Consider the following 115,343-nt stretch of genomic DNA (forward strand, 5'->3'; position numbering starts at 1 on the left):
TCGTAGCTGATGTTGAAGTACTGCTTGATGGCGTTGCTGACTGCGTCCAGACGTCCGTTTCCGGAGGCGGTCACCACCTGCTCGTCATTGCCGTGGTGGATGGTGGCGTCGGCGATGATGCCGTCCGCCTGGCGGAAATGGCACTCGTCAATGGAGAACACTGTCTTCGCATTCACGTAGTTGTCCGTAAAGATCTGGTATACCCACTCCGGTGTCAGCTCCTTGTGCGCCTTGTCGGAGACATCCTTCACAAGGTATCCCACTTCCTCACGCATCTTCTCCGGAAGGTTGATGCCGTGGCTCTGCTTCAGGATATAGTTCACGCCGCCCTTTCCGGACTGGCTGTTGATGCGGATAACGTCTGAGTCGTAGCGTCTTCCCACATCCTGGGGATCGATGGGCAGATAGGGAACAGTCCACTTGTCGCACTTCTTCTCCTCTCTCCAGGCCATGCCCTTGGCGATGGCATCCTGGTGGGAGCCGGAGAAGGCGGTGAAGACCAGCTCGCCCGCATAGGGCTGGCGCACATCCACAGTCATCCTTGTGAGCCGCTCGTAGGTCTCCTTGATCTCCTCCATGTTGGAGAAGTCCAGCTTCGGGTCCACACCGTGGGAGAACATGTTCATGCCCAGGGTGATGATATCCACGTTTCCTGTCCGCTCACCGTTTCCGAACAGGGTTCCCTCGATCCTGTCAGCGCCGGCCAGTATTCCAAGCTCCGCTGTGGCCACGCCGCAGCCCCTGTCGTTGTGGGGATGGAGGGAGAGAACCACATTGTCTCTGTAGGCCAGATGCTTGTGCACATACTCAAGCTGGGATGCAAAGACGTGGGGCATGGCGTTCTCCACAGTCGTGGGAATGTTGATGATGGCCTTGTTGTCCGCCTGGGGCTTCCACACGTCCAGGACTGCGTTGCACACCTCCACGGCATAGTCTACCTCTGTCCCTGAGAAGCTCTCCGGGCTGTACTCAAAGGTGAAGTTTCCCTCTGTCTCGTCCGCCAGCTTCTTCAGCAGCTTTGCACCGTCCACAGCAATTTTCTTAATCTGCTCTTTATCCTTTTTGAACACCTGCTCTCTCTGAGCCACAGAAGTGGAATTGTACAGGTGGATGACAGCGTGGGGCGCACCCTTCACAGCCTCAAAGGTCCTCTTGATGATATGCTCTCTGGCCTGGGTCAGCACCTGGACTGTCACGTCGTCTGGGATCATGTTCTTCTCGATCAGGGCTCGCATAAAGTTGTACTCTGTCTCAGAGGCAGCCGGGAAGCCCACCTCGATCTCCTTGAAGCCCACCTTTACGAGCAGCTCAAAGAACTCCAGCTTCTCCTCCAGACTCATAGGCTCGATCAGGGCCTGGTTGCCGTCCCGCAAGTCCACACTGCACCAGATGGGAGGCTGGTCTATGTATTCTTTCTTCACCCAGTCGTAGGTGACTTCCGGCGGCATGAAATACTGCCGCTCATACTTCTCAAAATTCTTCATGTCTCATCTCTTCCTTTCAGCAATACAAAAAGCAGAATATTTATCAACTTTATTGTTCTTTTTTAATACCCGTCTATCCTATCATACATATGCCCAAAAGAAAAGTGGTAAATTTAATCATTTTTATTGATTTATTTTATTCTTCCCCGCAAAATAGCGGGCGCAGACCTGGCTGAAACACCAGAGGGCGCTTCGCTCCGGCACCTTTGCAGCCACCGTTACCTTCTGCTCTGCCACCGGAAAATCCCCGACGCAGTAGCGGATACTCCCCACCTCCTGCCCCTCTGTCACCGGGGCAGTCAGCTTCTCCGGCAGGTCGATGCTGGCAGTCACCGTCTCGTTTTCCGCCAGAAGGAATTCCTTTTGGATGGGCTCTGACGCAAGGAGAGCCAGAGCCTCCCCCTCCAGAGTGCCGGAGGGCGGCGCGCCGCCGGAAACAGGAAGGGCTGGCAGGGGCCGGTCCAGAGTGACCGTCTCATATTGGTAGTGGTCAATCCCGTACTGCATCAGTTTCTTTGTGTCCTCCCACTTGTACCCCTTGTTGCCCGGCCACCCGCAGGCCAGCAGGGCTACGATAAAGGTGCGTCCCCTGTTTTCCAGAGCTCCCACATAGCAGTATCCGGCGTCCGCTGTAAATCCGGTCTTTCCCGTGAGAGCCCCCTCCATCATGGTGAGAAAGGCGTTGTGGTTTTGCAGGGAGAAGCTCCTCTGACCGGACAGGTCTGTGAAGGTGTAGCTGTCCTTCCCCGTGATGTCGAGAAAGGCCGTCCTCTTTGGGGACTGGGTGATACAGTACTTAAGGATCCGGGCCAGGTCGGCCGCTGTGGTGGAGTGGATCCCGGTCCCATCGGAGGCGTCCAGGCCGTTGGGAGTGATGAAATAGGTGTCCCGGCAGCCGATCTCCTCCGCCTTCCGGTTCATCATCCCGGCAAATTTCTCCACACTCCCGGCTGTGTTCTCCGCGATCACTACAGCGCTGTCATTGTGGGACTCCAGCATCAGGGAGCAGAGAAGATCCTCCAGGCGGTAGGTCTCCCCCTCCCGGACGCCCAGCCGGACCTCCGGCTGGGAGGCAGCCTCCTCCGACACAGAGCACTCCATCTCCAGGTCCGCCGTCTCCAGCGCCAGGATGCACGTCATAATCTTGGTAGTGCTGGCCATGGGACGGGCTGTGTCCGCGTCTTTTCCAAATAAAACACGCCCGCTGTCAGCGTCCATCAGGACCGCTGACCGGGCGTAGAGCTGGGCCAGCTCCTCCGGCGTCTCCCCCTCCCCGGCACCGGCAGCCATCCCCCGCATGGAAGGACAGAACGCCAGCCAGATAAAGAGGAGGACAGGCGCCAGGAGAATACCGGCCCTCTTTATCCTTCTCATTCCATACCATTTTCTATATAACCGACCTTTTTCCGGTCTTCTCATACACATCACGACCCGAAGCATCCGCGCAGTTAACTTATATGTATGCCCCGTGACCGAAAAATATGTCTTGCGCCCGAACAGGCTATACGTCCAGCTTCAGCTGGGCCTCCTCCTCGGCCTCGTGTTTGAAATTCTCGATCTGCTCCGGGTTGATCCCCGGCAGCTCGTCCAGGGAGTGGATGCTGAAGCGCCGCAGGAACTCCTCCGTTGTCCCGAACAGGATGGGCTTTCCAGGCGCGTCCAGCCGTCCCACCTCGCACACGAGATCATACTCCACCAGTTTGTTCACCGCGTGGTCTGACTTGACTCCCCGGATCTTTTCGATCTCCAGCTTTGTGACAGGCTGGCGATAGGCGATGATGGAGAGCGTCTCCAGCTGCACGTCCGTGAGCACGTACCTGCGGGGCTGCTTTGCCACCTTGATGAGATACTCGTACATCTGGGGCTTTGTGCACATCTGGAAGGAGTCCTCCAGCTCAATGATGTGGATTCCCCTGTCGTCCGTCTCGTATTTATCCATCATGTTGTGGATCACCTTGCGGGTCGTCTCCTCGTCATGGCCGATGGCCGCCGCGATCTTGGAGAGCTCCACGGAGTCCCCCATAGTAAAAAGAATGGCTTCTATGATACCCTCTAGTCTGCTTATCTCCACTTTATACTTCCCCTTCTTCTCTTTGCTCTTCTTGCGCTGTCCGCTCCCCGCCGCATATCATGGAGGTGATAAGGATATCGTCAAAGGGCTGCTCCTGCAGAACCCTGATCTTGCCTGTCTTCATCAGCTCCAGCACGGCCAGGAAGGTGACTACAAGCTGTACCCTGGATCCCTGCCTTGACAGGAGCTGCCGGAAGCTGAAGGCGGGGTGGGTTCCGGCGTACTCCTCCACATAGTCCAGCTTCTCCGGCAGGGAGACCTCCTCCTTCTCGATCTTTCCAAAGCGGCTGCGGATGGGATCGATCTTCTCCGTCTGCCTGCGCATCATCTCCCGGAAAATGCTGTTCAGCCTGGACAGGGTCAGCCCGTCCAGCAGTTTGTCCAGATCCACAGGCTCCACGTAGTCCTGCACCTCCTCCGGTATGTCCGGCTCCCGGTACAGGGATCTTTCGCCCTCCACCTGCCGGTCCCGGAGCTCGTAGGACATGTACTTGTACATCTTGTACTGGAGAAGCTGCTCCACCAGCTCCTGCCGGGGGTCTTCCTCCTCCCCCTCCTCGTTCACTTCCTTGGGAAGCAGCATCCGGCACTTGATGTCCAGCAGTGTGGCCGCCATGAGGAGGAACTCGCTCATCACGTTCAGGTCCTCCCTCTCCATGGCGTGGATATATTCCATGTACTGATTTGTGATCTCCACGATAGGAATGTCGTAGATATCTATTTTATTTTTGTCGATGAGGTGCAGAAGAAGGTCCAGAGGGCCTTCAAACACCTGCAGCTTTACCTCTAATCCCACAGACATCCTCCGCTCTTTCCTGACTTAACCATACTATTATATCTGACCTTTGCTCTTTTCTCAACAGTTTTTCTAAAGCTGTATGAGCACTCGGGACCGTAGAATGCCCATGAGAAGCTCCTTGGCCTCTTTTTGCTGCCTTTCCACCGGAATGCGCTCTGCGTGTCCCTCGTTGATGAAGCCGATGATCCCGTAGCAGAGAAAACCGGCGATCCTCTTCGGCGAGTACTTAAGCCGGCTTTGCCTCTCCATCCTCTTGGTGTGCTTCTCCACCGTCTCCAGGACGATGCTGTAGAAGGCGAACGCAAGGTAGGGATTTTTGTCCGGCGCCGTGTAATGGAAAAAGTCAAAATGGCTGTAGTACAGCTCCATAATGGCATCCAGGATGTTGCAGTAGCTGAGCACCTCGTCCCTTCCCGGATTGTTCTTTCGCTGTTTCCTCTCATAGTCCTCCGTGCCCAGGACCACCATATCCTGAAAGATCTCGTCCACCAGGGCGTACTTGTCGCTGTAGTGAGAGTAGAAGGTGATCCTGCTGATCTGCGCCCTGGCACACAGCTCCGTGATGGAGATCTGCTCAAAGGGCTGCTCCGGAAGCATGGAGATGAGGGTGCTCTTCAGATTTCTCTTTGTCTTCGTAATGCGTCTGTCTTCCATTACATTTCCCCCGATCTGTATAAATAACTGACAAAAACGGATGGTCTGTCATTGAGTTTTATTTTTTGTTCTGCTATAATATTTTAACATCTGTTAAAATATCGGTCAATGTGTAAGATATTTTGAGTTTTTAAGTCATATCATGGAACTGTAAAGGAGAATACTATGTCAGACATTGCTATTATGACGGACAGCAACTGCGGGATCATGCCGGGGTGCGAGCCTTATTCCGACATCCATATCATTCCCATGCCTGTCCTGATCGATGGTGAGACCTTTTACGAGGGGAAGAGCATCACTGCCGACGCGTTCTACCGGAAGCTGGCCTCTGACGCCGCTGTCAGCACATCCCTCCCCTCCCCCGGAGATGTGATGGACATGTGGGCCTCCCTCCTGCGGGATTACCGGGAGGTCGTGTATATCCCCATGTCCAGCGGACTTTCCACCTCCTGCGCCAGCGCTCTGGCTCTGGCCTCTGAGGGTGACTTTGAGGGCCGCGTCCATGTGGTGGACAACCACCGGATCTCTGTCACCCAAACCCAGTCCGTGCTGGACGCCTACTTCCTCGCCAGGGAGGGAAGGACGGGACGACAGATCAAGGAGCAGCTTGAAAGCGAGGCGCTGGATGCCAGCATCTACATTGCGGTGGACACCCTGAAATACCTGAAAAAAGGAGGGCGCATCACTCCAGCCGCCGCCGCGGTGGGCACGGTGCTGAACCTGAAGCCTGTCCTCACCATCCAGGGGGACAAGCTGGATGCCTTCGCCAAGGTCCGGGGCATGAAGGCCGCCTTCCGGACTATGTGCAAGGCGGTAAGAAAGGATATAGACATGCGCTTCTCCCATCTGAGGGACGAGGGCGTCCTGAAGCTTGGCATGGCCGAGACGGACATGGACGAAGAAGAGTTTCTCTCCTGGAAGGAAAAGTATCAGGAATGTTTTCCGGATATGGAGATCGTCCACTATCCTCTCACCATGAGCATCGGCTGCCACACCGGGGCGGGGGCTCTTGGAGTGGGCGTCTTCCGGGTGCACCGGCCTTAGGCCTATTTACCTGTAAAGGAAAGGCTGACGAGCTCAGCCATATTGTAGAGACGGACATTGACTGTGTGGGTTCCCAGCCCCCGGCTGACCACACAGCTTCGCCCGTCTCTTCTTTTGTACATATCTCCTGAATATCTGGGGAAAAGCTGCATCTGAGGCGTGATGACTCCCCCCGCAAGGGGCAGCCGGACGACGCCTCCGTGGAGATGCCCGGACAGGACAAGATCCGCCCCCCAGTCCCAGTAGGCGTCCATGCAGGCCGGGTTGTGAGCCAGGAGGATGTGGTACTCCTCTCCCTCCGGCTCCCCGATCCTCCTTTTTATCTCCTCTGTCTGCAGCTTTTCCCTCCCGAAATGACTGTAGCAGGAAAGGGGGATCTCCAGGCCTGTCAGCGCAGCCTGGAAGCTCCCCTTCTGAAACAGACAGGTCTCGTTTTCCAGCAGGTGTACGCCTGCCCCCATCAGGGCGTCCCGGTATCTCTCATACCGGTCTTGGTACTGTCTTCTGTTCTCCTTCATCTTCTGCTCATGGTTTCCGTTGGCGGCATAGACGGGGGCCACAGCCGCAAGCCTCCTCATGAGAGCGGCTGCCGTCCTGTCAGTCTCCGGCTGTGTCCGGGTCAGCATGTCGCCGCCCACCAGGATACAGTCCGGCTCCTCCCTCTCGACCTGCTCCAGGAGCCTGCGGTTCTCCCTTCCGTACTCCTTTCCGTGAAGATCTGAGAGAAAGACCATCCGGATCTTGCTCCCTCTCTCCATTCCCGGTATCTCTTCCCTGTAGCGTCTCACCCGGAAGGTGGACAATTCCCTTGCCATCTCCCCGGCGCACACCAGGGCAGACGCGCCAAGCAGCGCAAGCGGCTTCTTCCACATTTCGCGTTCCTCCCTTATCTGTCTGCCGCCTTCTGGGCAGTTCTGGTAATGATTATATAATCTGTTTCCCTGTTTTGCAACTTTCTTTCGCGTCTTCTCTTCCAGTTAATGCCTGCTTTCCGGCTAGGCCGGGAAGAACAGCTCCAGGGTCTGCTCCAGGGAGCTCTGGTAGGTGGCCTTCGGGACATCCTCCACCGCCACAATGTCCGCCCTGCCAATCTCGGCGCCGTCCAGTGTGTAGACCACGCTTCCCGCCTTATCCCCCGCTTTGACAGGGGCTGTCAGCTTCTCCTGGGGCTGATACTCCCGCTCAATGGCTGTCAGGTCCGCCCCTTCCGTGTCCACATACTGGAAAGGCTCCTTCTGGCTGACAGCCGCCAGTCTCTTCTGGCCTCCCTGGACCCTCACAGGCTCCAGGCTCTGGATGCCCTCATCCACATATTTGACACACTTTCCAAAGCCATAGTCCAGAAGAGTCACCGCGTCCCTGAACCGGTCTTTTGAGGTCTCCGCCCCCATGACCACCGCGATCATCTCCATCTGGTTCTTTTCGGCCGTGGCGGACACGCAGAAGCCGGCGTCGTCTGTGGAACCGGTCTTCAGGCCTGTGGCGTAGGCGTACTGGCGGATCAGCTTGTTTGTGTTGGCCAGGGTGAAAGTGCTGCTCCCCTTTGCCGTGGTGTGGGTAATGTCCTCCATCCAGATGCCGGCGTAATCCCGGATCTGGGGATATATAAGGATCAGCTCCCTGGACATGGTCCCTATGTCCCTGGCGGTAGTCAAATGCCCCTCCGCATCCAGGCCGTTACAGTTGACAAAGCTGGTGTTCTCCATGCCAAGTCCGGCAGCCCTCTCGTTCATGTGCTTCACAAACTCCTCCTCGCTCCCCCAGATATGCTCTGCCATGGCTACACATGCGTCGTTTGCGCTTGCTACGGCGATACACTTGATCAGGGTGTCCGCCGTCTGCACCTCCCCCGGCTCCAGGAAGACCTGAGAGCCTCCCATGGAGGCGGCATACTCGGACACGGTCACCTGGTCTTCCAGGGCAATCTTCCCTTCCGCCAGAGCGTCAAAGATGAGAAGCAGGGTCATGATCTTCGTCACGCTGGCAGGGGGCCGCCTCTCATCCGCGTTTTTCTCGTAGACGGACTTTCCTGTGGACGCCTCCATCAGAAAAGCAGAGGGTGAACCCACCTGGGGACCTGCCCCCGCTTCCTCCTGCCCGCTTTCCTCCTGCCCAGTCTCTTCCTGGCCGGCCTGGGGCGCCGCTCTGAGCAGGGCCGGCTGCAGGAGCAGCGCCCCGCACAGGAGGGCCGTCAAAAATCGTTTCATATGCCCATCTCTCCTTGCATACATCGTCTGTTACTAATATATTTTGCTCTTTTTGCACTTATTCTTTTTTTCTCCGCCCGCGGGCCGCCAGGACGGGCCGGATAGTTGTCAAGCCTGCTCCCCTGTGTTAAAATGAGTGTTCCGGAATTCGTCTCCCCCGGGAGAGGCTCCGGCTGACTTTTTAGAAAAAATATAGTAAGAAAAGGGGTATCTCATGAATAAAAAAGAAGTTCTGGAAATCCGAAAGCAGTTCTCTTTGCAGAACTGCGCCATCACCCGCATCTGCGGCTGCTATGTGGACGGAGACAAGGAAAAGAAACTGGAATTCAAGGAGGCCTTCCTCTCTCTCCCCGAGGAGGAGGAATACAAGTATTTTGATCTGTTCAAGCGGACTCTGTCCGGCACTGTCGGGAAAAACCTCCTCAATATGAGCTTTCCTCTGGAGGAGGAGCAAAAGGGCGGAGCCCAGGAGTTCCTGATGCAGCTCAAGGACAGCAGGCTCACAGACGACATGCTGGTGTCCGAGTTTTACGATAAGGTGATCGAGAACTATGACTTTGGGGAGCACTATCTCATTCTCCTCATCCACGCCGCCTACGACGTGCCCGGCAAGGCCTCCGACGGGATGGAGATGTACGACGCCTCCGATACAGTCTACGACTACATACTGTGCAGCATCTGTCCTGTGTCCCTCTCCAAGGCGGGCCTTTGCTACAACGCGGAGCACAACAGCATCGAGGACAGGATCCGGGACTGGATCGTAAATGATCCGGTAAACGGTTTTCTCTTCCCCGCCTTCAACGACCGGGCCAGCGACGTCCACGGCCTGCTCTATTACTCCAAGAAGCCCGAGGAGCTGCAGGAGGTCTTCCTCACCCAGGTTCTGGGCTGCAGCCAGGTCTTGAGCGCCGGCACCCAGAAGGAGTCCTTCCAGGCCATGATCGCGGACACCCTGGGCGAGGACTGTGCCTACAGTGTGATCCGCAATATTCACGAGAACCTGAACACCCTGATCGAGGAGAACAAGGAGGAGCCGGAGCCCCTGGAGCTTGGCAAGCCGGAGGTCAGACGTCTCTTCTCCCTGAGCGGGGTGCCGGAGGAGAACCTGGAGAACTTTGACCGGGAGTTCGATGAAACTGTGGGCGCAAAGGCCTCCCTTCTGGCCTCCAACATTGCCAGCACAAAGAAATTCAACATCAAGACTCCGGACATTGTGATCAACGTCAATCCGGACCGGACAGACCTGGTGGACGTACGGATCGTGGACGGGCGGAAATGCCTTGTGATCCCTGTGGATGACCAGGTGGAGGTCAACGGCATTGAAGTCCGAATGGATCCGGAGACAGGGGTTTCGGAGCCGTCCGTATAGGACGGCCCCTCCGTCTGCAAAGTCACAGACTCTACAGCTCCACGATCCTGGGTCTGTGGTGGGTGTAGGGCAGGAACTTTTTCAGAAGATCCTGGGTCTTAAATTTCAGATGGGTGGTGTTGATGCCTGTGTTGCAGACAAACCACTCCGCCTGGGCCACCTCCTTGTCGATGATGAGCTGCACGTAGTCGTCCTCATCGTTCAGAAGCCCCACAACGCTGGCAGAGCCAGGTGTACAGCCGATGTGCTTCACCATCAACTCCGGCGGCGCAAAGGACATGTGGGACACGCCCAGCTTTTTGCTGAAGGAGGCGGTGTCAAAGGGCTTGTCGTCGGGCATGAGAAGCAGGAAGAAGGAGGTCTTCTTCTGGTTGCAGAGAAAGACATCCTTTCTCACAGGCGCCTGCAGCACCTCGCCGATCTCGGCGCACTCCTCCATGGACGCGGCCGGGTCGTTGTCCACCCTCTCGTAGGGGATCCCCAGCTTTTTGAAGACCCTGTACACCTCCTGCTCAAGCGGGACTCTCTTCTCCACATCGTCCGGAGGGGTGTTTGTGATTTCGCTGATATACATAGGTTTTCCTCCATTTCATTTTGTCTTACAGGAGCTATTATAGTGCACCGGCCCCCTCTTTCGCAAGACGCACAGATGGCTTTTTGGCGGGCCGGCTGTGAAAACCATCAAAAAATATGATTGAAAGGTTGTGATCTGTCATGAAATATATACTTGCCTCCGCTTCCCCCAGAAGGAGGGAGCTTCTCTCCCAGGCAGGATTTTCCTTTGAGGTGTGTCCCTCTGACGCGGAAGAAAAGAGCGGCGGCTCCTCCCCCGCCGAGATCGTGGAGGATCTGGCGGCTCTGAAGGCCAGGGATATCTTCGAAAAATGCCAGGCTTCCCAGACAGAGGACTTTACCGTCATCGGAGCGGACACTGTCGTCGCCTACAACGGCGAGATCCTGGGAAAGCCCGCCGATGAGGAGGAGGCGCTGGATATGCTCTCCATGCTGGCGGACCGGACCCATCAGGTCTACACGGGCGTGTGCCTCATCGCAGTGAAGGGAAAAAAGAAATACATGCGCACCTTCCACGAGTGCACCCTTGTCACCTTCTATCCCGTGACAAGAGGGGAGCTTCTCTCCTACATACGGACCGGCGATCCTTTGGACAAGGCCGGAGCCTACGGGATTCAGGGGCCCTTTGCCGTGCATGTAAAGGAAATCCGGGGAGACTACAACAACGTGGTCGGACTTCCCATCGCGAGGCTGTACCACGAGCTGAGAGAGCTGGAAGCTCTGTAAGGAAGTATCGAATGTAAGAGGGCACTGAAAAAGATGAAAAAAAGATGACACGCATCCGCGTGTCATCTTTGCTTTGCACATTAGTTATATTTACGTTTTCTAGCAGCTTCGGATTTCTTTTTGCGTCTTACGCTTGGTTTCTCGTAATGCTCTCTTTTCCGAATTTCCTGCTGAATACCAGCCTTTGCGCAGCTTCTTTTAAATCTGCGTAAAGCGCTGTCCAACGTCTCGTTTTCTTTAACGATTACATTTGACATAGTCTCACACCTAACCTCCCCTCCAGCCCTATATTGTGCATCATACGACTGTTCGGGTATATTTATTGCACTACATTAGATTATAGCACATTTTTCCGGCACGTCAATAATTTTTTGCGTTTTAAAGCTGGTTTTCCAGTACTTCTTTTGCTTTTTCCAGGGCTTCGTCAATGCCGGCCGGGTTCTTTCCGCCTGCCTGCGCCATGTTCGGGCGTCCGCCTCCGCCTCCGCCGACGCAGCCGGCGATGGCCTTGATCAGGTTGCCGGCGTGGGCTCCTGCCTTGATGGCTCCCTCTGTGGCTGTGGCCATGAGGCTGACCTTTCCTCCTGCGTCTGACGCCAGGACGATGACGCCCTCTCCCAGCTTCTCCTTGAGCTGGTCTCCCAGATCCCGCAGTCCGTTCATGTCAGCACCAGGCGCCTTGGCCGCCAGGAATTTAACGCCCTTCACCTCTGTCACCTGGTCTGTCACATCTCCCATGGACTCTTTGGCCAGCTTACTCTTCAGGCTCTCCACCTCGCTGTGAAGCTCCTTGTTCTCGGAGATCATGTGGGACAGCCGTTCTTCCAGCTTGTCCGGCGTGGTCTTCAAAAGCTTCGCGGATCTCTCCAGCTTCTCCTCCAGCTCGTCGTAGTACCTGAGAAGACCCTTGGATGTGAGGGCCTCGATCCTGCGCACGCCAGCGGCCACGCCTGTCTCAGAGATGATCTTGAAGGCTGTGATGACGCCTGTGTTGTCCACATGGGTTCCGCCGCAGAACTCCTTGGAGAAATCACCCATGCTCACCACGCGGACGATGTCGCCATACTTCTCTCCAAAGAGAGCGGCTGCTCCGGTCTTTTTCGCCTCCTCGATAGGCATGTTCTCCGCCTTCACAGGCAGACAGTTCATGATCTGCTCGTTGACGATCTCCTCCACCTTTTTCAGCTCTTCCTTTGTCAAGGCTGAGAAGTGGGTAAAGTCAAAACGGAGCCTGTACTCGTTGACAGAGGATCCGGCCTGCTCCACATGGGTTCCCAGCACCTGGCGCAGCGCCTGCTGGAGAAGATGGGTGGCGCTGTGGTTCCTTGCGGAGAGGGCCCGCTTCTCCTCGTTGACCTCCAGGGTAGCCTTGTCTCCCACCTTCAGCATACCGCTCACCACATGGCCCACATGGCCGATCTTTCCGCCCAGGAGCTTGATCGTGTCCTCCACCTGGAACAGTCCGTCCTCTGTGCGGATCACGCCGTTGTCCGCCTCCTGGCCACCGCTTGTAGCGTAAAACGGAGTCTCTTTTACAAATACGGTGCCCTTCTGTCCGTCAGAGAGGGCGTCCACCACCTCGTCCTCTGTCGTCAGGACAGTGATCTCAGAGTCGTATGTCAGGTGGTCATAGCCTACAAATGTACTGGTCACGGCAGGGTCGATGGACTCGTACACAGTCACATCGGCTCCCATGTAGTTTGTCTCGCCGAAGGTGCCCTTAGCCCGCTCCTTCTGGGCCTTTGCAGCCTTCTCAAAGCCCTCCTCATCGATGGAAAAGCCTTTCTCCTCCAGGATCTCCCTTGTCAGATCCACAGGGAAGCCGTATGTGTCATAGAGGCGGAAGGCCTCCTCGCCGGAGAGGACTTTACTTCCCTCCTTCTCCATCTGGGACTCCAGCCCCTCCAGGATGGAAAGTCCCTGGTCTATGGTCTTGTTAAACTGCTCTTCCTCCTTGGTGATCACCTTGAAGATGAAATCCTTCTTCTCCTCCAGCTCCGGATAGCCGTCCTTGGACCCATCGATGACCGTCTGGGCCAGCTCTACAAGGAACTCTCCCTTGATGCCCAGGAGACGTCCGTGACGGCAGGCGCGGCGGAGAAGCCGGCGCAGCACATAGCCTCTTCCGCTGTTGGAGGGCATGATGCCGTCGGAGATCATGAAGGTGACAGAGCGGATGTGGTCCGTGATGACGCGGATGGACACGTCCGTGGCATAATCCTTCTCGTACTCCTTGCCGGCAAGGCGGCATACGTGCTCTCTGAGAGCCCGGATCGTGTCGATGTCAAACATGGAGTCCACGTCCTGCACGATACAGGCCAGACGCTCCAGACCCATGCCTGTGTCAATGTTCTTCTGTTCCAGCTCTGTATAGTTCCCGTGCCCGTCATTGTCAAACTGGGTAAACACGTTGTTCCAGATCTCCATATACCGGTCACAGTCACAGCCTACCGTGCAGTCCGGCTTTCCGCAGCCGTACTTCTCGCCCCGGTCATAGTAGACCTCTGAGCAGGGGCCGCAGGGACCGCTTCCGTGCTCCCAGAAGTTGTCCTCCTTGCCAAAACGGAAGATTCTCTCCTCCGGAATACCGATCTGCTTGTTCCAGATCTCCCACGCCTCGTCGTCGTCCACGTAGACGGAAGGGTACAGGCGATCCGGGTCAAGGCCCACCACCTCTGTCAGGAACTCCCATGTCCAGGCGATGGCCTCCTTCTTGAAGTAGTCTCCAAAGGAGAAGTTGCCCAGCATCTCGAAGAAGGTGCCGTGGCGTGCTGTCTTTCCCACATTCTCAATGTCCCCGGTGCGGATGCACTTCTGGCAGGTAGTCACTCTCGTCCTCGGAGGGATCTCCTGGCCTGTGAAGTAGGGCTTCAGAGGAGCCATACCGGAATTGATCAGAAGAAGGCTTTTATCATTGTGGGGCACGAGCGAAAAACTCTTCATCGCCAGGTGTCCCTTGCTCTCAAAAAATGTCAGGAACATTTTTCTTAATTCATTTACACCGTATTTTTGCATAGTTTCCTCCTAAATTTTCAAACTAATATCTAATTATAAAGAGAACCCCGGCGTTTGTCAACGCCGGGGCTTTTCACCTGTTAGCTTTACCTTTCAGCCTCACCGCTTACAGGTCTGCCTACTTCAGCTCGATCTCTTCCAGCTCCTTCGGAGGCACCTGCTTTGAGGATGCCTTTACGAAATCCTGGATCTTCTTCTGGGCCTTCGCAACGGGGATATTGGTGCCGGCGCCGGCCACGCAGCCGCCGGGACAGCCCATACCCTCGATGAGACAGCCGTTCATCCTGCCCGCCTTGGCCAGGGTCAGGATCTTCTTGCAGTCGGCCAGCCCCTCCGCGTGCTCGATGTTCACCTGCACATCCGGATAGTAGGTGTTGATACATTTCTTGATGGCGTCCGCCACGCCGCCAGCCACCGCATAGCCGCGGCCTGCGCCTGTGGCGTTGTGGAAGGAGGACTCGGCGGAGTACTCAGCCAGGTCAATGTCCTTTGCGTCAAACATAGCCTGGAGCTCCTCAAAGGTCACCACGAAATCCACATCGCTGCGGACGCTTCTTCTCATGGCCTCCAGCTTCTTGGCCGCGCAGGGTCCGATAAAGACCACCTTGGCGTCCGGATGCTCCTTCTTGATGGTCCTCGCAGTAGCCACCATAGGCGTCAGCTCCTGGGATACCTCGTCAATGAGATCCGGGAAGAATTTCTTCGCCAGCATAGCCCAGGAGGGGCAGCAGGAGGTGAGCAGGAAGGGAAGCTCCCCTGTAGTCACCTTCTCCACATAGTGATGAGCCTCGGCAATGGCGCCGATGTCCGCTCCCAGAGCCACCTCGTACACCTCTTTAAAGCCCAGCTCCATGAGAGCCGCTTTCAGGTTCCTCGGCGTGATGTTGTCGCCGAACTGTCCGTAGAAGGCCGGGGCGATCTCCGCAATGATATAGTCCCCCTCGGTCAGGGCTCTGGCCAGCTGGAAGATCTGGGACTTGTCTGAGATGGCTCCGAATGGGCAGTTCACCATGCACATACCGCAGGAAACACATTTGTCATTGTCAATGTAGGCCCGTCCCATCTTGTCAGAAACGATAGCTCCCACGCCGCAGGCCTTCTGGCAGGGCCGCTCCTTCTTGGCAATGGCGTCATAGGGACAGACGGACTTGCACTTGCCGCACTTGATACATTTGGACTGATCGATAAAGGATTTGCCGTTCACAAAGGAGATGGCTCCTTTGGGGCAGACCTCCATACAGGGATGTGCCAGACAGCCCTTGCACATGTTGCTGACCTCGTATCCCTTCTCCTCACAGGCCTCGCAGGCGGACGGGATCACCTGCATAAGAGGCGGCTCATAGTATTTGTCGGAAATATTGCTGGCCTCCACACCTGCGGTCAGGTGAACCGGCTTGTTCTCCGGGCGCAGGGCCAGACCCATGGCCAGCCGCAGCCTCTCGCGGACGATAGCCCTGGCTCTGTACACACTCTCCCTGTATTTGATCTTCGTGTCCTCGTTTACCATTTTGTATGGAATGGCTTCCATATCGTCGTTTAACGTCTCCGGGTTGGATTTAAACCCAAGCCTTGCGACCTCCTCGAATACCTTGCGGCGCAGTCTCCGCACCGTCGTATCCAATCCTCTCATCATAAAGCGGTCTCCTCCTGTATTAGAACTTTTGCCCCCTCGTCAAAAGGGCCTTTCATCATTACAACTATAGCCGGCTGTTAATTTTCTGTCAAGAACACTGCGTGTACAAAATCAGGAACATGGAGCAAGCCCTACTTTTCAAACAGGCTCTGGGCGTAATACACAGACTGCATGGCGTCCTTCCCGTAGAAGTCGGCTCCGATCATGTCCGCATACTCCTGGTTCAGCACAGCGCCGCCCACCATCACCCGGCAGTCCGGCTTCTCCTTTCTAAGCTGCCGGATGGTTTCCTCCATACTGCCCACAGTGGTGGTCATGAGAGCAGAGAGACCAACCAGCCGGACATCCTCGTCAAGAGCCTTTTGCACGATGTCCTCCGGGGGAACATCCTTGCCCATGTCGATCACGTCAAAGCTGTAGTTTTCCAGGAGCACCTTCACGATGTTTTTCCCGATGTCGTGGATATCTCCCTTGACTGTGGCAAGAATGATCTTCTCCTTCTTTTCCGCGGCTGCTCCGCTCTCCTCCAGCTTGTCTCTGAGCACGGCAAAGGCGTTTTTGGCCGCGTCGGCGCTCATGAGAAGCTGGGGCAGAAAGACGGTTCCCTTCTCAAATCCCTTTCCCACCTGATCCAGGGCCGGGATCAGCTCACTGTCGATAATGGCAAGGGGAGCCTGCTCCTTCACCAGCTCCTTTGTGATGGCAGAGGCATCCTCCTTCAATCCCTTCTCTATGGCCTCCTTCAGGGTGAGGGCGGGCTGTCCCCCCGTCGGGGCAGAGATCTCCGGACCGGCGCTGCCGTACTCCCTGATGTAGTCCTCGCAGTTGCTGTCAAAGCCCATCAGCGCGCAGTAGGCGTAGTAGGACTTCATCATCTCAGGGGAGGAGGGATTGATGATGCCCGCCGTGAGGCCGCTCTGCATGGCCATGGTGTAGAAGTTGGCGTTGATGACCGCCCGCCCCGGCAGGCCAAAGGAGATGTTGGACACGCCGAGGACAGTCCGGACGCCGTATCTCTCCCGCACAAGGCGGAGAGCCTCCAGTGTCGTCCTGGCCCCCTCCGGGTCGGAGCTGATGGTCATAGCCAGCACGTCGATGACGATATCCTTGGGCTCGATCCCGTACCTGGCCGCCTCTTTGATGATTTTTCCGGCGATCCTGGCACGCCCCTCGGCGTCCGAGGGGATACCCGCCTCGTCCAGAGTCAGGCCTACCACTACGCCCCCGTACTTTTTCACAAGGGGGAATACCTGGGCCATGGACTCCTGCTTTCCGTTGACAGAGTTGATCATGGGCTTCCCGTTGTACATCCGCATGGCGGCTTCCATAGCCTCCGGATCCACCGTGTCGATCTGCAGGGGCAGGCTGGTAATGCTCTGCAGCTCTCCCACCACATCCCGCATCATGGCTGTCTCGTCAATGTCCGGAAGGCCCACGTTCACATCCAGGATGTGGGCGCCTCTCTCCTGCTGGGTAACCGCCTCCTTCAGGATGTACTCCATGTCGTGATCCTTCAGCGCCTGCCGGAACTTTTTCTTTCCTGTAGGATTGATGCGCTCTCCGATGATCACCGGCTTATCCCCCAGGATCACCGCCTGCCCGTAGGAGGATACGATGGTCTCCTTCTTCCTGACCGGAGCCTTCGCCTCCATCCCCCGGCACAGCCGGGTCATCTGCCGAATGTGATCCGGGGTGGTGCCGCAGCATCCGCCCACCACGCAGGCCCCCATCTCCACGATCCTCTGCATGGAGGCGGCAAATTCTTCCGGCTCCACGTCATACACCGTGTGTCCGTCCCGCTGCACCGGCAGGCCCGCGTTGGGCTTCACGATCACCGGCAGGGAGGTGTATCTCATGACGTCCTCCAGAATGGGGAGCATCTGCTCCGGTCCCAGGCCGCAGTTGATGCCAAGGGCGTCCACCCGGAGCCCCTCCAGCATGGAGACAGCGGCAGCCACATCCCCGCCCGTCAGCAGCTTGCCCTTCTCGTCAAAGATCATGGTGACAAAGACCGGCAGGGAGGTGTGCTCCTTGGCCCCCAGCACCGCCGCCTTCATCTCGTACATGTCGCTCATGGTCTCAATATGGATCAGGTCCGCCCCGGCGGCCTCCCCGTACCCGGCGGCCTCCCCGAAGGCGGACAGGGCCGTCTCAAAGTCCAGGTCTCCCAGCGGTTTCAGGAGCTTTCCTGTTGGTCCTATGTCCATGGCCACGTAGACCTTCCTGTCGTCATGGACTCCCAGATAGGCGCCCTCCCTGGCGCTCACCACAGCGGCTGTGATGATGTCCTCCAGATCGTACTCACTGCTGTGGAATTTGAGGGCGTTGGCCCCGAATGTGTTGGTGAGGACAATGTCGCTCCCGGCCTCAAAGTACTGTCTGTGGATATCCACGATCTCCTCTGTGTGCTCCAGGTTCCAGACCTCCGGCAGTTCCCCGGGGCGCAGTCCCTTCTCCTGGAGAAGGGTTCCCATGCCGCCGTCAAAAAACAGCAGCTCTTTTCCTAATCTGTCCAGTATCATCCTTCGTTCCTCCGATATATGCAATCTCTCTTTCCGCAGGCCTCACAGCCCTTCCTGTGGCAGGGCTCCCTCACTGTGGAAACCCCGATCACCGCGGTGACAGATTTCACCGGGGTGAGCATGGAGCTGTCTGTCATGGAAAGGCCAATCCTCTTTGGCGCATCCAGCATGGCCAGGATCTGTCCCTGGTGCCGGATGGAAAAATCTCCGTAGCCGGGGCTGAACCTGGGCCGCAGATACTTGCCCTCCCTCTCCAGCTCGCGGCCGATCTTCTCCTGCTCCTCATCCAGATATTCCTCCAGCATGGCAGCCGCACAGGCCTGTGTCACCACGGCTCCGGCCATGTCTGTCAGGGACTGGCGGCGCATAAGGAGATCCACGCCGGCTCCCAGGGTGGCTCCCAGGACTACTGTCTGACAGCAGCCCTTCATATTTTTCCAGAGACTCCTGCTCTCCACCTCCATGCCGCCTATGTCCAGGCGTCCCTCCCCGGCGGTTTTCAGGTCAAAGAGCCTCCAGACGATCCTGGGGGAGGCCGCCTGCTCCAGCTTGTCAAAGGAGCCTGCTATCAGGTCCAGAGTGGCCTGGTCCGCCTCCTTTCGTCCAAATCCCAGGTAGCGGATCGCCTCTTTTGTCCTCGTGTCTGTCATCCCGATTTCTGTGTCCTTTCTTGTCCTTGTAGTTGTACAAAACAGGCTGCCGCGCCAGATAAACAGGTGCGGCAGCCTGAGATCATCCTGTCATACATTCTATAGCTCGTCGTAAAGCTTCTCATACTGTCTTGCGGAATTGTTCCATGAGAAATCCTGCTGCATGGCTCTCTCAACGATCTTGTTCCAGTCTCTCTTGTGATCGTAGTAGATCTGCTCCGCGTAGCGGACAGTTGCCATCATCTCGTGGGCATTGTAATTGCAGAAGCTGAAGCCGGTGCCTGTCTTCTCATATTCATTGTAGGGCTCCACCGTATCCTTCAGTCCGCCTGTCTCCCTGACGATGGGCAGAGTCCCGTACCGCAGGCTCATGAGCTGGCTCAGGCCGCAGGGCTCAAAGAGGGAGGGCATGAGGAAAGCGTCGCAGGAAGCGTAGATCTTGTGGGACATGGGCTCGGAATAGTAAATGTTCGCGGAAACCTTTCCCGGATACTTCCATGCGTAATGGCGGAACATGTTCTCGTACCGCGCCTCCCCGGTTCCCAGAGCCACGATCTGGATGGCGTCCTGACAGAGCTCATCCAGTACACAGTCGATCAGGTCAAAGCCCTTCTGATCTGTCAGTCTGGAGACAATGCCGATCATCATTACATGGCTGTCCTTGTCCAGCCCCAGCTCCTCCTGGAGGGCAATCTTATTCTTTACCTTCTCCTTCCGGAAATTGCTCACCGAGTAATTGCGGGCAATGTGCTTGTCTGTCTCCGGATTGTACTCATTGTAGTCAATGCCGTTGACAATACCTGAGAGGCAGTTTGCCCTTGCGTTCATCAGTCCATCCAGCTTCTCGCCGTAGAAGGGAGTCTTGATCTCCTCCGCATATGTACTGCTGACAGTGGTAATGCGGTCCGCATAAACGATGCCGCCTTTCAGGTAGTTGGCATCCTTGTAGGCCTCCAGCTTGTCCGGCACGAAATAGTAGGACGGAAGGCCTGTGATATCCTGCACTCTCTTTGTATCCCAGGTGCCCTGGAATTTCAGGTTGTGGATGGTCATGATTGTCTTGATGCCCCGGTAATACTCGTTTCCATAGCGGAAATTATCGAGGAAGATGGGGATCAGACCGGTCTGCCAGTCATGGCAGTGGATGATATCCGGCCGGAAGCCGATCACCGGCAGGGCGCTCAGCACCGCCTTGGAGAAGAAGGCAAACTTCTCGATATCCGCATACATATCTCCATAGGGCGCCCAGCCGCTGAAATAGTATTCATTATCTATAAAATAGAACGTAATTCCTTCGTACTGCAACTCAAGAATTCCTACGTACTCTGTTCTCCAGTTCAGGTCCATGTAAAAATGCGTCCGGTACTGCAGCTGATTTCTCCACTCCTCTTTTATGCAGAGATATTTTGGCAGCATGACGCGGACATCGTATTTTTCTTTGTCAAAATATTTCGGCAGAGACCCGACTACGTCTGCCAGCCCGCCCGTCTTGATAAAGGGCACGGACTCCGATGCTGCAAAAAGTATTTGTTTCATGATATCTTTCCTCCCATCCTTACGGTATCTAGGTATATACGCTTATTATATCGTATTTTTTTTCAGATGAAAAGGGTTATCTGTTTTTATATTCCAGGCGGAGGGTGTCCGCGATAAGGGCGATAAACTCTGAGTTTGTGGGCTTTCCCTTGCCGTTGCTCACAGTGTATCCGAAGAGCTCATCCAGTGTGTCCAGCTTCCCTCGGCTCCATGCCACCTCAATGGCGTGGCGGATGGCCCGCTCCACCCGGCTGGCCGTCGTCTGGTGGCGCTTGGCGACTGTGGGGTACAGCACCTTGGTCACCGCGTTCAGCACGTCCATGTCCTCCACGGCCATCATGATAGCGTCCCGCAGGTAATGATACCCCTTGATGTGGGCGGGAATACCAATCTCGTGGATCATGTCTGTCACTCTCGTCTCCAGGCTTTGCTCCTGCGTTTCGCCGCCCTGCTGGGACAGATCCGTGCCAGGGATATAGCTTGTCCTCCCCTTCTGAGTGACCTGCTTGATCCGCTCCAGGATGACGTCATTTTTAAAGGGCTTCATGACATAGTACATAGCTCCCTTGTTGAAGGCGTCCTCCGTGATCCTCTCCTGGCCCACAGCTGTCACTATGATAAAATACGGGCGCTTTTTCAAAGTTTTGTCATGGTTGACGGCGTCCATCACTCCCAGTCCGTCCATTTTAGGCATGATCAGATCGAGCAGGACAACATCCGGCTCCTTCTCCCGGATCACGCGGCACATATCCTCGCCGTTGTCCGCCTTTCCCACCAGACTTAAATCCTTGTCGCTGCTGATGATTTCGCCAAGCAGCTCCAGAATTCTCTCATTGTCGTCGGCGATTGCTACACGAATCTCTCCCATTCCATAATCCTCCTATCTGTTCTTGAAAAACTGTCAAGGAAAATTATAGAATTACAAAAATGCGAAATCAAGGTTTTGAAGTCGGAAGATCTCGACACCTTCTTCCTGTTTTCTTACCTTTCGATATGTTTCAACATATCCTGGACAAAAATGCCGTAGCCCTCCTTCGGGTTGTTCACGAACACGTGAGTCACTGCCCCGATGAGCCGTCCGTTCTGGATAATGGGGCTGCCGCTCATGCCCTGGACGATGCCGCCGGTGAGCTCCAGCAGCTTCTCGTCCGTCACCTCCAGCAAAATCTCTTTGTTCGCTTCCTGGGCGTTCCTGTCAACTTTTGTAATACGAATGCTGTAATCCTCCACCTGGCCGCTGACCGCGCATCGGATGGTAGCCTCCCCCTCCTCTATCTGGCTCTCATCCACAGCCGCCTCCAGGGGCTGCGTATCCGTGAAGAGGGCGTCGATCCTGTCCAGGGTGCCGTATATGCCGTCCTCCGTGTTCTGGGTGATGGTCCCCAGGATATTGTAATTGTTATAGATAATGACGCCCTCCATGCCCCCCGGCGTCCCATCCTTCCCCTTCTTGATGTCCTTGATGCTGGTTGTGTAGAGAAGGCCGTCCGAAGCGCTTAAGAGCTTTCCTGTGTCTGTGTCCCGAATCCCGTGCCCGAGAGCTCCGAACTGGCTGTCCGCGTTTAGAAAGGTGACAGTCCCCAGGCCCTGGGCATTGTCCCGCACCCAGATCCCCAGCTTGTACTCATCCCTTCCGCACCGCACAGCTTTCATGCGGATGGCGATCTCCTGGCCATCCCGGCTCACCTTCAGCACGACCTCCTCCTTGTCCAGTGCCGCCACTGCCTCCACGAGCTGGGACTTGTTATCGATCTCCTCCCCGTCCAGCCCGATGATGTAGTCGCCCTCCTGCACCAGGTTGGCGGCGGGCTCATACTCCTGCCCGTCCTCGCCCTGGATCTTCTCAGTTCCCAGGACCATGGCCCCTTTTGTCTCCAGATAGATGCCCACCGGCATGCCGCCGGGGATCAGTAGCTCCCCGGACGCGTCCGCGCTTGCCTCCCTCTCCAGGCCGGCCCTGTTCTCCTCGATCAGATACCAGCTCCCTCCTACAGAGATGGTGAACACAAGGATCATGATCAAAATTCGTCTGTACCAATATCTTCGCATACTATCGTCTCCATACTGCCGCCCTTCCTGTGAGGGCGTTTTATCGTTAGTATGCGAAGGAGGAAAACTTTTACACTGGTAATAAATGGCTGCCTGTCTTCAATGGCTGTCAGCTGTCTCTCAAAATCTCCTCCGCAATGCGGATCTTCCTGACGCACCGGTCCATGGCTGATTTCTCTATGTACCTGTGGGCGTCCGGCTCGCTCATCTTCCTCTGGTCCACCAGAACCCACTTGGCCCTGTCAATGGTCTGCTGCTCCTGCATCCGCTCCTTCAGCCTGCGCATCTCCTTCTCCAGCTTCTTTATCTTCATCTGGACAGCGCTGAGCATCTTCACGGACGTGTAGAGGCTCTGCCTTGTGGTAGGCCTGGCCAGGGTGACGATGCCGTAGTCCTCCACCTGGGAGGACACCTGCTCGTACATCTCCGCTTTGACCAGCAGGAGAATTCCCGTCTCGTGCTGCTCCGCTATATCAATGGCGGACTGTATGCCGAAGTCGTCCTTCAGCGGCGTGTTGATGATGAGAATATCACAGATATGGCTGACCAGCATACGCTTGGCGTCCCCCATGGTGGACACGTAGGAAATATCCCTGTACTGGGGGCCCGGGAGCACATCCCTTACAACTGAGACCATCTTGTCTGACGCAGAAGCCACCAGGATGCGGTATGCCTCTTTTTCTGCTGTCATGTTCTTTCCCACTCCTTTATCCTTGTCAATGTATCTGTCAGCGTGTCTTCGGCGGGTTCTTGTAAACGTCCAGATAAGCCTCTGGCAGCACCTTCTTTACCAGGGCGCTTGCAGTCGCCGCATCCCAGGCCTCCCCGCGGCTCTCCGGCAGCTTCCTGAGCTGATCCGTCACCTTGTGGTCCGCCGTGTACAGATTGACATTGGCCGGCTTCTGGAGGGGCAGCTTTCTCTCGATGCCGTCCATCCCGGCGTAGATGAGGAGGGCGAAGGCCAGATAGGGATTGGCCGTGGGGTCAGGGGAGCGAAGCTCGATCCGCTTCCTTTTGTTCTTCACCGCCGGGATCCGGATCAGCTGGGAGCGGTTCTCCGGGGACCAGGTCACATACTTGGGAGCCTTCTTCTCACCCAGCCTCCTGTAGGAATCCTCGGATGGATTTAAAAACAGGGTAATGTCCCTTATGTGCTCCAGGATGCCTGTCATGAACTGGCCGTTGCAGTCCGACCCGTCCTCACATCTCACTGACATATTGATATGCATGCCGTTTCCCGCATATTCCTTGATGGGCTTTGGAGAGAAGTCGGCGTAAAGGCCGTTCCCCATGGCCGCTGTGCTCACCACCCACTTGAAGGTGGCCGTGTTGTCCGCCGCTGTGAGGGGATCGCTGTACTGGAAGTCGATCTCATTCTGGCCGGGCCCCTCCTCGTGGTGGGAGGCCTCCGGCTCAATCCCCATATCAATGAGGGTGAAACAGATCTCCCTGCGAATGTTCTCCCCCTTGTCCTCCGGGGCCACATCCATGTATCCGGCCATGTCAAAGGGGATCTTGGTCGGGCTGCCCTGCTCGTCTGTATTAAAGAGGTAGAACTCCACCTCTGTCCCGAAATCGATCTTCAGTCCCTTTTCCCTTGCCTTCTCCACTGCCTTCTTTAATATATAGCGGCTGTCTTTCTCGTAGATCGTCCCGTCCGGATAGCGGATGTCGCAGTACATCCTGGCCACCCGCCCTGTGGACGGACGCCACGGCAGAATAGAAAAGGTGGACGGATCCGGGTGGAGAAAGAGGTCGCTCTTCACCTCACTGTCAAATCCGGCCACAGCCGACGCGTCGAAAGAGATCCCCTCCTTGAAGGCCCTCTCCAGCTGGCCTGACATGATGGAAATATTTTTCTGCACGCCAAAGGCGTCAAAGAAGGCCAGACGGATGAATTTTACATCCTCCTCATCCACAAATGTCATGACCTTTTCATATTGATACATGTCCATATTCTTACCTCCTCTTACATCTTAATATATGATAAAAAGGCGTCTTCTGAAAGAGAAAGCTCTCACAGCCGCGAAAACTTTCCCTGCCTCAGATGAACGCCTTTGCCCACTATTCTTTACAGTAGAAAATATAGCGGATTTCCTTTTCTGTGTCAACTTCTGTCGGGCCGGCCGGGCGGATTGTACGAAAATAAATACAAGAAAACATTTGACAAATCTTTATCACGGCAGTATAGTCATATGCAAAGAACGGCAACGGCGTCGCAGGAATACCCCTTTTTTCTGCGCGCCGTTTTTTCTTTTACTTTGTGTACGCGGCAATGGAGTCGCTTTTCCACCCTGAGAAATGGCCATATCGGGATGGAGGAGTTCCACTGCCGCTCTTTTTTATTTATTTTATCCTTGCGGCCTGGGCCGCACACATCAAATCCAAATAAAAATGAAAAGGAGTTTGAGAGTCATGAGTACAGCAGCAGAAAAATTCGGTTCAATGGTTTTCGATGAGTCTGTCATGAAGGAGCGTCTTCCCAAGGAGACATTCCGGCAGCTTCAGCGCACAATGAAGGACGGAAGGAGCCTGGACATAAATATTGCCAACGTCGTTGCCAACGCTATGAAGGACTGGGCCATCGAGAAGGGCGTCACCCACTATACCCACTGGTTCCAGCCCATGACAGGCATGACAGCCGAGAAGCACGACAGCTTCATCAGCCCGGATGTGGACGGAAAAGTCATCATGGAGTTCTCCGGGAAAGAGCTGGTGCAGGGCGAGCCGGACGCCTCCTCTTTCCCGTCAGGAGGACTGAGAGCCACCTTTGAAGCCAGAGGCTACACAGCCTGGGATCCCACAGCCTACGCTTTCATCAAGAACGGCGTTCTGTGCATCCCCACAGCCTTCTGCTCCTACAGCGGCCACGCACTTGACAAAAAGACACCTCTTCTTCGCAGCATGCAGGCCATCAACCGGCAGGCGCTCCGGGTTGTCCACCTCTTCGGAAACGATGATGTGAAATCCGTAAAGACAACCGTAGGACCTGAGCAGGAGTATTTCCTGGTGGACAAAAAATATTACGAGGAGAGAAAGGACCTGATCTACACAGGCAGAACACTCTTCGGCGCTCCCGCTCCGAAGGGACAGGAGCTGGAGGATCACTACTTCGGCACCATCAAATCCCGTGTCCAGGCCTACATGAAGGAGTTAAATGAGGAGCTCTGGAAGCTGGGAATCCTGGCCAAGACAGAGCACAACGAAGTGGCTCCCGCACAGCATGAGCTGGCTCCTATCTTCACCACCACCAACATTGCCACAGACCACAACCAGCTGATGATGGAGCTGATGCAGCGGATCGCCAAGAAGCACGACCTTGTCTGTCTTCTCCACGAGAAACCATTTGAGGGCATCAACGGAAGCGGCAAGCACAACAACTGGTCCATCTCCACAGATACCGGCGTTAACCTTCTTGAGCCCGGCGACACGCCATCCGAGAACGCCCAGTTCCTCCTCTTCCTCTGCGCGGTTATCAAAGCAGTGGATGAGTACCAGGATCTGCTCCGCCTCTCAGCCGCCTCTGCTGGCAACGACCACAGACTGGGCGCCAACGAGGCTCCGCCGGCCGTCATCTCCATGTTCCTTGGCGATGAGCTGACCGAGATCCTCAAGGCTATTGAAAATGAAGAGTCCTACGACGGAAAGGAAAAAGAGCTGATGCGCGTCGGCGTGCACGTTCTCCCCAAGTTCCCGAAGGACTCCACAGACCGGAACAGGACATCCCCCTTTGCCTTTACCGGAAACAAATTTGAGTTCCGTATGCTGGGCTCCTCCGCTTCCATCTCAGGACCTAACGTGATCCTGAACACAGCGGTCGCGGAAGAACTGAAACAGTTCGCAGACGTCCTGGAGAACGCAGATGATTTTGAGGCTGCTCTCCACGACCTGATCCGGGATACGATCCGGGATCACAAGCGGATCATCTTCAACGGAAACGGCTATGACGACGCATGGCTTGAGGAGGCTGAAAAGAGAGGACTTCTGAACCTGCGCACCACGCCGGACGCACTGCCCTGCTTCCTCCACGAAAAGAACGTGAAGCTCTTCACCTCCCACAAGGTGTTCAGCGAGGAGGAAATGGAGTCCCGCTATGAGATCATGATGGAAAACTATGTGAAGGTACTGCACATCGAAGCCCTGACTATGGCTGAGATGGCTGAGCGGGATATTCTCCCGGCAGTCAGCGGATACGCCCACTCACTCACAGACACTGTACTCGCAAAGCGCTCTCTCGGAGCTGAGATCGACACATCCTATGAATACAGCACAGTCAAGAAGATCTCCTCTCTCACCGCTTCCGCTTACGAGAAGCTGGAGACACTGAAGAGAGTTGTCAGTGAAGCTGACACGATTTACGATTTCGAGAAGGCGGCCTTCTACTACAGAGATATGGTCATCCCGGCCATGGAAGCTCTCCGAGGCGACGTGGATCTTCTGGAGACCATGACAGACACAGCCGTATGGCCTTTCCCGACTTACGGAAAACTGCTCTTTGGCATCATTTAGACAGAGCGCTTTATAAAAAATCAAATCCCGGAGGTAACATCTTATGTGTTCAATTATGGGGTACTGTTCACCCAGTGCCGATCACGATTTATTTAAGGAGGGATTTGACCGCACCATCTCGAGAGGACCGGACGACAGCCGGATCGTGGATACCGGCTTCGGTCTTCTCGGTTTTCACAGACTTGCGATTATGGGACTTACAGGAGAAGGGATGCAGCCCTTCTCCCTTTGCGGTCATACCCTTGTATGCAATGGAGAATTATACGGCTTCAGAAAGCTGAAAAAAGAGCTGGAGGAAAAGGGCTACACCTTTAAGAGCGACAGCGACTGCGAGCTCCTTCTCCCTCTCTATAAAGAATACGGAACAGACATGTTCGGCATGCTGGATGCAGAGTACGCTCTCATCCTCTTCGACGGCGACACAAAATCATACATAGCAGCCAGGGATCCCATCGGCATCCGTCCACTCTACTATGGATATGATAAAAATGGCGCCGCTATTTTCGCAAGTGAGGCAAAAAACCTGGTAGGACTCACTGACAAGATCATGCCCTTCCCGCCTGGATACTACTATAAGGACGGAGAGTTCATCTGCTACAGGGATATCACGGAAGTAAGCTCTGTGTGCATGGACGACACAGAGACGGTCTGCAAAAACATCCATGACAAACTGGTGGAGGGGATCCGCAAGAGACTGGACGCGGACGCTCCTCTTGGCTTTCTCCTCAGCGGCGGTCTGGACTCCTCTCTCGTGTGCGCTGTGTCTGCCCGCATCCTGGACAAACCCATCCGCACCTTCGCCATCGGCATGAGCCAGGACGCCATTGACCTGAAATACGCAAAAGAGGTGGCGGACTATATCGGCAGCGACCACACAGAAGTCATCATCACAAAAGAGGATGTGCTGAACGCCCTCCCCGATGTCATCCGCACCCTGGGAACCTTTGATATCACCACGATCCGCGCCTCCATGGGCATGTATCTTCTCTGCAAAGCAATCCACGAGAATACGGACGTTCGGGTTCTCATGACCGGTGAGATCTCAGACGAGCTGTTCGGATACAAATATACGGATTTCGCTCCCTCACCGGAGGCCTTCCAGAAGGAGTCCGTCAAGAGAGTCCACGAGCTTCACATGTACGATGTGCTCCGGGCAGACCGGTGCATCAGCGTAAACTCCATGGAGGCCCGGGTTCCCTTCGGCGATCTGGATTTTGTCTCCTACGTCATGAGCGTGGACCCGGCAAAGAAGATGAACATCTATGGCAAGGGAAAATATCTTCTCCGCCACGCCTTTGAGGGCGACTATCTTCCCTACGACATCCTGATGCGCGAGAAGGCGGCCTTCTCCGACGCAGTGGGCCACTCCATGGTGGACTATCTGAAGGAATACGCCGAGGGCTGCTATTCCGATGAAGAATTTGAAGAAAAACGGAAACAATATACACATGCAGCTCCCTTCACAAAGGAGTCCCTCCTGTACCGGGAGATCTTCGAGAAATACTATCCCGGACAGTCCGAGATGATCGTGGACTTCTGGATGCCCAACAGGGAGTGGGAGGGCTGTGATGTGGACGATCCTTCCGCAAGAGTACTCTCCAACTACGGAGCAAGCGGCGTGTAAGCCCGCAATACGAAAGGAGTTTTCATATGAACCAGGAAAATCAAAATTTATATCAGAGCAGTTTTGAGCACGATGCCTGCGGCATCGGAGCTGTTGTCAGTATCGACGGCATCCAGGAGTACAAAATCCTGGATGACGCCCTTACGATCGTAGAAAAACTGGAACACCGCGCAGGCAAAGACGCCACTGGACAGGTTGGTGACGGAGTGGGGATCCTGACGCAGATTTCCCACTCCTTTTTTTCCAAAGCCGCCGCACAGGCAGGCATTTCCCTGGGAGATGAGAGGGACTACGGCGTAGGCATGTTCTTCTTCCCCCAGGACACACTGAAGCGGAATTTTTCCCGGAAAATGTTTGAGGTCATTTTAGAAAAAAGCGGCCTTAGACTGCTTGGCTGGAGAAAGGTGCCGGTCCACCCGGAGATACTGGGAGACTACGCCAGAGAGCGCATGCCCTACATCATGCAGTGCTTTGTGGAGAGGCCGGCGGACTGCCCGAAGGGCATCGACTTTGACCGCCGTCTCTACATCGCCAGAAGAGAGTTCGAGCAGAGCTGCGAGGACACCTACGTGGCCTCCCTCTCCTCCCGGACCATCGTGTACAAGGGCATGTTCCTTGTGGGACAGCTCCGCCGCTTCTACGACGACCTGCAGGATACAGACTATCGCACAGCCATCGCCATGGTCCACTCCCGCTTCTCCACCAATACAACGCCCAGCTGGGAGCGGGCGCACCCTAACCGCCTGATCCTCCACAACGGGGAGATCAACACTATCCGGGGCAACGCGGACCGCATGCTGGCCAGGGAGGAGACCATGCACTCCTCTGTCATCTCCGACGACATCGACAAGGTGCTCCCGGTCATCGGCAGCAGCGGATCCGACTCCGCCATGCTGGACAACACGCTGGAGTTCCTCTACATGAACGGCATGGATCTTCCCCTGGCCGTCATGATCACCATACCGGAGCCCTGGAGACACGACCGGTACATGGATGAGAAGAAGAAGGACTTCTACCACTACTACGCCACTATGATGGAGCCCTGGGACGGCCCTGCGGCCATCCTCTTCTCAGACGGGGATATCCTGGGCGCTGTCCTGGACCGGAACGGACTTCGCCCCTCCAGGTACTACATCACAGACGACCGGCATCTCATCCTCTCCTCAGAGGTGGGCGTGCTGGACATCCCGGCTGAGCACGTGGTGGAGAAATCCAGACTGCAGCCGGGAAAGATCCTCCTCGTGGACACGAAGAAGAAAAAGCTCATCTCCGACGAGGAGTGCAAGGAGTACTACTCCACCCGCCAGCCCTACGGCGAGTGGCTGGACCTGAACCTGCTCTACTTAAAGGACATCCCTGTCCCCAACAAGAAGGTGCCGGTCCACAGTCAGGTGAGAAGGGATCAGCTCTACAAGGTCTTCGGCTACACCTACGAGGATGTGAAGGATGTGCTCCTTCCCATGGCGACAAACGGGTCCGAGGCCACGGCCTCCATGGGAACCGACATTCCCCTGGCTGTGCTGTCCGAGAAGCATCCGCCTCTCTCCCACTATTTCAAACAGCTCTTTGCCCAGGTGACCAACCCGCCCATTGACTCGCTCCGGGAGGAGATCGTCACAGACACCACCGTGTACATCGGCTCAGACGGAAACCTGCTGGAGGAGGAGAGCGGCAACTGTACGGTGCTGGAGGTGAAGAACCCCATCCTCACCGGCGTGGACATGATGAAGATTAAGTCCCTGGACCGCCCGGGCTTTAAGAGCGCTGTGGTCTCCCTTCTCTATTTCAAGAACACCTCTCTTGAGAAGGCGCTGGACCAGCTCTTTGTCAGCTGCGACCGGGCCTACACAAAGGGAGCCAACATCATCATCCTCTCCGACCGGGGCGTGGATGAGAACCATGTGGCCATCCCCTCTCTCCTGGCTGTCTCCGCCATGGAGCAGCACCTGATCCGGACAAAGAAGAGGACCGCTGTCTCCATCATCCTGGAGAGCGGCGAGCCAAGAGACGTGCACCAGTTTGCCACCATCCTGGGCTACGGCGCCCGGGCTGTCAACCCCTATCTGGCCCACGAGTGCATTGCGGAGCTCATCGACAAGGGCATCCTGGACAAGGACTACCACACAGCTATCCACGACTACAACGAGGCTGTGCTCCACGGCATTGTAAAGATCGCGGCCAAGATGGGCATTTCCACCCTCCAGTCCTACCAGTCCGCCCAGATCTTCGAGGCTGTGGGCATCAGCAAGGAAGTCATAGACAAATACTTTACCAACACTGTCAGCCGGGTGGGCGGCATCAGCATGAAGGACATCAATGACGACGTGATCGCCCGCCACAACAAGGCCTTTGATCCGCTGGACCTGGGCGTGGATACCACGCTGGACAGCACCGGCTTCCACAGGCTGAGAAGCGGCGAGGACAAGGAGGACCACCTCTACAATCCCGCCACCATCATCGCCCTCCAGCAGGCCACACAGAACGGCGACTATGACAGGTTTAAGGAATATACGGCCATGGTGGACGACGAGACCCGTCCCCACACCCTGCGGGGTCTTCTGGCCTTCCAGTTCCCGGAGGACGGGGGCATCCCCATCGACGAGGTGGAGCCCGCCTCTGAGATTGTCAAGCACTTTAAGACAGGGGCCATGTCCTACGGCTCCATCTCCGAGGAGGCCCACGAGTGCATGGCCATTGCCATGAACCGGCTGGGCGGCAAGTCCAACTCAGGCGAGGGCGGCGAGAAGCCGGAGCGCCTTGGAACGGAGAAAAACAGCGCCATCAAGCAGGTGGCCTCAGGGCGCTTTGGCGTCACAAGCGAGTACCTGGTGAGCGCAAAGGAGATCCAGATCAAAATGGCCCAGGGCGCAAAGCCCGGAGAAGGCGGACATCTGCCCGGTAAGAAGGTATACCCCTGGATCGCAAAGACCCGCTACTCTACCCCAGGCGTGTCCCTGATCTCCCCTCCGCCGCACCACGATATCTACTCCATCGAGGATCTGGCGCAGCTCATCTATGACCTGAAGAACGCCAACAGAAAGGCCCGGATCGCTGTCAAACTGGTGTCCGAGGCGGGCGTCGGCACCATCGCCTCCGGCGTGGCCAAGGCAGGCGCCCAGGTTGTGCTCATCTCCGGCTACGACGGAGGTACAGGAGCTGCGCCCCAGAGCTCCATCCATCACGCGGGACTTCCCTGGGAGCTGGGCCTTGCGGAGACACACCAGACGCTGATCCAGAACCACTTGAGAAGCCGTGTAGTCATCGAGACAGACGGCAAGCTCATGAGCGGCCGGGATGTGGCCATTGCCGCCCTGCTTGGCGCTGAGGAGTTCGGCTTTGCCACCGCTCCCCTTGTGACCATGGGCTGCATGATGATGCGTGTCTGCAATCTGGACACCTGCCCTGTGGGCGTTGCCACCCAAAACGAGTGCCTGCGCAAGCGCTTTAAGGGCAAACCGGAGTACGTCATGAACTTCATGCTCTTCATGGCCCAGGAGCTGCGGGAGATCATGGCAAAGCTTGGCTTCCGCACACTCTCCGAGATGGTGGGACACACGGAATGCCTGAAGGTGAGGGAGAACCGTACAATCCCGAGAGCGAAAAAGGTAGACCTCTCAAGGATCCTCTGCTCCTCTCCGGAGGGCAGCGCAGTTCACTTCAACCCGGAGGATGTCTTTGACTTTGAGCTGGAGAAGACCGTGGACGAGGCCATTCTCCTGCCCCGCTTTGAGAAGGCTCTGAAGAGCGGCAGGAAGCACAGCGAGAGCATCCGCGTGAACAGCGTGAACCGCTCTGTCGGAACCATCCTGGGATCCGAGATCACAGCCGCCTTCAAGAACACACTCAAGGACGACACCTTTAAGGTACACTGCACCGGAGGCGGCGGACAGTCCTTCGGCGCCTTTATCCCCAAGGGTCTGACCCTGACGCTGGAGGGAGACGCCAACGACTACTTCGGCAAGGGCCTGTCAGGCGGAAAGCTGATCGTGTATCCGTCCAGACACAGCACTTTTAAGGCCTCTGAAAACATCATCATCGGAAACGTGGCCCTCTACGGAGCCACATCAGGAAAAGCCTATGTCTGCGGCGTGGCCGGCGAGCGCTTCTGCGTCCGCAACTCCGGCGCCACAGCGGTGGCCGAGGGCTGCGGCGACCACGGTCTGGAATACATGACAGGAGGCTGCGCGGTCATCCTTGGAAAAACCGGCAAAAACTTTGCCGCAGGCATGAGCGGCGGCACAGCCTATGTGCTGGATATGGATCATCAGCTCTACAAAAAGCTGAACAAGGATATGGTGACCATGTCTGAGGTGACGGAAAAGCACGACATTGCCGAGCTGAAAAATATACTGAAGGATTACGAGAAGGAGACCTCTTCCGCTCTCGCAAAGGATATCCTGGAGCATTTCGGAGATTATCTGCCGGGATTTAAGAAGATCCTTCCCAACGATTACCAGCGCATGCTCCACGCCATCAGCAAGTACGAAGAGAAGGGTCTCTCCCATGAAGACGCGGCGCTTGAAGCATTTTATGAGATCCAGAAATAGTCCAAAGGAGGAAGACTGACTATGGGAAAACCAACTGGTTTTTTAGAATATAAAAGAGTGGATAATTCGTCCTGTGCTCCGGAGGAGCGCATCAAGAATTTCAATGAATTTCATCCCCCTCTTTCCCCTGAGGAAAGAAGGCTCCAGGGGGCACGCTGCATGAACTGCGGCGTTCCCTTCTGCCAGTCTGCACTGCAGCTGAAGGGCATGGTGACAGGCTGCCCGCTCCACAATCTGATCCCGGAGTGGAACGACGAGGTGTTTCACGGAAACTACTCCCAGGCACTCTCCCGCCTGCGCAAGACGAGCAGCTTTCCGGAATTTACAGGGAGGGTCTGCCCTGCGCTGTGTGAAAAAGCCTGTGTCTGCGGCATGAACGACGATCCGGTGACCATCCGCGACAATGAGCTCTTCATCATAGAGACCGGCTTTGCCGAGGGAAATATGAAGCCCCGGATCCCGGCTGTGCGCACGGAAAAGAAGGTGGCCGTAGTTGGGGCCGGTCCCGCCGGCCTGGCAGCCGCAGACCAGCTCAACCAGAGAGGCCACCATGTGACTGTATTTGAGAGGGAGGACCGCGTGGGAGGTCTTCTCATGTACGGTATCCCCAACATGAAGCTGGACAAATCCATCGTACAGCGCCGCGTGGATCTGATGACCGCGGAGGGCATCGAGTTTGTGACCGGCGCCAACATCGGCGCTGACATCCCGGCCCAGAAGCTGCTGGAGGAGTATGACGCTGTGATCCTGTGCTGCGGCTCCAAGAGAGCCAGGGACTTAAACGGTGAGGGCCGCCAGGCGGAGGGCATCTACTTTGCCGTGGACTTCCTCACAAGGGCCACAAAGCATCTGCTGGACGGTACCCCCTGGGTATCCGCAAAGGATAAAAAGGTCATCATCGTGGGCGGCGGAGACACCGGAAATGACTGCGTGGGTACCTGTATCCGCCAGGGCTGCGCCTCCGTCACGCAGATTGAGATGATGCCCAAGGCCCCGGATGAGCGCACGCCATCCAACCCCTGGCCGGAGTGGCCCAAGGTCTGCAAGACTGACTACGGACAGGAGGAGGCCATCTACTGCTTTGGCCACGATCCCCGGATCTATGAGACAACCATCAAGGAGTTCCTGACAGACGACAAAAATCAGCTCACCGGAGTAAAGACCGTGAAGCTCTCTTTCAAGGACGGAAAAATGACAGAAATAGAGGGCAGTGAGCAGATTTTAGAGGCAGACCTGCTCCTTATCGCGGCAGGCTTTACCGGATGCGAGTCCTACGTGTCAGACGCCTTCCAGCTTGACCTCACGCCCAGAGGCGTGGCTGCCACTGCCCCCTCCTCCTACAAGACCAACACAGAGAAGGTGTTTGCCGCAGGGGATATGCACCGGGGGCAGTCCCTCGTAGTCTGGGCCATTGCGGAAGGCCGCGCGTGTGCCAGGGAAGTGGATGAATACCTGATGGGGTATACAAATATGTAAACTGCCTTGTCAGGAAATTACAGATGTTTAAAAAAGTGTTTCCATAAACGCATTGACAAAAGATAATTTTCTTACTATACTGAAGATGAAAAGAAGCATTGCATATCGGATCAAAGCCGATGTGGCAGCTCTTTAAGATGATTAGTTATCTGCGTCTGTGACGCAAACGCCCATCACGCTTGCCAGAGCGGATGGGCGTTTTCCTTTGCCGGGATACTGTTTTCCTGTATATGAGGAAAATCAAACAAATGATTTTGTATGTAATCTCAAACACAGCGACAGTATCCAGCAGATTGATTTATACCCGCTAATCCAATTACTCCCCTCTTCCACCTCGGGCCAGCTCCTTCATCTCCCTCGCATTCTCCAGGACCGCGTCGGTGATCTTCGCGCCTCCCAGTATCCTTGCCAGCTCCTCAATGGACTCCTCCTCCGAGAGCTGACGGATACCGGTGTGGGTCGTTCCCTCTTCCACCGTCTTCTCGATCAGGTAGTGAGCGTCCGCCTGGGCGGCGATCTGAGCCAGATGGGTGATGCAGATGACCTGGTGGGTCTTCCCGATGACAGCCATCTTCTCGGACACCTTCTGGGCTGTCCGGCCGCTGATCCCCACGTCGATCTCGTCAAAGATAAGGGTCGGTATCTCGTCCCTGTCCGCCATCACTGTCTTGATGGCCAGCATGATCCTGGACAGCTCGCCTCCGGAAGCCACCTCCGCCAGGGGCTTTAAGGGCTCTCCCGGGTTCATGGAGATCATGTAGGCGATGTCGTCCTTTCCGTTTGAGGTATACTCCGGCAGACCGGAAAAATCGATCTGGAACCGTACATCGGCGAAATTCAGATCACGCAGTCCCTCTGTGATCCTGTCAGCAAAAAGCAGACTCTGCTCCTTTCTCAGCCTTGTGAGGACAGTGGTATTCTTCTCCAGATGCTTAAGAGAGCGCTCGTACTTCTCCTTCAGCTCCTCCAAGTAGCGGTCGTAGTCGTTCAGCACCAGGAGACGGCTTTTTTTCTCCTCACAGTAGGCCCTGATCTCTTCGATAGTGCTGCCGTATTTTGTCTTGAGCCGGTTGATCTCATTGAGCCGGTTCTCCGTCTCGGCAAAGTCCTCATCAGAGAACTCCAGCGACTTCTCATAGTCTGCCAGTTCCCTGTTGAAATCATTCAGAAGGCTGTCTACCTCCAGAAGCTGCTCGTATAGCTGACGGGCATCCTCGTCCAATCCTGCCGCCTCCGCAAGACACCTGGCCGCCCGGCTTAAGCAGTCGCTGGCGCTGCCCGCCTCCCCGCTTGTGTAGCCGTGGGCCTCACTGACACCTTCCACGATCCTCTTGCTGTTGACCATGCGCCGGTAGCTCTCCTCCAGCTCCTCATCCTCGCCGTCCCTCAGTCCGGCGTCCTCGATCTCGCCTATCTCAAATTCGAGAAAAGAGGCTTCCTTCGCCCGCTCTGCCTCGTCCTGATCAGCCTCCTCCAGCTCTTTTTTCCACTTTCTGTACTCCTGGAAGGAGGAGCGGACCTTCTCCTTTGCCTCCAGGATCTTCTCGGATGCAAAGGCATCCAGCAGCTCAAGCTGTCTCTTCTTGTAGAGAAGAGACTGGTGTTCATGCTGTCCGTGTATGTCGATCAGGATGGCGGCTGCCTCCTTGAGGAGAGAGATGGGCACGGTCTCTCCGTTGATCTTGCTTGTACTGCGGCCCTCCATAAGACGCCGGCTCAGGACGACTGTCCCCTCCTCGGGAAAGATATCCAGCTTTTTAAGCTTCTCCTCCTGCTTCTCATTCTCCACTGTAAAGGTCAGCTCCACAAATCCGTACCTGGCGCCCTTGCGCAGGATATCTGTGGTGTATCTGGCCCCAAGAGCAAGGCTGACCGAACCGAGGATAATCGATTTCCCCGCTCCGGTCTCTCCTGTCAGTATGTTCAGCCCTTTCTGGAAGTCGATCTCCACTTCATCGATCAGGGCAAGATTTTTTACATGTAAATTCTGTAACATACAGCCTCCTGTATCCTTATACTGTATCTTTCAAAAGCCACTAAGAAACAATTTTGCTGATCTTATCCATGACAGCTATGGTCTCGTCCACACTGCGGATCACACAGATGATAGTATCGTCCCCGGCCACGCTCCCGATGATCTCATTCCACTTCATGGCATCCAGGGCAGCGCACACCGCGTTCGCCATACCCACCACGGTCTTGATCACGAGGATATTCTGAGCCTTGTCCATGGAGACATAGCCGTCCCGGAGTACCCGGATATATTTCTCACTCATCTCGGACTCACCCTTCTGGTGCACCGCGTATTTCTGTCTGCCGTCGTCTGTAGGCACCTTGGTCAGCTTCAGATCCCGGATATCCCTGGATACAGTGGCCTGGGTCACCTTGAAGCCCTCTTTGTTCAGGTATTCTGCCAGCTCCTCCTGTGTCTCAATTCTGTATTTATTGATGAGTTCTACTATCTTCGCATGTCGGTTGATCTTCATGGTATCAGTTTCCTTTCATCTTTCTGCGCATGATTTCGAGAAAGCTGACCTTGCTCAGCTTCATCAGCTTTGTCACGTGCTCTGATCTGCGCACCAGGACTCTGTCCCCGGTCCGCATCTCCACCACATCCGCGCCGTCAAATGTGGCGAACACTTCCTCTTCTCTCCCGTTTCTCCCCTGCCCGATCTGAACGATAACCTCATCCTCCGCGGACAGCACGATGCTGCTTGTGTTCAGCGCATGGGAGCAGATGGGGGTGAGGACGATGAGGGACGCTGTCGGCTCTACCACAGGTCCTCCTGCCGACAGGTTGTAGGCTGTGGAGCCAGTGGGGGTGGATATGATCATTCCGTCCGCCTCGTAGGAATTCAGGCAGGCGCCATTCACATATACATCAAAATGAATGACCCGCAGGCTTCCTTTTCTGGAAATTACGATGTCGTTGAGGGCCACGTCCGGCTCCTTCCCCTGGAAATGTCCCTCCAGCATCATCCTCTCCTCAATGCAGTAGTCCCCCTGCAGGATCTGTGCCAGCGCCTCATCCAGCCTGGCGGGATCCACCTCGGTCAGGTAACCCAGCGTCCCCATATTAATGCCCAAAATGGGAATCTCATTTTTCAGGATCCTTGCCACCTCTATGAGGCTGCCGTCTCCGCCGATGACAATGGCGCAGTCCGCATCCTCGGGAACTGTCTCCCGGATGATACTTTTTTTCTCATCCTTCTCCGAGAACAGGCATGTCTTCCCCGCGCCCTCAAGGATGTGCCGGATCCTGTCCGTGACCCTTCCGTCTCTGTCTTTTCCATCATTCGTCACTATATAAAACCGTTCCATCTTCTAACCTCGCAGTGCTTCAAATGCTTCTGACACAACCGTCTCCACAGCGATCCCATCCTCCACAGCCGCCTGCGAGGGATCACATTTTTCCAGGTGGACCAGATACTCGATATTCCCCTCCGGCCCTTTGATGGGCGAAAATGTCAGGTCCAGCACCCGGAAGCCAATGGAAAGGGCATAGGAAATAATCTGGCTGATGACCTCCAGATGGGTGCTCTTTTCCCGCACCACCCCTTTCTTTCCGACTTTCTCCCTGCCGGCCTCAAACTGGGGCTTGATAAGAGCCACGATCTGCCCTTTTTCTGTCAGATAGTCCCGGATAGGGCCGAGCACCTTTGTGAGGGAGATGAAGGATACATCTATGGAGGAGAAGTCGATGGGCTCCCCTAAATCCTCCAGCTTTACGTAGCGGATGTTTGTCTTTTCCATACAGACCACCCGGTCGTCCTGGCGCAGCTTCCAGTCAAGCTGTCCCCGTCCCACATCTATGGCAAACACCTTGACCGCGCCGTTTTGCAGCATGCAGTCTGTGAACCCGCCTGTGGAGGATCCCACATCTGTGCAGATCTTTCCCTCCACGGACACGTCAAAGCACTTCAGAGCCTTCTCCAGCTTCAGTCCCCCTCTGCTGACATAGGGAAGGGTGTGCCCTCTGACCTCAATCTGTACATCCTCCGGGAAGGTGGTGCCGGCCTTGTCCTCCTTCTGTCCGTCCACATACACAATGCCGGACATGATGATGGCCTTGGCCTTCTCCCTGGAACCGGCGAGATTTCTTTTTACAAGCAATACATCCAGACGCTCTTTCATGGCTGTTCTCCTTTCAGATATCCTTTTCTGCCCTTTTGGAGCATGCAAGTATATACGCAGTCACAATGCGCTTCATCATGGAAGGAGCATCCAGAAGGACCTCTCTTCGCAGCACATCCACGCTGCCGTGCTCGATATAGTCGTCCGGCAGGGCCAGATTCAGCACCTTTACCGGAAGTCCCTGAGCGGACACGTACTCTGTCACCTGCTCCCCAAAGCCTCCGCAGAGGACGTTCTCCTCTATGGTGACGATGAGACTGTGGCGCTTTGCCAGCTCCTCGATCATCTCACTGTCAATGGGCTTGACAAATCTGGCGTTGACCAGACTGCAGTTGTACCCGGTCTCCTTGATAAGCCTGCGGGTCTTCAGGGCCTCCTCAAACATGTGGCCCACACTCACGATGGCAATGCTCTCCTCCTCGTAGATGACCTCGCTCTTTCCGTACCGGATGGGGGAGCGGAACTCCTCGCAGCCGTCGTAGGCAGTTCCACGGGGATAGCGCAGCGCGATGGGTCCCTCATAGTCCACAGCAAAGCGCAGCATATCCGCCAGCTCCCAGCGGTTCTTGGGCGACATGACAGTCATATTGGGGATGCTGCCCAGATAGGACAGGTCAAAGATCCCCTGGTGAGTCTCCCCGTCGCTGCCCACCAGTCCGGCCCTGTCCACCGCAAAGACAACCGGCAGGTTCTGCAGTCCCACATCGTGTATGATCTGGTCATACCCTCTCTGGAGGAAGGAGGAGTACACGGCAAACACTGGCTTCATCCCCCCTGCCGCCAGACCGGCCGCAAAGGTGACCGCGTGGCCCTCTGCGATGCCCACGTCGAAAAACCGTTTCGGGAAACGGCGCTGGAACTCGGAGAGGCCGGTGCCGTCCGCCATGGCGGCTGTGATAACCGCCACCCTGGGATTTCTCTTGCCGATATCGCAGATCACCTTTGAGAACACATCCGTGTATGTATCCTTCTTCTTTGTGCCAACAGGCTTTCCCGTCTCTATGTCGAAGGGACCTGTCCCATGGAAGCGGGCCGGCTCCTGCTCCGCCGGCTCGTAGCCCTTTCCCTTCTGGGTGAGGACGTGGAGAAGGACAGGCCCCTCCACCTTTTTCGCCTCCCGCAGGGCCCGGCAGAGCATGGCGATGTCATGTCCCGGTATGGGCCCCAGATAGGTGATCCCCATATCCTCAAAGAGCATGCCCGGCACTACCAGCTGCTTGATGCTGTTCTTTGTCCGGCGGATCTGCTCGATGATGGAGTCCCCCGCTACCGGAATTCTGTGGAGGGTGTTGGTGACTCCCTTTTTCAGGCCTGTATAGATGTCCGCTGTCCGCAGACGGGCCAGATAGTCGGACATGCCGCCTACATTCTCCGATATGGACATCTCATTGTCATTTAAGATAATAATAAAATTGGTCTTGATCCGCGCCGCGTTGTTCAGGGCCTCGTAGGCCATGCCGCCGGTCATGGCGCCGTCTCCTATAACAGAGAGGACACTGTAGTCCTGCCCCAGGAGATCACGGGCCTGCACGTACCCCAGCCCCGCGGAGATGGAGGTGGAGCTGTGCCCCGTATCAAAGGCGTCGCAGGCGCTCTCCTTCCGCTTCGGAAAGCCGCTCATGCCCCCGTATTTGCGCAGGTCGTCAAAGCCCGCCCTGCGCCCTGTCAGGATCTTATGGGTGTAGGACTGATGCCCCACATCCCAGATCATCTTGTCCTCCGGGAGCTGGAACACTCTGTGCATGGCGATAGTGAGCTCCACCACACCCAGATTGGAGGCCAGATGGCCTCCTGTCATACTGATCTTTTCGATCAGGAACTGCCTGATCTCCGCCGCCAGCTCCTCCAGCTCCTCGGCCCTAAGTTTTTTTACATCATTTTCTCTCTCGATCCGATCTAACAACATACCTGTCGCTCCTTATTTCTCCCGGTGGATCAGCTTCTCGATGAGCCATGCCAGGTAGCCGTTTTCCCCGGGAAGCTCTCCCAGAAGACGGACAGCCTCCATGGACGCTGTCTCCACCAGCCTTCCCGCCTTCTTGAGTCCGACCAGAGTCACGTAGGTGCTCTTCTCATTCTTCTCATCGCTGTGGACCGGCTTTCCCAGCACCTCGCTGGTGCTGGTCACATCCAGGATGTCATCCTGCACCTGGAAGGCAAAGCCCACATTGGAGGCAATCTTCTCCACCTTCTTCACATCTCCATCCGAGGCGCCGGCGAGGATGGCGCCGATCATCATGGAGCTCTCGATAAGCGCCCCTGTCTTCAGCTCATAGATAAAATCCAGCACCTCTCTTGAGACAGCGTGTCCCGTCTCCTTCACATCCACCACCTGACCGCCGATCATGCCGTGGATGCCCGCCTTCGCGGACAGGACACGGAGGGCTTTTCCTATGAGAAGGGCTTTATCCGGATACTGCTCAAAAGCCGAGGAGGCCGTCTCAAAGGCATAGTTTAAAAGGGCATCGCCTGCCAGGATCCCCATGTCCTCCCCGTAGACCACATGGGTGGTCTTCCGTCCTCTCCGGTACTCGTCATTGTCCATAGCCGGCAGGTCGTCGTGGACAAGGGAGTAGGTGTGGATCATCTCCATAGCCGCCATAAAGGGCTCCACCAGCTCTCCCTCTCCGCCAAAGAGGCGGTAGGTCTCCTGCATCAGCATGGGGCGGAGCCGCTTGCCGCCTGCCATGAGGCTGTACTCCATGGCCTCCATGATGATCTTCTGCAATCCCTCCTTTGAGGGCAGATACTTTGTGAGCAGGGCCTCTATCTCCTCAACCTTCTGCTCCCGCTCTCGCTCATACTCCATCCTACTGCAACTCATGGGTCTCTCCTTTTTCATCCAGAACCTGTATCTGTTTTTCCACTCTGTCTATCCTGTCGCTGCACGCCTTCAGCATGTCCATTCCCCTGTGGTAGAGCTGAAAGGACTTCTCAAGGGAGGACTCCTCCTCCAGCGCTCCTGTCAACGCCTCCAGCTCCGCAAAGAGCTGCTCCAGCGTCTGCTCTCCTTCCGCGGGCACTGTCTGCTCCTCTATTCTCTCTTCCATGGTGTCCCTCCTTCATCCTGCACATCCTCCGCTCTGGCCCGGATCACACCGTCCGAGACGTAGATGCGCAGCTCCATATCTTTTTCCACCTGGCGGATGCTCTTAACCGCCTCACGTCTGCCGCCGGACTCCCTCTCCACGTAAGAGTAGCCCTGATTCAGCTTTCCGGCGGGGGAGAGCCCCCGCATCTTCTCAATGTAAATGGCAAGCTGGTGTCTCGCCCTCTGCACCTTCTGCTCCATGCTCCGCCTCATGGCATCCTCCAGCTCCACCAGCATCTGCCGTCTCTCCCGCAGCTTGTTGCCGGGGTGGAGATACTGGAGCCTGGCCTCGTATTTCTGAAGCCGCAGGCGGCTCACCTGGAGCACTCTGTCCATCTGCCTGTTCATCTGCAGGGCCGTCTCCTGCAGGCGCTGGTCAAAGAGCCGGATATCCCACACTGCCAGCTCGGCCGCAGCCGAGGGCGTGGGAGCCCGCAGGTCCGCCACATAGTCAGCGATGGTGGTGTCGGTCTCGTGTCCAACCGCGGAGATCACCGGCACAGAGCAGTCAAAGATGGCTCTGGCCACTATCTCCTCGTTGAAGGCCCAGAGATCCTCGATTGAACCGCCGCCTCTGCCAACGATCATCACATCCACACCGGCCTGCTCCAGCATGCGTATTCCTTTTACAATGCTCTCCTTTGCCCCCTCACCCTGCACCTGGGCCGGGTAGAGAATGAGCTGCACGTAGGGATTCCGGCGCCTGCTGATATTCATGATATCCCGCACAGCCGCCCCGGTGGATGCCGTCACTACGCCCACCCGCATGGCAAAGGGCGGGATGGGTTTTTTGTACTCGGGGGCAAACATGCCCATCTCCTCCAGCTCCTTTTTCAGGGCCTGGAATTTCTCGTATAGAACGCCCTCACCGTCCAGCCGGATCTGCCTCGCGTAGAGCTGGTATGTACCTCCACGCTCATACACGCTGACCGAGCCAAAGACGATCACCTGCTGTCCCTCCGTCATACGAAAAGAGAGCCCTCCACGCTGCCCTGCAAACATGACACAGGCAATCGTTCCGGACTCATCCTTCAATGAAAAATATATATGACCCGACGTGTGGTACTTACAGTTTGACACTTCGCCTTTAACGTAAATACGGTTCAGCATGAAATCCTGGGTGAACATATTCCGGATATAGGCATTTACCTGTTTTACTGTATAAACATTTCCCGCCATGATCTGTCAATGCACCTCTCGTCTCAGTCTGCGATCCTGGCCAGAACGCCGTTTATGAAAGAGGGGCTCTCGTCCCCGCCAAACCGCTTGGCAAGCTCCACTGCCTCGTTGATCGCCACAGACACAGGCACGTCATCGTCCCACTTCATCTCATAGACAGCCAGGCGCAGGATCGTAAGATCCACCTTGTTCATCCTGGTGGTCTTCCAGCCTGTCGTGTGCTCACCGATCAGCTTGTCGATCTCCTCCTTGTGCTCAGCGACAGCCTGGGCTTTCTTCTGGATATATTCCCTGTCCTTCTCCTTCGCCTCCTCAAGCTGGTCAAAATACAGCTCCAGCTGCTGGGGCATCTCCTCTTCGGCGTTGAACTCCAGTCCAAACACCAGCTTAAATATATGTTCCCTAGACTCTGATCTCTTCACTTACGCTTCCTCCGGAACATCCACGCCTGCGATGCGGATATTCACGTCCGCAACAGTAAGGCCTGTCATATTTTCGATGGCTGCCTTCACCTTCTCCTGCACCTTCTGGCAGATGTCCATGACATTGTAGCCATACTTCAGGTTCAGCTTCAGGGACACTGTGACAATCCCCTCCAGCACGTCCACCTTCACGCCCTTTGACAGGGACTTCATGCCCAGCTTGCTGATCAGCTCTCTCGTGGCATTGCCGGACATGGACGCCACTCCGTCCACCTCCATGGCCGCAAGGCCGGCGATGATGGCCACCACCTCGTCAGCGATCTTCACCTCGCCGAGATTTTCATCCTCTTTTATTGTATAGGTACTTCTCTCGTCTTTTCCCATAAAAATGCCCTCCATATATGTGTTACAAATTCACATTACATTATTAATATACATTATAACAAATTTATATGCAAATGCCAACACTTTCTCCTGCGAACGAACTCCGTGTCCTATGAGCGGCCGAACTCTGAGAGGACAAGTCCCTCGTTCCGGTCCAGAGTCATGCGAATACTCCATTCGTTGATAAAGAGGAGCAGCGGACGGTCCTTCAGATCCTTGATTTTCTTCATGTCCGAAGTGCCTACAAGGTGATCCAGATCCAGGTCTTCGTTCTCGATCCAGCGGATGTGCTCGTAGGGCAGCGTATCCAGGCGGATTTCCACCTTGTACTCGTTCTCCAGACGGTACTTGAGCACGTCGAACTGTAGGACGCCCACAACGCCCACGATAATCTCCTCCATACCGGTATTGTACTCCTGGAAGATCTGGATGGCTCCCTCCTGGGCAATCTGGCTGATACCCTTGATGAACTGCTTTCTCTTCATGGTGTCCACCTGGCGGACTCTTGCAAAGTGCTCCGGGGCAAAGGTGGGGATGCCCTCAAAGGCAAATTTCTCCGGGGAGGCGGTCAACGTATCTCCGATGGAGAAAATGCCCGGGTCAAAGACGCCGATGATATCTCCCGCATAGGCGTTCTCAATGATCTTTCTCTCGCTGGCCATCATCTGCTGGGGCTGGGAGAGCCGCACCTTCTTGCCCCCCTGGATGTGATGGACCTCCATGCCGGCGTCAAATTTGCCGGAGCAGATGCGCATGAAGGCGATCCTGTCCCTGTGGGCCTTGTTCATGTTAGCCTGTATCTTGAACACAAAGGCCGAGAAATCCGGCTCCTCCATGGGATCGATGTCCCCCTTGTCAGATTTTCTCGGGAGAGGGGATGAGGTCATATCAAGGAAGTGCTGCAGGAAGGTCTCCACGCCAAAGTTGGTCAGTGCGGAGCCGAAAAATACCGGCGACAGCTCTCCACGGCTGACCAGCTCCTGGTCAAACTCGGCTCCGGCTCCGTCCTGGAGCTCAATCTCCTCCTCCAGCTGTAGTCTCTGGTTGTCATCGATGAGCCAGGTGATCTCCGGGTCATCGATCTTCACCTTTTTGACCTCTCCCTGGGTCGTTCCCTTCTTTGTGTCGGAGAAGAGCTCCACCTCTCTCTCCTTCCTGTCATACACGCCCTTAAAGCTCTTGCCCGAGCCGATGGGCCAGTTGATGGGGCAGGTCGCAATTCCCAGCTCATTCTCGATGTCGTCCAGCAGCTCAAAGGTATCCATGGCCTCCCGGTCCATCTTGTTGATAAAGGTAAAGATGGGGATGTGGCGCATGGTACAGACCTTGAACAGCTTTCTCGTCTGGGCCTCCACACCCTTGGACGCGTCGATCACCATGACGGCGGAGTCCGCCGCCATCAGAGTCCGGTAGGTATCCTCCGAGAAGTCCTGGTGACCCGGTGTATCCAGAATATTGATGCAGTACCCGTCGTACTCAAACTGCAGGACAGAGGATGTGACGGAGATACCTCTCTCCTTCTCAATCTCCATCCAGTCCGACACAGCGTGCTTTGCGGTAGCCTTTCCCTTCACGCTTCCCGCCTGGTTGATGGCTCCCCCGTAGAGCAGGAACTTCTCTGTCAGAGTCGTCTTTCCCGCGTCCGGGTGGGAAATGATGGCAAAGGTGCGGCGCCTTTTGATTTCATCTTTCATCTGTTTTGTCAATTCCGGCATGATATAAGCTCTCCTCTATATTCTAATTTACATCAGATAGTCGTTTTACTCCGAATATACAGTTTACCACAGGTCGTGCCGTCTGTGCAATCGTTATTCATTTTTTCTGCTCTGTAAAAGTCACAAGGTTTTAACATCTGCCTCTTTGATCCATTTTTTCCCTTATCATCTTGCTAAAGCTATATGAAAAGGGCGTCCCTCAGTCATTCTCTGACTTTCAGGATGCCCTCTCGTTATCTTCGCATATTAATTTTTACTGTTTCTGCTCAATCGGAATCACCGCATTTTCCGGTTCAACCGGATCACCTACAGTGAGACCCTCAATCTCTTCGTCCGGGCAAACCTCTGTCCAAGCCATATCCATGATTTCATCCACAGTCAGATCCTGATTTTCAATAATTCCAAGTCTCAGGTAATCCTCTGCGATCTCTCTCAGAGACTGCTCTGTAAATGCGTCAGACAGTCCAAAATGAAGGGAATCCCAGAACTTCTGTTGTACTTCCTGATCTCCTGTCATCATGTCCGTGTCATACATGAGCTGTACTGCATCCTCAGAGTTTAAGCGCGCATACTGTCCGGCACGTTTAATAGCCTTTACAATATATTTTGCATGAACCGGATTTTTCTCAAGGAAATCATTGTTCATCGCTGTCACGCAGCATGCCTCATCCTGGAATTCCGGGCTGTATGTAATAGAGCAGATCATACGCATATCATCCGGATAGTTGGCCATCACAAAATAATCAGAAAAAATTGTAGCATCCACTTCGCCATTTTCCATGCTGGCAACAGTTGCTGCATTGTCCTCGACATTCAGGAACTCTACTTCTGTAGTCGGATCTACCCCATACTCATCAAGAAGACGGTAGCAGATATTCTGGTCAGAATTTCCAATTCCATCGTGGATTGCGATCGTTTTGCCTTTCAGATCCTCTACGGACTGAATATCGCTGTCAGCCGGAACATAGATGGACTTGCATCCGATATGTGCGCCGCACACGAATGTCATATCCACTCCATTTGTTACAGGAACAAGCATTGTGGCAATATGGTCAGTTCCCCACATACACTGGCCCGTTCCAACAGTCTCCACTACAGAACTACCCTGCACATAGGTAGCATTGATACCATACTCCTCATAATACCCCAGCTCTTCTGCAAGGTATTTTGCTGATACGCATGCTCCTCCATTAAACAGGTACTTCAGCTCTGTTCCAAAAGCCGGCTCTTTCTGCATTGCTTCCCAGTCTTCCTCTGAAACTGCCTCCGGTCGTTCTGTACTTGCATCCTTTCCACTGCCTTCACTCTTATCAGAGCTGCTCTGTCCGCAGGCTGCAAGTGAAAAAACCATCATTCCGGCAAGTAAAGATGCTGCGATTCTTTTCAATTTCATACTTTCTCTCCTTCTTGTATATTTTATTCTAAAAACCGATCCGGAAATTTCCTTCTCAGTTAAAAGAATCTTGTTTTAAATCCGCTAACTGCGGATCCCCCCATAATGGAGTTTATTTAAGATTTCATTTCTATACTCTACAAACATGGCTGACGATCTGTCTCTGGGATATTTTTCTTTTATAGTTATGTCTGATACAACTCTGCCCGGATTTGAATCCATAACAATCACTCTGCTTCCCATATAGACTGCCTCATCCACATCATGTGTCACCATAATAGCCAGCTGCTCCTTTTCCTGCCATATCCGCAGGATTTCGTCCTGCATATTCATACGCGTGAACGCATCAAGCGCTCCAAGAGGCTCATCCAGAAGCAGAATGTCCGGCTCATTGATCAGGGAGCGGACAAGCGCCACTCTTTGGGCCATTCCACCAGAGAGCTGTCCCGGATAATCATCCCTGAACGACCCTAGTCCGATGACATCAAGCATCTTTTCAACTTTGTCTTCATTTCCTTTCAGCTTTCCCTGCATTTTAAGACTGAAAGCTATGTTATCTTTTACGGTAAGCCACGGAAAAAGAGTTGGTTTTTGGAATACCATCCCCCTCTCCGGAGAAGGGCCCTGTATCTCATTGTCATCTACAGTCAGTTTCCCTGTTGTCGGCATGATCAGCCCGGCCACCAGACGCAGTATAGTTGATTTTCCACAGCCTGATGGTCCTACCAGACTAATAAACTCCCCGCTTTTCATTGTCAGATTGATCTCGTTCAGCGCATGAGTTACTTCATCCGTCTCAATTTTCGCGAAACTTTTTGAAACATGATCCAGTTTTAATGTTACTTTTTTTTCTACCATTATTTAACAACTCCATTCTGCCAGCGTAAGACACGACGTTTGATCAAATCAAGAACCTTCGTAACAACTGTAAATATAAAGCAGATCACGAACAATGCCGCAAACATCTTGTCATAGCTTGACCAGGATTTTGCCCAGGTCATATACCATCCAAGACCTGCCTTTACTCCCATCATCTCCGCGATCATGATAGCCGTACAAGCAGAGCTCATCGCCTGTGTCATTCCCTGAAGAATAGATGGCATTGCATGAGGGATCGCCACCCGGAAGACCAGCTGTCTCTCGTTGGCCCCCAGCGTTCTCGCCGCTTCAAAAAAGTCCTTGTCCACATTTGAAATTCCTGTCATAGAAGCGACGGTTACCGCAAACCATGACCCGAGAGCGATAATAAACACAGCTCCGCCGAAAAGGGAAGTCGCTACAACCATGACGATCGGGATCCACGTAGAAGTAGGAATTGGTCCAAGAAATTTAATAACCGGATCAATCCAGTAGCGTACTTTTTTGGAATAGCCGCAGGTAATTCCTGTGATAAGTCCAAGAACCACACCGATAAAATAGCCCAGGAACAGAAGCCGCAGGGTATGTAAGGTTGACTCGATCAAATATCCTTTATCGTTCCACGCCGCATTCAAGATAGAGTTCATACACGGTACAAAAGGCTGTGTCAGAATTCCTGTCTTCAACGTCAGGTAATCATATGCGAGCAGCAGCAAAAAAAGTGCTGAATAAAGCGGTGCCTTGTAACGGACTCTTTCTATGATTGTCTTATCTCCTCGAAGCCTCCGAATCACTCCCACGGCTCCATAGAGAACATACGCAGCAATCAGTACAATGAGAAGTCCAAGATATGTTTTGGGATCATTATTGCTGCTTCCATCCGGAATCAGCTGATATTCCAGAATAGCTGCAATACCGCATATGATTGGCAAAAGACTGATCACAACATCCAGTATCTTCTGCACAAAAGACTTTTCTTTCTCCTCCAATTCTTTTAACTGTTGCCTGGTCAGATTCTCAAGATGATCCGAATTCATATTCTTCTTTGAACCCGCTTTCTGGTTTAACGCCATAACGAACACTCCTTATCCCTGCGTTATCTGTTTTGTTATTTTTCTAACACTCAAACGGGTTCATTTTATCATATACATTTTCAAAAATAAAATTGTTAATTTTTATAATTGTTTTCATCTATCGACACATTCTATACTAATACAATTTTCCAATAAAAAAGCGCTGATCTGTATTCCAGATCAACGCAATACTTATTTTTTATCCCTCTTCTCCGTCCGCTGCCCCGTAGGAGCTGTGGGGCTCGTAGAGGTTTTCATACTCCGGCGTCACCCTGCCGTCCCAGTAGAAGGTCCGCAGCCCTTTTCCGCTTCTTCCACTCTCCCCTCTTGCCGCCTCTCCATTGACTACAGACGTGCTGGCGGAGACGAGATACTGGCAGCTGCTCCCCTCTGTGGAAACCATATCTACAAGGTTCGCTCCCTCGTAGAGCTTCAGTGTGACTGTGGGCTGGTCGTCGATCACAAGATCCTGCCACATCCTGTTAAAGCTCTCTATCTGGTAAGCTCTATCTTCCTGCACATTGCCTGCGCCGCACACGAGATAGTAGCCGTGGGCCGGTATGGATCCGGCCAGCCCGACTGTCCTCTCTGTCCGCACGCCGTCGCTGTCCACGGTGGAGCCGGCCTCGTCCTCCACGGCCCCCGAGCTGTAGCCCAGTATGTAATCGTCCAGACGAACGGCCTCGTCTCCAGAGTTGTAGAGCTCTACAAAGTCGTTGGAGAAGACTCCCTCCCCGCCTCCGGCTCCGTAGAACTGGGAAATGATCACCTTCCCCTGCTGTCCTGTCTGTTGTCCTGGCTCTGTTTTCTCCACAGCTTCTGCCTCTGCCTGGAAAGCCGTCCTGTTCGCCGGAGCCTGCACAGCTCCCGCTCTCATGCCGTACATGCCGGCCAGACCGGCGGCCACCACTGCGGCGGACAAAAGCTTGATAAACGCATCCCGAAGCGCCCTTTTCTCTCTCCCTGTCATCCTCTCATTCCCTTTCTGCCCCTGGTATCTTTCTTCGTTCTTATCTTAACAGCTCCAGTTCAAATCCATCTTTGCTTTCCGTTAAATCTTTGTAAAGCTACTCCGCTGTGTTGATGGGTGTGATGACGATATTCTGGGCGGCAATCCCGGTTTTTCTTGTAATAATATCCTCGATCTGCGCCCGGTTAGCGTCCGACAGCTCCGAGGCGCTGACCACCACGTCCGCGCTGTCCGCCGTCAGGCTGACTACCGCGTCAGTAAATCCCTTGGAGGCCAGCAGGGTTTCGGACGCCGCCTCCTTTTCCGCAAGATCAGTCATCTGGACCATCTGGTTGACAGCGTCCTGCTTCTGCTCATCGCTCAGATTTTGGTTGTCAATGATGGAGAGGAGATCCTCCTTGTTCTTTGCCCGCACCTGCTCTCTTGTCACCTTCGCCTCTGCCACCACCGCGCTGGCATCCCCGCTTGTCAGCACAGCCTCGCCGGGTGTGCCGTCCACACCTCCGTCGTCTGTCTCCCCGTCCGTCCCGGCAGCGTCCCCGTCTACATCCTGGCTCTCAATGTCGTCCGAGCTGGCGGACACGTCCTCCTCGGATATGTCCAGAAGCTCCTGGCTGGCCAGATCCCCGCTCGTCTGAGCCGCGTCGTCCTTCTCCCCGAAGAGCCGCCCCGAGTAGTTCAGATACCCTGCCGCAGCGATCATGACCGCAAGAGCCGCAATGATGATCTGGTTTTTCCTGAATATTTTTTTCACTCTGCTACCTCCTTAATTTTCATTCAGCTTCATCACCTTAATTTTATGCGTGTCTACATTAAATAATGCCTGCACCGCCTCCGTTATGTTCTGCACGGTGACGGGCTGGTCCCCGCCCTGGGCGATCACCACCACCCCCTCCACGGAAGGGGTCAGCTCCTTTGTCACGTAGGGCTCCTGCCCGGCGGAGGTGCCGCTGCCAGGCTCACCGTATACGGTGGTACCGCTGGAGCTGCTCCTTGCTGTGGTGCGTGTTCCCCCCTGGCTGTCCTCCTCTGTCACCGTCTCGCTCTCCTGCTCCTCATCCTTCTCCACCACCTTCTCGGAGGTGGAACGGAGGGTCACCATGACCTTCACCTTCCCCACGCCGGACACCTCTGACAGGGCCTCCTCCAGTCTTTTCTCCATGTACTGCGCATAGTCCTCACCTCCGGAAAGCCCGGTGCCCGTCGCCTGCCCGCCCTGGGACAGGGAGGAGTCCTCCTCCCCGCTTTTGTCTGAGACGGGGAGGGTGACCACCAGCAGCAGCACACCCGACAGGAGAAGGATCAGCAGCCGATCCTTCCGAAGCCAGGTCCTGGCGCCTCCTGCCGTCAGCTTTCCAAGCCATTCTTTGATTTTTTTACTGTCCAATCCTGATCTCCTCCACACTGATCCTGTTGCCCCCCGTCTCCTCTGCCTCCGGCTCTTTAGTGTCAGGCTCTTCGGGGCCCGGCTCCGCGCTGTCCGGCTTTCCGCCATTCGCCGGCAGGCCCTCCCCTGACCCGATATCCTCCAGGTAGGCCCCCGCCTCCTGGATCTGCCGCAGTTCCTCCGCGTAGGCAGTGCCCTGGTAGATGGCAGAGAACTCCTGCCCCATGCCCAGCAGCTTCATGACCGGCGTCAGGAGGAGGATGACGAGCAGGAGCCCTGTGAAAAAGCGGATATATTTTTTGTAGGCCTGGCCGGGGATCACATGGCTGAGCACGGCGGAGAACACCATAAAATAAGCGAGGCTCCTGATCCACCCATAGAGCTGCTCCAGCATATCGCACCTCCTTTTCTCACGATTATTACCTGCCTGCTCTCTATCCGCTGTTCGTGGTAGCAGCCACAATGGCCACAGTCAGGAGAAAGAGCATGCCGGCGGTAAAGATGAGCCGCATCAGGAGCTGGCAGGCGTCTGCCATTCCACCGATGCAGCCGATGAGCCGTTTGTCCGACACAGGCTGCAGGACCGCAGCGGCCAGCTTATACATGAGCACCATGAGACCGGCCTGCACAAGGGGCACCATGCAAAGCGCAAAGCAGATGATCACACCGGCTATGCCAATGCCGTTTTTGACCACCACCGCCGTACCGAGGATGACCTCCGCCGTGCCGCCGATGGCGTCTCCCACGCCTGGTATGGCCTCCACGCCCCGGGTCAGCACACTGCGCTTTACGCTGTCTACAGCCGGGGCGATAAGCCCCTGTATAGTGTTCAGCCCGATGACAAGTGCCAGCAGAGTCTTTAGAGTCCAGGACACGATGGTCTCGATCAGCTCGATAAATCTGGACAGGTACTCCTCCTGGGACAGATAGTTCAGCACCTTGATCATCATGTACACATGAAGGGCAGGCAGCAGAAGCTTCACCATAAATACCTCCACCAGCAGGATGACAAAAAGCGCCAGATTGTAGAACGCCGCGGCTGTCATGCTCCCCTTTGCCAGGGAGACAGCGATAAAGTAGACCGGACAGAGGGCCTTCATAAATTCTGTCAGAAGCCCGATCCCGTCCTCCACCCAGGCCGCTGCGCTCTGGAAGGCTCCCAGACAGAGAGCGATCATAAGCATGTAGAGCACATAGAAGCTGATCTCTGATATCTGGCGCGCCTGAAAGACCTCCGCAAAATTGGCAAACACAGCCGCGATCACCGCGATGAGGACCATGTGGATCAGACTCTCCCGGTTTACCTCCAGGGCGTGAAAGAGCTGATCCGATATGAGCCGCCCAAGGAGATCCACCGAGACGGACAGGTCTCCTGTGATGACAGCCCTGACCGTCTCTCCAAAGTCCAGCTTTTCATCCGGGAAGATCTCCTCCAGCGTCTCATTGATCTGATCCAGTTCCAGCTCTTCCTCCAGTATCTCCTCTGCCCGGTCTGTTGTCTGCATCTGCTCCTTCTCTTCTGTATCCGCCGCCAGGCTCCTGGCCGGAGCAAGGAGACAGCAGGCGAGGAGGCAGCAGACAAGGACAGGCAGCAGGAGGCACAGACGCCGTAATGGCAGGCGGCTTCCCTTTCTTCTGTGGCTCATGACAGAAACTCCCCTATCAGCTCCAGCAGCGAGAACACCACCGGCAGGCCCAGCACGAGAACCGCCAGCTTGGCAAACACTTCGATCTGCTGGGCAATGGTCTGATAGCCTGCATCCCTGCACAGGGCCGAGGAAAATTCAGCCACAAAAGTGATCCCCAGCATTTTCAGCAACATCTCTATGTAGGCCGGAGCCAGATCAATGTAGGCTGTGATCTCGTCCAGGCGGGCCACCACCGCCGCGATCCTGTCAAGGACGGCAAAAAAGATGAGAAGGCTGATGCCGGCGCAGATATATATCCCGTATTCTGTTTTTCCGCCCTTGAACTGGATGGCCAGGAGCGTTCCCGCCACCCCCAGCAGGGCAATCTGTAAAATGTCCATCTTCCATCACCTTGTCTTCCCTCGGCGTCCGCCACGCTGTCAGAGCAGAGGGCTCTACAGCGAAAACAGGCCCTGTATGGCTGCAAACAGATCATAAATGTAGGGCACGATCCAGAACAGTACAAGGAGGAGTCCCGCCAGGCTTGTGAGAAAGGCCTGCTCTTCCCTGCCGCTGTGCTTCAGCACCTGGCTCAGCACAGAGACAAGGATGCCAACTGCCGCAATTTTAAATATCAGATCTACTTCCATCTTCTCCTCCTATATGAGCAGGATTGCCAGCAGGATACCGCCGGACATGCCGAGGACCCTGTAAAGCTTTTTCTGTGTCTGCATGGTCTGCTGCATTTCCTCCATCCGCGTCTCCAGGTGCTCCGCATACATCTGCAGGTGGGAGATCTGCATCTTCACATCCGCTGTCCCCAGGTAACGCCCCAGGGCGTACAGCCTCCTCTTCTCCCCCTCCTTCAGCGCCAGCCTGGCAAGGTGCTCTCTGGCTGTCTCCTCCCAGATACAGGGCAAAGAGCCCTCCTCCCGCAGGTCCATTTTCTCCTGCATACTGAGGAGCCAGGACCGGTAAGGCTCCTCCTGGTTTGCCGCGATGGCAAGGAAGGCCTCCGATAGAAAGGATCTGGCGTATCGGATCTCCCCCTGGAGCATGTACACGATCCTGCGGATGTCCTGCATCTGCCGGTACTCCTCCTCCAGTGTGTCCGCAGCCCGAAAGCCGAACAGAGAAGCTGCGCCGATGACAAGAAATCCGCCGGCCAGCCGGATCATCCCTCCCTCCTCACGGGCCGCCCGTACTCGTCGTATATGCCCTCTATCTGTCCTCTTCCCTCCAGGACGATGTACCGCTCAAAGCGCTTCTCGTCAATCATTTTTCTGGATACCGGCTTCTTCCTCAGCTCTTCAATGGAGGCGCCGTGCATGGTGGCGATCAGCTTACAGCCGCAGTGCATGGCGTACTCTATAGCGTGCACATCCTCCTGGGCACCTATCTCATCCACAGCGATCACCTGGGGCGCCATGGAGCGGATCAGCATGATCATGCCCTCCGCCTTGGGGCATCCGTCCAGCACGTCTGTGCGTATGCCCAGATGATTTTGGGCCACTCCCCTCCAGCAGCCCGCGATCTCTGACCGCTCGTCCACCACACCCACTGTCATGCCCTTTACAAGCTGGTTTCCGTCGGAAATCTGCCGGACCATGTCCCGCAGAAGGGTCGTCTTTCCGCATCCCGGCGGCGAGAGGATCAGGGTGTGCGCCACCCTGCCGCCCCGGACCACATAGGGCATGATCTTGTCCGCGCACCCTTCTATCTCATGGGAAATGCGGATGTTGACCGAGGAGATATACTTCAGATTTTTCACATGCCCTCCGTCCAGTATGACCTGCCCTGTCATGCCCACTCTGTGTCCTCCCTCTATCGTGATAAATCCCTGCCTCATCTCATCCTCATAGGCGTAGAGGGAGAAGTTGCTCGTGTAATCCACGGCCTCCCTCACATCTCTTGCCGTCACCACATAGGGGTGGCCCCTGCCGGGGATCCTCTCCTCCCCGCGGCACCTAATCAGCAGCGGCTGACCGATACGGAGCTTGATCTCCTGAAGCTCGTCATAAGTTGTAACCTCTTTATCCAGCACCTGCCGCACCCTCTCCGGGAGGATGCTCCACACTCTTTCTTTCTGCATCTTTGTCCACCTCTTTAACCCATATATATGTTGTGGACAATCATTTATTCCTGTCAGCTTTCAAAACCCACAATAAAAAGGCATGCCTCAGAGCCCATAAAAGGGGATGAAGCATGCCTTTTTTTGCATTGATAGCTTTCTGTATTCTTCTATATCCTGCGCGGTCTGTCTCTACTGCGCCACGTCCTTCATACTGAAGGAGAAGCGTCCCATCTTGTCCTTTCCGAGGCATACGACCTTCACCACATCGCCCAGGGTGAGCACGTCCTCCACCTGCTTGATGTGCTGCTTGGAGATCTTGGAAATGTGTACCATTCCCTCTTTTCCAGGAGCAAACTCAAGGAAAGCGCCAAACTCTTTGATGCTGACAACCTTTCCTTCCAGCACCTGTCCGGCCTCAAAATCTGTGACGATGATCTCGATAAGGCGTCTCGCCCTCTCCATGGACTCGCTCTCTGTTCCGCAGATGGATACAGAGCCGTCGTCCTCAATATCGATCTTCACGCCGGTCTCCTCGATGATGGCATTGATGGTCTTTCCTCTCTGGCCAACCACATCACCGATCTTCTGGGGATCGATCTGCATCTGGATGATCTTCGGCGCATAGGGGCCCACCTCCGGTCTTGGCTCAGCGATAGTCTTTGCCATCACCTCGTCCAGGATGTAGGTTCTTGCCTTCTTTGTGGCTGCAATGGCCTCCTCGATGATGGGCCTTGTCAGTCCGTGGATCTTAATATCCATCTGGATGGCTGTGATACCCTTGTGCGTACCTGCCACCTTGAAGTCCATATCCCCGAAGAAGTCCTCCAGTCCCTGAATGTCTGTCAGCACCAGGTAATCGTCATCTGTCTCCCCTGTCACCAGGCCTGCGGAGATACCCGCAACTGCGGATTTGATGGGCACGCCCGCCGCCATCAGCGACATGGAGGAGGCGCACACGCTGGCCTGGGATGTGGAACCGTTGGACTCAAATGTCTCGGACACTGTGCGGATAGCATAAGGGAACTCGCTCTCGCTGGGAAGTACAGGTATAAGTGCTCTCTCAGCCAGGGCTCCGTGACCGATCTCGCGGCGTCCCGGTCCTCTGGAAGGTCTTGTCTCGCCTACAGAGTAGGACGGGAAATTGTAGTGGTGCATATAGCGCTTGGATGTCTCACGCTCGTCCAGCCCGTCCAGGCGCTGCGCCTCAGACAGAGGCGCCAGTGTAGTCACTGTGCAGATCTGTGTCTGTCCTCTCGTAAACATGGCGGAGCCGTGCACTCTCGGGATCAGATCCACCTCCGCGGAGAGAGGACGGATCTGGTCGATGGCCCTTCCGTCCGGGCGCTTGTGATCCTTCAGGATCATCTTGCGCACCGTCTTTTTCTGATACTGGTACACTGCCTCAGACAGCTTCTCCAGATACTCCTCGTTGTCTGCAAAGGCCTCCTCCAGCTTCTCTGTCACCTGGCGGATATTCTCCTCTCTTGTCTGCTTATCGTCCGTGAAGACTGCCTCCTCCATCTCCTGGGGCGGAACCACCTTCTGGATGTCGTCAAACAGCTCCTGGGGAACAGCAAAGCTCTCATAGGAGTGCTTCGGCTTTCCGCACTCAGCAACGATGGTCTCGATGAAGGCGATGACCTTCTGGTTCAGCTCATGGGCCGCAAAGATGGCCTCGATCATCTTGTCCTCCGGAACCTCGTTTGCGCCGGCCTCGATCATGATCACCTTCTCCTTTGTGGATGCCACGGTGAGGGCCAGGTCGGAAGCCTCTCTCTGGTCTGCGGTTGGGTTGAACACGAACTCGCCGTCCACCAGACCCACCTGTGTGGTGGAGATAGGGCCGTCAAAGGGGATGTCGGAAATGCATGTGGCGATGGCAGCTCCCAGCATGGCCGTCAGCTCAGGCGCACAGTCCTGATCCACAGACAGCACCAGGTTCTCCAGCGTTACATCGTTTCTGTAGTCCTTTGGGAAAAGGGGGCGCATAGGCCGGTCGATGACGCGATCTGTGAGGATGGCGTTCTCGGAAGCCTTTCCCTCACGCTTGTTAAATCCGCCCGGGATCTTTCCGACAGCGTACATTCTCTCATTGTACTCAACGCTCAGCGGGAAGAAATCAATGCCCTCCCGGGGTTTCTCAGATGCGGTTGCCGTACAAAGAACCGTCGTGTCGCCATAGTGCATGAGCACAGCGCCGTTGGCCTGCTTGGCCACTCTGTCCACATCGACACGGAGTGTTCTTCCGGCTAATTCCATTTCATACTTCTTATACATGTCATTCTCCTTTTAAAAATAGTATTCAGCCGGGGCAGGCAAAACCGAAACTACTGAAAAACATATTTGCCGGGGCAACTGTGCTTTTCAGTGGTCTCGGAATTTATTCCTGCCCACAATCTAAGTTATTATATCATAGAAATGACTGACAGGCAAGAAAAAGGGACGCCCATTTTGGGTGTCCCTCTGTATCTTGCGATCCGATTATTTTCTCAGACCAAGTCTCTCGATCAGTGCACGGTATCTCTCGATATCTTTCTTTTTCAGATAAGCGAGAAGGCCTCTTCTCTGACCAACCATCTTCAGAAGTCCTCTTCTTGAGTGGTGATCCTTCGGGTTTGCCTTGAAGTGGTCTGTCAGGTCGTTGATCCTGGCTGTCAGGATAGCGATCTGTACCTCCGGAGAACCTGTGTCTCCCTCTCCTCTTCCATACTCAGCGATGATCTGTGCTTTCTGCTCTTTTGAAATCATGTTTCATTTCCTCCTTTTTCTGATACTTGGCCAGGCATTAAGTAATGGTCGGAGTCTTCCTTTTACCGAACGCCGGCTGTCTTTTTACCACTTGCGTAGTATAGCATATGCAGATGGGAAAGTAAACACTTTTTTACTTTAAGTTTCTACTTTGAGCCGGCGAAAAACTCTCTTCCGCAGGCAATATCCATGTCCACATGGCGCTTCATCTCCTCCACGTCCCGAAACCTCTGCTCCGGACGGCGGAAGGCCCTGAGCCTAATCTTCACGCGCTTCCCGTAGGCGTTGCCGCTGTAGTCAAGGAGAAAGCTCTCCACAAGCATCCTGCCGCTGTCCGTCACCGTGGGCTTGACGCCCAGGTTGCCGATGGCGTTGTACCAGCTTCCATCCACCTCCACCTGCTCCAGATAGACGCCGTTAGGGGGGAGGAGCTTCTCCTTCGGCGGCTCCACATTGAAGGTGGGAAAGCCCAGGGTGCGGCCCAGCTTTTTCCCGTGCTCCACCGTCCCCTCCAGCTCGTAGGGATAGCCCAGGAGTGTCTCGGCCAGAGCCATGTCCCCAGCCGCCAGCGCCTCCTTCACAAAGGTGCTGCTGATCTCCCGGTCCTCGTATCGCTCCTTGTCCACCACCTCGAGCTGATAGTCGTAGATATGCTGATAGGCGGCCAGCATGTGCACGTCCCCTCTCTTCTGATAGCCGAAATGAAAATCCGTGCCCACCACCACGTAGGCTGCCTGGAAAAGTCCGGCGATCACATCCCGGATAAAATCCTCCGCGCTCATCTGGCTGAAGCTCTCGGTAAAGGGGCAGCTAACCAGATAGTCCACCTGTCCCTCCAGATGCCTCTTTCTTTCCTCCTGTGTCATCAGCACCTGGTAAGGGCGGTTCAGACGCCGGCACAGGGGCTCCATGTCAAAGGCACATACAATGCTGTTCAGCCCGTCTGCCCTGCCGTATTCTGTTACTTTCTCCACAAGCTTCTGATGTCCCTTGTGCAGGCCGTCAAATTTCCCCAGCGTCACAGCGCTCCTGCCTGCCGCGCTGAAGGTCTCCAGTCCATTTATATACTGCATTGCGATCCCTTCTTTGTCCTCTGTCCTGTCCTGCCTCTATGGGCTGAAGAACATCTTTTCATTTTTGTAAATATGCTTTTTCTGCTGATAGCGGTACAGCGCAATGAACCGGCCCCGGCTGTCGTACACGCGCACCAGCTGACCGTCCTCCCCCTCCGGAAGGCGGAGAGGATTGCCGTTGTATAAAAGAGGCTCCAGGCGCTCTGGCACGTCCAGCCTGGGACAGTCCGCGAACACGCTGTCCACAGGTATGAGATGCTCCTCAAGCGTGCCCTCCTCCCTGTACCTCTCAAGCTCCGAGAGCCTTACGCTGTCCTCTATCCTGAAATGTCCCACTCTGGTACGCAGAAGCTCCTCCATGCATCCCCCCACGCCCAGCAGCTCCCCGATGTCATCGCAGAGGGTGCGGATGTAGGTTCCCTTGGAGCACTCCACCTCGATCCAGACCCGGGGCAGATCCACCTTCCTGATCTCTATCCTGTGAATCTGTACCTTCCGGGCTTTACGCTCCACCGTCTTTCCCTCCCGGGCCAGTTCGTAGAGCTTTTTTCCATCTACCTTTAAGGCGGAGTACATGGGAGGCGTCTGCATATAGTCCCCCAGGAAGCTCTCCACCGCTCTTCTGACAGTCTCCTTTGCAAGTCCCGAAGTATCTCTCTCCTCCAGGCAGGCCCCGGATATATCCTGGGTGTCTGTCCTTCGTCCCAGCAGCAGTACTGCCTGATAGGTCTTGCTTTTGTCTGTCAGCACGTCGCACACCTTGGTGGCCTTTCCCAGACAGACGGGAAGGACGCCCTCCGCATCCGGATCCAGCGTCCCTGTATGCCCGACTTTTTTCTGCCCGGCAATGCCTCTCAGCCTTGCCACCACATCGTGGGATGTGTAGCCTTTCTCTTTATAAACATTGAAAATGCCGTCCAACATGCGTTATGCCTCTTCTGTCTTCGTTTCTTCCGGTTCAAGCTGGAGGGCGATCTGCCCTGCCAGGTTGTTGATCACATCGTGGACTGTGCCGGGCATGGTGCAGCCGGCCGCCTTCACGTGGCCGCCGCCTCCAAAGTAGACAGCCACCCTGCTGACATCCACCTTCTCCTTTGACCGGAGGCTGACCTTGTAGACATTTGGCTCCTGCTCATAGAGGAAAATGGCCACCTCCACGCCCTTCGTGATCCGAAGCTGGCTGACGATTCCATCCAGCTCCTTGGGTGTCACACCGTAAAATTTCATCACCGCCTGGGAGACTGAGGAGAAAATGCACTGTCCATGCATAAAGACAATGCTCTCAAGAAGCGCCCGTCCCAGGATCTGGTTCTGGGCATAGCTCTTTTCACAATAGGTCCTCTCTATGATGGATGGCGCATCCACTCCCTTCTCCAGCAGGTCCGCCGCTATGCGGAAGGTCTCCGGCCCTGCGCAGGAATACTGGAACACGCCGGTGTCGTGCACGATCCCTATGTAGAGGGCCTCCGCGATCTCCTTTGTTATCTTTTCTCTGTCCAGGAGATGGAAGACCAGCTCCGAGGTGGAGCTTGCGTCCGGCACGATATAGTTTTCATCCGCAAAGGCCTGGTTGCTGATATGGTGATCCACACAGAAGGTCTGCGCTGCGCTCTCGAAGAGAGGGCCGGAGAAGCCCAGCCTCTCCGCATCTCCGCAGTCCAGACAGATAAACAGGTCGTAGGTTTTTCCCGGCTGCACCTGATGGCGGATATCCCCGGTCCCCTTCACAAAGGAGAAATGGGAGGGGATCTCCTCCAGGTACACGTCTGTCTCTATGTCTTTATAGTTGTTTCTCAAATACTGGTAAAGCCCCATGCAGGCGCCGACGCAGTCGCCGTCGGGCCGCACGTGTCCGCCTATTGCAACAGAGGTCTTTCCCTCCAGAAGTTCTGCCAGTTTATTCTGCATCCTCCGCATCTCCTTTTTGATCCATGCCTTTGGTTACGTCTGCTATCTTTTTGGACATATTGACGCCGTACTCAATGGACTGATCCAGAATGAACCGGATCTCCGGCGTGTTTCTCATGTTCAGTGTATGTGCCAGCTCCCTCCGGATATAGCCCTCCGCGCTTTTCAGGCCGGCAATGGTATCAGCCTGGGCCTTCTCGTCTCCCAGCACGCTGATGTAGGCCTTGCAGGTCTTTAAATCCGGGGCCACCTCCACAGCGACGACAGAGGTCCACGGCGCGATCCGCGGATCCTTGATGCCGCCCCTGAGGATGTTGGAGAGTTCCCTTAGCACTTCCGTGTTGACTCTTGTATTCTTAATGCTGTTCTTTCTCATAGATCTCTCTCCTTACTGCGGCAGCCAGACGGGAAGCCTATCTCGGAATCTCAACCATCTTGTAGGCCTCCACCTGGTCTCCCTCTTTAATATCATTGTAATTCTCAAAGACAAAGCCGCACTCGTATCCGGATCTCACCTCTTTGACATCGTCCTTAAATCTCTTTAAGGACGCAAGCTTGCCGTCGTAGATGACAACGCCGTCACGAATGATCCTCGCCTGACAGTCTCTCTCAAATGTTCCGTCCATCACATAGGCTCCGCCGATGGTTCCCACGCCGGATGCCTTGAAGGTCTGACGAATCTCCGCATGTCCCAGCACCTTCTCCTCGAAGACGGGATCCAGCATACCCTTCATGGCTGCCTCCACATCCTCGATGGCATTATAGATCACGCGGTACAGGCGGATATCCACTCCTTCTCTCTCAGCCGTCTCCTTGGCCACAGCATCCGGACGCACGTTAAATCCGATAATGATGGCGTTGGAGGCAGAGGCAAGGCTGACATCCGACTCGTTGATGGCTCCCACTCCTCCGTGGATGACCTTCACAACCACCTCGTCGTTGGACAGCTTCAGGAGGCTCTGCTTCAGGGCCTCCACAGAGCCCTGTACATCAGCCTTCACGACGATGCCCAGCTCTTTCAGATTGCCCTCCTTGATCTGGGTAAACAGATCGTCAAGAGACAGCTTGGATTTTGTCTCCTCCAGAAGCTTCGCCTTGTTCTGTGAAATAAAGGTGTCCGCAAAGCTGCGGGCCTCCTTCTCGTTCTTGCAGCCCACAAGGACCTCCCCCGCGTTGGGGACGTCGTTGAGACCCAGGATCTCCACCGGCATGGAAGGACCGGCCTCCTTGACCCGTCTTCCCTTGTCGTCCATCATGGCTCTCACCTTTCCGAATGAGCTGCCGGCCGCAACCGGATCGCCTACCCGGAGAGTTCCCTTCTGCACGAGTACAGTGGCAACCGGGCCTCTTCCCTTATCCAGCTGCGCCTCGATCACAAGTCCCCTTGCCCGGCGGTTGGGGTTCGCCTTCAGCTCCATCATCTCCGCAGTCAGGATGATCATCTCCATGAGGTCAGAGAGTCCCTCGCCTGTCTTGGCGGACACAGGTACGAACACTGTGCTTCCGCCCCAGTCCTCGGGGATCAGCTCGTGCTCTGCCAGCTCCTGCTTCACCCGGTCAATGTTGGCGCTGGGCTTGTCGATCTTGTTGATGGCAACGATGATCTCGACTCCCGCGGCCTTGGCATGGTTGATGGCCTCCACTGTCTGGGGCATCACGCCGTCGTCCGCAGCCACCACCAGGATGGCGATATCTGTGGAGTTGGCGCCGCGCATACGCATGGCGGTAAACGCCTCATGTCCCGGTGTATCCAGGAATGTGATCTTCTCCCCGTTTACCTCCACCACGTAGGCTCCGATGTGCTGGGTGATACCGCCGGCCTCTCTGTCTGTCACGTTCGTGTGGCGGATGGCATCCAGAAGGGAGGTCTTGCCGTGGTCTACATGACCCATGACGCAGACTACCGGAGGACGCTTCTTCATCTTCTTCTCGTCCTCCTCCTCTTCCTTGAGGAGCTCCTCGATCACGTCCACTACCTCTTCCTTCTCGCAGAGGATGTCAAACTCAAGGGCAATCTCCTCCGCTGTGTCATAGTCGATCTCCTGGTTTACTGTGACGATCTTGCCCTGCATAAACAGCTTCTTTATGATAACAGACGGAACGACCTTCATCTTGTCTGCCAGTTCCTGGATGGTCAGCACCTCAGGGATGACGATGGACTTGATCTGCTCTTCCTGCTTCTGCTCCTTATGCTGCGGCTTCTGAAGCTGGTTCTTGGACTCCTGCTTCTTGCCCTTGCCCTTTGTCATTCTGTCGTCCTCGTCGCCGCGGTAATCCTTCTTCCTGTAATCGTCCTTGCCCTTTCCCTTTGCTCTCTGGGGCTTCTGTCCCTCCAGGGCAGGCGCGGGGATAGAGGAATTCTTTCTGGGCTGGCGGTCCTTGTTGTCGCCAAAGCGGCCGCTCCTACCGTCACGGCTGCCCTGTCTGTCGTCTCTTCTCTCTCCCTCAAAGCCTCTGCCGGAGCGCTGTCCCGGCCTTCTGTCGCCTCTCTCGCCGCCGTCACGCCGGTCGTCTCTTCTGTCCTGAGAGGGTCTTCCCTGGGGGCGTCCGTCTCTTCTGTCGCCGCCTCTTGTCCCCTGAGGTCTGTCTGAACGTCCTGCCGGGCGCGCGCCGCCCTGGCTTCTCTCAGCTCCTCCTGCCGGACGTGTTCCTCCCTGGGCTCTCTCCGGTCTGTCGCCCTGTGGACGTCCTTCTGCCCTCTGTCTGTCGCTGTGAGCCCGCTCTGTCTGCGGCCTCTCCGGGCGTCCTGCCGGGCGCGCCCCTCCCTGGGCTCTCTCCGGTCTGTCGCCCTGTGGTCTTGCCCCCGGACGTCCTGCCTGCGGTCTCTCCCCGGGTGCTGCCGGACGCGCGCCGGCTCCCTTCTGTCCCTGAGCCCTTCCCTGGCGCATCAGGTTCTTTCCGTCGCGGCTGTTCTGAGGACGGAAGACATGGACAATGTTCTTCTTCCTGGGAGCCTCTTCCTTCTTTGGAGCCTCCTCCTTCTTCTTTCCAAATGCCTTTCTCAGCATCTGAGTCTCCTCTTCCTCCAGGGAGCTCATATTGCTTTTTACTGTTATATTTTTCTCTGCCAGAAACTCCATCAGCTCCTTGCTGGATCTGTCGAGCTCCTTGGCAAGCTCATACACTCTAATTTTCGACATGCAAATACCTCCTCTATGCAGCATCATTATCTTTCCGTATCCAGATGTTTCATGATCCCTTTTGCAAACCCGGCGTCCAGGACTGCCAGAGATGCCCGGAATTCTTTTCCCATGGCGTGGCCAAGCGTATCCTTATCCGCATAAAAACAGATGGGCACCTTGTAATACTCGCACATATTCCGGAATTTTTTCTTTGTATTATCCGACGCATCCCCGGCGACGATCACAAGCGCGGCTCTTCCTGTCTTTACTTCTTTCTCCGTACAGAACTCTCCGCTTGCCGTCTTTCCCGCCTTGGTCGCCAGTCCGATCATGGACAGGGCTTTACTTTGACTCACTCTCTCTCATCTCCCTTTCCAGCATCTCGTAGACATCCTGCGGGATTGCCTGCTTGAATGACCGCTCCAGCCCCTTCTGCCTGATGGCCTTTGAGAGGCACTCAGAGGAAGGGCAGATATAGGCTCCCCTGCCGTTCTTCTTTCCGGTGGCATCCAGCAGGAACTCTCCTTCCTGGGTCCTGATAATGCGCAGCATCTCTTTTTTACTCTTCATTTCCTGGCACCCCACGCATTTGCGCATGGGAACTTTTTTATTATTGCTCAAATAATCACCTATTCTTCTGTCTCGTGGAATTCTATGTCATCCTGGTCTTCGCTGTACGGCTCATCCTCCTGGTCATAGCCGTCGCCGTACTCCTCATCCTCTTCGCCGTAGCCGTCCTCTTCATAGCCGTAGTCATCGTAGTTCTCATCATAGCTGTCATCGTAGCCGTCCTCGTATACTTCCTCCTCGTATACGCCTTCGCCCAGCTCCATGTAGTTCTCCGGGAGCTCGCCGGACTCAATGGCCTGTGTCTCGCTCTTGATGTCGATCTTGTAGCCGGTCAGACGGGCCGCAAGCCTTGCGTTCTGTCCCTCTTTGCCGATGGCAAGTGAGAGCTGGTAATCCGGCACGATGACGCTGGCCGTCTTCTCGTCCGGGTCAGCCATAACGGAGATGACCTTGGCCGGGCTCAGAGCGTTCTCGATCAGGATACCCGGGTTCTCATCCCAGTTGATGATGTCGATCTTCTCGCCTCTCAGCTCATTTACAATGGCGTTGACCCTGGCGCCGTTCATGCCCACGCAGGCTCCCACCGGATCTACGTCCGGATCATTGGACCAGACAGCGATCTTTGTACGGCTTCCAGCCTCTCTGGCAATGCTCTTGATCTCCACGATGCCATCCTTCACCTCGGTGACCTCCGCCTCAAAAAGCCGTTTTACCAGCTCCGGGTGTGTACGCGACACGAGGATCTTCGGCCCCTTTGTGGTGTTTTTAACCTCCACCACGTAGAGCTTGATGCGCTCTGTGGGCTTGAACACCTCGCCCTTCACCTGCTCGTTCTCTGTCAGCATGGCGTCCGCCTTGCCCAGGTTGATGCTGATGTTCTTTCCGACATAGCGCTGAACGATACCTGTCACGATATCCTTCTCTTTCTCAAAATACTGGTCGTAGATGACCTTTCTCTCCTCCTCGCGGATCTTCTGAAGAATGAGGTTCTTGGCGTTCTGTGTGGCGATACGACCGAAGGATTTGGACTCTACCGGGATCTGGACCACATCGCCCAGCTCGTATTTGCTGTCAATGTTCTTGGCGTCCTCGAGGCTGATCTCCTCCACCTTGTCTTCCACTTCCTCCACAACCGTCTTCTCCTGCAGAAGCTTGTAGTCGCATGTCTCTCTGTCCATGATGACCTTGATATTGTCCGCCTTTCCAAAATGGTTCTTGCAGGCATTGATGAGAGAATTCTCAATGGCATCCATCAGTGTATCCTTGCTGATGTCCTTTTCCTTTTCCAAAATATTCAACGCTTCCAGTAATTCTGTGTTCATGTGTCTTTCCTCCTAAATTAAAAATCGAATGACAGACGAATAAGCGCGATATCGCCTTTCTCAAATGTTTTTAAGCTTCCATCTTCCATTTCTATCGTTACAGTGTCCTTATCATAATCCTTCAGGATCCCGGTGAATTCTTTCCTCTTATCCACCATCCGGTACGTGCGGACATCCACCTCCTGGCCAAGGCTCCTCTTGAAATCCTTCTCCTTTTTCAGCGGGCGTCCAAGTCCCGGCGAGCTGACCTCCAGGATGTAGGCCTCGTCAATAAAGTCCTTCTCGTCCAGTATATCTGACAGCTCTCTGCTGACCATCTCACAGTCATCCACATTGATACCGCCCGGCTTGTCGATATAGGCCCTCAAGTACCAGTTGCCGCCCTCCTTGACATACTCTACGTCCACCAGTTCAAATCCGTTCCTCTCCATAATAGGAAGAAGGATTTCCTCGGTCTTCTGTTCATACGCTTCTCTCTTCGCCAATGTAAAACCTCCTATCGTACCTGTGCGCCTCCCCGGCGCTGATAAAGACATAGATCCAGCGGAAAATATATGAAAAATGGAAAAGCTCCCTATCATATAAAGAAGAGTGAACTTTCGTCCACTCTTCTGCCGCATGCTTATGTAACTGGCATATAGTATAGCACTCCTTTTTCGGGAAATCAAGGGGTTTTACACAGATTTTTCCTAATCATCCCCGGTTTTTCACTCCCTGGGTGTCTCTCTTCCCGATCCGCAGCCGGTTCAGGGCCACCTCCTTCTCCCTGTAGATGGCCTTCGGGTCCTCCCCGTCCTCAAAGAGATAGGCGGCCTCCAGCTCGTCGTTCTTCCGAAGCTTGATGCCCCGGACGCCGACGGCGCCCTTCTTCTTCTCGGAGACCTCCTCCGCGTGGAAACGCAGGAAATAGCCGTCCTTTGTCTGCAACACCACGTACTGGTTGTCGTTGATCACAGCCACAGTGACAAGGGCATCTCCCTCCTGCAGCTTGGTGGCGGCTATGGTCCGCTTGGACACCTGGAACTCGGTTCCGGCCACCTTCTTGACCATTCCCTGCCTTGTGGCAAAGAAAAGCATGGCAAAGCGCATCTGCTCCGCGTCGCACATGTAGACGATCTCCTCGGCGGTGCTGTCAAAGTTGCTCATATTGTCTATGGGCTGGCCCTTATCCCGGAATTTTCCGTAGGGCACATCCAGCACCTTCACCTGGTGCATTTTTCCCGTATCTGTAAAGATACAGATTTTTCCTGTGTTGAGGCAGGTGAGGACGAACTTGTTCTCGCTGTCCGCCGCCTCCCGGTTTCTCTCATAAGTGGAGGTGTCCACGCATCTGGCGTAGCCAAAGCGGTCCATAAGGAAGACTACCTCCTGCTCCTCGATCTTCTTCTCCTCAAAGACTGCCTCTTCCCCGTTTTCCACGACGGTTCTGCGGGGCACGGCAAACTCCTTTTTGAAGGCGTCCAGCTCCTGGATGATCACGTCCGCCATGGAGTCGTAATTGTTCAGGATGTCCTCATACCGGGCAATGTTGGCAAGCGTCTCCTCGTGCTCCTTCATGAGGGCATCGATCTCCAGTCCGATGAGCCGGTACAGGCGCATCTGCAAAATAGCGTCCGCCTGCCGCTCCGTAAACCGGAGCATGGAGGCCATCTTTTTCGAGATCTTTGACTTGAATGTGATGTTCTCCGTGATCCCCTGGGTGAGGCAGGCCTTGGCGTCCTGGACATTCCGGCTGCCCCGGAGGATCTCGATGATCAGGTCAATGACGTCGCAGGCCTTGATGAGGCCTTCCTGGATCTCCTTTTTCTCCTGCTCCTTAGCCAGAAGCGTCTTGTATTTTCTGGTGGCCAGCTCGAACTGGAAGTCCACATGGTGCTCGATGATCTTCTTAAGGCCCATGGTCTCCGGACGGCCGTCCGCCACAGCCAGCATGTTGACGCCAAAGGTGTCCTCCAGCCGGGTTTTCTTGTAGAGCATGTTGGTCAGATTTTTCACATCCGCACCTTTTTTCAGCTCAATGACAATGCGGATGCCCTCCTTGGAGGACTGGTTGGAAATGTCCACAATGTCCCCGGTCTTCTTTGTCTCCACCAGGGCGCACACATCATTTAGGAACTTCCCGATGCCGGAGCCGATCATGGTGTAGGGGATCTCTGTGATGACAAGTCGCTGCTTGCCGCCCTTCATGTCCTCCACTTCCACCTTTCCCCGGATCTTGATCTTACCCACGCCGGTCTCGTAGATGTCCGGCAGGTCGTCCTTGTTGACCACGATCCCTCCGGTGGGGAAATCCGGTCCCTTCACGTATTTCATCAGCTGTCTTGTGCTGATGTCGCTGTTTTTCATGTAGGCCTTGACCGCGTCAATGACCTCCCCCAGATTGTGGGTGGGGATGCTGGTGGCCATACCCACCGCAATTCCCTCCGCTCCGTTGACAAGAAGGTTGGGGACGCGCACCGGCAGCACCTCAGGCTCCTTCTCCGTCTCGTCGAAATTGGGGACAAAATTGATCACGTCCTTGTCCAGGTCCTGGAGAAAGGCCATCTGGGTAAATTTGGCCAGCCTGGCCTCCGTGTACCTCATGGCCGCGGCTCCGTCCCCCTCGATGGAGCCGAAGTTTCCGTGACCGTCCACCAGCACCATGCCCTTCTTGAAATCCTGGGCCATGACTACCAGCGCCTCGTAGATGGAGCTGTCCCCGTGAGGGTGGTATTTACCCATGGTATCTCCCACAATACGGGCGCATTTCCTGTAGGGCCTGTCCCAGCGGATGCCCAGCTCATGCATATCGTAGAGAGTACGCCTCTGGACAGGCTTCAGGCCGTCCCGGACATCCGGGAGAGCTCTGGCAATGATCACGCTCATGGCGTAGTCAATATATGATTTTTTCATCAGGTCGGAATATTCTGTCCGTATGATCTGTTCTTCCGGCATCTTTCTTTACTCCCTTCTATATATCCAGCTCCGCCTCTGTCGCGTTTTCGTAGATAAATGCCCGGCGGGGCGGAACCTCGTTGCCCATCAGCATCTCCGTCACGCCGGAGGCCATCCTGGCGTCCTCAATCTCCACCAGCTTCAGGATCCGGGTCTCAGGGTTCAGCGTTGTCTCCCAGAGCTGCTCCGCGTCCATCTCTCCCAGTCCCTTGTACCTCTGCAAAGTAAAGGGGCCGTCGTGGGTCTTTCTGTATCGTTCCAGCGCCTTGTCATCGTAGAGGTACTCCTCCTCCCCCTTCCCCGGCATAGCCTTGTAGAGGGGCGGCATGGCGATATACACATGTCCCTCGTAGATGAGCTCCGGCATGAAGCGGTAAAAGAGCGTCAGAAGCAGGGTGGAGATATGCGCTCCGTCCACGTCCGCATCGGCCATAATAATGATCTTGTCGTATCTCAGCTTGGAAATGTCAAAATCGTTTCCGTACCCTTCCGAAAATCCGCAGCCAAAGGCATTGATCATGGTCTTGATCTCCGCGTTGGCCAGGATCTTGTCAATGCTGGCCTTCTCCACATTCAGGATCTTTCCCCTAATGGGAAGAATGGCCTGGAACATTCTGTCTCTGGCCGTCTTTGCCGAGCCCCCGGCAGAGTCCCCCTCCACGATAAAGATCTCGCATTTGGAGGCGTCCCTGCTCTCACAGTTGGCCAGCTTTCCGTTGCTGTCAAAGGAATATTTCTGCTTCGTGAGAAGGTTCGTCTTTGCCCTCTCCTCCGTCTTCCTGATCTTGGCCGCCTTCTCCGCGCAGGAAAGAACCTTTTTCAGGTTGTCCAGATTTCTGTCAAAATACCGGACAATCTCGTCGCCTGTCACCTTGCTGACTGCCTTGGCGGCATCCGGATTGTCCAGCTTAGTCTTTGTCTGTCCCTCAAATCTTGGATCCGGGTGCTTGATGGAAATGATGGCAGTCATACCGTTGCGGATATCCGCCCCGGTAAAGTTGGCGTCCTTCTCCTTCAGAATACCCAGCTCTCTGGCATACTGGTTCATAACTGTGGTGAAGGTTGTCTTAAAGCCGGTCAGGTGGGTTCCCCCCTCTGCATTGTAGATGTTATTACAAAATCCCAGCACATTCTCGTGAAATTCATTGACGTACTGGAAGGCCGCCTCCACCTCGATGCCGTCAGCCTCTCCTTTAAAGTAGACCGGCTCGTGGACCGCCTCCTTCTTCTCGTTCAGCTCCCGGATAAATCCAAGGATACCGTCCGGCTCGTGATAGGTGATCTTCTCCGGCTCAGCCCCCCGCTTGTCTTCATATATAATAGTAAGGGATGGATTGAGGTAGGCGGTCTCGTGCATACGGCTCTTGACCTCTTCCCCCCGGAATCTGGTCTTCTCAAAGATGGTGTCATCCGGGAGGAAATTCACCTTAGTCCCTGTCCTTTTCGTTTTTCCAATTTTGGGAAGAAGGCCGTCCTCCAGCTCCACCACCGGAATTCCTCTCTCGTAGCGGTCATGGTGGATATAGCCGTCCCTGCTGATCTCCACATCCATATAGGCAGAGAGGGCGTTGACTACCGATGAGCCCACGCCGTGTAGACCGCCGCTTGTCTTGTAGGCGGAGTCGTCAAATTTTCCACCGGCATGGAGAGTCGTGTAGACAAGTCTCGCTGCCGGGACGCCTTTCGCGTGCATACCCACAGGGACGCCGCGCCCGTTGTCGCTGACCGTACAGGATCCGTCCTTCTCCAGTGTGACCCGGATTTCACTGCAGTAGCCGGCCAGATGTTCGTCCACTGAGTTGTCCACGATCTCGTAGATCAGGTGGTTCAGCCCCTTTGTGGAGACGCTTCCTATATACATGCCCGGGCGCTTCCGGACCGCCTCCAGTCCCTCCAGCACAGCAATGCTGTCTGCATCATACGTGTTTTTGTTCGCCATGTTGCTCCTAATCCTTCCTCTCCAATTTCTGGTATTTTTCTACGCACTGTTTCAATATTAGCACAAAATGTAGGGGCTTGCAAACAGAAAAAGGACGCTTACCCCACCAGCACTGTGTGCAGCAGGTCTGCCAGCACCTCCATGGCGTTTCTCATCTCCTCCACCGTGTTGGTCTGGGCCCCCGCCTCCACAAGGAGGCTCTTGGGCTTAAAGTGCATGTTATAGCGGTATCCTCTCAGGTAGATCCGCCTGGTAAATCCCGGGTACTCATTGTTAGCCGCCACCTGCATCTGCAGAGAGAAAGCCAGGTTATCCTGTATGTACGGATTGGCCAGATAGTCGATCTCCCCGTTGGCCCTGGTCTTACTCAGCCCGTTAAAAAACATGATCTGAGCAGTGGGTTTCCCGTTCACCTCTGTCACCAGATGGGTTCCCTCGTTCACCCCATCTCTGTGCAGGTCGATCACAACCTCAATGCTCGGGTTTTCATCCAATATCTTCTGAAGATCCGGCTTTGCCAGGTCGTAGGCAAGGCTCCTGTCCAGCTTCCCGTCTATCAGGTCGTAGACAGCTGTATGGTGCATGGTAGGAATGTGATACGTGTCGTTTAGGAGCGCAGTCAGATAATCCCCGATCCCCACGATGGAGGTGGACGCATCCCCCTCCACCGAATCGGCGAACATCTCCTGGGAGTGGGTGTGGTAGATCAGGATCTTCGGCCCCTCCGTGCTCTGGTCTATCTTCATATTTTTGCTCAGGAGCTCTGCCCCGTTCAGCTCATCCGGCCGGATCATAGTGGTGCTGTCCACTGTGTAAAAATTGCCGATCAGATAGTCAAAGCTGCTCATCTTTTCTATGGAAGTATCAATCGGTGTCCCCGAGGTATGTATGGTCGTCTGGTCAGAGTCGTCTGTGCCGCTGACCAGAGTGCCGTCGGCGCCCACCTCATTTTCATCACTGGCCTGCTGGGACAGGATCATCTGGTAGGTTGCCGCATCCTCCACATCGGTCTCCTCACTCTCCTGCCCATCCACGTAGGTGCCGATGGGGGCCAGAAGACTGATGCCCTTCGCCAGCAGATCCGCTGCGGAGAGCTCCGCCCCGTTCTCTATGTAAAAGGCTCCCGGCAAAAACATTTTCTCCGAGTTCCCCAGAAGGGCCTCCGCCAGATGTCCTCCCACGCTGCCCACAGGACGAAATCCTGCCTGTACTGACCCGTAGGCGGTCAGCAGAAGCAGGATCACCCCGATTCCTATTCTGTTTAATCTCCATCTCTTTCTCAACAGCTCTTCCACCTGCTCGTCTCATATTCTCCGGTCCATTCTGCCGCTTTTACACTATATGAGATTTCCGCCTGCATTATGCGAAAAGCCGGTTCAGTGCCTCTGATATAGTGAAGCTGATCCGCTTGACTGTCTCGTCCACATCCTTCGGCGTCACAAACATGCCGTTCAGGTGCGGGGCAATCAGCTCCTTGACAAGCTCATACTTTTCGGCCGCATTGTACCCCTGGAGAACAACCCCCACGCCCTTCATAGTCTCCGAGCGCTCCATCTGGGCGATCAGGTTTTCCATGGCGTCGCCTACGATCGTGGCGGCGTCCACCACTGTGGGTACACCGATAGCGACGACCGGGACTCCTACTGTCTCCTCTGTGATAGCGCTTCTCTGATTCCCGATCCCCGAGCCCGGACTGATCCCTGTGTCTGAGATCTGCACGGTCCGGTTCAGCCTCCTGGAATTCCTGGCCGCCAGCGCGTCAATGGCGATGACCGCGTCCGGCTTTGTCTCTCTCACCACGCCCCTTATGATCTCCACAGTCTCCATCCCGGTCTGTCCCATGACCCCGGGCACAATGGCGCTCAGAAGCCGCACCTGGTCCTTCCCCATGGCATATTTGCCGTACTCCTTCACGATGTGCCTGGTAATGTTCAGATTGTCCGCCACATAAGGCCCCAGCGCATCCGGCGTCACCTGTCGGTTTCCAAGGCCGACCACAAGGACAGAGTAATCCTCTTTCCCCATATCAAGAAGCCGCCTGAGAAAGCGGAGGATCTCCTCCGAGACCTCCCTGTGGTATCCCTCGTCCGGCACTGCCAGCTCCGGGGCCTCCAGGGTAATGTAGGTCCCTACCGGCTTTCCCATCGTCCTGGCTCCGTTTTCCGTCTCGATCCTGACAGTCGTGACTTTGATGTCCCTCTCCTCATCATACTTTTCCTCCAGCACCACCCCGGAAATTTCCACATTGTCCGCCTCAAAGCGCTCCTTCTGCTCCAGGGCCAGGTCTGTTCGGATACTGTACTTCTCGATCATGTCTGATAACCTCACTTCAGTCTTTTGGTTTACCGATAGTTTTTGCAATATTTTCAGAAATATGTATTGACATCCGGGAAACCTTGGCATAAAATACAATAGTATGTTTCGTTAGAACGTCCGTGTCCGGCTCTAACGAACGGTCATCGATTAATTCGAAATAGTTTTAATGGAGGTGGACAAGTTGGCTAACATCAAATCTGCTAAAAAAAGAATTTTAGTAAACGAAACAAAGGCTGCTAGAAATAAGGCAATCAAATCTAAAGTTAAGACCTGCGTAAAGAAAGTTGAGACAGCCGTTGCGCACAAGGATGCCGCTGCTGCTGCAGAAGCTCTGAGAGTTGCTACAATCGAGATCAACAAAGCAGGAAGCAAGGGTGTTTATCACAAGAACACTTGCGCAAGAAAGATTTCCCGTTTAGCAAAAGCTGTTAACGGAATTGCTTAATAATAAAGTGAAGACAAAAAAGACAACCATACCGTCAGTGGTTGTCTTTTTTTGTCCTCAAAACTCTCTCTGAAACCACTTAGAGAGCCGAATATCCGTAGCTGTTTACAAAGGCATCTACCTTCTTCCCAGCCGCACACATGGGGCAGTCGCCGTCAGAGTACTTCTCGTACCCGAGCACCTCTTTCTGGGTAAACACCGCGTTGATGTCCATCCCCGCCACCTTGGAGACAAGGCTGAAAGCGGCGCAGATGCCGTTTACTATTCCGCCATAGTAGAGAACGCTCTCTATGGACTGCATCATAGTTTTTCCCGTTGTGATAAGACCTGCAACGATCAGGATCCTCTGGCCGTCGATCATGCGCTTCGTGTTGTCCCGAAAGATCATCTGGCCGGCCCTGTCTGTCTCCGGTGTGACAACGGAAATATTTTTTCCTGTGTTGATGGAGACGGTTCCGGGCCTGGACAGAATGTCCGCAATAAATGTTCCCACCACTTCCATGCCGTCCAGACACACGATCGTGTCGATCTCCGTGGATGCCAGATAGGGCTCAGCCATCACCTTGGCAGTCTCTCTGGCATTGTTGCACCTGGACTTCATGGTGGACAGGTCAATATATGTATTGACGTGTGAATGTGTGGTAACAAAATGCCCCTTCATGATTTTTACGCGCGCCTTCGGATTTTTCCATGAGCGCAGATCCTCAAAATTCGTATCCATTACACAATTCCTCCCTTCTGCCGCGGGCAGTTTTTTCTTTTTTTCTGCTAGTTCATATTTTAGCACAAATTAGCAAAAAATGGAATGTTGTCAGATATATTTTTGTATAGATTTTGTTCGGTACTCTTTAGCGAAAAAGGCTGTCTAAATATACATCCCTGGGAACCGCCAGAAAACGGATAAATAAATCCGTCTCATACCAGGGCGGGAGCAGGAAACGGCCAAAGAGGACAAACAGAAGGGCAACAGCCGCCGCAATATACCCGGCCTTCCCTTCCTTCTTCTCTTCTGCCTCTCCCGAAAATTCATAGTATCTGTACTGGTCCGGCGTATATTTTTTCAGCATAGCGCGCAGCCTGTCAAATTGTTCCGGGTCGTTGCCTTTTTCATATGTAAAAACGCATCCCACCCTCAGTTCCTCTTCTGTCTCGATGACAGGCCCGATATTGTCATACGGATAAAAAATGCCAGTCATCTGATCACAAATCCCCTCTTTGCCAAGACGGTATTCCTTTGCGGCATATTCATCCCGCTTTCTAATTGCCTCATAGAACGAAGGTATGCCGCACAGCCGGAGGAAGGCCCACATCAGACCACGCAGCGCCTGGCTATATCCAGTCAGAGCCAGACCTAACAGAGTGGCAAAGACAGCTAAAATGTGGGAAAAGTCTCCGCTTTCAAAGTAAGAAATCACGACTCCCATCGCGGTTATGGCCACTCCCCCTGCTATGAATGTCTGATCTTCCTTTATCTCCATTTCCCTTGTGAACCGGGCTGTATAGGCCCGAACCGCTTTCTTTGCCTCATCTGTGCGCAGCTTTCCACGGATCTTTGTCCACGTATCGCTGGAAATGGCCGGGATAGAGACTGAGATCTCCTCCACTTTTTCTTCTCCCTCCCGCACATATCTGTCCGGGCAATAGATTTTCGATAGTGTCTCCAGCTTTTCCATGCTCTCAAAGTCCAGATATTTTTTCAGAAATGTCTTTTCTCCCCTGTCCAACAGAATATGAAAAGCATCCCTCTCTTCGAGTATCTCCTTCACACCTTCATACGGGATATCTTTTGCTTCTCCTGTTTTCTTGGAGAAAAGACATATCCCTTCTTCTGAAAATGTCAGTATGCAGTCCTCCTGCTGTGCGCGTTCCATGCATCGGCATATCTTCTCCTGCCTCTTTCTCGCCTTCCGCCTGGCATATAAAAAGCCGACAAGGACGGGGAGAAGAGAAAGGATGAGCGAAAACACAAAATATCTCGCTTTGTAAAAGTAAAGATCTTCTCTGGGTATCTCAAGCCACTGGTCCACGCTCAAAAGAAATGGAACTACCGGGAAAAAAATCATATGGGCAATGTCGACAGGCTCCTTTAAATTTTCACTCTGCTCCCTCAGATTGTCCGGTATCTCACTGTAAATAATTTTGTTCTCCATATAATATATCCCCCTCTTTTTCTCTATGATATAATCAAACCATGAGAAACTCAATACTAGATTTTTTATAAAATATGAGGGGTCAATATGAACAGACAGAAAACACAAAGACATTTAAAGAGGCGCGTCCTCCCCGCCCTGCTCGCCGCTCTTCTCTCCTCCCTCCTCCTTGCCTCCTGCACCACCATTGACAGCGATGTGTACGGCGAGGAGGAGGTGCTGGACTACGTCCGCTCCGTCTGCCCGGATGAGGAGTTTGAGCTGGTCTCATCAGAGCAGGTGGAGGACCGTCCCAAAAATGCAGAGTACACCTTCCGCTCCAGGGAGCGGGACCTCACATTCACAGCCAACAGCTATCTGAAAAACGTCACGATTGACGGGAGCAGCACAATTCTTTACTCAAAGGAAATCTCCTGCACCTACGTGTCGGAGATCCATGACCTCTATTACGACAGGGCCGTCCGTATCCTGGAGGAGCTTCCCACCTACGACGACGGGTGGATCGGTCTTCTCTCCTTTGACGATCTCGGGCAGGTCGCTGAAGTCATGGCCCGCGCGGGGGATGTTTACCGGGAGGAGCTTGACTACAATGACGAGGACTTTCTCTGGAACAATCCCCTGACAAGCGTGCACCTGGCCTGGTACCCTTCGCAGGAGGATATGGAGGCCCACCAGAGCTGGATCAACATGGCGGACTTTGGGATCAACGGACTCCGCTCTCAGGAGGAGCTGTACCAGCGGCTTGCCGATGAGTATGCACAGATGTGCGTGGACAACCAGTTGGACGAGTTAGCCGCTATCCCCGAGGAATACACCCGCGGTAAGCACATGACCAGACTGGACTCGATTTATCTGGACGGTAAAAAAATGACCTACAACAGCCAGGAGGACTCCGTCAACCAGTGGTCCCTGATCACGGATCGTTTCTGCTACTGCTGGTACAGCCAGGAGACCGGCTCCTACATGCTTCCATGCGATATCGGATATGTCACCGACTCCGCCAGCGTGCCTCTGATCGTGCGGGAGTATGTCAGCGCCCTGGGTGGCAGCTACTGCCTGGAGCCGGAGGAGGGACTGTGGCTGTCATCCTGGAAGATCGAAGACGACACCTGGCAGATGGAGAGCCAGTTCTCCGATAATGCGATTATGGAATTCAACGTGATGAAAAATGGAGAGCCACTAAACCTTCCCTTTGTCACCGCGGATGAGGACACGGAGGTGGGTGCCCGCTTCTGCGTCGGCCTGAAGGTCGAGGATTTCGCCGGGCTCTTTGACCTGGACTATCGCATAGACGAAAGCACCAAGCGGATCGACTTCTATTCGTAGGCGCATAACGCATCTAAAAAAGGCATCCTCCGGAGCTTCCGCTCCGTAAGATGCCTTTTCTTCATCTCTTTTATATATGTAGGATTTCTGATTAGTTGTTGATCAGCTTGTCCTCGCCGTTCCAGCTGTAAAGCTTTCTGATCTCTTCTCCGACCTTCTCTGACGGATGCTCTGCAGCCAGCTTTCTCATGGCCTTGAAGTGAACCTGACGTCCGGCGTCTGACATATCCAGCAGGAACTCTTTTGCGAAGGAGCCGTCCTGGATATCGGAGAGGATCTTCTTCATAGCCTTCTTTGTATCCTCTGTGATGATCTTCGGTCCTGTGATGTAATCACCGTACTCTGCTGTGTTGGAGATGGAGTATCTCATTCCGGCAAAGCCGCTCTGGTAGATCAGGTCTACGATCAGCTTCATCTCGTGGATACACTCAAAGTATGCGTTTCTCGGATCATATCCTGCCTCGCACAGTGTCTCAAATCCAGCCTGCATCAGAGCGCATACGCCGCCGCAAAGAACAGCCTGCTCACCGAAGAGGTCTGTCTCTGTCTCAACACGGAAGGTTGTCTCCAGAAGTCCGGCTCTTGCTCCGCCGATAGCCAGTCCGTAAGCCAGTGCACGGTCCCAGGCCTTTCCTGTTGCGTCCTGCTCAACAGCGATCAGGCAGGGAGTTCCTTTTCCAGCCTGGTACTCGCTTCTTACTGTGTGGCCCGGAGCCTTCGGAGCGATCATAGTAACATCCACGTTCTTCGGCGGCTTGATGCATCCGAAATGGATGTTGAAGCCGTGTGCGAACATCAGCATGTTGCCCTCTTCCAGGTTCGGCTCGATGTCCTTCTTGTACATATCAGCCTGCTTCTCATCGTTGATCAGGATCATGATCACGTCAGCCTGCTTTGCGGCCTCTGCTGCTGTGTATACCTTAAATCCCTGTGCCTCAGCCTTGGCCCAGGACTTGCTTCCCTCGTAAAGTCCTACGATGACATCGCATCCGGACTCTTTCAGGTTCAGCGCGTGGGCATGTCCCTGGCTTCCGTATCCGATGATTGCGATCTTCTGTCCTTCCAGTGCTGATAAATTACAGTCTTCCTGGTAAAAAATTCTTGCTGCCATTTTTACATTCCTCCTAAAATATAATCTTTATATTGTTAAAGGCTTTAGTCCTTTAGCATGCACATTTTACTTGGCACCGTCGTCCGGGTTCCATGTCCTCTTCTGTCCGTTCTCGTCAATCACAGTGATGTTCTTGACTCCTCTGGACAGTCCGGTAATTCCGGTTCTCGCCAGCTCCAGTATCTCATAGCCGTCAAGGAGATTTAAGAAAGCCTCCAGCTTGGACTGATTTCCTGTCAGCTCCAGCATCAGGGACTCCTTCTCCACATCCACCACCTTGGCCCGGAAAATATCTGCCACGGAGATGATCTCCGCCCTCTGGGCCGCGTTGGCTCTCACCTTCACCATGATCAGCTCGCGGTAAACGGACTCGCCCTCTTTCAGCACCTTGATCTCAATGACATCCTCCAGCTTGCGTACCTGCTTCTCAATCTGAGAGAGGATCAGCTCGTCGCCACTTGACACGATCGTAATTCTTGTAAAGCGGGGATCGGCGGTCACACCTGCGGTAATGCTGTCGATACTGTAGCCCCGCCGGCTGAAAAGTCCTGAAATTCGACTCAGCACACCCGGCGTGTTGTCAACCAGCAGTGAAAATACCCTATTCATATCTGCACCTCTTTTCATTTGATTTTTCAAAAACAGAGTGCGTTCTGTTTTTTTATAATAGCAATTCTATATAGTTTTGTCAAGCAGTTTCCAGAAACTTTTATTTTCAGGAAATTTTGCTTCCGTAAATCCTACTTCTGCCCCTCTATTTTCTCGGCCAGCTCTGTCAGATAGACCCACCGTTCCATCTTCTCGTCCAGCTCTGCCTGCGCCTGCTCCTTTTTCTCCATCAGCTCCCCAAGCTTTGCCGAGTTGGTAGCGTTGGCCATAATCTCCCCGTCCAGCTCCTCCAGCTTCTCCTCCAGGGCCGCTATGTCCTCATCAATGGTCTCGTACTCTCTCTGTTCTTTGTAGGAGAATTTGAGCTTTGCGTTCCTGTGCTGCTTCCAGTCCTTCGCCCCGCTTTTATCCTGTGCTTCTGCCTCGCTCTTCTTTCCCGGAGCCTGACTGTGGATCCCGGCGGAAATCTCCTCCCGCCCCTTTGTCTCGATGTAGTCCGTATAGCCTCCCTCATACTGTCTGAGAGCTCCTCCTCCGCAGAACTCAAAGATCCGGTCCGCCACATTGTCCAGGAAATACCGATCATGAGAGACAGTCACTACGATCCCTGTAAAGGCGGACAGGTAGTCCTCCAGGATCGTCATGGTGGGGATGTCCAGGTCGTTGGTGCACTCGTCAAGGACGAGGAAATTGGGGTTTGACTGCAGGATCCCAAGCAGATAAAGGCGCTTCTTCTCTCCGCCGGACAGCTTTCCGACCGGAGAATACTGCATTTCCGGCGTAAAGAGAAAGCGCTCCAGCATCTGGGAGGCGCTTATCCTGCCCTCCTTTGTCTGCACATACTCGCCTATATCCTTCACATAGTCGATGACTCTCTGCTCTGTGTCCATCTGGGGCAGCTCCTGGGAGAAATAGGCTATCCGCACAGTCTCCCCCACTTCCACCTTTCCGCCATCCGGCTCCACCTCCCCGGCAATGATCTTCAGCAGGGTGGATTTTCCGCAGCCGTTGGGCCCCACGATCCCCACCTTCTGATTTTTCAGGAAAATGTAGTCAAAATCCCGGATAATCACATTTTCGCCATAGCTCTTGCTGATGTGGTGCAGCTCCACCGTCTTCCTGCCCATCCTCGTCTCCACCGAATCGATCTGGGCCGTCTCCTTAGCCACAGGGGCCGCCTGGCTCTTGAGCGCCTCCAGCCTCTCCAGCCGCGCTCTCTGCTTGGTGGATCTGGCGCGGCATCCCCTCCTGGCCCACTCCAGCTCCATCCGAAGGACGCTCTTTCTCTTTCTCTCCGAGGCAAGCTCACTCTCCTCCCTGGCCGCCTTCAGCTCAAGGAACTGTGAATAATTCGCCTCGTATCCGTAAATCTTTCCCCATTCAATTTCCAGAATTCTGTCTGTCACCTTGTCCAGAAAATACCGGTCGTGAGTCACCATCAGAACAGTGCCCCGGAAGGATTTCAGATAGTCCTCCAGCCAGTCGATCATCTCTTGGTCCAGGTGGTTGGTGGGCTCGTCCAAAAGCAGCACATCAAAGGAGTCCGCCAGCAGCCTGGCCATGGCGGTCCGCTTCTTCTGCCCGCCGGACAGGGTATCGATGGGGGCTTCCCAGTCCGTGATGCCCAGCTCATTGAGATTGCTCTGCACCTTCCAGTCCATATCCGGATCCCCGCTGAAGGCCCAGGAGGAGACCGTGGCCCCGTCCTCAAACTGAGGCGTCTGTGAGAGGTAGGCCATGCGGATGCCGCTGCGGGTCACGATCTGCCCCTCATCCGGTGTCTCCAGCCCTGCCACAAGGCGCAGGAGGGTGGTCTTTCCGGTCCCGTTGATGCCGATGATCCCCACCTTGTCCCCCTCCTGCACGCCGTAGGAGGCGTCCTCAAAAATCGTCTTGCCGCCAAAAACCTTGCTGATATGTTCAATGTTGATGATATTCATAAGTAAAACCTCTTTTCATTTTCCTTTGCCGCTGGCGAAAACACTTGCGGCAAACCACTGCACATGACGCTATTTTATAGGATTTCTTTTCTCCCGGCAAGTCCATAGGAGTAAAAATGGCCTCTGCAAACGCTGCCCATAAAAATATATCTCTAATTTCTATTGACTGTTCCCCGGGGGGCACATGCCATCTCTTGTCATGGTCATCCTTCCCTTTACCTCCGCTATGCGCAGCCGGGCAGAGTTTACCACCTGGAGGCCGCCCACAGACCTGCAGCCACGCCGGCAAGACAGCCCAGTACACTGAGCAGCATATAAGTCACGGCAAGGCCCGGATGCCCCTTCTCCAGGAGTTGCCATGCCTCCAGTGAGAAGGTGGAAAAGGTCGTAAACCCGCCGCACACTCCCGTCTTCAGAAAGAGCACCAGCCCCTCCGGGGCCTGCCTCCTAGCCGCCATACCAGCGATCACGCCGATGGCCAGGGCCCCCAGCAGATTGGTCGCAAGGGTCAGCACAGGGAAGGTACCCTTGTAGGGCAGAAGGCTGACAGCGTACCGAAGCATGGCTCCCACGGCCCCGCCCAGTCCCACAAAAACAAAGCTCGCAAGCTGCATCTCATTCACCTCTCTCAAAATCATTTCTCTTGTAAAATCATTTTCCGGCAAAGATCATTTCTTCGGGAAACTAAATTTTATCGCGCAGACAAAGGGCAGGACCGTCAAGGCCCTGCCCCTCTCTATGCAAAGTGTATATGGTTCTGTTACATTATGCGTTCTGCGCCTTGCGTGCCGCGCGCTTTTTGCCGTACCAGATAATGAGTGCGACATAAACGGCTGCTGCAATGACACCGATCACATAGGATGCGCCCCACGGTACATTGAAGCCGATCTTGGCGTTTACAATGTATGTAATTGTGACAAACGCATACCATGCGCCCGGGATCAGAGGCATCCAGACAAATTTTGCTTTTCCGTTCTCAAACATCCATACAGAGATGGCGATGAAGGCGAACAGCGACAGCGTCTGGTTGGACCATGCGAAGTAACGCCACAGGATGTTGAATCCTTCCGCATTGCTCTTTGCAAATACAAGGATGACAGCAACCAGGATAAAGATAACAGCTGCCAGGCCCAGACGTTTTTTCACATTTTTCTGATCAAGGTGAAGGGCATCAGAGATGGCCATACGCAGGGAGCGAAGGGCTGTATCTCCGGATGTGATGGGAAGTACGATGACGCCCAGAAGAGCGATCACGCCGCCCACAGGTCCAAGGATATCCTTGCAGACAACACCGATGGTAGCTGTGGCAAGTGAAGCGTCAGCAGCCTGCAGTCCCAGGTTGTAAACGCCCATGGCGCCTGCAGCCCAAACCATAGCGATGAATCCCTCCAGAACCATCATGTTGTAGAATGTCATGCGGCCCTGGCGCTCGCTCTTCATTGTACGGGAGATGATGGCTGTCTGTGTGGAGTGGAATCCAGACAGAATACCACATGCCACCGTGATGAAGAAGATCGGGATAAAGTGGTTTGCACTGAAATAGTCACCGTAGGATACAAGAGCGCCGTTCCAGTTGTCCCAGATGTTGATCAGCGGGTAGCCCTTTGCAAAAAGACCGATAAATACGCCGATGGCGGAGAACAGAAGGATTGCTCCGAAGATCGGGTAGATACGTCCGATGATCTTGTCGATGGGGAATACAGTAGCGATCAGGTAGTAAACAAAGATCACACCGTAAATCACCCATGTGGAAACGGAGGTTGCCTTTCCGTCAAAGCCGAACACCTGTGTCGCAGCAATGTCGCCAGGTGTGTAGATAAATACAGCGCCTACCAGAAGAAGCAGCAGACTGCAGAAAATCTGGTAAACAGTGTACACGCCTTTGTTGCTGTATCTGCGGATCATATCCGGCATCTGTGTACCTCCGTCACGCAGACAGATCATACCGGAAAAGTAATCGTGCATAGCGCCGCCGATAATATTTCCGATAGGGATCGTGATAAATGCGATAGGTCCGAAAAGAATTCCCTGGATAGGTCCAAGGATCGGGCCTGTACCTGCAATGTTCAGCAGGTTGATCAGACTGTTCTTCCACTCTCTCATGGGAACATAGTCCAGACCGTCCTGCTTTGTGTAGGCAGGAGTCTTCCTGTCATCAGGCCCAAATACATGCTCGCAGAATTTGCCGTACAGCGCAGCGCCGACGAACAGGATCACGAGACCGATAATAAAAGTTGCCATATGTTTCCCTCCTTTTTCTCATTCCATAAACTACACTTTTACGCACTAATTTAGTATAACAGTGCGAATTTTAAAAGTAAAGAAACTTTTTTAATCAATATCTCTTGATCTATTTTAATATTTTTTTCAGTATTCCGACTATTCTTCTCATTTTTTTACCAAAGTGATATAATACACCTGTCAATTTATGAGGAAGCGAGGGATCATTGTGCTGAAATTTTTAGAGGAAGAACAGATCGATCCACAGGTGATCAATGGGATAAAGGAATTCAGGAAAGCCTATGCGCCGGAGACGGAGGCTGCGGAAACGCCCCGCTATTTTTATTATGGAAGGAACGTGTGGGAACAGGCTGCCCAGGCTCTTCTGGCCGGCGAAAACCTGCTCCTGGCGGGGGCCAAAGCCACCGGGAAAAACGTGCTGGCGGAAAATCTGGCTGCCGCCTTCGGGCGGCCGGTATACAACGTCTCCCTCCACATCAACGCCGACGCGGCGTCCATGCTGGGGACAGACACATTTAAAAACGGGGAGGTCACCTTCCGCCCCGGCCCGGTCAGCGAGGCTGCCGCAGGGGGAGGCTTCTGTGTGCTGGATGAGATCAACATGGCCAGGAATGAGGCTCTGGCAGTCCTCCACTCAGTCCTGGACTTCCGCCGCTTTGTTCAGATCCCCGGATATAAAAAAATCCGGATCCACGGCGCCACCCGGTTCATCGCCACTATGAACTACGGCTATGCCGGGACGAGGGAACTGAACGAGGCGCTCTCCTCCCGCTTTATGATCCTTATCATGCCGGAAATCGCAAAGGAGGATCTCTCCCGTCTGCTCACCAGAGAGTTTCCCGCCATGAAGCCTGAGTATGTCCGGCAGTTCACCTCTCTTTTCATTGATATAAGGGATAAATGCAGGAGCGGTGAGCTGACGGAGAAGGTACTGGATCTGCGGGGACTCACCGGTGCTCTGCGGATGATGCAGGGAGGGCTGGCCCCCTGTCAGGCTCTGGACATGGGCCTGACAAACAAGACCCCGGACGAGTACGAGCAGTCCCTTGTTCGGGATATCATCGCATCCAGGATTTCCAAAAAGACAGATGCACAGGCCATCTTCCGGCCGTAGCAGAGAGGCGGTATACCAGAACATGCAAGAAAAGAAGCTGCCCCGCCCTCAGAGGCGGGCTCTAAATATCATATGGACTGCCGCCGGCGACTACTCCTTCACCCCTTCCTTCACCGCCTTCTGGCAGGACGGGGAGCCGGACTTTTACATGAACTCCATCATCGGATATGTACACAAGTGGTATGATCCGGACATCATGGGAGAGCTCTTTGACCAGATCAACCGCTCTTTCCTCCGGGAAACGCTGGACGGCCTTCTCTGGGTCGCCCTGGAAAGCTGCGCCTATGAGAGGGAATCGGCCCAGCGGCCTGTGCTGTCCGAAATGCGCCTGCGCCATGCGGAAACATTCTTCGCCCAGGAGCTGTCCCGGTCCCGGCAGCAGTGGATGGCCCAGAACAGTCTTGTCTACGCTCTCCAGGCAGCCCGGTGCCGCCTGGTCCTGGGAAAGGAGGCGGGCCTTGTGAACCCCTGGGAGAGGCGACTCTTTGCAGACCTCCAGTACAATGGGGCCATGACAGCGCAGGAGATCAGAGAGCGGACCCTTCAGGTCTTCCGCAGATATTTCCCGATCCTCTCCTCCCCCGGACGTCCCTCTGTCCTGGCCGGCCTTCGCCAAAAGTTCCGCCGCTTCCTTCTTCGCAGACTCCCCTCCCGCCTGGTCCGCACGGACACGCTCCTCATGACCGGCGTCCTCCCCGGGGAGGGCCGGGTCGCCGAAGGACGCAGAGGCCTGGATGTAGGCCGCCAGAACCCGGCTGTCCAGAAGGCGGATCTCCTCTATATAGAGGGCTGCTTTGGAAAGCCTCTGTACACGGAGGAGGAATGGCGGCGGATCGAGGATGAGCTGTGCCGGGACGCCCACGCCAGATGCCATCTCTATTTTACAGACGGCCAGCAGGGAGCCGCCCCCTCCCCGGACGCCGCGGTGCAGAAGGTTCGGCGGGACGCCGCCGCCCAGATGTACAGGAATAAAGCACATTTCCAGGGCAGATACAGGCTCTACAGGGCCAGCATCACCCGGCTCTCGGAACAGATACGAAGCAGTCTTCTGGTCTATCCCCAGCCCATCCGGGTCCGCAGCCGGTCCGGCGTCCTCTTCCCCTCCCAGATCTGGAGGGGACTCTACCTGGACGATCCACGGGTCTTCATGGACACGCTGGATGAGTCGGAGGCAGACTTCTCTGTGGATCTGATGCTGGACGCCTCCGCCTCACGGCTTCAGAGCCAGGAGATCATCGCGGCCCAGGGCTATGTCATCGCCCGAAGCCTGCAGCTTTGCCGCATACCGGTACAGGTCTTCTCCTTTCTCAGCGTCCGGGGCTACACGGTCCTACAGAGGTTTGTGGACTACAGCCAGACAGATCCGGGACAGGCGGAGCACATCTTCCGATATTTCGCGGCCGGATGGAACAGGGACGGCCTGGCCCTCCGGAGCGCCGGGCGCCTGATGGAGGACTCTCCTGCAAGGAATCGCCTTCTCATCGTCCTCACCGACGCCAGCCCTAACGACGACCGGCGGATCCCCGCCACCCCAGCCGGTTCCTCCAGGAGTCTGGTGAGCCAGGACTACTCCGGTCAGGCCGGCGTGAAGGACACTGCCGCCGAGGTCCGGGCCCTGCGGAAAAAGGATGTATACGTGTGCGGCATCCTGACCGGCGCCGACGGGGACACCAGAGCCGCCCGAGAGATCTTTGGCAATGATTTTGTCCGCATAGAGAAAATGGAGCGTTTCAGCGAGGCCGCCGGGGTGCTCATACAGCAGCAGATACAAAAGCTGACCCTGCGCTAGAGGCCTTTGTCGCCTCGGCAGGGTCAGCTTTTTGCCGTCTGTCTCACTTTATAATCATTGTGTCCTCTATTTCACTTCGATCAGCTCATACTCCCTTGTGCCGATGCCGATCTTCTCCGCATGGGCCAGACAGGTCTCCCACTCGCTCTCCGGCGTGGTGTTGACAAAGTGGTCGTGGTGATCGCAGAAATCGCGCTCGTGCATCCGGTCGTCCAGAAGGCTTCCCGGTATAGGCTGCTGCGCGTTGCAGGCGTCCGCGCAGGCCTGGTCAAGCGCCACCGGATCAAAGCTGGCGAACATGCCCACATCCGGTAGGATGGGAAGATCGTTCTCCGCATGGCAGTCACAGTAGGGCGATACATCGATGACCAGGTTGATGTGGAAATTCGGTCTGCCGTCCAGCACCGCCTTGGAGTACTCCGCAATCTTCATATCCAGGTCCTTCACCGCGGAGCTGTTCTCGTTGTAGATGGCGTCAAAGTTGCAGGCTCCCAGGCACCGTCCGCAGCCCACGCATTTGTCGTGGTCAATGCTGGCCTTCTTCTCCGGGAAGGAAATAGCGCCGTGGGCGCAGTTCTTTGAACAGACGCGGCAGCCCACACAGTGCTCCCTGTCCACAGTCGGCTTGCCGCTATTGTGCTGCTCCATCTTGCCGGCTCTGCTCCCGCAGCCCATGCCGATGTTCTTGAGGGCTCCGCCGAATCCGGTGGCCTCATGCCCTTTAAAATGGTTGAGGCTGATGAAGATGTCCGCGTCCATAATGGCCCGGCCGATCTTCGCCTCCTTGACCAGCTCTCCCCCCCGCACCGGCACATAGGCCTCATCTGTCCCCTTCAGGCCGTCGGCAATAATAATATGGCAGCCTGTGGATAGGATGTTAAACCCGTTCTCATAGGCTGCGGAAAGGTGCTCCAGCGCATCCTTTCTTCTGCCCACATAGAGTGTGTTGCAGTCTGTCAGGAAGGGACGTCCTCCCAGCTCCTTGATCACGTCTGCCACCGCCTTGGCATAGTTTGGCCGAAGGAAAGACAGATTGCCCGGCTCTCCGAAATGGATCTTGATGGCCGTCATCTTCTTCTCAAAATCAATCTCCCCGATGCCCGCCTTTTTGATCAGCTTCTGCAGCTTCCGGGGAAGGTTGGTTCCGGGCAGAGCCCGGAGGTCAGTAAAATACACTTTTGATTTTTCCATTGCTTTCTCCTCTTTATTCTTTATATTTTTTCTGGATTTCTCTGTATCTTTCCATCACCTGTCTTTTTTCAGTCCCGGCAGAGATAAAAGGAGCACCGCGGCCAAAATGCACAGGATGCCAGCCACATCTATCCCCGCAAACACAACATGCATGATAAGGGCCGATGCCACAGTGGCTGTGACAGGCTCCACAGATGCCAGCAGGCTGGCCTTTGCCGCCCCGATCATACGCACTCCCTCCATATAGAAGGAGAAGGACAGCACTGTTCCCACGACGATGACCACCGCCAGAGCTCCCACCGCCTCCAGATCCCAGTGCCCGGCCACATGCCAGGGGTGGGTAAAGGCGGACAGCACAATGCCGCCCACCAGCATGCCCCAGCCGATGACGCAGAAGGTGCCGTACTTTTTCATAAGCTTTGTTGGGAGCAGATTATACACAGCCATCATGACCGCGGACAAAAGCCCCCAGGCCAGAGCCTCCCCGGAAAGGGCCATGGTTCGGACATTTCCGTGGGTGGCCAGAAGAAACGTCCCTCCCAGCGCCAGGATCAGGGCTGCAATCTCAAAGCCCTTCGGGCACCTCCTCATGCGGACGGACTCATACCCCAGGATCAGCACCGGCGCTGTGTACTGCAGCACCGTGGCTGTCCCCGCGTTGGAGAGCTCCACCGCCGTGTAGTAGGAGAGCTGGCAGCCAGCCATCCCGAAGATGGCAAAGAGGACAAGGATAAGAGCGTCCCTTTTGTCTGTCCAGATCTTCCAGAAGGTATTCCTCTGCTTGACAAGCACTGTGGACAGGAGCAGGATGCCCGCGATCACAAGCCGGACGCTGACAAGCCACCTGGCGTTTGTCCCCTTGTACTCAAATAAGAACTGTCCAAAGACGCCTGCCAATCCCCAGAATATCCCTCCAATGAGGGCGATGGACATCCCTCTCATCGCCTCTCTTCTTTCCATATTTGTCATAATACTGAATGCCTCTTCCTATGCTTTTTAGCTGCCTTTGCATTTAAGCAGAAAAAAATCCCATATCCGTCTTTTCCTTCCGGACTGATATGGGATACTCTCAGGATCTGTACCGCATGCCATCTCTAGTGCGCCGCCGTGTAGGGCTTTCTCTTAAACACTTCCCTTGCCTTGGCGTCCACCTTTGATTCCATGCTGTAGTAGGATCTCATCAGATCAGCTTTAATCCTTTTGCGGCTTCTTCTCTCTTTTCTCATCTTCCTCATCCTCACTGTCCTAAAATGTTGATATAGAAAGATTAACATACAATTGTCACAAAAGGATTAAGCCTTTGTCAAATCCAGGTAAAGCCTCTGCTATCGTACCCTTACTGTACTGTTTTCCCATAAAAGATCAGTCCCACCACACCGGGGCCCGCGTGGGTGCCGATGCTTGGGCTCACATCATTGATCACGATATTTTCAAAGCCCAGCGCCGCTACCTGCTCCTCCACAGCCCTAGCGTCCTCCAGGCAGTCTCCGTGCACGATGGCTACAGGCCTGTCCTTGCCGAAGCGCTCCGTGTCAAGGGACTGCTCCATCTTTGTCACCAAAGTCTTCAGGGCTTTCTTCCTGCCCCGCACCGTACCGTCAGACTTCAGCTCCCCGGAGGCCGTCACCGTAAGAAGGGGCTTGATATTGATCATGCTGCCCACCACAGCCGTTGTCTTGGAGACGCGCCCGCCCCTCTGGAGATGGTGAAGATCATCCACCGTGAAATACACATTTATGTGGTCCCTCTCCTCTGTCAGCGTGTCATAGATTTCCTCCATGGACTGCCCGTCCTCCTTGAGCTGTGCTGCCCGCATGACGGACACACCCTCTCCCAGGGAAGCGTTGAGTGAGTCGAACACAAGGATCCTTCTGCCCGGGAAGTCCTCCATCAGATCCCTGGCCGCCACCTGCACATTCTGGCAGCTGCCGCTGAGAGCGCTGGAAAAGGCGATGTGAAGGATATCCTTTCCTTCTTTTAATATAGCTGTAAACTTTTCACGGATCACCTCCGGATTGTTTGCCATGGATTTGGGAAGCTCTCCCTTCCTCATGGTCTCATAAAATTCTGACGGCTCCATCTTGATCTCATCCCCGTATACAGTGTCCCCGAACATGTAGTACTGGGGGATAACGGGAATTTTGTACTGCTCCAGAAATTCTTCCGGGACATCCGAGTTGGAGTCTGTTGTGATCACAAAATCTGCCATGCCAAAAACCTCCTTGTAAAATACCGCTTTGCCCATTATATCGCATTGCATAGGAATTTACCAGTGATTTGATTTTCTTCTTTGCAATTCGCCCGTTTAGTGATAAAGTAGTATGGTAGTTTGCTGTGCGGCCTGCCCGCACAGTGGAAAAAGGTAAATCTATATAGTACATAGGAGGAAATTATGTCTGGTTCAAATTCATCTGTCAAGAAAACACATGCGTCTGTTTTTGAACTGAACGGTGTGCCGTCCTTCGGGCAGGCTCTGCCCCTGGCTCTGCAGCATGTAGTCGCCATGATCGTGGGATGCGTCACGCCGTCCATCATTGTTGCAGGTGTGGCCGGGATCAGCGGCAGCGACAGGGTCATTCTCATACAGGCCGCCCTGTTCTGCTCCGCTATCAGCACACTGCTCCAGCTTTTCCCGTTTATTAAATTTGGAAATTTCCAGTTCGGAAGCGCCCTGCCTGTCATCATGGGCATCAGCTTTGCCTACGTGCCCAGCATGCAGGCTATTGCAGGCGCCTACGACATCGCCACCATTCTGGGCGCACAGGTAGTAGGCGGCGTTGTCGCCATCATTGTGGGCTTCTGCATAAGGAAGATCCGTATCCTGTTCCCGCCCCTTGTGACGGGGACCGTGGTCTTCACCATCGGCCTTTCTCTGTACCCCACCGCTGTCAACTATATGGCGGGCGGTACCTCCAGCGATGCCTACGGCTCCTGGCAGAACTGGCTTGTAGCCTTTTTTACACTGGCTGTTGTGACAGGCCTCAATCACTTTGCCAGAGGCTTCCTTAAGCTGGCCTCCATCCTGATCGGTATTGTGGCCGGCTATATTCTGGCTATCCCCTTTGGCCTTGTGGATCTGTCCGGTGTCCAGTCCGCCGGGCTCTTCCAGCTTCCGCAGCCGCTGCACTTTTCCATGAGCTTTGAGCCCTCCGCCTGCATAGCCATCGGACTTCTGTTCGCCATCAACTCCATTCAGGCCATCGGAGACTTCTCCGCCACAACATCCGGCAGCATGAACCGGATGCCTGAGAACAAGGAGCTGCAGGGAGGCATTGTCATGTACGGCATCAGCAACATCCTGTGCGCCTTCCTGGGGGGACTTCCCACAGCCACCTACAGCCAGAACGTGGGCATTGTGACCACTACAAAGGTCATCAACCGCTGCGTGCTGGGACTGGCCGCCATCATCCTGATGATCGCCGGCTTTGTGCCCAAGTTCTCCGGTCTTCTGACCACCATTCCCCAGTGTGTGCTGGGCGGCGCCACCATATCCGTGTTCGCCTCCATCGCCATGACCGGCATCAAGCTCATCTTCCAGCAGGAGATGAACTTCCGGAACACCTCCATTGTGGGGCTTTCCGTGGCTCTCGGCATGGGAATTACCCAGGCCTCCGGCTCACTGGCCGCCTTCCCCGAGTGGGTGACTACCGTATTTGGAAGCTCACCGGTTGTTGTTGCCACACTGATGGCCATTCTTCTGAACGTCATACTCCCAAAGGAGGAGAAAAAAGAAGAAGGGACAAAATAAGAAAAAATCCGAGTGAACTGTAAGAAGGAGAATGCCTTGTGGCATCCTCCTTTTTTATTCTTGACTTTTCCTTTCCACATAATTATAATTCTAACTGTTTGAATTCTAATATTTTATCCATAGTATCCGCCCGCAGCGCGATGCTGCCTGTGCGTACAGCATGGACACTGCCGGCGAGGCACAAAAGGAGGAACATTCCCATGTATGCTCAGAAGCTTTCTTTCCACTATCTCAGCATGTCCGTCCACGCCATGTTTCACAGGCGTCTCCTGGACAGCCTGAAGTGCCGTCAGCTCACAGCCGGCCAGCCCAAGGTACTGGACTATCTCCAGGACCACAACGGAGCCACCCAGAAAGAAATCGCGGCGGCCTGCCACATAGAGCCCGGATCTCTGACCGCCGTTCTGAACCGGATGGAACAGAAAAATATGATCCAGCGCAGGATGCTTGGCGGCAACCGGCGTTCTCTCCATGTCTTTTTAACCCCCTCCGGCAGAAGAGACCAGGAGGCAGTCCGGGACGCCTTTCTGCGCCTGGAGGAACAGGTTTTTCAGGGCATAGCAGAAGAGGATCGGGAGGTATTCATGAGAATTTTCCAGAGAATCTACGATAATCTTTCAGAAGGAGGCAGATAAAATTTGGAAAAATTAAAACGCTATATCTTATTTTTTATCGGACTTTTTATCAATGCATTCGGGGTGAGCCTGATCACAAAGGCGGATCTTGGCACCTCTCCTATTTCTTCCATCCCCTATGTGCTTAGTCTGCACTTCCCCATGACACTGGGAACCTTCACTGTCATATTCAGCCTGTTTCTCATTGCGCTGCAGCTTATATCATGTCACGAGAGGGACTGACTGAGGAGAAGGCACGCCAGAAAATCCGTCAGACAGACCAGCACCGGGCGGAGTACTATCACTACTACACTCGGCGTCCCTGGGGATCTGCCCCCAACTACCACCTCTGTCTGGACACCCGGATGGGAGAGGCTTTCATCCAGGATACTGTCATAAAGGCGGCCCACACGCTCGGCCAGATCTGAGAGCGCCGGCTGCCCTCAAACAGGAGCACATTTAATCTGCTATTCTTACTCGATATTTTCATCGTCCAGTCTGTGGAAGTCACGGTTGTTCCCAAATACGTGAATCAGGGGAATGACCTTGATAAAGCAGTCGTAGCTTCCCTCCTTGATAAACTCCCGGAGCTGCACGTACTCCCTGGAATTACACACGCAGCTCATCTGGACCTTAGGCTCCTTTGAGTAGCCTCCCATGGCATCGTGGTAGATGGTCACACTTTTGTGTATGGTGTTGATGACGAAATCCTCGATCTTCTCCATATTCTTCCCGATCATCTGCACGTCGTACAGCTTTGGTCCCAGGTTAAACACCACATAGTTCATACTGTTCACATAGATGAGCTGTCCCGCAAAGGCGTAGGCCAGCTGATCCAGGCTGAAAGCCAGTGTCATGAAAAGAAGGATGATGACCTCCTCAAAGGAGTAGATCTTCTTTAGCTCCGTGGACTTCCAGATTGTCTTCTTCAGTATCTTTGCCACCGTGTCATCCCCGCCATAAGAAAATCCGATCCGGTAGGGAATACCGATCCCCACGCCGTAGAGGACTCCAAACGCCGCCAGGGCGATGAGCTTCTCCTCAAAGATGATCTGCACATCCACAAAGCTCAGCACCCACAGGACCATGGGGTAAAGGATAGAGAGGATGACGATATTGGACGCATCCTTTCTCCCCAGCGTCAGCCATGTGATGATCAAAATAACAATGGTGATGGCATAGTAGATCAGCGCGTAATTGATCCCCGTGAAATGTTCAATGGTCATGGAAATACCCGTGATCCCCGGCGCTGCCAGGCCGTTGGGAATCATGATCCAGTTGGTCGCGATGCTGCAGCACAGACAGCCAAGGATCAGAAGAAACGCTTTAAAAACCGGTGATTTTTTCATAGTGCTCTATGCAGGACCCCCGCATCCCGCTTACCTCCTCATCCGTAATGATATACCTTTCTTCCATGTTATTCTGAACGTCCCTCTTTGTCAAGATGAGCGCTTTTCCATTTCTTGATCTTTTCCAGTCTGTCTCTCACCTGGCTCTCCTGCCCCTCCCCGGTGGGCTGGTAGTAGACGGTTCCCCTCATGGACTCGGGGAAACACTCCATGGCGGTCAGCTTCTCCTCCCTATCATGGGCGTACTCGTAGCCCTTACCGTAATCCAGCTCCCGCATAAGAGATGTGGGCGCGTTGCGGAGCTGCAGCGGAACCGGCTCGGCCTTTCCTATCCGCACATCTCTTTTGCAGGTCTGGCAGGCCGTGTAGAGAGCGTTGGACTTGGGGGCCATAGCCAGATAGACCACCGCGTGAGTCAGATGCACATCGCACTCCGGCATTCCCAGAAAATGGCAGGCCTGGTAGGCGGCCACAGCCACCTGCAGGGCCTGGCTGTCCGCCATCCCCACATCCTCGCTGGCAAAGCGGATCAGTCTCCTCGCAATGTACAGAGGATTTTCACCTCCCTCCAGCATCCGGCACATCCAGTAGATAGCCGCGTCCGGATCGCTGTTCCGCATGGACTTGTGGAGAGCTGAGATCATGTTGTAGTGCTCCTCCCCTGTCTTGTCGTAGAGAAGGGACTTTCTGCTGATGCACTGCTCCATCCCCTCCCGGGTGACCAGGATGCCGTCCTCCTTTATCTCTCCATTGAGGACCGCCATCTCCAGGGTGTTCAGCGCCGTCCTTGCATCGCCTCCGGCGAAGGCGGCGATGGCCTGGAGCTGCTCTTTTGTGATCTGCACGTTCTGTCCCCCAAAGCCTCTGGGATTTGTCAGGGCATTCTCGAGGAGGCGGAGCAGATCCTTCTCCTCCAGCGCCTTCAGCACAAAGACCCGGCATCTGGACAGAAGCGCCGCATTGATCTCAAAGGAAGGATTTTCCGTGGTGGCGCCTATGAGGATGATGCTGCCCTTCTCAACAAAGGGCAGGAAAGCATCCTGCTGTGCCTTGTTGAACCTATGGATCTCATCCACAAAGAGCAGTGTCCTTCTCCCGGCCCTGCGGCTCATCTCCGCCGCCTCCATCACCGAGCGGATCTCCTTGATGCCGCTGGTGACCGCACTGAAATTGATAAACTCCGCATTGGTCCGCCCGGCGATGATACTGGCCAGGGTCGTCTTTCCCACACCCGGAGGTCCCCAGAAGATCATGGAGGAGATCTGATCCCTCTCTATGATCTGCCGGAGCATCTTCCCCGGTCCCAGCAGATGCTCCTGCCCCACAAAATCATCCAGCGTGTCCGGCCGCAGCCGGTTGGCCAGAGGAGTCATCTCCTTCCTCTGGTCAAACAATGTCATCTGTTCCATATGATAAATCGTCACCTCGTTTGTCTCTCATCTGGTATCTCAATACTCCACCATGTTTATCATAACAAACATGTGTTCGCTTTGCAACTGCCTTTTTCTCCTCCCCTTCCGATGTGGCATTTTCCGGCGGGCAGCATAGGATAAAGTAACAACTCTCTGTCTTCTCAAGGTGAGCTTATCATGAACAGTACGCCATCCTATACAGTTCCTTCCTCCGCGGCAGGCTCCCTGGCCGATCTGCATCCGGGAATGGAGGGCCGGATCCTGGGTTTCCGGGAAGGCTGCCGTCTGCGCCTTCGCCTGCTGGATCTGGGCTTTGTGCCCGGAACCCTGGTAAAATGCACGGCCAGAAGTCCCCTTGGAGACCCCTGTGCCTACCTGATCCGCCAGACGGTCATCGCTCTGCGCAACGCGGACGCTGCCCAGGTGGACATAGCATTTGGGATATCGGCTACTGTCTCCGTAAACAGTGATCAAAAAGGAGGAAACAACAATTGAATCAGAATGAAAAGTGGACGAAAAAAACGATTGCTCTTGTAGGAAATCCCAATGTAGGGAAAAGTACACTCTTCAACTCTCTGACCGGCCTGCATCAACACACGGGCAACTGGCCCGGAAAGACGGTAGAGCTGGCCCGGGGCACAGTCCGCCATAAAGGCGTACTCTATCAGATCACGGATCTTCCCGGCTGCTATTCTCTTTCCTCCTGCTCGCAGGAGGAGGAGATTGCGCGGGACTTCCTCCTCACCCAGCCTCCTGATCTGGTGATAGCAGTCTGTGATGCCTGCTGCCTGGAGCGAGGGCTTCTCCTTGTTCTGCAGCTCATGGCTCTGTCTGACCATGTGATCCTCTGCGTCAATCTCATGGACGAGGCCGAAAAGCGAGGGATACATATCCGAACCGATATTCTCACTTCCCTTCTTGGCATCCCGGTGGCTGCCTGCTCTGCCAGAAACCGGGGAGGGACAGCTCCTCTTCTCATTGCTCTTGAAAAGGCCGCCAAAAGTGCCGACACGAAAATCACTCTCCCCGAGCCCGGAAACGGTCTGGTATCATCTGCTGACCTTGTGCGTCTTTCAGAGGAGATCTGCAGCCAGGCAGTGGATTTTGACAATGCTGCCTATGACAGAAAAGACCGAAAGCTGGACGCTCTGTTCACTGGCCGTCTCACCGGATTTCCCATCCTTTTTCTTCTCCTTTTGTTCCTCTTCTGGATCACTGTCAGCGGCGCCTCGCTGCCCTCTGCCCTGCTGTCAGACTGCCTATCCTCTCTGGAGGGCAGACTTCTCGGGGCGGCACAGAACCTGGGACTGCCTGCTGCCCTGTACGAGCCGGTCATCTGCGGAGTCTACAGGATCTCCTCCTGGGTTGTATCCGTCATGCTGCCTCCCATGGCCATCTTCTTTCCTCTCTTCACTCTGCTGGAGGACAGCGGCTACCTGCCCAGGATTGCCTTCAACCTGGACCGGTGCTTTCAGAAATGCTGTACCTGCGGGAAGCAGGCTCTGACCATGTGCATGAGCCTTGGCTGCAGCGCCGTGGGCGTCACAGGCTGCCGCATCATCGACTCCCCGAGGGAGAAGCTGATCGCAGTCCTGACATCCTGTCTGATCCCCTGCAACGGAAAGTTCCCCGCCTTCCTGACACTGATCACCCTGTTCGCCGCAGGCGGGCGCAGAGGCCCTGCCGCCTCCCTTCTGACCGCCTTCTGTCTGGCCGGCACTCTTTTGTTCTGCACAGGGACAGCTCTCTTCGCCTCCTTTCTTCTGTCCAGGACGCTCCTTAGAGGCATGCCCTCCTCCTTCACTCTGGAGCTGCCACCCTACCGTAGGCCTAAAATCGGTCAGGTGATCCTCCGCTCCATGCTCGACAGAACCCTCTTTGTACTTGGCCGGGCTCTCACCATAGCAGCTCCGGCCGGACTCCTCATCTGGGCTCTGGCAAATGTGCGGACGGGGGATGTCTCCCTCCTGGCCCGCCTGGTCGCCCTCCTGGATCCTCTGGCCCGGATTTTCGGACTGGACGGGACAATTCTCACAGCCTTTATCCTGAGTCTTCCGGCAAACGAAATCCTGATCCCCCTCATGCTCATGATCTACATGGGAAACAGCTCCCTGCTGGACATCGCAGACCCTCAGATCATTTTCTACGTATTTGCCGAAAACGGCTGGACTTGGCAGACCGCTCTTTGCACGGCCCTCTTCCTCCTCATGCACTGGCCCTGCGCCGCCACCTGCCTGACCATACACAAAGAGACAGGCAGCCTGAAATGGACGCTGGCGGCCGTCCTTCTACCTACCGGGATGGGGCTCCTGGCCTGCCTTCTGTGCCGACTGCTCTTTGACTGCCTGCCATATCCTATATAATCCGGAACTCCTTCCACCTCCCCCGGCAGAATTTTTGCCAGTAAAAGGCAGCCCGGAAAGAGGATTTCTCCTCTCCCGGGCTTTTCCCTTCATATTTTATTCTTCTGCTACCTCACAAAATTGGTGAACTGGCTGGCTTCCTTCTCCGGCAGGCCGTACTCCTTTTTGCCGAGGGCGATGCTCTTTATGAGGAAGGACATATTCCTGGCCAGGGTGCGCATGGTCTGCAGCCCCTCCGGATCCTGGGCAGCCTCACCGGGCACCTGCCCATGGACACTGTTCCAGTACTGGCTGGAGGCCACCGGCATGCCGCAGATAGTGAAATACTTATTCAGCTCGTCAAAAGTGGCTGACAGGCCGCCTCTTCTTGCCACCACCACGCTGGCTCCCACCTTCATGGTCTTGTCAAAGCGAGTACTGTAGAACAGCCGGTCCAGAAAGGCAATGAGTGTGGCGTTGGCTGACGCATAGTACACAGGGCTTCCCACCACGAGGCCGTCACATTCCTCAAATTTGGAGGCCGCTGCATTGACCTCGTCGTCAAAGACACATTTGCCCTTGTCACCGCAGAAGCCGCAGGCAATGCAGCCCCTGATATCTTTATTTCCGATATGGAGGATCTCCGTATCAATGCCCTCCACGCCAAAAATCTTCTTCATCTCTTCCAGGGCAGCAGCCGTATTTCCCTCTGCGTGGGGGCTGCCATTGATCATTAAAACGTTCATGTCTCATTTTCCTCCTCTGTCTTAATCCGCGTTGCTGGCCGCGATCTTCACGCGGCTCCACAGGTCGCTGATGATCTTCTTTGTGCTCTCATTGTACACGAACACCTCGTCATTTTCGTTGTCCGTCCTGGGGATGTAGGCGTTGATGCCCTCATAATCCCCGCCCTCTCCGGACAACACTTCCGTGACTTCTTGATTGGCGGATGTGTAGCCCACATAGCTGGAATTGTCATAGGCCCCGTCATAGTCGCTGGCAAAATTGATGAAGGCGTGGGCCAGATCCGGGTTTTTGGCGTTCTTGGGAATGACCATTGCGTCGGACCACAGGTTTGTCCCTGTCTCCGGCATGAAGTAACCCATATCCTCGTTCTCTGCCATGACATAGGTAGCGTCTCCTGAGTAGATCAGTCCCAGCGCCTTGCGCCCCTGGGCCATGTTGTCGATGATCTCATCGGTGACGATCTCCGTGTCCATGGTCTCCACGCACTGCACCAGCCAGTCGTAGGCCTCCTGGAGCTCCGATTCGTTCTCCGTGTTCATCGAGTATCCCAGGGCCTTCAGCGCCATCATGAAGGAATCCCGCTCTGAGTCATACAGGTACACATCCCCCTTGTACTTCTCGTCCAGGAAAATGTTGTATCCCTCTCGTTCCAGATCCTCTATATCCACCTTTGTCTTGTCGTACACAATCCCCACGGTGCCCCAGAAATAAGGGACAGAGTAGTCGTTGTTCGGGTCGTAGGGCAGTCCCAGTACCGCGTCGGAGAGCTTGTCAAAGCAGTCCAGCTTGGATTTGTCCAGCTTCTGCAGGTATCCCTCCTCGATCAGCCTCTGGATCATATAGTCGCTGGGGACAAGGAGATCATAGGACTCCCCGTTTGCCACCTTGATGTACATCTGCTCATTGGAGTCAAAGTTCTCCATGACAACCGTGGCTCCCGTCTCCTCCTCAAAGTCGCCGATAATATTCTCGCCTGTGTATTCACCCCAGTTGTAGATGTGGAGGGTCTGCCCCTCAAAGGGCCGATCTCCTCCGGCTCCCCCTCCTGCCCGGAAGGCAAAGAGGCCGACCACAAGGGCGAAGCACACAGCCAGCGCAGGCACAAACCTTCTGCGCCTTCCCAGCTCCGCCTTCCTGCTCCTTTTGGCCGCCAGGACAGGAGCTACATTGATGACCACGAGCACGATGGTGATGATCACCACCACCAGAGTGGACACGGCGTTGATGCTGGGGTTTACCCGCTTGCTCATGGTGTACACCACAATACTCAGGTTCTTGACCCCCCGCCCGGTCACAAAGTAGGAGATGATAAAATCATCCACCGACATGGTGAAGGCGATGAGCGCTCCCGATACAATACCCGGAGTGATCTGGGGCACGATCACCTTGGTCAGGGCCCGGAATGGGGTAGCTCCAAGATCCATGGCCGCATCCGCCAGGTTGGGATCCAGGGACCGGATCTTCGGCATGACAGACAGCATGACGTAGGGGATACAGAAGGCGATGTGTGCCAGCAGCATTGTCATGTAGCCCTTCTCCACATTGAAGGTGATAAAGAGGAGCATAAAGCCGATGGCTGTCACGATCTCCGGGTTCATCATGGGCAGATTGTTCACCTGCTCCATGATATTTCTCACGATCTTTTTCGAGCTGGAAAGTCCGATGGCTGCCACCGTGCCCACCACCGTGGAGATCAGCGTGGCAATAATGGCTACGCTGAAAGTGGTGTAGAGAGCGGTCATCATGTCGCTGGACTCCATCATATGCTGATACCAGCGCAGGGAGAAGCCTGTAAAGCTGGTCAGGGATTTTCCATCATTGAAGGAAAAGACGATCATATAAAGAATGGGGAGATAAAAAAACGCGATCATAAGGATCATCAGTATCTTCCCGAAAGGGCGTCTGTTCTTTTTCATGCTCTCTCCCCCTTTCCTCCCTGGTTGTGGATCTCAATCTTGCGCACCGCCATCATGAGCAGCATCATGATCACGGCCATGATCATGGAAATGGCGCTTCCGAAGTTCCACTCACCGACTGTGATAAACTGGTTCTCTATCATATTTCCGATGAGGAAATACTGTCCGCCGCCCAGCAGTTTCGGGATGAAGAAGGAGCTGACCGCCGGCAGGAACACCAGGGTGATGCCGTTGATGACGCCCGGCAGGGACAGCGGCAGGGTCACCCGCCTAAAGGTTTGCGCCGGACTGGCTCCCAGGTCCGCGCTGGCCTCCAGCAGGGAATGGTCCATCTTGGACAGGGAGGTCTGGATCTGCAGGATCATAAATGGCAGGAAATTATAGACCATGCCCAGCAGGACAGACCCCTCCGTGTAGAGGAGCTCCACATCCCCAAGGCCAAAGAGGCCCAGGATCCTCTGGATGATGCCCCCCTCGCTGAGAAGTCCGATCCAGGCGTAGGTCCTCACCAGCATATTGATCCACATGGGAATCGTGATGCACAAAATCAGTATGTTCTGCACCTTCTCCCGGCTCCTGGCTATAAAGTATGCCACAGGATAGCCAAGGATCAGGCAGATGATAGTTGTCTTCACAGCGATCACAAGGGAGCGCCACAAAATAAGCAGGAAATCCGGATCCGTGAAGAACTTCACATAGTGTTCCAATGTAAAGGAAAAGGATATGATGCTGTTTCCCGGCTCCATAAAGGAGTACATGGCGATCAGCGCCATGGGGAGCACCAGCATCAGCGCAGCCCACACAATGTAGGGCACTGCCAGTGTTGAAAATCTTTTCATCTAAAATACCTCCCTGGACATAACGTGGATATCCTCCGGGAAGAAGGTGAGTCCCACCTCCTGTCCCTCCCGAGTGTAGTCTGTGGTGTGTATCTTGAACTCCCGGCCTGTTGTGGAGAAGGTGATCTGGTAAACACCCTCCTTCACATTCTCCGGCTCGAAATCGTAGTCTACGCCAAGGTCCACGGACTCGTCCTCGTTGCTCAGCTTCCATCCCTGGGCGCCGGCCCAGGTCTTCAGATCCGTGTCCAGGGCCTGGGACTCTGTGATCTCATCTACCGTCTTGAAGAAGTTGAAGGCCATAACACCCTCGTTCGCCTTCTCGTTCTTGACAAAGGGCTGGTCCACCACGTAGATCGTCTTCTCGATGCTGGTACCCCCTGATGTAGTAAAGGTGACAGGATATTTTCCCTCCTCCTTTTCCAGGCTGTACTCCACCTTTGCGATGGAAATGTACTCATCCGTCTCGGGATCCCAGGCCTGGGCGTTGGACAGGGCGATGATCTCCTTGTCGTCCAGCCCCTCCACGTCGTCGATGTCCACGTAGAAATCGTTGGCGCTGATCATCTCTTTTCCGTCCTCGCTCTTCACATCCTGGTTCCTGATGACGCGCATGTTGACAGTCACGCTTGTTCCGGGGACAGTCTCCACCATGATCTCATAGTGGACGCCCTTAAAGAGCACGCTTAACACCTCCCCTGTCATCTTGCCGTCCTTCACATCCACAATGTCGATATCCTCCGGCCGGATGACCACGTCCACGGGCTCGTTTTCCTTAAATCCAAAATCCACGCAGTCAAAAGTGATGTCGTCGAACCGCACCTTGTAGTCCTCCACCATGACCGCCGGGATGATGTTGCTCTCCCCGATGAAATTGGCCACGTACCGGTTGGCGGGCTCGTTGTATATGTCCTGGGGGCTTCCCACCTGCTGGATCTCGCCGTTCTTCATAACCACGATCTTGTCGGACATGGTCAGAGCCTCCTCCTGGTCGTGGGTGACAAAGATAAAGGTGATACCCACCTCCTGCTGGATCCTCTTCAGCTCATACTGCATTTCCTTTCGAAGCTTTAAGTCCAGAGCGGCCAGAGGCTCGTCCAGAAGCAGCACCTTGGGCTCGTTGACAAGGGCCCTGGCAATGGCCACCCGCTGCTGCTGCCCGCCGGACAGAAGGGTGGTGTTCTTGTTTTCAAACCCCTCCAGGCCGATGAGCTTTAACATCTTCATCACCTTCTGGTCGATGACATCCTTGCTCATCTTCTTGATCTTCAGCCCGAAGGCGATGTTCTCGTAGACGCTGAGATGGGGGAATAGGGCGTATTTCTGGAACACCGTGTTCAGCTCCCGCTCATAGGGCGGCTTCCTGCTGATCTCCTCCCCGTCGAAGATGACAGATCCCTCGTCCGCGTCCAGAAATCCTCCCAGGATACGCAGCAGGGTGGTCTTTCCGCAGCCGCTGGGGCCCAGCAGAGTGACAAACTCATTTTCATATATGTCCAGATTAATCCCCTTCAGCACGATCTGCCCGTCGAAATTTTTCACAATTCCCCGGAACTCTATCAGTTTTTTCTCTTCCATCTCACTTCTCCTTCCTGTAAGAACATACTAGAACATGGGCGGCGTCGTGATCCAGAGCACTCTGGCATCACTGCTGCCGTGGTTGTACAGATAGTGGCTTGTAGTCCCGTCCAGGTAAAAGGTCTCCTTTGCCTTCACTCTGTACTTCTTGCTCCCCTGTACAATGGTCACGCTTCCCTTGAGCACATATCCAAATTCCTGCCCCTGGTAGGCGGACATGATCTGGCTCTTCTTGCGCGGGTGCAGGGTCAGGATAATGGGCTCCATCTGGTTTTTCTGGGCGTTGGGGACAATCCACTCGATGGTGCAGTCCTCCCGCTCGTCCACGAAGAAGTCCTCCACGGGGAAGACGATCTGCTTTTCCTCCTCCTCCCGGAAGAATTCAGACAGACTGCTGCCCAGGGCTTCCAGGATGTCCTCCAGCGTCGCGATACTGGGGGCCGTCAGGTTTCTCTCCACCTGGGACAAAAAGCCCTTTGTCAACTCGCTCCTGGAGGCCAGATCCCCCAGAGTCAGGTCGTTCTGCAGCCGCAGCTCCTTTAGTTTCTTTCCGATATCCACACCGCACCTCCTGTTTTCTAATACTATACTTTTCGTTAAAAATTAATGAACCTTTTTTATTATACATAGTCCTGACCAAAATGCAAGAACTTTTGATAAATTATTCTCCCTTTTCCACGCTTGACGCCCTCCCCCGCCGGGGCTAGAATAAGAGAGTCCCATTAAGGGACCGGAAAGGAAGGAACAACGAACTATGAAAGCCTATGAAAGACTCTTAAAATACGCGGTCATCCCCACCCCCAGCGACGAGGGGAGCTCCTCCTCCCCCTCCAGCGCCTGCCAGTTTGACCTGGCAAACATCCTGACAGAGGAGATGACTGCTCTCGGCATCCAGGACGTGCGCCTGGATGAGCACTGCTACGTGTACGGCCGCATCCCCGCTACACCGGGATATGAGAGCTGCCCGAAGCTTGGGTTCATCGCCCACATGGACACGGTCAGCGACTACTGCAGCGCTCCCATCCGTCCCGTCCTCCACGAGAACTACGACGGGAAGGATCTGCCCCTGGGCACGAGCGGACGCACGCTTACTGTGAAAGATTTTCCTCACCTGCCGGACCTGGCAGGGCGCACTCTCATCACCTCGGACGGAAATACGGTGCTGGGTGTGGACGACAAGGCCGGGATCGCTGAAATCCTCACCATGGCAGAGCGTCTGCGGGATGAAAGCATCCCCCACGGCGCCATCGCCATCGCTTTCACCCCTGATGAGGAGATCGGCACAGGAGCCTCCCATTTTGACGTGGAAGGCTTTGGGGCGGACTACGCCTACACTCTGGACGGGGACACAGAAGGGGAGATACAGTACGAGAACTTTAACGCCTGCAAAGCCGACTTTGAGATCACCGGCTTTGCGGTCCACCCCGGCTCCTCCAAGGACACCATGATCAACGCTTCCCTGGTGGCCATGGAGATCAACCAGCTTCTTCCCGGCATGGAGACTCCCAGGGGCACGGAGGATTACGAGGGCTTCTACCACCTCACGGGCATGTCCGGGGACGTGGCCTCCGCCCGGCTCCACTACATTGTCCGGGATCACGACGAGCACCTCTTCGAGGCAAAAAAACAGACCCTCCGTCTGATCGAGAAGGATCTCAATGAAAAGTGGGGTCCGGGGACGGTCCGGCTCACCATCACGGACCAGTACAAGAACATGGCAGGCGTCATCGCGGACTGTATGCACCTCATTGAGAATGCCAGGAAGGCCTGCCAGCTTGCGGGAGTCACGCCCCGGATCCTGCCCATCCGGGGCGGCACGGACGGGTGCCAGCTCAGCTTCATGGGGCTGCCCTGCCCCAACCTGGGAACCGGCGGCCACGCCTACCACGGTCCCTACGAGCACACCACCGTGGAGGGCATGGACCAGGCCGTGGCTGTACTCACGGAGCTGGTGAAGCTGTATGGGCAGATGCGGTAGCTTTGAGGGTGTAAAGTCAAACGCCACATATGTATACTCTTCCACACGCAAAGCGAAAACCCCGGAGGCGTGCTAGACCTCCGGGTTTTTCCTGGCTCATTATTAATCATTTCCTACAATCTGCAGGTCTTTTGGATATTTGGTCAACACTTCGCATCCATCCTCTGTCACGATGACAAGATCCTCTATCCTTACACCAACATCATCCTTTAAGTAGATACCTGGCTCAATAGAGAAGCACATGCCCGGCTCAGCGATGAGGTCGCATGAAGCACTTGCCTCCGGCGGCTCATGGACGGTCATGCCAACGCCATGACCTGTACGTGTGAGGAATTTATCTCCATATCCGGCATCAGATATGACTTTCCTGGCAACCGCATCAATGTCAGACATTTTCACACCCGGCTTTACAAAATCTATTGCAGCCTGCTGGGCCTTCTTGACAATTTCGTATACCTTCCTGTGTTCTTCTGTGACAGATTTATAAAATACGGTTCTTGTCATATCGCACCAGTAATTATTGATCGGAGCCCACAGATCAAACAGAACGGCATCGCCTTCCTTTAACGTTTCTCCTGCCACTGCTCCGTGATGCGGCTCAGCCGCATTTTTCCCGTAGCATACATATTGAAGCTGCATGTCCTGCACAGCACCATGCTCTTCAAAGAACTCCTCGATCATGTCGGAAAGCTGTTTTTCATCTAAGGCGGGATCAATATGGTTGATGGCAAACTCAACAGCCATATCATTTACATGAGCGGCCTGCCTCAGAAGCTCTCTCTCCTTCTCGTCCTTCCTGGCCTTGCACCAGTCTACACAATCTGACCCAATTACAGGGATGAGGTCGTCTCTTTCCTGCAGAACAGAAATCGTATGTTTCGAGGCCCAGTTTTTATCAAATCCAACCTTTCCCGGCTCCAGTTCCTTCGCTATAAGCGCATACGGATTTTCCCCGTCCGCATAGTAATGCATTGTCATTCCGTCCATCGGATCAAAGCAGAACAGGTTATTCATAAAAGCATGGATTTCCCCATTGTCCTTGATCAAAATGGCTCCGCATCTTTCCATAGGATTTACGAAGCGCCCGGTCAGATAGAAAATAGACGGATCATCACCCACCAGGATCTGTTTTAATCCTACTGTTTTCATGTTGCTGATTACGTTCTGTACTCTCTGTTGATCTAACATTTTTCTTTCCTCCAATCCTTTCCAGATACAAGACGTTCAAAAGTTACTTATTTTTGTCTTCTTTTCTCAGCCGTGCAAGCTCAGCTCTACGCTCCTTTGTACATGCTCTGAAAATGAGACAGGCGATAAATCCAATAGCTAGAAGTACCAAAAAACCGCCAAACATGTAACGGTATCCAAGCACGCCGTCAAATGTAGAAAGGCACCATCCGTTAAACAGAGGCATCACACTTTCAGCGCCATAGCCAAGCGGCGTTATGATAAATGTTGCCGCGCCCATCGTCTCAACCGGATAACTTCCTTCCTCCATAACGGCATAATGCAGAGCCTGAGCTGAATACATGGACATACACAAAATGGCAATAAACAAGATCAGCAGCCACATAAAATTCATGGACTGGGGCATCAGCATCAGACCGGCCACACCAACCATCATCAGTGCTATATCTGCCAGCATCATGGCGGATAATCCTTTTCGGTCCGCTATCTGGCCGCCAATCCAACAGCCCGCAAATCGAAATCCATTTGCCGCATATCCCATAATACCTGCCAAAGCTGCTGACATACCGAAGGCCGCTGTACAGTAAGGCACAACATATGTATAGCTTATAATAACACCGTATGTAGCAAACATGATGATGACCAGCATCCAGGTTGTAGGCATTTTAAGCGCATGAAGCACTTCCCGTCCAAAGTTGGATTTTTTCCCGCCTTTCTCCTTTGTAAAGTCAGGCAGTCTGTTCCTGAGTGCGAAATAGCAGATAATACCTACGATAATAGCCTCTAAATCATAAAATATGATAAGTCCGGTCATACCTGCATGATCACCTACAACGCGGCAGGCCGCAGTAAAAGCTGCCATGATTACAATACCGGATGCGAAGTTTAAAATACCACGCCCCATGTCAAACAGAGCATATCCTCTTGCCTGCTCTTCCGGCCGGCTTAAGCTTCGCAGAACCTTCATAAGGGGATTCCAGAAGGTCAGTATTGTCGTGATTCCCCATATTGCGTAAACAGCTACATGTACAGGAAATGGCGGTTTTAAAAGAAGAATTAATCCAGCTACTCCTGTTACGATCAGAGATCCAGGGACAACAATCTTCAGCGGAGCCCGGTCTGCCACCCAGCCTCCTAAACAGTATCCCACGATTGCCAATGCTCCATATGCGCTTCCCAGCATACCCATCTGCATATCATTAATACCAAAGTATGCTAAATATGCGTCATAATAGTAGCTGCGAAAATATGGCAAAAGATAAACACTCATTCCTGCCAGAGCAATCAACAGAATGATAATTCTGTTTTTCTTATATCCTGCCTGGGTGTTCTGCTCCATATCACATTCCTCCTTCTCTCGTATCTTGCTTTCCTTTTCTGTGTTGCGATTCCTCTTTACATATCTGCAGGTATACTTTTTAAAAGGATGTTTTAAAGATCTTTGTTATATTATAAACAAACTTTTATCCCTTTTCTATTCATCGGAATTCTCCTCAAAATCCAATTTATTTATTATTTTTTTCTCTAAACGAAATTTTTTATTGTTTTTGTCTATTAAAATTTAAAATAAACCTATTTTTTAATTATTTTCACTTTCATAAGCATTTTAAATCAATCTTTGTTGTATTTTTTTCAATTAACAGATAAAATAATAAAATACATCAATGTTCCAGCAAAAACCAGATATTATTGTTGAAAAGGGGGATTTTTGTGTCAGTAAGTCAGAAAATTGGAGAAAGAATTAAATTTTTCCGCAGGCAGCGTCATCTTTCGTTAGAAGAATTTTCCAAGCTTATATTAAAAAGTCCTTCCACATTATCCAAATATGAATCCGGAAAAATTGTATTAGATATAGAAACTCTTTTTGAAATAGCAGACGCTTTGAACATAACAGTAAATCAGCTTGTGGATTTCGACAGGTCAGCAGCTCCGACGAATACCAATTTTCTTTCATCCGGCAATTTCTTTCAGCAGTCGGATCTCTTTTATATGTATTCCTATTTCGGAGTGGACAAAAAATTTTATGTATGTGCTCTGAAAATTGTAAAGGACAAATATGAAACAGAAAAAGCCAGTGACAAAATCATTTTATATTACGATATTGAAAGCACAAAAAACTATTCGAAATCAGCTTTCATTTACTATGGCAGTATAAACTATTATGATTCACATGTCACAATGCGACTGGATAATCCCCACAATGTTTCGGATCAGATCTATATTTATGCGAAATCTCCCTTTCATACCCATGGGACATCCAATGGACTTTTATTGGGACTTTCCGAGTCGCTCCGCAGTCCCACCTCTTTTAAGGTTATCTTTTCCTTAAGTCCCTTAAAAGAAGATTCCAAGCTGAAAAGTGAACTGACCATCTCCACCAAAGACATTCTTTCAGAAATCCGGCGCACCAATTGTCTGCTGATATATTGATCGAATATGGTTGAGATATGGTGAAAGAGGAAATAATAAAATGGACGGCTGACAAATGAACCCCCGGCAACTATCCGGGGGTTCTCTCCAATCATTTTCTTCCTTAAGCCTCCAGGGCGCTCTTCCGCCCGGCCGCCTTCTCTCCTGTCAGGGTCTTCGCTCTAACAGGCTCGCCATTCTCCCCCTCAAAATCTCTGCCCCATCCTGTGATGACAGAAAAAAGAAGGACGAGAAACAGCATCATGCTGTAGAACATGCTGCCTCCCACCTGTGTGACGGTGAGGGGCGCCGCTATGTCGTAGCCCTCTGTCAGGGAGGTGCCTATGAAGACAAACACGCTCAGGAAGGGCACATTCAGCACAATGGCATTGGCAAAGCCGTCCAGCAGGTTGGCCCGGCGGTATGGATGAAGCCCGGCCCGCTTGCCGATCTCATTCTGGATCTTTCCAAAGGTCGCCATGGATGCGCTGGTCACCCCGCCGAAGATCAGAGTGGTGACGGAGATGCCAAGCATCATGGCCACCTCCGCGCCTCTTGCGCTCTTTCCGAGGCGGCTCGACAGGATTGTCTCCGCGATCCGGTCCAGGACGCCTGCCGCTGTGAGCACACCCATGATGCCGTACACGGAGAGCACCAGAACTACCGTAGCCATCATACCGCTGATGCCGTCTGTCAGAAATCCTGCCGGGGCCCCGTCCTGAATGGAGATCACGTCACCAAAGGTGAGAAGTCTGAATGCCAGGCCGATCACTGTGCCCAGAAGGATGCCGGCTGTGATGGCCTTGTAAATGTTTCTCGTCTTCACCGCGAGCACCAGCATCACCGCCACAGGTATGAGCATGATCAGGGTGGACGGGTTCATATTTCCGGCCAATATCTCCTCCCCTCCTGTCCCTGCTGTTCCGCCTCCGCCAAAGGCCCAGAACAGAGCGAAGGACAGAGTGGCTGCCACAAGGGAATATTTCAGGCGGGTGGACACGCATCCTCCCACATCCGCGGTTCCCGGCCGGTTCCTGTACTCCTGGGTTCCGGCTGAGATGATGGTGGTATCCGAGATAGGCGCCAGATTATCGCCGAAGATGGCGCCGCCCACAATGGCTCCGGCCAGCACTGGTGCATTGCTTCCCAGCAGGATGCCTGCCGGGTAAAAGATAGGGAAGCAGGTAAACATGGTTCCCAGGGAGGATCCTGTGGCCGTGGCTATGACACAGACGGCAAAAAAGGTAAATGCCGTAAAGAGCCCGCCGCTAACATGAAAGTAGTCTGCCAGCCATACAAAGCCGGAAGAAATATCAGCGGCCTTGATCATAGAAGCGAACATGCCGATGATCAGAAGAAGGATGCCGATGGACACCGCCTCCTTCGCTCCCTCGTAGACCGCCTCCCAGAAACGGTCATACTGTCCTTTCTTAACAAACACAGCGCCCACGAGAAGCCCCACAAAGGCTCCCATGGCAAGCGCGTACATCTCAAACGCCTTAAAGACGACAAAGTACAGGATACAGAAAAAGAGGAAGATCGCCACCGGCAGAAAAGCCATGCCCCATCCGCCGCGAAATTCCAGTCTTTCCCTTGTCTGCGTGTTTCTCTGCTGCTCCATGATAATACCTCCTGTTCCTATGATCTGTATGTCTGTGTGTATCTCTCTCCTACTCTTCCTCGCTTAAGTTCATCCACATGATGCTCCTGTACTTGGAGCCCACGGTCCTCTCCTGCTGGAAGGGCTCCCCCTCTACTGTGGGGTACTGCTCAAGGAAGCTCCGGATCCTCTGTATATCTTCCCCGGAGAGTTCAAAAGAAAAGATCCGCATATTGTCTTCCACGTGGCGGCTGTTCCTGACGCCAATGATGGCTGCTCCCACACCCTCCTGGCTCAAAATGTACCGGGACGCCACCTGGGAGATGCCTACACCGTATTTCTCCGCGATATCCTTCAGTATGAGAAGAAGCTGCTGGTAGCCGTCCCAGCCAAGGGAGTCCTCGATGACCTGCATATATTTCACCTGGGACCTTGTCTCCGGCTCCTCCATCTTCTTCCCGATCCATCTCTCTGCCAGGAATCCGCCGGACAGGGTTCCGTAGCAGAGCATAGGAATGTGATGCTGCTTCAGGTAATCCAGATATCCCTTCTCCGGCCTTCTGTCAAACACGGAGTATTGGGTCTGGCTTGTGACTACCGGAATTCCCGCGTCCACCAGCTCTGCCAGGTGGGCTGTATCGAAATTGGTGACGCTGATATTGCGGATCTTTCCCTTCTCCTTCAGCCTGCACAGATACCCGGCTGTCTCCACGCATCCCGGCACATCGTAATCCCACCAGTGGAACTGCACCATGTCCAGCACGTCCCGGTTCAGTCTTTTAAGGCTCCTGTCAATGATCTTCTCCGTGTACTGGAAATCCACTTTGTCCAGCATATCCAGATCCGGTACGTATTTTGTGTGGATCTGGATGTCTGCCGGGGAGACGCCGCTGCCATTTTTCAGCTCCAGCACGAATTTTCCCAGGAACTCCTCCACCCCTGTGTAGATATCGCCGCAGTCAAAGGTAGTAAATCCTCTCTCCGCCAGCATGTGGAAGGCCCGCATCACGTCGTCAAAATCCAGATCATTCTTGATGCTGTGTCCCTCCGACAGCTGCCAGCACCCGTTGATCACTCTGCTTATCTTATAGCCTTCTGTAAGTTCGATCTTCTCTGTCATAGTCTGTATTCTCCTTTTTCTGTCTTTTCATTTTCTTCCCTGTAGAGAGGTTCCACTGTACACGCGCCGTGGCTGAATTTCCGTTTCCCGATACGGGTAATCTTAAATCTTGCCCCGCAGTTCGGGTCCGGACAGGCGATGACGCTGTCCGAGAGCATCCAGTCATTCTGATCCAGCACCCGCTGCTTTGCGGGAAGCAGGGGGAGCAGCGCGCTCAGGGCGTACATGGAAAAGGAATTGTTTTCCGGAAAGACAAGATTTTCTCCGATCACCAGAAAATAATCTCCCTCCCTGTGGCTGCACACCATGGGCTTCTCCGACCCGACCACTTCCACCTTCAGGTCATAAAGCATAAAGCTGTCATCCATTTTCTCACCTCCAGACTGTCTTTCCTTGCATCCGGCTGACAGATTTCCTGTAAAATAAAAAAACCTGTCCCTGAAAATACTTCAAGGACAGGTAAAAACCTGCGGTACCACCCTGTTTGACATATCCCATAGATATGCCCACTCTGCCGGAATGCCATCACATCCCTGGCCCTCTAACGCTGGCCTTGCGTCTCGGCTACTCGGAAGCTCTTTCTTTCACGTCGCCCTCCGGGGCCCACTTACTGCCACTGACATCTCTTCGGCTTCCACCATCCCGAATTCGCTGCAGACCGTTTGGCAATACAACTTCCCCGTCTCCGGTTTATGGTAGTTGGTATAGCACCGGACACACTTGTCTGTCAATTTATTTTTTTATCAACTGTTTTTCATCAGTTTTACCAGCCTGCTTGTGCCCAGCCGGTCAGCCCCCAGCTCCAGGAACCTCTCCGCATCCTCAAAGGAGCGGATGCCCCCGGCCGCCTTGACCTTCACTCCTTCTCCCACATGCTTTCTCAGGAGCGCCACGTCCGCAAAGGTGGCTCCGCCGCTGGAAAATCCGGTGGATGTCTTGATGTACTCCGCACCGGCTCTTGTGACGATGTCACACATGGCGATCTTCTCCTCCTCTGTGAGGAGGCAGGTTTCTATAATGACCTTCAGGATCCTTCCCTGGCATGCCTCGTGCACCCTGCGGATCTCCTCCTCGATCTCATCGTATCTCTTATCTTTGAGGGCCCCCACATGGATCACCATATCGATCTCCGACGCTCCGTTGGCGACAGCGTCCCGGGCCTCATAAGCCTTGGTCTGCGCGGTGCTGTATCCGTTGGGGAAGCCGATCACCGTACAGATGGGGAGCCTCCCTTCCACATAATCTGCCGCCCGCTTTACATAGGCTGCCGGGATACAGGCGGAGGCGGTCCTGTAGGCGACCGCGTCGTCCAGTATCTGCCGTATATCCTCCCAGGCAGCGTCCTGGGCCAGCAGCGTGTGGTCTACATGGCTTAATATTTCCATCCTGTCCATTCTCTTTTTCGTCCTCTCTTTCTACTGATCCTTCTTCTCCAGATTGCCTGGCCCAAAGCCCCGGGGCAGCAGATCCTTCAGCTTATACACCTGATAGTCCTCCGCTCCCCTGGCCAGTATGATCTCAAATTCCTCCGGGGAGCAGAACTCCATCATGACCTGCCTGCACACCCCGCAGGGAGCCGTGTAGTCTGTCGGCACACCGTCCATGCCTCCCACAATGCAGATAGCCCGGAAGTGGCGCTCTCCCTCGCTGACTGCCTTGAAAAAAGCGGTTCTCTCCCCGCAGTTGGTGGGGGTGTAGGCGGCGTTTTCAATGTTGCATCCTGTGTAGATCCTTCCCTCCTTGGTTAGAAGAGCCGCCCCCACTTTAAAGTGAGAGTAGGGTGCGTAGGCCTTCTCAAGCTGAACCATAGCCGCGCTGATCAGCTCCTGTATCTGTCCTTTATCCATTTGCTTTTTATCCACCTGTCCTCTTTCTGTCACTTTTTCTCCTCCCTGCCGGCCTGTCGCCCGGCCCGGATCATCCTGCGCAGAGCCTCCACAGCAGTCCGTACAGCTGTGTCTGTGTCGTGGACCACCGGATTTTCCAGCCCGGCCTTTGCCCGCTCCTGGTTAGCCATGACAAGAAAGCAGGAGCCCACCCTGACGCGGAGCGCGCTGGCCACCACAAAGAGAGCCGCCGACTCCATCTCCGAGGCCAGGCAGCCCAGGCGCTTCCAGGCCTCCCACTTGTTCAGAAGCTCATAGCTGACCGGCTTTGTCTCCGGCGCGTGCTGGCCGAAAAAGGAGTCCTTGCACTGCACCACGCCCACATGGCAGGGATACCCAAGCTCCTCCGCCGACTCTATAAGCGCGTTGGTGATCCCTATGTCCGCCACCGCCGGGAACTCAATGGGAGCGTACTCTCTGCTGGTTCCCTCCATCCGGATGGCGCCGCTGGCGATCACAATGTCCCCGCTCTTCACATCAAGCTGCATGCCGCCGCAGGTGCCCACTCTGATAAATGTGTCCGCCCCTGCCATAACCAGCTCCTCCATGGCGATAGACGCCGACGGGCCGCCGATGCCGGTGGAGGTAACGCTCACCTTCTCCCCCTCCAGATAACCGGTGTAGGTCACATACTCCCTGCTGTCCGCGATCAGCTTCGGACTGTCAAAATATTTTGCGATCTTTTCGCACCGCTTGGGATCCCCGGGGAGGATCACATATCGTCCCACATCCCCCTCTCCCACTTGGGTGTGATACTGCTTCTGTGCGTTTTCCGAGTAATTAATCATTGCTTTCACCTCTTTCTGTGTTATAATTTTACATCATAGGTCGAGGTGCTGTCAGTATCTTTTTGAAAGAGTTGAAGCCTGATATCCATTTTCCCCAGGGAGGCGGTGTAAATGAAAGCAAAGAAAAAACGACTGCTGTGTCTTTTGGCTGTGGTCATCCTGCTGTTTCTGCTTATTTTCTGGTTAAACCCAACTGTATTTGCCAGGGACGGCCTGCTGACACGGCTGCCTGTGGACGACTATCTGGTCCAGTGGGACGCGGGCTCCACCAGGCGCCATGACGCTGATATTGACACTCTCTGGCTCTTCTGCATCAGCTCCGGGGATGTGTCCGTTCAAAGAGAAGAAATGTATGAGGGATACGATGTGGAGGTAGAACAGGTCCTGCCCTTCCTGTACAGGTGGAAGCGCACGTTCAATGACACCGTCTTCCGGGTCACTGTGGGAGACCGGAAATACTATTTTACCATCGTCTCTGCCTAACAAAAAAAAACTCTGTGCAGATCCGATGTTTTTCATCTGCACAGAGTTTTCTTTCCATCTGCCGCCCGCTCTATGACGGCTCGATCCCTTCTACTTCAAATCTGGTAAGCCACGGGTACTCTATGTAATTCACGGCTATTTCCTCCGAGGTCTTCACCCCTTCCGCGGGGTAATACACATTACCGACCTCGCTCTCTGCGGCCACATAGCCCTTCGCCTCCATGGCCTCCCTGTCCTCTCGGGTAAAACTTACCACGATCTCCTTATACGGAGGCGCGCATCAGCTGGTGTACTCCTCCACGCCAAGCACAAGGTCGCTCCAGCCCAGCCTTTCCATATATGCCCTGGCCTGGTCATTCAGCTTTACCATCATTCCGGATCACGCTCCCTTTTTAATAGTATGAGCCAAAGCCCGAACCGAAGCCTGAGCCAAGGCCGCTCATAGCGCTTCCAATCATAGAAGTCAGCATGTCAGCTGCCATCAGGTAGAAAATGACATACAGAACAAGCGCTGAGATCACCTTCACGATAAAAAACGCGTACACTCTTCTGTCATCGTCCCCCTGCGCAACCGACCGGTAAGCCCCGTACTGGACATAGGGCAGGATCAGACCGCCGAACGCAAGGACAAAGGCGGAGCCGGTGAGGAAAAACGGAGCCAGCAGGCCTGCCACGATGGCGATAATCCCGTCGTAGAGCGCCCGGCTTCCCACCACGCAGAACATGGCGTTTATGTTGGTGCTGCCCTTAAACATGCCGGCGAACGCATTCAGGAGCACAGCCTCCAAGGCGTCAATTCCCACGGTTAAAAGGAGAGTGAGTATGATCAGCTTAAAATAAGGCATCTGTATCATACCGTTAGAGATTCCGGAGATCCTGGATGCCGCGATCAGGACAATGATCAGGATGATCAGCGCCTTCAGGCCGATCAGCTCCAGACCCACCAGCGGGGAGTTGCCCGCGGCTATCCTTCTTGTCTCTGTCACTGGGCGCTTCAGGATTGGAAGAACCTCCCGGAACATGTTCCTGGCTCCCGCCATGGCCTGGGCGCCCATCTGCTTCATCTGCTGGCTGTTCATGCCCGCCCACTGGGACTGCTGGCCGCCGTTCATGCCCTGTCCGTACTGCTGATTACTGTTCATGCCCTGGTTATACTGCTGGTAATTCGCTCCCTGATATTGCTGCTGCCCGCCTGCCGCCTGATTTTGCTGCCGGCCGCCCTGATAATTTGTGTAGGGTGCGCTCTGCTGGCCGCCGTTCATGCCCTGATTATACTGCTGACTGCCGCTCTGCTGCTGGCTCCCTGCTCCGGGAACAGCCGTGCTCTGGCTCTGTGCAGTATTCTGGTTCTGCTGCGTGCAGTTGCAGACCTCTCCTTCTTCCAGTCTTCTTCCGCATTGTGTACAAAATCTTGCCATTTCTTCGTCCCCTTCCTTCTCATTTCTGATAGTTTTATTGTAGTAAGATTGTCGGATCTTGTCAATCTTCGGCCTAAAAGTATTCAGTCACAGAAGACGTACCTGGCCAGGCGCTCAAAGGCCTCCTGCACTCTGGAAAAAGGCAGCGCCAGATTGATACGGACATGGCAAGGGCCATGGAACATGCGGCCGTCCTGAAGCCCTACGCCCACATCCCAGGCCGCCCGCTCCACATCCTCGATCGTTTTCCCGTGCTCCCGGCACCACTTTGTACAGTCCACAAAAAGCATGTAGGTGCCTTCCGGGCGGCTGACCTCCAGGCCCTCCAGCCGGTCCTTGATAAACCGGCAGGCATAGTCCACATTTCCGGTGATGACCTGGCGCAGCTCATCCACCCACTCGCGGCCTTCCTGCCTGTAAGCGCCGATGAGGGCGTGCATGGACAGTACGTTCATACTGTTGTAGTGACTGAGGGAAGACTCCTTTGCGATCCGGTCTCTGATATAGGGATTATAAATAATGTGATAGCTCCCGATCAGGCCGGCCAGATTAAAGGTCTTGGACGGCGCGTAAAAGGCGACGGTGCGCATCTTCGCGTCCTCCGACACGCTCTGTGTGGGAATGTGCCTGTGTCCCTCCAGGATAATGTCTGACCAGATCTCATCCGAGACGACCATGACGTCGTATTTCCTGTAGAGCTCCATGGCCTTCTCGATCTCCCAGCGCTCCCACACGCGGCCGCATGGATTGTGGGGAGAACAGAAAATGGCCGCGTGGATTTTATGTTCCGCAAGCTTTCTCTCCATGTCCTCAAAATCCATCCGCCAGACATTCTTCTCGTCCTTAACCAGCGGGGAAAGGACTATGTTGTAGCCATTGTCTGTCAGGCAGCCGGTAAAGCCAATGTAGGTGGGAGAATGGAGGAGTACATTGTCTCCCCTGGAGCAGAACGCGTTTATGGCGCTGACCACGCCGCCAAGCACGCCGTTTTCATAGCCGATACAGGCAGGCGCAAGATCCGTGACACCGTTTCTGTCTCTGTGCCACCGGATCACTGAGTCATAGTAGGCGTCACTGGGGGCAAAATACCCGAAGGCCGGATGCTTCGCCCGCTCTGTAATCGCCTCCACAACAGTGGGGACAGTCGCGAAATTCATATCCGCCACCCACATGGGGATAAAGTCGAATCCCTCCTTCGGCGGCGTGGGGGCCATGGGATTGGCACCCAGGGCATCGACGGCCAGGGCGTCCTTCCCGGACCGGTACATGATGGAAGTAAAATCG

Annotated in this window: 104 protein-coding genes and 1 pseudogene (2 of these 105 only partly in view); 20 read left to right on the forward strand and 85 right to left on the reverse strand. The window is 54.5% G+C overall.

The features are described from left to right. The 5 genes from H7U36_RS01190 to H7U36_RS01210 all read right to left on the reverse strand — a co-directional run. Positions 1–1,484 carry the 5' portion of a 2-isopropylmalate synthase gene (locus H7U36_RS01190; protein ID WP_138303171.1) on the reverse strand. Its footprint begins 505 nt before the window's first position, so the window shows 1,484 of its 1,989 coding nt (coding positions 1–1,484); its start codon is at positions 1,482–1,484; its stop codon lies off the left edge, out of view. A gap of 123 nt (positions 1,485–1,607) precedes the next feature. Beyond that, a complete protein-coding gene (locus tag H7U36_RS01195; protein WP_330636994.1) occupies positions 1,608–2,858 on the reverse strand; it encodes a D-alanyl-D-alanine carboxypeptidase family protein in 1,251 nt (416 codons plus the stop codon). 127 nt (positions 2,859–2,985) lie between these two features. Then, complete coding sequence (gene scpB / locus H7U36_RS01200) at positions 2,986–3,555, reverse strand: SMC-Scp complex subunit ScpB (protein WP_033125565.1); 570 nt, start codon at positions 3,553–3,555, stop codon at positions 2,986–2,988. Position 3,556: 1 nt separating this feature from the next. Next, a complete protein-coding gene (locus H7U36_RS01205; RefSeq protein ID WP_052084000.1) occupies positions 3,557–4,351 on the reverse strand; it encodes a segregation and condensation protein A in 795 nt (264 codons plus the stop codon). Positions 4,352–4,423: 72 nt separating this feature from the next. Continuing rightward, the gene (locus H7U36_RS01210) at positions 4,424–5,008 is read right to left on the reverse strand and encodes a TetR/AcrR family transcriptional regulator (protein ID WP_033125564.1); all 585 of its coding nucleotides are present in this window, start codon (positions 5,006–5,008) and stop codon (positions 4,424–4,426) included. A 165-nt stretch (positions 5,009–5,173) separates the two neighbouring features. Here H7U36_RS01210 and H7U36_RS01215 point away from each other — a divergent pair, with 165 nt between their 5' ends. Further along, positions 5,174–6,052, forward strand: a complete 879-nt coding sequence (locus H7U36_RS01215; protein WP_138303172.1) for a DegV family protein — start codon at positions 5,174–5,176, stop codon at positions 6,050–6,052. A 2-nt stretch (positions 6,053–6,054) separates the two neighbouring features. Here H7U36_RS01215 and H7U36_RS01220 read toward each other — a convergent pair whose 3' ends face one another. Both H7U36_RS01220 and H7U36_RS01225 read right to left on the reverse strand, forming a co-directional pair. Next, positions 6,055–6,924: a metallophosphoesterase gene (locus H7U36_RS01220; RefSeq protein WP_033125562.1), complete on the reverse strand. Its 870-nt coding sequence runs from the start codon at positions 6,922–6,924 to the stop codon at positions 6,055–6,057. A 123-nt stretch (positions 6,925–7,047) separates the two neighbouring features. Then, entirely contained in the window at positions 7,048–8,259 is a 1,212-nt protein-coding gene (locus H7U36_RS01225) for a D-alanyl-D-alanine carboxypeptidase family protein (RefSeq protein WP_138303173.1), read from the reverse strand. A gap of 214 nt (positions 8,260–8,473) precedes the next feature. Between H7U36_RS01225 and H7U36_RS01230 the strand changes: the two genes are divergently transcribed. Continuing rightward, the gene (locus tag H7U36_RS01230) at positions 8,474–9,628 is read left to right on the forward strand and encodes a DUF4317 domain-containing protein (protein ID WP_033125560.1); all 1,155 of its coding nucleotides are present in this window, start codon (positions 8,474–8,476) and stop codon (positions 9,626–9,628) included. A gap of 31 nt (positions 9,629–9,659) precedes the next feature. Here the strand turns inward: H7U36_RS01230 and H7U36_RS01235 are convergent, their stop codons facing one another. Continuing rightward, positions 9,660–10,202: a prolyl-tRNA synthetase associated domain-containing protein gene (locus H7U36_RS01235; protein ID WP_033125559.1), complete on the reverse strand. Its 543-nt coding sequence runs from the start codon at positions 10,200–10,202 to the stop codon at positions 9,660–9,662. A 140-nt stretch (positions 10,203–10,342) separates the two neighbouring features. Between H7U36_RS01235 and H7U36_RS01240 the strand changes: the two genes are divergently transcribed. Continuing rightward, complete coding sequence (locus tag H7U36_RS01240) at positions 10,343–10,927, forward strand: Maf family protein (protein ID WP_033125558.1); 585 nt, start codon at positions 10,343–10,345, stop codon at positions 10,925–10,927. Between the two features lie 80 nt (positions 10,928–11,007). Here the strand turns inward: H7U36_RS01240 and rpsU are convergent, their stop codons facing one another. From rpsU to H7U36_RS01290, 10 genes are all read right to left on the reverse strand, one after another. Further along, positions 11,008–11,184, reverse strand: coding sequence for a 30S ribosomal protein S21 (rpsU, locus tag H7U36_RS01245; protein WP_004222305.1), 177 nt, complete (start codon positions 11,182–11,184; stop codon positions 11,008–11,010). Positions 11,185–11,305: 121 nt separating this feature from the next. Next, the gene (gene alaS, locus H7U36_RS01250; RefSeq protein ID WP_033125557.1) at positions 11,306–13,942 is read right to left on the reverse strand and encodes an alanine--tRNA ligase; all 2,637 of its coding nucleotides are present in this window, start codon (positions 13,940–13,942) and stop codon (positions 11,306–11,308) included. 118 nt (positions 13,943–14,060) lie between these two features. Next, positions 14,061–15,575 (reverse strand): 4Fe-4S dicluster domain-containing protein, encoded by a 1,515-nt coding sequence (locus H7U36_RS01255; protein ID WP_033125556.1) that lies wholly within the window; start codon positions 15,573–15,575, stop codon positions 14,061–14,063. Positions 15,576–15,706: 131 nt separating this feature from the next. Next, positions 15,707–18,097 carry a homocysteine S-methyltransferase family protein gene (locus H7U36_RS01260; protein ID WP_033125555.1) on the reverse strand — a complete coding sequence of 797 codons (2,391 nt, stop codon included), beginning with the start codon at positions 18,095–18,097 and terminating at the stop codon, positions 15,707–15,709. Next, on the reverse strand, positions 18,094–18,747 hold the full coding sequence (locus H7U36_RS01265; protein ID WP_033125554.1) for a vitamin B12 dependent-methionine synthase activation domain-containing protein: 654 nt from the start codon (positions 18,745–18,747) through the stop codon (positions 18,094–18,096). The genes H7U36_RS01260 and H7U36_RS01265 overlap by 4 nt, the downstream gene beginning before the upstream one ends. Before the next feature lie 99 nt (positions 18,748–18,846). Beyond that, positions 18,847–20,283, reverse strand: coding sequence for a glycogen synthase GlgA (gene glgA / locus H7U36_RS01270; RefSeq protein WP_033125553.1), 1,437 nt, complete (start codon positions 20,281–20,283; stop codon positions 18,847–18,849). A gap of 76 nt (positions 20,284–20,359) precedes the next feature. Further along, positions 20,360–21,151 (reverse strand): sporulation transcription factor Spo0A, encoded by a 792-nt coding sequence (gene spo0A / locus H7U36_RS01275; protein WP_033125552.1) that lies wholly within the window; start codon positions 21,149–21,151, stop codon positions 20,360–20,362. A 113-nt stretch (positions 21,152–21,264) separates the two neighbouring features. Continuing rightward, positions 21,265–22,332, reverse strand: coding sequence for a SpoIVB peptidase (gene spoIVB / locus H7U36_RS01280; protein WP_191428828.1), 1,068 nt, complete (start codon positions 22,330–22,332; stop codon positions 21,265–21,267). Positions 22,333–22,441: 109 nt separating this feature from the next. Beyond that, a complete protein-coding gene (locus H7U36_RS01285; protein WP_191428827.1) occupies positions 22,442–23,023 on the reverse strand; it encodes an ANTAR domain-containing response regulator in 582 nt (193 codons plus the stop codon). A 37-nt stretch (positions 23,024–23,060) separates the two neighbouring features. Beyond that, entirely contained in the window at positions 23,061–24,287 is a 1,227-nt protein-coding gene (locus H7U36_RS01290; RefSeq protein ID WP_330635868.1) for a glutamine synthetase family protein, read from the reverse strand. Positions 24,288–24,747: 460 nt separating this feature from the next. Here H7U36_RS01290 and H7U36_RS01295 point away from each other — a divergent pair, with 460 nt between their 5' ends. Genes H7U36_RS01295 through H7U36_RS01310 form a run of 4 tightly spaced genes read left to right on the forward strand, consistent with a single transcriptional unit; the run spans position 24,748 to position 34,488 of the window. Beyond that, complete coding sequence (locus tag H7U36_RS01295; protein WP_205155611.1) at positions 24,748–26,841, forward strand: glutamine synthetase III family protein; 2,094 nt, start codon at positions 24,748–24,750, stop codon at positions 26,839–26,841. 43 nt (positions 26,842–26,884) lie between these two features. After that, positions 26,885–28,465 carry an asparagine synthase B gene (asnB, locus tag H7U36_RS01300; protein WP_205155612.1) on the forward strand — a complete coding sequence of 527 codons (1,581 nt, stop codon included), beginning with the start codon at positions 26,885–26,887 and terminating at the stop codon, positions 28,463–28,465. 26 nt (positions 28,466–28,491) lie between these two features. Next, positions 28,492–33,012: a glutamate synthase large subunit gene (gltB, locus tag H7U36_RS01305; protein ID WP_205155613.1), complete on the forward strand. Its 4,521-nt coding sequence runs from the start codon at positions 28,492–28,494 to the stop codon at positions 33,010–33,012. A 21-nt stretch (positions 33,013–33,033) separates the two neighbouring features. Continuing rightward, on the forward strand, positions 33,034–34,488 hold the full coding sequence (locus H7U36_RS01310) for a glutamate synthase subunit beta (RefSeq protein ID WP_205155614.1): 1,455 nt from the start codon (positions 33,034–33,036) through the stop codon (positions 34,486–34,488). 316 nt (positions 34,489–34,804) lie between these two features. Here the strand turns inward: H7U36_RS01310 and recN are convergent, their stop codons facing one another. The 38 genes from recN to gpr form a co-directional block, all read right to left on the reverse strand. Next, positions 34,805–36,484, reverse strand: a complete 1,680-nt coding sequence (recN, locus tag H7U36_RS01315; RefSeq protein WP_191428992.1) for a DNA repair protein RecN — start codon at positions 36,482–36,484, stop codon at positions 34,805–34,807. Positions 36,485–36,524: 40 nt separating this feature from the next. Further along, positions 36,525–36,974 carry an arginine repressor gene (gene argR / locus H7U36_RS01320; protein WP_033125544.1) on the reverse strand — a complete coding sequence of 150 codons (450 nt, stop codon included), beginning with the start codon at positions 36,972–36,974 and terminating at the stop codon, positions 36,525–36,527. A gap of 4 nt (positions 36,975–36,978) precedes the next feature. Continuing rightward, entirely contained in the window at positions 36,979–37,809 is an 831-nt protein-coding gene (locus H7U36_RS01325) for an NAD(+)/NADH kinase (protein WP_191428991.1), read from the reverse strand. A gap of 3 nt (positions 37,810–37,812) precedes the next feature. Further along, positions 37,813–38,622: a TlyA family RNA methyltransferase gene (locus H7U36_RS01330; protein WP_191428990.1), complete on the reverse strand. Its 810-nt coding sequence runs from the start codon at positions 38,620–38,622 to the stop codon at positions 37,813–37,815. A gap of 13 nt (positions 38,623–38,635) precedes the next feature. Continuing rightward, positions 38,636–40,528 (reverse strand): 1-deoxy-D-xylulose-5-phosphate synthase, encoded by a 1,893-nt coding sequence (gene dxs / locus H7U36_RS01335; protein WP_138303182.1) that lies wholly within the window; start codon positions 40,526–40,528, stop codon positions 38,636–38,638. 12 nt (positions 40,529–40,540) lie between these two features. Next, positions 40,541–41,431 carry a polyprenyl synthetase family protein gene (locus H7U36_RS01340; RefSeq protein ID WP_191493366.1) on the reverse strand — a complete coding sequence of 297 codons (891 nt, stop codon included), beginning with the start codon at positions 41,429–41,431 and terminating at the stop codon, positions 40,541–40,543. Between the two features lies 1 nt (position 41,432). Then, positions 41,433–41,672, reverse strand: coding sequence for an exodeoxyribonuclease VII small subunit (gene xseB, locus H7U36_RS01345; protein WP_033125539.1), 240 nt, complete (start codon positions 41,670–41,672; stop codon positions 41,433–41,435). Next, positions 41,657–42,892 carry an exodeoxyribonuclease VII large subunit gene (gene xseA, locus H7U36_RS01350; protein WP_033125538.1) on the reverse strand — a complete coding sequence of 412 codons (1,236 nt, stop codon included), beginning with the start codon at positions 42,890–42,892 and terminating at the stop codon, positions 41,657–41,659. Before xseA ends, xseB begins: the two co-directional genes overlap by 16 nt. A 23-nt stretch (positions 42,893–42,915) precedes the next feature. After that, positions 42,916–43,314 carry a transcription antitermination factor NusB gene (nusB, locus tag H7U36_RS01355; protein ID WP_033125537.1) on the reverse strand — a complete coding sequence of 133 codons (399 nt, stop codon included), beginning with the start codon at positions 43,312–43,314 and terminating at the stop codon, positions 42,916–42,918. After that, positions 43,315–43,698 carry an Asp23/Gls24 family envelope stress response protein gene (locus tag H7U36_RS01360; protein WP_033125536.1) on the reverse strand — a complete coding sequence of 128 codons (384 nt, stop codon included), beginning with the start codon at positions 43,696–43,698 and terminating at the stop codon, positions 43,315–43,317. Positions 43,699–43,808: 110 nt separating this feature from the next. Beyond that, positions 43,809–45,413 carry a peptide chain release factor 3 gene (locus H7U36_RS01365; RefSeq protein ID WP_033125535.1) on the reverse strand — a complete coding sequence of 535 codons (1,605 nt, stop codon included), beginning with the start codon at positions 45,411–45,413 and terminating at the stop codon, positions 43,809–43,811. A gap of 253 nt (positions 45,414–45,666) precedes the next feature. Beyond that, on the reverse strand, positions 45,667–46,806 hold the full coding sequence (locus tag H7U36_RS01370; protein WP_205147541.1) for an ABC transporter substrate-binding protein: 1,140 nt from the start codon (positions 46,804–46,806) through the stop codon (positions 45,667–45,669). An 84-nt stretch (positions 46,807–46,890) separates the two neighbouring features. Then, positions 46,891–47,664 carry an ABC transporter ATP-binding protein gene (locus tag H7U36_RS01375; RefSeq protein WP_205147540.1) on the reverse strand — a complete coding sequence of 258 codons (774 nt, stop codon included), beginning with the start codon at positions 47,662–47,664 and terminating at the stop codon, positions 46,891–46,893. Beyond that, positions 47,664–48,737, reverse strand: a complete 1,074-nt coding sequence (locus H7U36_RS01380; protein WP_243425674.1) for an ABC transporter permease — start codon at positions 48,735–48,737, stop codon at positions 47,664–47,666. The genes H7U36_RS01375 and H7U36_RS01380 overlap by 1 nt, the downstream gene beginning before the upstream one ends. A 199-nt stretch (positions 48,738–48,936) precedes the next feature. Next, positions 48,937–49,707, reverse strand: coding sequence for a lamin tail domain-containing protein (locus H7U36_RS01385; RefSeq protein ID WP_205147539.1), 771 nt, complete (start codon positions 49,705–49,707; stop codon positions 48,937–48,939). A gap of 97 nt (positions 49,708–49,804) precedes the next feature. After that, a complete protein-coding gene (locus tag H7U36_RS01390) occupies positions 49,805–50,461 on the reverse strand; it encodes a SpoIIIAH-like family protein (protein WP_033125531.1) in 657 nt (218 codons plus the stop codon). Between the two features lie 12 nt (positions 50,462–50,473). Next, a complete protein-coding gene (locus H7U36_RS01395) occupies positions 50,474–51,094 on the reverse strand; it encodes a SpoIIIAG-related protein (RefSeq protein ID WP_243426666.1) in 621 nt (206 codons plus the stop codon). Further along, positions 51,084–51,488: a stage III sporulation protein AF gene (locus H7U36_RS01400; protein WP_205155615.1), complete on the reverse strand. Its 405-nt coding sequence runs from the start codon at positions 51,486–51,488 to the stop codon at positions 51,084–51,086. The genes H7U36_RS01395 and H7U36_RS01400 overlap by 11 nt, the downstream gene beginning before the upstream one ends. Positions 51,489–51,528: 40 nt before the next feature. Continuing rightward, positions 51,529–52,740 carry a stage III sporulation protein AE gene (locus tag H7U36_RS01405; RefSeq protein ID WP_205155616.1) on the reverse strand — a complete coding sequence of 404 codons (1,212 nt, stop codon included), beginning with the start codon at positions 52,738–52,740 and terminating at the stop codon, positions 51,529–51,531. Continuing rightward, positions 52,737–53,123: a SpoIIIAC/SpoIIIAD family protein gene (locus tag H7U36_RS01410; RefSeq protein WP_033125528.1), complete on the reverse strand. Its 387-nt coding sequence runs from the start codon at positions 53,121–53,123 to the stop codon at positions 52,737–52,739. The genes H7U36_RS01405 and H7U36_RS01410 overlap by 4 nt, the downstream gene beginning before the upstream one ends. A gap of 54 nt (positions 53,124–53,177) precedes the next feature. Next, positions 53,178–53,372 carry a stage III sporulation protein AC gene (gene spoIIIAC, locus H7U36_RS01415; RefSeq protein ID WP_033125527.1) on the reverse strand — a complete coding sequence of 65 codons (195 nt, stop codon included), beginning with the start codon at positions 53,370–53,372 and terminating at the stop codon, positions 53,178–53,180. A gap of 9 nt (positions 53,373–53,381) precedes the next feature. Then, positions 53,382–53,900, reverse strand: a complete 519-nt coding sequence (locus H7U36_RS01420) for a stage III sporulation protein AB (protein WP_205147535.1) — start codon at positions 53,898–53,900, stop codon at positions 53,382–53,384. After that, positions 53,897–54,814: a stage III sporulation protein AA gene (gene spoIIIAA / locus H7U36_RS01425; protein WP_205155617.1), complete on the reverse strand. Its 918-nt coding sequence runs from the start codon at positions 54,812–54,814 to the stop codon at positions 53,897–53,899. The genes H7U36_RS01420 and spoIIIAA overlap by 4 nt, the downstream gene beginning before the upstream one ends. Before the next feature lie 171 nt (positions 54,815–54,985). Then, positions 54,986–57,073: a polyribonucleotide nucleotidyltransferase gene (locus H7U36_RS01430; RefSeq protein WP_033125524.1), complete on the reverse strand. Its 2,088-nt coding sequence runs from the start codon at positions 57,071–57,073 to the stop codon at positions 54,986–54,988. A 204-nt stretch (positions 57,074–57,277) separates the two neighbouring features. After that, positions 57,278–57,544, reverse strand: coding sequence for a 30S ribosomal protein S15 (rpsO, locus tag H7U36_RS01435; protein ID WP_033125523.1), 267 nt, complete (start codon positions 57,542–57,544; stop codon positions 57,278–57,280). 146 nt (positions 57,545–57,690) lie between these two features. After that, positions 57,691–58,617 (reverse strand): bifunctional riboflavin kinase/FAD synthetase, encoded by a 927-nt coding sequence (locus H7U36_RS01440; RefSeq protein ID WP_138303189.1) that lies wholly within the window; start codon positions 58,615–58,617, stop codon positions 57,691–57,693. Positions 58,618–58,653: 36 nt separating this feature from the next. Continuing rightward, the gene (gene truB, locus H7U36_RS01445) at positions 58,654–59,541 is read right to left on the reverse strand and encodes a tRNA pseudouridine(55) synthase TruB (RefSeq protein WP_205147534.1); all 888 of its coding nucleotides are present in this window, start codon (positions 59,539–59,541) and stop codon (positions 58,654–58,656) included. Between the two features lie 3 nt (positions 59,542–59,544). Beyond that, positions 59,545–60,525: a DHH family phosphoesterase gene (locus H7U36_RS01450; RefSeq protein ID WP_138303191.1), complete on the reverse strand. Its 981-nt coding sequence runs from the start codon at positions 60,523–60,525 to the stop codon at positions 59,545–59,547. Continuing rightward, positions 60,515–60,901 (reverse strand): 30S ribosome-binding factor RbfA, encoded by a 387-nt coding sequence (gene rbfA, locus H7U36_RS01455; RefSeq protein ID WP_033125519.1) that lies wholly within the window; start codon positions 60,899–60,901, stop codon positions 60,515–60,517. Before rbfA ends, H7U36_RS01450 begins: the two co-directional genes overlap by 11 nt. A gap of 37 nt (positions 60,902–60,938) precedes the next feature. Then, positions 60,939–63,665: a translation initiation factor IF-2 gene (infB, locus tag H7U36_RS01460; protein WP_205155618.1), complete on the reverse strand. Its 2,727-nt coding sequence runs from the start codon at positions 63,663–63,665 to the stop codon at positions 60,939–60,941. A 26-nt stretch (positions 63,666–63,691) separates the two neighbouring features. Then, complete coding sequence (locus H7U36_RS01465; protein ID WP_081958003.1) at positions 63,692–63,979, reverse strand: L7Ae/L30e/S12e/Gadd45 family ribosomal protein; 288 nt, start codon at positions 63,977–63,979, stop codon at positions 63,692–63,694. A gap of 10 nt (positions 63,980–63,989) precedes the next feature. After that, on the reverse strand, positions 63,990–64,244 hold the full coding sequence (gene rnpM / locus H7U36_RS01470; protein ID WP_275951593.1) for an RNase P modulator RnpM: 255 nt from the start codon (positions 64,242–64,244) through the stop codon (positions 63,990–63,992). Between the two features lie 32 nt (positions 64,245–64,276). Further along, positions 64,277–65,539, reverse strand: a complete 1,263-nt coding sequence (gene nusA / locus H7U36_RS01475; protein ID WP_205155620.1) for a transcription termination factor NusA — start codon at positions 65,537–65,539, stop codon at positions 64,277–64,279. A 17-nt stretch (positions 65,540–65,556) separates the two neighbouring features. Then, positions 65,557–66,024, reverse strand: coding sequence for a ribosome maturation factor RimP (rimP, locus tag H7U36_RS01480; RefSeq protein ID WP_033125515.1), 468 nt, complete (start codon positions 66,022–66,024; stop codon positions 65,557–65,559). Between the two features lie 208 nt (positions 66,025–66,232). Further along, a complete protein-coding gene (locus H7U36_RS01485) occupies positions 66,233–68,473 on the reverse strand; it encodes a DNA gyrase/topoisomerase IV subunit A (protein ID WP_205147530.1) in 2,241 nt (746 codons plus the stop codon). Positions 68,474–68,489: 16 nt separating this feature from the next. Next, complete coding sequence (locus tag H7U36_RS01490) at positions 68,490–70,412, reverse strand: DNA gyrase/topoisomerase IV subunit B (protein ID WP_205147529.1); 1,923 nt, start codon at positions 70,410–70,412, stop codon at positions 68,490–68,492. 98 nt (positions 70,413–70,510) lie between these two features. Further along, complete coding sequence (locus H7U36_RS01495; protein WP_330635865.1) at positions 70,511–71,695, reverse strand: stage II sporulation protein P; 1,185 nt, start codon at positions 71,693–71,695, stop codon at positions 70,511–70,513. A gap of 76 nt (positions 71,696–71,771) precedes the next feature. Continuing rightward, positions 71,772–72,725, reverse strand: coding sequence for a GPR endopeptidase (gpr, locus tag H7U36_RS01500; protein WP_033125512.1), 954 nt, complete (start codon positions 72,723–72,725; stop codon positions 71,772–71,774). Positions 72,726–72,909: 184 nt separating this feature from the next. On the opposite strand from gpr, the gene rpsT reads away from it, so the two are divergent. Beyond that, positions 72,910–73,173 carry a 30S ribosomal protein S20 gene (gene rpsT, locus H7U36_RS01505; RefSeq protein WP_033125511.1) on the forward strand — a complete coding sequence of 88 codons (264 nt, stop codon included), beginning with the start codon at positions 72,910–72,912 and terminating at the stop codon, positions 73,171–73,173. A 79-nt stretch (positions 73,174–73,252) separates the two neighbouring features. Here the strand turns inward: rpsT and H7U36_RS01510 are convergent, their stop codons facing one another. Both H7U36_RS01510 and H7U36_RS01515 read right to left on the reverse strand, forming a co-directional pair. Further along, the gene (locus tag H7U36_RS01510) at positions 73,253–73,894 is read right to left on the reverse strand and encodes a type I phosphoribosyltransferase (RefSeq protein WP_033125510.1); all 642 of its coding nucleotides are present in this window, start codon (positions 73,892–73,894) and stop codon (positions 73,253–73,255) included. A 127-nt stretch (positions 73,895–74,021) separates the two neighbouring features. Then, positions 74,022–75,323: a hypothetical protein gene (locus H7U36_RS01515; RefSeq protein ID WP_205147528.1), complete on the reverse strand. Its 1,302-nt coding sequence runs from the start codon at positions 75,321–75,323 to the stop codon at positions 74,022–74,024. A gap of 87 nt (positions 75,324–75,410) precedes the next feature. Here H7U36_RS01515 and H7U36_RS01520 point away from each other — a divergent pair, with 87 nt between their 5' ends. Beyond that, a complete protein-coding gene (locus H7U36_RS01520) occupies positions 75,411–76,649 on the forward strand; it encodes a hypothetical protein (RefSeq protein WP_205147527.1) in 1,239 nt (412 codons plus the stop codon). 91 nt (positions 76,650–76,740) lie between these two features. Here H7U36_RS01520 and ilvC read toward each other — a convergent pair whose 3' ends face one another. From ilvC to H7U36_RS01545, 5 genes are all read right to left on the reverse strand, one after another. Beyond that, positions 76,741–77,760, reverse strand: coding sequence for a ketol-acid reductoisomerase (gene ilvC / locus H7U36_RS01525; protein ID WP_033125505.1), 1,020 nt, complete (start codon positions 77,758–77,760; stop codon positions 76,741–76,743). A 66-nt stretch (positions 77,761–77,826) separates the two neighbouring features. Further along, positions 77,827–78,369: an acetolactate synthase small subunit gene (ilvN, locus tag H7U36_RS01530; protein WP_052083993.1), complete on the reverse strand. Its 543-nt coding sequence runs from the start codon at positions 78,367–78,369 to the stop codon at positions 77,827–77,829. A 131-nt stretch (positions 78,370–78,500) separates the two neighbouring features. After that, on the reverse strand, positions 78,501–80,309 hold the full coding sequence (locus H7U36_RS01535) for an ABC-F family ATP-binding cassette domain-containing protein (protein WP_205155621.1): 1,809 nt from the start codon (positions 80,307–80,309) through the stop codon (positions 78,501–78,503). 245 nt (positions 80,310–80,554) lie between these two features. Continuing rightward, complete coding sequence (gene crcB, locus H7U36_RS01540; protein WP_033125591.1) at positions 80,555–80,923, reverse strand: fluoride efflux transporter CrcB; 369 nt, start codon at positions 80,921–80,923, stop codon at positions 80,555–80,557. Positions 80,924–81,074: 151 nt separating this feature from the next. Continuing rightward, a complete protein-coding gene (locus H7U36_RS01545) occupies positions 81,075–82,550 on the reverse strand; it encodes a carbon starvation CstA family protein (RefSeq protein ID WP_205147525.1) in 1,476 nt (491 codons plus the stop codon). Between the two features lie 202 nt (positions 82,551–82,752). Between H7U36_RS01545 and H7U36_RS01550 the strand changes: the two genes are divergently transcribed. Beyond that, positions 82,753–83,664: an AAA family ATPase gene (locus H7U36_RS01550; RefSeq protein ID WP_205147627.1), complete on the forward strand. Its 912-nt coding sequence runs from the start codon at positions 82,753–82,755 to the stop codon at positions 83,662–83,664. A 22-nt stretch (positions 83,665–83,686) separates the two neighbouring features. Further along, positions 83,687–85,453, forward strand: a complete 1,767-nt coding sequence (locus tag H7U36_RS01555; protein WP_205155622.1) for a vWA domain-containing protein — start codon at positions 83,687–83,689, stop codon at positions 85,451–85,453. Positions 85,454–85,519: 66 nt separating this feature from the next. Here the strand turns inward: H7U36_RS01555 and H7U36_RS01560 are convergent, their stop codons facing one another. The 4 genes from H7U36_RS01560 to H7U36_RS01570 all read right to left on the reverse strand — a co-directional run bounded on the left by H7U36_RS01560 (position 85,520) and on the right by H7U36_RS01570 (position 88,853). Further along, on the reverse strand, positions 85,520–86,644 hold the full coding sequence (locus H7U36_RS01560) for a DUF362 domain-containing protein (protein WP_033125501.1): 1,125 nt from the start codon (positions 86,642–86,644) through the stop codon (positions 85,520–85,522). 54 nt (positions 86,645–86,698) lie between these two features. After that, positions 86,699–87,604 (reverse strand): EamA family transporter, encoded by a 906-nt coding sequence (locus H7U36_RS01565; protein WP_243426667.1) that lies wholly within the window; start codon positions 87,602–87,604, stop codon positions 86,699–86,701. A 134-nt stretch (positions 87,605–87,738) separates the two neighbouring features. Continuing rightward, entirely contained in the window at positions 87,739–87,870 is a 132-nt protein-coding gene (locus H7U36_RS15280) for a hypothetical protein (RefSeq protein ID WP_255349846.1), read from the reverse strand. 110 nt (positions 87,871–87,980) lie between these two features. Then, positions 87,981–88,853, reverse strand: coding sequence for a DegV family protein (locus H7U36_RS01570; RefSeq protein ID WP_205147523.1), 873 nt, complete (start codon positions 88,851–88,853; stop codon positions 87,981–87,983). A 183-nt stretch (positions 88,854–89,036) separates the two neighbouring features. Here H7U36_RS01570 and H7U36_RS01575 point away from each other — a divergent pair, with 183 nt between their 5' ends. From H7U36_RS01575 to H7U36_RS01590, 4 genes are all read left to right on the forward strand, one after another. Continuing rightward, positions 89,037–90,392 carry a uracil-xanthine permease family protein gene (locus H7U36_RS01575; protein WP_205147522.1) on the forward strand — a complete coding sequence of 452 codons (1,356 nt, stop codon included), beginning with the start codon at positions 89,037–89,039 and terminating at the stop codon, positions 90,390–90,392. Between the two features lie 200 nt (positions 90,393–90,592). After that, positions 90,593–91,027, forward strand: coding sequence for a MarR family winged helix-turn-helix transcriptional regulator (locus H7U36_RS01580; RefSeq protein WP_243425676.1), 435 nt, complete (start codon positions 90,593–90,595; stop codon positions 91,025–91,027). Positions 91,028–91,030: 3 nt separating this feature from the next. Then, positions 91,031–91,249, forward strand: coding sequence for a DUF6198 family protein (locus H7U36_RS01585; RefSeq protein ID WP_033125496.1), 219 nt, complete (start codon positions 91,031–91,033; stop codon positions 91,247–91,249). Then, positions 91,231–91,434, forward strand: a complete 204-nt coding sequence (locus H7U36_RS01590; RefSeq protein ID WP_205147521.1) for a cytidylate kinase family protein — start codon at positions 91,231–91,233, stop codon at positions 91,432–91,434. The genes H7U36_RS01585 and H7U36_RS01590 overlap by 19 nt, the downstream gene beginning before the upstream one ends. 45 nt (positions 91,435–91,479) lie before the next feature. Here H7U36_RS01590 and H7U36_RS01595 read toward each other — a convergent pair whose 3' ends face one another. Both H7U36_RS01595 and H7U36_RS01600 read right to left on the reverse strand, forming a co-directional pair. Then, positions 91,480–92,355 (reverse strand): YitT family protein, encoded by an 876-nt coding sequence (locus H7U36_RS01595; RefSeq protein ID WP_138303321.1) that lies wholly within the window; start codon positions 92,353–92,355, stop codon positions 91,480–91,482. Positions 92,356–92,423: 68 nt separating this feature from the next. Then, the gene (locus H7U36_RS01600) at positions 92,424–93,764 is read right to left on the reverse strand and encodes a replication-associated recombination protein A (protein WP_205147520.1); all 1,341 of its coding nucleotides are present in this window, start codon (positions 93,762–93,764) and stop codon (positions 92,424–92,426) included. Between the two features lie 180 nt (positions 93,765–93,944). Between H7U36_RS01600 and H7U36_RS01605 the strand changes: the two genes are divergently transcribed. Both H7U36_RS01605 and feoB read left to right on the forward strand, forming a co-directional pair. Beyond that, positions 93,945–94,262 carry a FeoA family protein gene (locus H7U36_RS01605; RefSeq protein ID WP_205147519.1) on the forward strand — a complete coding sequence of 106 codons (318 nt, stop codon included), beginning with the start codon at positions 93,945–93,947 and terminating at the stop codon, positions 94,260–94,262. Continuing rightward, positions 94,259–96,130 (forward strand): ferrous iron transporter B, encoded by a 1,872-nt coding sequence (gene feoB / locus H7U36_RS01610; protein WP_205147518.1) that lies wholly within the window; start codon positions 94,259–94,261, stop codon positions 96,128–96,130. The genes H7U36_RS01605 and feoB overlap by 4 nt, the downstream gene beginning before the upstream one ends. Before the next feature lie 107 nt (positions 96,131–96,237). Here feoB and H7U36_RS01615 read toward each other — a convergent pair whose 3' ends face one another. The 5 genes and pseudogenes from H7U36_RS01615 to H7U36_RS01635 all read right to left on the reverse strand — a co-directional run bounded on the left by H7U36_RS01615 (position 96,238) and on the right by H7U36_RS01635 (position 101,750). Beyond that, a complete protein-coding gene (locus H7U36_RS01615) occupies positions 96,238–96,855 on the reverse strand; it encodes a flavodoxin family protein (RefSeq protein ID WP_205147517.1) in 618 nt (205 codons plus the stop codon). Positions 96,856–96,876: 21 nt separating this feature from the next. Then, positions 96,877–98,772 carry an extracellular solute-binding protein gene (locus H7U36_RS01620; RefSeq protein WP_205155623.1) on the reverse strand — a complete coding sequence of 632 codons (1,896 nt, stop codon included), beginning with the start codon at positions 98,770–98,772 and terminating at the stop codon, positions 96,877–96,879. After that, positions 98,769–99,611: an ABC transporter permease gene (locus tag H7U36_RS01625; RefSeq protein ID WP_205155624.1), complete on the reverse strand. Its 843-nt coding sequence runs from the start codon at positions 99,609–99,611 to the stop codon at positions 98,769–98,771. Before H7U36_RS01625 ends, H7U36_RS01620 begins: the two co-directional genes overlap by 4 nt. 498 nt (positions 99,612–100,109) lie before the next feature. Further along, positions 100,110–101,189 (reverse strand): annotated as a pseudogene (locus H7U36_RS01630) (ABC transporter ATP-binding protein); the annotation flags it as partial. Between the two features lie 27 nt (positions 101,190–101,216). Next, on the reverse strand, positions 101,217–101,750 hold the full coding sequence (locus H7U36_RS01635; RefSeq protein ID WP_205147513.1) for a type II toxin-antitoxin system RelB family anti-toxin: 534 nt from the start codon (positions 101,748–101,750) through the stop codon (positions 101,217–101,219). 193 nt (positions 101,751–101,943) lie between these two features. Here H7U36_RS01635 and pepT point away from each other — a divergent pair, with 193 nt between their 5' ends. Beyond that, positions 101,944–103,167: a peptidase T gene (gene pepT, locus H7U36_RS01640; protein WP_205147512.1), complete on the forward strand. Its 1,224-nt coding sequence runs from the start codon at positions 101,944–101,946 to the stop codon at positions 103,165–103,167. Between the two features lie 102 nt (positions 103,168–103,269). On the opposite strand, the gene H7U36_RS01645 is transcribed toward pepT, so the two are convergent. Further along, positions 103,270–104,355, reverse strand: coding sequence for a M24 family metallopeptidase (locus H7U36_RS01645; protein ID WP_205147511.1), 1,086 nt, complete (start codon positions 104,353–104,355; stop codon positions 103,270–103,272). A 43-nt stretch (positions 104,356–104,398) separates the two neighbouring features. Further along, positions 104,399–105,694, reverse strand: a complete 1,296-nt coding sequence (locus H7U36_RS01650) for an MFS transporter (RefSeq protein ID WP_205155626.1) — start codon at positions 105,692–105,694, stop codon at positions 104,399–104,401. A 371-nt stretch (positions 105,695–106,065) separates the two neighbouring features. Here H7U36_RS01650 and H7U36_RS01655 point away from each other — a divergent pair, with 371 nt between their 5' ends. Beyond that, the gene (locus tag H7U36_RS01655; RefSeq protein ID WP_205155627.1) at positions 106,066–106,785 is read left to right on the forward strand and encodes a helix-turn-helix domain-containing protein; all 720 of its coding nucleotides are present in this window, start codon (positions 106,066–106,068) and stop codon (positions 106,783–106,785) included. 103 nt (positions 106,786–106,888) lie between these two features. On the opposite strand, the gene H7U36_RS01660 is transcribed toward H7U36_RS01655, so the two are convergent. The 6 genes from H7U36_RS01660 to udp form a co-directional block, all read right to left on the reverse strand. Continuing rightward, entirely contained in the window at positions 106,889–108,385 is a 1,497-nt protein-coding gene (locus tag H7U36_RS01660) for a Na+/H+ antiporter NhaC family protein (RefSeq protein ID WP_033125484.1), read from the reverse strand. Positions 108,386–108,434: 49 nt separating this feature from the next. After that, complete coding sequence (locus H7U36_RS01665) at positions 108,435–109,484, reverse strand: aldo/keto reductase (RefSeq protein WP_205147508.1); 1,050 nt, start codon at positions 109,482–109,484, stop codon at positions 108,435–108,437. After that, the gene (locus H7U36_RS01670) at positions 109,481–109,852 is read right to left on the reverse strand and encodes a TIGR04076 family protein (protein ID WP_205147507.1); all 372 of its coding nucleotides are present in this window, start codon (positions 109,850–109,852) and stop codon (positions 109,481–109,483) included. Before H7U36_RS01670 ends, H7U36_RS01665 begins: the two co-directional genes overlap by 4 nt. A 375-nt stretch (positions 109,853–110,227) precedes the next feature. Beyond that, positions 110,228–110,878: a deoxyribose-phosphate aldolase gene (gene deoC, locus H7U36_RS01675; RefSeq protein WP_205147506.1), complete on the reverse strand. Its 651-nt coding sequence runs from the start codon at positions 110,876–110,878 to the stop codon at positions 110,228–110,230. Between the two features lie 21 nt (positions 110,879–110,899). Beyond that, positions 110,900–111,331 (reverse strand): cytidine deaminase, encoded by a 432-nt coding sequence (locus H7U36_RS01680; protein WP_138303324.1) that lies wholly within the window; start codon positions 111,329–111,331, stop codon positions 110,900–110,902. A 29-nt stretch (positions 111,332–111,360) separates the two neighbouring features. Further along, complete coding sequence (udp, locus tag H7U36_RS01685) at positions 111,361–112,158, reverse strand: uridine phosphorylase (RefSeq protein WP_033125480.1); 798 nt, start codon at positions 112,156–112,158, stop codon at positions 111,361–111,363. A gap of 111 nt (positions 112,159–112,269) precedes the next feature. Between udp and H7U36_RS01690 the strand changes: the two genes are divergently transcribed. Next, entirely contained in the window at positions 112,270–112,641 is a 372-nt protein-coding gene (locus H7U36_RS01690; RefSeq protein ID WP_138303311.1) for a hypothetical protein, read from the forward strand. 70 nt (positions 112,642–112,711) lie between these two features. On the opposite strand, the gene H7U36_RS01695 is transcribed toward H7U36_RS01690, so the two are convergent. The 3 genes from H7U36_RS01695 to H7U36_RS01705 all read right to left on the reverse strand — a co-directional run. Beyond that, a complete protein-coding gene (locus H7U36_RS01695; protein WP_033125478.1) occupies positions 112,712–112,897 on the reverse strand; it encodes a hypothetical protein in 186 nt (61 codons plus the stop codon). Between the two features lie 136 nt (positions 112,898–113,033). Further along, complete coding sequence (locus H7U36_RS01700) at positions 113,034–114,059, reverse strand: hypothetical protein (RefSeq protein WP_191428033.1); 1,026 nt, start codon at positions 114,057–114,059, stop codon at positions 113,034–113,036. A gap of 83 nt (positions 114,060–114,142) precedes the next feature. Next, positions 114,143–115,343, reverse strand: partial view of a MalY/PatB family protein gene (locus tag H7U36_RS01705; protein ID WP_205147505.1) — the 3' portion only. The gene runs 8 nt beyond the window's last position; only the last 1,201 of its 1,209 coding nucleotides appear in the window; its start codon lies off the right edge, out of view; its stop codon occupies positions 114,143–114,145.

This window comes from Faecalicatena fissicatena (genome assembly GCF_016900595.1).
GTDB classification, from domain to species: domain Bacteria; phylum Bacillota; class Clostridia; order Lachnospirales; family Lachnospiraceae; genus Claveliimonas; species Claveliimonas intestinigallinarum.

Bases quoted from the DNA above. Each gene is read 5' to 3' on its own strand.
- H7U36_RS01195 (WP_330636994.1), bottom strand. From the start codon at position 2,858: ATGAGAAGGATAAAGAGGGCCGGTATTCTCCTGGCGCCTGTCCTCCTC.
- H7U36_RS01210 (WP_033125564.1), bottom strand. From the start codon at position 5,008: ATGGAAGACAGACGCATTACGAAGACAAAGAGAAATCTGAAGAGCACC.
- H7U36_RS01215 (WP_138303172.1), top strand. From the start codon at position 5,174: ATGTCAGACATTGCTATTATGACGGACAGCAACTGCGGGATCATGCCG.
- H7U36_RS01220 (WP_033125562.1), bottom strand. From the start codon at position 6,924: ATGTGGAAGAAGCCGCTTGCGCTGCTTGGCGCGTCTGCCCTGGTGTGC.
- H7U36_RS01225 (WP_138303173.1), bottom strand. From the start codon at position 8,259: ATGAAACGATTTTTGACGGCCCTCCTGTGCGGGGCGCTGCTCCTGCAG.
- H7U36_RS01230 (WP_033125560.1), top strand. From the start codon at position 8,474: ATGAATAAAAAAGAAGTTCTGGAAATCCGAAAGCAGTTCTCTTTGCAG.
- H7U36_RS01235 (WP_033125559.1), bottom strand. From the start codon at position 10,202: ATGTATATCAGCGAAATCACAAACACCCCTCCGGACGATGTGGAGAAG.
- H7U36_RS01240 (WP_033125558.1), top strand. From the start codon at position 10,343: ATGAAATATATACTTGCCTCCGCTTCCCCCAGAAGGAGGGAGCTTCTC.
- rpsU (WP_004222305.1), bottom strand. From the start codon at position 11,184: ATGTCAAATGTAATCGTTAAAGAAAACGAGACGTTGGACAGCGCTTTA.
- alaS (WP_033125557.1), bottom strand. From the start codon at position 13,942: ATGCAAAAATACGGTGTAAATGAATTAAGAAAAATGTTCCTGACATTT.
- H7U36_RS01255 (WP_033125556.1), bottom strand. From the start codon at position 15,575: ATGATGAGAGGATTGGATACGACGGTGCGGAGACTGCGCCGCAAGGTA.
- H7U36_RS01260 (WP_033125555.1), bottom strand. From the start codon at position 18,097: ATGATACTGGACAGATTAGGAAAAGAGCTGCTGTTTTTTGACGGCGGC.
- H7U36_RS01265 (WP_033125554.1), bottom strand. From the start codon at position 18,747: ATGACAGACACGAGGACAAAAGAGGCGATCCGCTACCTGGGATTTGGA.
- glgA (WP_033125553.1), bottom strand. From the start codon at position 20,283: ATGAAACAAATACTTTTTGCAGCATCGGAGTCCGTGCCCTTTATCAAG.
- spo0A (WP_033125552.1), bottom strand. From the start codon at position 21,151: ATGGGAGAGATTCGTGTAGCAATCGCCGACGACAATGAGAGAATTCTG.
- spoIVB (WP_191428828.1), bottom strand. From the start codon at position 22,332: ATGCGAAGATATTGGTACAGACGAATTTTGATCATGATCCTTGTGTTC.
- H7U36_RS01285 (WP_191428827.1), bottom strand. From the start codon at position 23,023: ATGACAGCAGAAAAAGAGGCATACCGCATCCTGGTGGCTTCTGCGTCA.
- H7U36_RS01290 (WP_330635868.1), bottom strand. From the start codon at position 24,287: ATGGACATGTATCAATATGAAAAGGTCATGACATTTGTGGATGAGGAG.
- H7U36_RS01295 (WP_205155611.1), top strand. From the start codon at position 24,748: ATGAGTACAGCAGCAGAAAAATTCGGTTCAATGGTTTTCGATGAGTCT.
- asnB (WP_205155612.1), top strand. From the start codon at position 26,885: ATGTGTTCAATTATGGGGTACTGTTCACCCAGTGCCGATCACGATTTA.
- gltB (WP_205155613.1), top strand. From the start codon at position 28,492: ATGAACCAGGAAAATCAAAATTTATATCAGAGCAGTTTTGAGCACGAT.
- H7U36_RS01310 (WP_205155614.1), top strand. From the start codon at position 33,034: ATGGGAAAACCAACTGGTTTTTTAGAATATAAAAGAGTGGATAATTCG.
- recN (WP_191428992.1), bottom strand. From the start codon at position 36,484: ATGTTACAGAATTTACATGTAAAAAATCTTGCCCTGATCGATGAAGTG.
- argR (WP_033125544.1), bottom strand. From the start codon at position 36,974: ATGAAGATCAACCGACATGCGAAGATAGTAGAACTCATCAATAAATAC.
- H7U36_RS01325 (WP_191428991.1), bottom strand. From the start codon at position 37,809: ATGGAACGGTTTTATATAGTGACGAATGATGGAAAAGACAGAGACGGA.
- H7U36_RS01330 (WP_191428990.1), bottom strand. From the start codon at position 38,622: ATGAAAGAGCGTCTGGATGTATTGCTTGTAAAAAGAAATCTCGCCGGT.
- dxs (WP_138303182.1), bottom strand. From the start codon at position 40,528: ATGTTGTTAGATCGGATCGAGAGAGAAAATGATGTAAAAAAACTTAGG.
- H7U36_RS01340 (WP_191493366.1), bottom strand. From the start codon at position 41,431: ATGGAGTATGAGCGAGAGCGGGAGCAGAAGGTTGAGGAGATAGAGGCC.
- xseB (WP_033125539.1), bottom strand. From the start codon at position 41,672: ATGGAAGAGAGAATAGAGGAGCAGACAGTGCCCGCGGAAGGAGAGCAG.
- xseA (WP_033125538.1), bottom strand. From the start codon at position 42,892: ATGGCGGGAAATGTTTATACAGTAAAACAGGTAAATGCCTATATCCGG.
- H7U36_RS01360 (WP_033125536.1), bottom strand. From the start codon at position 43,698: ATGGGAAAAGACGAGAGAAGTACCTATACAATAAAAGAGGATGAAAAT.
- H7U36_RS01365 (WP_033125535.1), bottom strand. From the start codon at position 45,413: ATGCCGGAATTGACAAAACAGATGAAAGATGAAATCAAAAGGCGCCGC.
- H7U36_RS01370 (WP_205147541.1), bottom strand. From the start codon at position 46,806: ATGAAATTGAAAAGAATCGCAGCATCTTTACTTGCCGGAATGATGGTT.
- H7U36_RS01375 (WP_205147540.1), bottom strand. From the start codon at position 47,664: ATGGTAGAAAAAAAAGTAACATTAAAACTGGATCATGTTTCAAAAAGT.
- H7U36_RS01380 (WP_243425674.1), bottom strand. From the start codon at position 48,737: ATGGCGTTAAACCAGAAAGCGGGTTCAAAGAAGAATATGAATTCGGAT.
- H7U36_RS01385 (WP_205147539.1), bottom strand. From the start codon at position 49,707: ATGACAGGGAGAGAGAAAAGGGCGCTTCGGGATGCGTTTATCAAGCTT.
- H7U36_RS01400 (WP_205155615.1), bottom strand. From the start codon at position 51,488: ATGCTGGAGCAGCTCTATGGGTGGATCAGGAGCCTCGCTTATTTTATG.
- H7U36_RS01405 (WP_205155616.1), bottom strand. From the start codon at position 52,740: ATGAGCCACAGAAGAAAGGGAAGCCGCCTGCCATTACGGCGTCTGTGC.
- H7U36_RS01410 (WP_033125528.1), bottom strand. From the start codon at position 53,123: ATGGACATTTTACAGATTGCCCTGCTGGGGGTGGCGGGAACGCTCCTG.
- spoIIIAC (WP_033125527.1), bottom strand. From the start codon at position 53,372: ATGGAAGTAGATCTGATATTTAAAATTGCGGCAGTTGGCATCCTTGTC.
- H7U36_RS01420 (WP_205147535.1), bottom strand. From the start codon at position 53,900: ATGATCCGGCTGGCCGGCGGATTTCTTGTCATCGGCGCAGCTTCTCTG.
- spoIIIAA (WP_205155617.1), bottom strand. From the start codon at position 54,814: ATGCAGAAAGAAAGAGTGTGGAGCATCCTCCCGGAGAGGGTGCGGCAG.
- H7U36_RS01430 (WP_033125524.1), bottom strand. From the start codon at position 57,073: ATGTATAAGAAGTATGAAATGGAATTAGCCGGAAGAACACTCCGTGTC.
- rpsO (WP_033125523.1), bottom strand. From the start codon at position 57,544: ATGATTTCAAAAGAGCAGAAAGCACAGATCATCGCTGAGTATGGAAGA.
- H7U36_RS01440 (WP_138303189.1), bottom strand. From the start codon at position 58,617: ATGCAGTATATAAATGGACTGGAGACCTTCAGCGCGGCAGGCAGGAGC.
- truB (WP_205147534.1), bottom strand. From the start codon at position 59,541: ATGTTGGACGGCATTTTCAATGTTTATAAAGAGAAAGGCTACACATCC.
- H7U36_RS01450 (WP_138303191.1), bottom strand. From the start codon at position 60,525: ATGCAGAATAAACTGGCAGAACTTCTGGAGGGAAAGACCTCTGTTGCA.
- rbfA (WP_033125519.1), bottom strand. From the start codon at position 60,901: ATGAGAAAGAACAGCATTAAGAATACAAGAGTCAACACGGAAGTGCTA.
- infB (WP_205155618.1), bottom strand. From the start codon at position 63,665: ATGTCGAAAATTAGAGTGTATGAGCTTGCCAAGGAGCTCGACAGATCC.
- H7U36_RS01465 (WP_081958003.1), bottom strand. From the start codon at position 63,979: ATGATCGGACTGGCGACCAAGGCGGGAAAGACGGCAAGCGGAGAGTTC.
- rnpM (WP_275951593.1), bottom strand. From the start codon at position 64,244: ATGCGCAAATGCGTGGGGTGCCAGGAAATGAAGAGTAAAAAAGAGATG.
- nusA (WP_205155620.1), bottom strand. From the start codon at position 65,539: ATGAACACAGAATTACTGGAAGCGTTGAATATTTTGGAAAAGGAAAAG.
- H7U36_RS01485 (WP_205147530.1), bottom strand. From the start codon at position 68,473: ATGCCGGAAGAACAGATCATACGGACAGAATATTCCGACCTGATGAAA.
- H7U36_RS01490 (WP_205147529.1), bottom strand. From the start codon at position 70,412: ATGGCGAACAAAAACACGTATGATGCAGACAGCATTGCTGTGCTGGAG.
- gpr (WP_033125512.1), bottom strand. From the start codon at position 72,725: ATGATCGAGAAGTACAGTATCCGAACAGACCTGGCCCTGGAGCAGAAG.
- H7U36_RS01510 (WP_033125510.1), bottom strand. From the start codon at position 73,894: ATGGATACGAATTTTGAGGATCTGCGCTCATGGAAAAATCCGAAGGCG.
- H7U36_RS01515 (WP_205147528.1), bottom strand. From the start codon at position 75,323: ATGGAGAACAAAATTATTTACAGTGAGATACCGGACAATCTGAGGGAG.
- H7U36_RS01520 (WP_205147527.1), top strand. From the start codon at position 75,411: ATGAACAGACAGAAAACACAAAGACATTTAAAGAGGCGCGTCCTCCCC.
- ilvC (WP_033125505.1), bottom strand. From the start codon at position 77,760: ATGGCAGCAAGAATTTTTTACCAGGAAGACTGTAATTTATCAGCACTG.
- ilvN (WP_052083993.1), bottom strand. From the start codon at position 78,369: ATGAATAGGGTATTTTCACTGCTGGTTGACAACACGCCGGGTGTGCTG.
- H7U36_RS01535 (WP_205155621.1), bottom strand. From the start codon at position 80,309: ATGAATATCATCAACATTGAACATATCAGCAAGGTTTTTGGCGGCAAG.
- crcB (WP_033125591.1), bottom strand. From the start codon at position 80,923: ATGCAGCTTGCGAGCTTTGTTTTTGTGGGACTGGGCGGGGCCGTGGGA.
- H7U36_RS01545 (WP_205147525.1), bottom strand. From the start codon at position 82,550: ATGGCAACTTTTATTATCGGTCTCGTGATCCTGTTCGTCGGCGCTGCG.
- H7U36_RS01555 (WP_205155622.1), top strand. From the start codon at position 83,687: ATGCAAGAAAAGAAGCTGCCCCGCCCTCAGAGGCGGGCTCTAAATATC.
- H7U36_RS01560 (WP_033125501.1), bottom strand. From the start codon at position 86,644: ATGGAAAAATCAAAAGTGTATTTTACTGACCTCCGGGCTCTGCCCGGA.
- H7U36_RS01565 (WP_243426667.1), bottom strand. From the start codon at position 87,604: ATGGAAAGAAGAGAGGCGATGAGAGGGATGTCCATCGCCCTCATTGGA.
- H7U36_RS15280 (WP_255349846.1), bottom strand. From the start codon at position 87,870: ATGAGAAAAGAGAGAAGAAGCCGCAAAAGGATTAAAGCTGATCTGATG.
- H7U36_RS01570 (WP_205147523.1), bottom strand. From the start codon at position 88,853: ATGGCAGATTTTGTGATCACAACAGACTCCAACTCGGATGTCCCGGAA.
- H7U36_RS01575 (WP_205147522.1), top strand. From the start codon at position 89,037: ATGTCTGGTTCAAATTCATCTGTCAAGAAAACACATGCGTCTGTTTTT.
- H7U36_RS01580 (WP_243425676.1), top strand. From the start codon at position 90,593: ATGTATGCTCAGAAGCTTTCTTTCCACTATCTCAGCATGTCCGTCCAC.
- H7U36_RS01590 (WP_205147521.1), top strand. From the start codon at position 91,231: ATGTCACGAGAGGGACTGACTGAGGAGAAGGCACGCCAGAAAATCCGT.
- H7U36_RS01595 (WP_138303321.1), bottom strand. From the start codon at position 92,355: ATGAAAAAATCACCGGTTTTTAAAGCGTTTCTTCTGATCCTTGGCTGT.
- H7U36_RS01600 (WP_205147520.1), bottom strand. From the start codon at position 93,764: ATGGAACAGATGACATTGTTTGACCAGAGGAAGGAGATGACTCCTCTG.
- H7U36_RS01605 (WP_205147519.1), top strand. From the start codon at position 93,945: ATGAACAGTACGCCATCCTATACAGTTCCTTCCTCCGCGGCAGGCTCC.
- H7U36_RS01615 (WP_205147517.1), bottom strand. From the start codon at position 96,855: ATGAACGTTTTAATGATCAATGGCAGCCCCCACGCAGAGGGAAATACG.
- H7U36_RS01620 (WP_205155623.1), bottom strand. From the start codon at position 98,772: ATGAAAAAGAACAGACGCCCTTTCGGGAAGATACTGATGATCCTTATG.
- H7U36_RS01625 (WP_205155624.1), bottom strand. From the start codon at position 99,611: ATGAAAAGATTTTCAACACTGGCAGTGCCCTACATTGTGTGGGCTGCG.
- pepT (WP_205147512.1), top strand. From the start codon at position 101,944: ATGAAAGCCTATGAAAGACTCTTAAAATACGCGGTCATCCCCACCCCC.
- H7U36_RS01645 (WP_205147511.1), bottom strand. From the start codon at position 104,355: ATGTTAGATCAACAGAGAGTACAGAACGTAATCAGCAACATGAAAACA.
- H7U36_RS01650 (WP_205155626.1), bottom strand. From the start codon at position 105,694: ATGGAGCAGAACACCCAGGCAGGATATAAGAAAAACAGAATTATCATT.
- H7U36_RS01660 (WP_033125484.1), bottom strand. From the start codon at position 108,385: ATGGAGCAGCAGAGAAACACGCAGACAAGGGAAAGACTGGAATTTCGC.
- H7U36_RS01665 (WP_205147508.1), bottom strand. From the start codon at position 109,484: ATGACAGAGAAGATCGAACTTACAGAAGGCTATAAGATAAGCAGAGTG.
- H7U36_RS01670 (WP_205147507.1), bottom strand. From the start codon at position 109,852: ATGGATGACAGCTTTATGCTTTATGACCTGAAGGTGGAAGTGGTCGGG.
- deoC (WP_205147506.1), bottom strand. From the start codon at position 110,878: ATGGACAGGATGGAAATATTAAGCCATGTAGACCACACGCTGCTGGCC.
- H7U36_RS01680 (WP_138303324.1), bottom strand. From the start codon at position 111,331: ATGGATAAAGGACAGATACAGGAGCTGATCAGCGCGGCTATGGTTCAG.
- udp (WP_033125480.1), bottom strand. From the start codon at position 112,158: ATGATTAATTACTCGGAAAACGCACAGAAGCAGTATCACACCCAAGTG.
- H7U36_RS01690 (WP_138303311.1), top strand. From the start codon at position 112,270: ATGAAAGCAAAGAAAAAACGACTGCTGTGTCTTTTGGCTGTGGTCATC.
- H7U36_RS01700 (WP_191428033.1), bottom strand. From the start codon at position 114,059: ATGGCAAGATTTTGTACACAATGCGGAAGAAGACTGGAAGAAGGAGAG.